A 90,167-nucleotide genomic window follows, 5' to 3' on the forward strand; every position below is an offset into this window, starting at 1 on the left:
GTGTTGATTACAGACATGTGAGTGCTCCTTGGAGATTAACTGGCCTAGTGGCCTGCTTTGCGGCACCTGCGTTGCCGTTATTATAATTAACGGCAGCTCCGCCCACTTCTTTAGAAAAAATCGCTCTTTTTATGTAAGGCACTGTAACTCGACTAATGAATGCGACAGCCGCTTCTTAACGTCGGTGTTTTGAGTCTTCTACCTTAAAATAAAAAACGGGGCCTATTGAGGCCCCATCGTTACTATCAACATTACCAGCTAGGATATTAGCCCAGCAGAGACAGCACAGACTGTGGCGTCTGATTCGCCTGTGCCAGCATGGAGGTACCGGCCTGCTGAAGAATGTTAGCACGTGTCATGTTAGACACTTCCACTGCGTAGTCGGCATCTTCGATGCGCGAACGAGCTTCAGAGAGGTTAGTAGACGTTGTCGCCAGATTATCAATCACCGAGTCGAAACGGTTAAGTGTTGCACCTAGAGTCGCGCGGTTGGTATCCAGGGTTTCAGTTGCGGTATCAACAGCATCAACTAAAGACTGAAAATCAGTATGGGCCTGAGTAGCAGTACCACCACCACTGGTGCCTGTGAGCTGGAACTGAGATGCAGTTCCACCACTCGCAGCAGTGATAACACCACCGGCAGCGGAGTCTAAATCTAGACCTTCGACAGTAGCGTTAAGCGTAGTAACAGAAATAACATCTTCAGCTTCGGTATTAGAACCGACCTGAATATTGAGAGTACCACCACCACTAACGTTCAGCAGGTTAGTGCCGTTAAAGTTGTTGCTGCCAGCTACGCGGTCAATTTCAGCTAGACGCTCGTTGATCTCGGTAACAATTGCATCACGATCTTCTGCGGCGTTGGTGTCGTTGGCACCCTGTACGGCGAGCTCACGGATACGCTGTAGGTTGTCGTTAATTTGGTCAAGACCGCCTTCCATGGTCTGAACCAGAGAAATACCATCGCTAGCATTACGGCTAGCTTGATCCATACCACGAATCTGAGCCGTCATTTTGTTGGCGATGGCTTGACCAGCAGCATCGTCAGAAGCACTGTTAATGCGCAGACCAGAAGACAAGCGCTCTTGCGCTTTTGCCAGCATTGACTGTGAATTGGACAGGTTGTTCTGGCCGATCAGGGCAGTAATGTTAGTGTTGATTACAGACATGTGAACACTCCTTGGAGATGAACTGGCCTAATGGCCTGCTTTGCGGCACTTACGTTGCCGTTACTTTAATTAACGGCAGCCCCGTCCATTTCTTTAGAAAAAATTACTCTTTTTTCTGTAAATTACTGTAGCTTTTTCAACTATTTCCCAGCTGCCTTACCGACTACGTTCTTAATTACTTTTCTGCATGTTGCCCAGCATACTGAACTGCTGAGAGAGATAGCTACTCATGGAGTTCATCTGAGCAATCAAGCCATCCAATTGCCCAAACTGCTTACGGTAACGCTCGGTACTTCGCTCGATACTTGCCTCCATACGCAGCTTGCGTACATCCAGACTATCAACCCGCTGTTCAGCGCTAGTCACCGAGCTTTGAATAATGCCATCTTCTGCAGTGATGCTTTCAAGCGTCGCATTCAACCGCCCAGCAAAGCCGCCCTCTTTGGTGTCACCTGCAAAAAAGGCAGCTAGGCCCTCAGGATTGTTGGCGACTGCATCGTCTAACTTATCTTCATCGACCTTAAGTCGACCCTTCTCATCAATGGCAATACCTAGTTGAGAAAGGCGTGTAATATCGCCTGTGCCGAGGTTGTCTGTAATATCACGGCGTAGGCGGTCTTCAATGGTACGCACGGTGCGGTCACCCACCAGCTCGCCTGATGTTTCGCCTTCACCGTTGTAGGCGGTCATTCGACCAACGGTGGATTTCATTTCGTTGTAGTTTTTAACGAACTCGTCAATAGCCCCTCTCAATGACTCTTCATCACGCTCAATAACCAGCGTAACGGGATCACCAGAAGCCGCTGTGAGATCAAGCGTTACGCCTTGAATTGCCTCTTCAACGCGGTTGGTTTTACTGGTGATAGCAATGCCATTAACATTTAGCTCAGCGTTCTGACCTGAACGCTGGGTGGCTGCATCCATGGTCAGCGATGCCAAGCCCGAGAAGCCCTCCAGTGACGCATCTTGGCCTGTCTCTTTTGAACTCAGCGCCAAACGGTATCCAGTGCCGTCATTAACGATAGAAGCAGTGACGCCCGACTCTTTGTCCGCGTTAATTTGGTCACGAACATCCGCCAGCGTACTGCCTGCTGAAATAGCCACGTCGTAGCTTGTTTGGGTACCGCCAGCACCAAACTCAAGCGTCAGCGTCGCATCGGCGGCTGTTAGCTCTTGGTCTAGCGCCACGCTGTTGGACGCAGCGCTGCCAGAGCGGGCCAATTGGGTAACGGTGACTTCATAGCGCCCCGCATTGGCGGTTTCACCTGCTGTCGCCAGCACGCCATCGCCTGTTACGGTGCTTTTTTGCTGCTTGAACGTAGAAGCGTCATTCAGCGCAGCGATAGAGGTTTGCACCCTATCCATGGCTGACTCAAGGCGCCCATAAGCAGAAATCTTGGTTTGCTGAGCACTTTTCTGTTGTAAAATGGGCACAAGCTTTTGCTGTTCGGCCGCTTTAAGCTGCTCCACCAGACCTGAGAGATCCAGCCCAGAACCTACACCGAGTGCTGTAATCGATGCCATGTGACTCATTCCTTATAAGAAGTAGAGAGAGGTATCTGAGTATTTTATCGGCTACAGAGGAACAAACTTTAGAGGTAGCGCTTTTTTTTAGCTTTTTTTAAGGCATTGAAAAGAAAAATGCCCAACACACAGTGCTGGGCATTTGGTAAGCCATTAATTTAGCTAGCTTATCTACTTAACTCTGGTTTTGCTGTCCCAACGTTGCAAACTGCTGAGTCAGGTAGGCACTGGTTTGGTTCATTTGCGCGACCATACCGTCCATTGCTTGAAACTGCGTGCGATAACGCTCAACGGTTTGTTCGATACGGTTTTCAGTGCTCGCAAAACGGTCTTCCAACGAACTAACACGGCTTTCAGATGAGCTAACGGCGCTTTCAAGCCGGCCACCTGTACCCACAAGCCCCTCAAGCGCTGAAGCTATTTGGCCTGCCATACCACCTTCCTCGCTATTGCCAGCAAAAAAATTGGCTAGCTGGTCTGGCTGAGTAGCAACAATGTTATTTAACTTATCTTCATCAATCTCCAGCTTGCCATCCACTTGAAGTGAAATACCAATATCGGACAACACGTTAAAGCCATCTCCGCCGACAACCGCACTGATTGTTTGGCGAATCTCCCTTTCAACAGCCCGAGTGGTTGCATCGGCATTCAATCCTGCCGCCTGCCCTGTCTCTGGGTCAAAGGCTGTCAACGTCGTGATGGTCTCTTTGAGCGTGTTGAAATCATCGACAAAAGCGGTGACCTGTTCGCGAATAGCTTCGTCATCCTGCTCCACGGTTACAGTGCTCGTCGCGCCAGCCTCAGCAAGATTCAAGGTAACGCCCTGAATTGCACCTTCCACTTGATTGGTGGGGCTAACGATATCGATTCCATTGACGTTAAACGCCGCATCCTGGCCTGCTTGAACCACTTGTGCATCGGAGGTTGCGACACCAGCGGCTAGAATGTCAGAAAAATTAGTGCTTTCAATGCTCGCGTCTGCGCCGGTATCAGTGGCATTAACGGAAAGCCTATAACCTTCGCCATCATTGATAATTGAGGCGTTTAAGCGGCCATCGCTCTGCTCATTAATGGCGTCACGCATATCTTCAAGAGAGCTGCCGTCGGGGATAGTAATCGTGGTCAGGTTGCCATCAGCGATAGTAAAATCTAAAGACTGTTCACCCGTCACTATACTTTCCACTGCTGTTTCGAGGCGCTCCGTCACCAAGCTACTGGCGGTAGCTAACTGATTGACCTCGACTTCGTACTGGCCTGGCTGAGCCTCATTACTGCTAACAGCACCAACGGCGCTGCCCTCGACATTGGTTGTCAAGCTTTCGAATGACGAACCATCGTTGAGGGCCTCAGCAGAGCTTTGAAACTGCTCAAGCGCACTTTTAAGCTGACCATAGGCGGATATCTGCGTTTGCTCAGACTTAATCTGCTGCGCAATGGGCTCAAGCTTCGCTTGTTCTGCCGTTTTTAATTGCTCCAGCAAGCCGTTAAGATCCAAGCCAGAACCGATGCCTAGTGATGTAATAGCAGCCATAAACCAAAGCCTTTTTTGAATACATGTAGCTACGCTTGCTGCCTTCAGTAACCGCCTTTGCTGCGCAGCCCTGCGTAACACTGTTTTTAATACAACTACCTCAAAACCTCGGCGAGGTGAAGAATAACTTAAATATTCTCCTCTTTTTTTCGTATTAAGACGTAATTCCAAGTAACTTCTAGTAATACAAACAAAAATTAATCAGTAAAATCGCGATGATAGGTACATCTCTTAATCGCTCCTTCGCCCCACCCCTATGTACCGCAAACCCGCTTCTTCAACCGCACGTGGCGTGTACAAATTACGCCCATCGATGACGACTTTTTCAGCCAGTTGATCGGCTAACCACGTGAAATCGACACTGCGAAACTCTTTCCATTCGGTGCAGATCACTAGGGCATCTGCGCCTTTGACTGCCTGGATCCGGTCGCCTGCCAGCATTAGGTCATCCCGTTCGCCATAAATGCGCCGACACTCCGCTATTGCCTCAGGGTCAAACGCCTGCACCTTGGCACCTGCTTGCCAGAGCGCTTCCATTAACGTGCGGCTAGGGGCTTCACGCATATCATCCGTGTTGGGTTTAAAGGCCAAGCCCCACACAGCGATGGTCTTACCACTTAGATTGCCTAAGTAATCTTGCAATTTTGTGAACAACGTTTGCTTTTGGCGTAAATTCACTGACTCGACGGCGCTGAGCAGTTCCGGCGTATAGCCTAGCTGACGCGCAGCACGCTCTAGCGCCTGGACATCTTTGGGAAAACAGGAACCGCCGTAACCACAGCCTGGGTAGATAAAGTGGTAACCAATACGGGGGTCGCTGCCAATACCACGCCGTACGTCCTCCACATCCACTTCAAGCCGTTCCGCAAGGTTGGCGATCTCGTTCATAAAGCTGATTTTGGTGGCGAGCATGGCGTTGGCGGCGTATTTGGTGAGTTCGGCGGCCCGCACGCTCATAAACATCAGTTTTTCGTGGTTGCGGTTGTAGGGGGCGTAGCACTCTTGCATACGTGATTTCACGCGTTCGCTTTCGGTGCCGACGATAATCCGCGCGCCGCGGGTAAAGTCCTCAATCGCGGCACCTTCTTTCATAAACTCTGGGTTCGAACAGACGTCAAACGCGAGTGATTCGCCGCGCTGTTGAAGTACATCACTGATCACGGCGTGGACTTTCTCGGCAGTACCCACGGGCACAGTAGATTTATCAATGACCAGCTTATAGCTATCCATATGCTGGCCGATCGTGCGCGCCACCTCTAGCACATAGCGAAGATCGGCACTGCCATCTTCATCGGGCGGCGTTCCCACCGCGATAAATAGCAGTTCACCACTGGCTACCGCTTTAGCAGCATCGGTGGTAAAGCGTAATCGGCCTGCCGCTATGTTGTGGGCAACGATGGTGCTTAGCCCTGGCTCAAAAATCGGCACGTCACCGCCATTAAGCTGTTCAATCCGCTCAGCATTAACATCCATACAGGTGACTTGATGGCCTACATCGGCTAAACAAGCGCCTGCCACAAGGCCGACATAACCGGTTCCGAATACACTGATATGCATGACTTATTGACTCGCTAAAATACGTGACGACGAGCGTAGCACATTGGCTTAGCGTTGATGAGTTCAATAACGGTAGAGCAACACCAAATGATAGACCTTGGTCTAACATCGACCTTGGTTTATAATGCGCTGCAACAAGCCCGATTTGGTGCTGACCGCTGGAGAACACATGATGACTCCCGAGCCTACGAAAGAACACGCTGCCCCCTCGACAAATGGGCTGTCGACGACTGCGAACGTTCAGCGTAGCCTTCGTCAATGCTTATCAATTGCCGCTGAGCTGCTCTACGACAACGGCCATGTCCTGGAAACCATTACCTTACCCCAGCGCGGTTTAGCCCACCGTGAATTGCTCACACTGTGTGCCGCAACGCCCACCTGGGCAACCTGCCAACAGGTAATGGAAGCCAGTGAAGCCGCCACTTTCAATGAGTATGGTCGCTTTGTTTTGACTCGCCTTGGCCGTGACATAATGTTTGACATGTTCGGCCAGGGGGCTGCTGATTGCGCTTAGGTAAGCTGTAGCCAAACATTGCTGAACACAGCAGCTCATCAAAGATGCTCATAATAAAAACCGCCCGCAAGCAAACGCTTCGGGCGGTTTTTTATTGGCATGTTTTTTTAAACCAGTGCCTAGATGTTAGCGCAGGCCGAGCATCGAAAGAATGAACAGCACAACCACGATAAGACCAATAATGTAAATAATATTACGCATAGGGCGCTCCTTGCTTATTGCGTTTTAGGGAAATCAAAGGCTTGCTTGCCCATGAATCGACACTCCTAGCCTAGCAGGCTTTTTCAGTTTTTGCGTAATATCGCTGCATTTCCCTCTTAGAAAAAGGCTGTGCATGTGCTGCGGAACCTCTGCTACTTCTAAACCTCGAACCTTTGCCACTTATACCGAAGGTGTTGCGATGCGCGCTACTGTTTTGCTTGTTTCGTTTGCTGTTATTTCGTTGTTACCCACCACCTATGCCTCAGCGAATGAACCTTCTGCAGATGCACTCCAGGCGCTAGACCGGCAAACCCGCCAACTAGACCGCGTACATAGCGTGGTGGTGGCCTACGATGGTGAAATTATCCATGAGTTGCACCAGGGTGGGCCGGGGGTGGCCTCACCTGCCAACATTAAATCGCTGTCCAAAACCGTGCTGGCTGCTATTACCGGTGCAGCGATTGAAGCGGGCATCATTGAATCCGCTGAGCAACCTATGGTGGCGCTATTTGGCGATCATCTACCGAGCGGCACCGACCCGCGTGTTAATGAAATTACCGTAGCGCACCTACTCGCCCAGCAGGCAGGGCTAGAACGAACGTCAGGCGGCAATTACAGCGCCTGGGTCGCCAGCGCTAACTGGGTGAACGATGCCATTACCCGCCCTTTTGTGGATGAACCCGGTGGGCGGATGCTCTACTCCACCGGCACCAGCCACTTGCTTTCCGCTGCGCTCACCCACGCCAGCGGCGAGTCGACTCACGCCCTTGCCCAGCGCCTATTGGGGGAACCGCTCAATATCACCATTCGTCCCTGGCTACGCGACCCGCAAGGGATCTACTTTGGCGGCAATGATATGCAGCTCTCGCCGCGAGCACTGATAGAGGTGGGCGAGCTGTATCGGAATGATGGCATCGTGTTTAATGAGGCAGGAGACGAACAGCGCGTTCTGCCGGAGGGCTGGGTAGAAGAATCATGGCAGCCGCGCGGCACATCACGCTGGACTGGGGACGGATATGGCTACGGTTGGTTTATTACCCAGTTGGCGGACAAAGATGTGTACTACGGGCGCGGATACGGCGGCCAGGCGCTGTTCGTTATTCCCGAGCGTGAAATGACCGTGGTGATCACTTCAGACCCGAACCCACCCTCGCCCGGCGGGCAGTTCCAGCAGCAGTTAAATAGGCTGGTGGAACGTTTGTTAATAGAGAACGGTGAGTAGCACGGGCAGTTCGCAGGTGCGCTAACGCTTACTCACCTTTGTGGCCAAGGCTCATCAAATAGAGCGCGGCTGCCAGCGCCAGAACAGAAAGCGCTAAATAGATGGCTTCCAGGGGCGTGGCAAAGCGAATGTCGACCACGGCGCGGAAAAACTCAATGATCACCGCTAGAATCACCACCCGGGCGATTTTATCTTTCAATTGGTCTAGCGAGGCGACATTAAAGGGGTGACGCAAATTGCTCTCTTCGGCTTGATCGATGCGGGAAACAAATAAACGGTAAACACCCAAGCCGAAAATCAGCAATACAATAGCAATCAGATAGATATCCACCGCAATAATGATATCGGGCACTAGGCTGTCGTGGATGTCCTGGGTGCCCCCTAATAGGTAGTAACTCATTACGTCGGCGACCACCTTGAAAATATCGACAGTGCCAACAATAAACAGCATTAACGATCCCAATAGGCTGGGGACGACCGCTAGCATCACCAAAAAGCGTGAGTTCCATAACGCCGTCTCAATGCGCCGCTCCCAATCATTCTGGCTCTCTGGGGGCTTAGGCGGCGGCGTTGAAACCGGATCAGACATGCCGATACTCCTTTTGTTATCTCAGATTTTGTTATATCAGGCTCATCGTAATGAAGGCGCAGGTGGCACCGAACAGCACGAACCCCAGCAGCAGCGCGATACCATCACGAGCAACTAAGCCTAACCCTAACAGGGTAAGTGCAAGACCCGCCCCGTTGGCCGAAAAGGGAATAAACTCCATCGGTGGCATGGCCAAGGCAATCAATAGACACACCACGGCTGTTACCCGAATACCGATATAGCCCGTCAGCCAAGGTAACCGTACCCGCAATAGTCCATCTATCCAGCAGGCAGGCTTTTTCATTAGCTGAATGCCTTTATCAAATTTCTGACGGGAGAGAGAGCGTTTTAGTAACCAACGGGGCAGCCAAAACGCTTCACTTCCCGCTAGCAGCTGTACGGAAACCAGTAATACCAATGCGGCCATTAAGGTCGGCATACCGGGTATATCGCCAATAATAGGCGTGAGCGTAATTAAACCAGCCACTAGCAATAGCGGCCCAAACGAGCGCCGCCCAACGGCATGAACAACATCGTCAACGCTGACCCGCGAAGCATCCTGCTCCATGTGCTCTATCGAGCTGATTAGATCCATTAAATTCGAGTCTTCGTTACGGTTATGCATCGGGTTTATTGCGCTCCTCTACGTGCAGTTTGGTACGGATAAAATCGCTGTGGCTAACATACAGTAAGTCCGCTAAACGGCGAATACGGTGCTCCTCTAGGGGGTCGACATTGCCATCGGCCCAGGCCAGCTGCCACATCTGCGCGACCAGCTCACAGCGCTGGTCGTAGCTATAGTGCTCTTTGATCAGGCTAACAAACTGGTAATGATCGACGGCCTCATCCGCTTCTGCTTGTGCCAACGTCATTAGCTCTTCCACATCGCTCGCACTGAGCTGGTAGCGCTCGGTAAGCATAAGGCGCAACGCGGCAAGCTCTTCATCGGTGGTGTCGTAATCAGCGCGGATGATTTCACACAGCAGTGCGGCGGTAGCGAGTTCCAGGGTCAGCGCTTGGTTTTCACGCTGTTCAGGCTGCGCCAGCGTGCGCTGGAAGAAATCAGTAATAGCATTCAGCATAGGGGGCTCCTAGGTAGCTACAGCGTCGTCCTTACCTCAATCCTTCTTGGTAAGCTGCTCTCTCAACTGCTTGGGCACTTGCTTGATAATCAGGCGATCCTGGGCGGCGTCGTACTCGATGCTTGAGCCCAGCAGGTGGGAGTCAAAGCTGATGGAGACGCCTCCGGCACGCCCGGTGAAACGGCGGAACTGACTTAAGGTGCGCTTATCGGGGGGAATTTCCGGCGAGAGCCCGTAATCGGCGTTACGTATATGCTCGTAAAAGGCTTTCGGCTGCTGTTCGTCTACCAACCCGGACAGCTCTTCCAGGGTCATCGGCTCGCCGCGGCGCAGCTGTTCGTTGGCGTAATCCACCAGCGTATCGGTTTTTTCACGGCTGACTTCGTCGTCATAATCCTCTTTCTCGACGTAGTCGCTAAACGCTTTGAGCAGCGTACGGGTTTCCGCCGGGGCATCGACGCCCTCCTCCATCCCCAGCAGCGCGACCAAGCCCTCGGCGAGTTTCTTACCGCCGCGATCTTTGAGAAACGAAACGTACTGCGCATTCGGCGCATCGCTCTGCCACTGGGTGAGGTTGATGCGCGCCGCCAGAGTGAGCTGGCTGGTATTGAGCTGGGCGGCGGGCACCGCATGGTGATCAGGGTTAATACCGATCCCTTCACGCTGATGCACCAAGGCCATTAGCAGCGTTTCGGTATCACCCTGGCGTTGGTGGCTGATCACTAAGTAACCACTTACTGACAGCTGCTCTTGAAGCTGCTTGGCAAGCCGCTCAGCTAAGTCTACTGACAACTCAGCAAAGCTCTTATTGTCCGCCAGATAATCACGCAGCCACATAGCCAGCGGCCCGGCCTGCTCACCCTCTTCAGCGAAGCGCCCCCAGCCTTTGGGCTTGGTGTTGTAGGTATCGTTGAGCGCACCCACCAGGCTCGCCATTACCGTGTCGTCACTGGGCGAAGGGGCAGGTGCGGCGGTCAGCGTCAATCGCTCACCGTCAAGGGTCGGGTCTAGGCGGTGCACAATACTTTGCAGTAGCGGCATAAGGATTTACTAACGTCCAGTGGTGAAGGGTGAATGGTGAGTTAAAGGGCGATTATGGCTTCAGGCGATAGCCGGTACGGAAAATCCAGCCAATCGTACCCAGGCAAGCTACGAGAAATAGCGCAATCATGCCGACACTCGCCGCTAGGCTAACGTCGCTGATGCCGTAAAAGCTCCAGCGAAAGCCGCTTACCAGATACACCACCGGGTTAGCCAGGGTAATGGTTTGCCAGAACGGCGGCAGCATATCGATAGAGTAGAAGCTGCCCCCCAGAAAGGTCAGCGGGGTAATCACCAGCAGCGGCACCAGTTGTAGCCGGTCGAAGCCATCGGCCCAAATCCCGATAATAAAGCCCAGTAGGCTAAAGGTGACGGCCGTTAGCACCAGAAAGGTTAGCATCCAGAACGGATGAGCGATCTCTAGCGGTACAAACAAGCCCGAGGTCGCCAGAATAATCAGTCCTAGCAGAATCGATTTCGAAGCCGCCGCCCCCACGTAGCCAATCACGATCTCTAAATGCGAGATAGGCGCCGAAAGCAGCTCGTAAATACTGCCGGAAAACTTGGGAAAGAAGATGCCGAAAGAGGCGTTTGAGACGCTCTGGGTCAACAGCATCAGCATAATCAGTCCAGGTACAATAAAGGCGCCATAGCTGACGCCGTTGACCTCACTGATGCGTGAACCAATCGCTGCACCAAACACCACAAAGTAGAGCGATGTCGAGATCACCGGCGAGACAATGCTTTGCAGTAGCGTGCGTCGCGTGCGGGCCATTTCCGCCATATAGATAGCGCGAACAGGGTGAAGGTTCATGCACGCTCCTTAGGATTAACCAGATCGACAAAAATATCTTCAAGCGAACTCTGTCGGGTATTCAGATCTTTAAACGTAATGCCTTCCCGCTCCAAGGCCGTTAATAGTTCTGAAATCGCGTGGCCGTCCTCTTCCTGGCTACCGTCGTAGGTATAAATCAATTCATACCCTTCCGCCGCAAGGCTCAGCTCAAAGCGCTGCAGCGTGGCGGGCAAATCGGTTAGCGGACTGTGCAGGTTGAGCGTTAGCTGCTTGCTGCCCAACTTGCTCATCAACGCAGCCTTCTCTTCCACCAACACCAGCTCACCGCGATTGATAACGCCGATACGGTCGGCCATCTCTTCGGCTTCTTCGATGTAGTGGGTAGTTAGAATAATGGTCACGCCGTTATCACGCAGTTGGCGCACGACCTCCCACATCTCGCGGCGCAGCTCTACATCCACCCCGGCAGTGGGTTCATCGAGAAACAGTATGCGTGGCTCATGGGAGAGCGCTTTGGCGATCAGCACGCGACGCTTCATGCCACCCGAGAGTGTCATCAAGCGGTTGTTGCGCTTATCCCAAAGCGCCAGCGACTTGAGCACTTTTTCGATATGGGCAGGGTTGGGCGCCTTGCCAAACAAGCCGCGGCTGAAACTGACGGTATTCCAGACGGTTTCAAACGCTTCGTTGGTTAGCTCTTGGGGCACTAGCCCAATTCGCTCCCTGGCCTGGCGGTAGTGGGTAATATTGTCGAAACCATCTACCACCACATGGCCAGCGGTTGGATTGACCAAACCGCACACCACGCTGATCAACGTGGTCTTACCTGCCCCATTGGGGCCAAGCAGAGCAAAGATCTCGCCACGCTGAATGGTTAAATCAATGTGCGTTAACGCCTGAAAGCCACCTTCGTAGGTTTTATTCAGGCCGTTAATGGCAATAATTGGGTCGTTCAAGGCGTACTCCTCACGCCGCGACTCGATAGTTTAAACACCATGGTCGCGGCGCTTGACGGCCTTTTAGGCAGAATTAAGAGCGTTTGGTGGAAAGTTAAGAGCGTTCGGTAATTTCCAGTAGGTGGTAACCAAACTGGGTTTTCACCGGGCCGTGTACCTGGCCTACTTCATCGTTGAAGACGACTTTATCGAACTCGGGCACCATTTGACCTGGGCCAAAGCTGCCCAGGTCGCCACCTTGACGGCTGGAGGGGCAACTGGAGTGCTCTTTCGCGACTTCGGCAAAGTCGCGGCCGTTTTGGATCTCTTCTTTCAGTGCAAGGCACTGCTCTTCACTGCTGACCAAAATGTGGCGGGCGCTGGCGCGTGTCATAAATTTCTCCTGACTGAGTTTGATGTTCTTTCTGTAATATTCTTTCTGGGGTGTCACTTTTAAAAGGGCAATAGTTTATCACGGCTTGCCGAGAGCACCGCTATAGCGCAACGCTTCACCTACGCTGGTCAAGGCTCGTTCGTGGGCACTCACCGCCACAGGGCCGCGAGTACAGCTGACAATCACCCACGGCCCTTGTGTTGCACTATCGGCATTGCCACGTTCGGCAATCCCTGCATCGCAGCTCCGCCGCTGCTGAGTACCGGTTTTGTGGGCAAAGCTTATGCCGCTTCCGAGGCCAGCTTTAAGACGCTGTTTGCCGGAACTGGTTCGCTGCATAATTTCCAAAAGTGCCTGTCGCTGCTCGGCATCTAAATCCTCCATGGCACGTCCTTGTTGGACAGGGCGTAAGCTAGCCAGCAGATCACCGTAAGCTCTTAGCGTACCTACATTCTCACCTGTTGCTTCGTAAGCATCGAAAGCGTGGTCATAGTCCGGCTGAGTAAAGGTATCCGCGTTGACACCCAGGGCGCGGGCTAGCGCCTGCCCGCGCTGGCTGACCGGGTGCTGGCGCAGGGCGATAAAATCCATTCCGCCCAGCGCGCGTGCATCTGGATGCAGCTCACCATAAACCCCCTGGCGTACTCCCACTAATTTAGAGATGGGGCCAATGTCATCGGGGTTGCCCCCACTTGCCGCGATCATGGTTCGGGCGCGTTGATTCACTGCTTCCAGTCCCACACGATCAATCAACATATCGGAAGCGGTGTTATCACTGACGGTAATCATCTGCTCCATTAGGTAACGAATGGAGATCGGCGTACCGGGATCGTGCCAGTTGGTGGGGCCTGCGCCATCAACAAAATCGCTTTGAGCAAGCGTTAGCCGCTCATCCAGTGTTAAGGTGCCCGCTTGGCGTTCAGCGAGTACCTGGGCTGCCACCGGTATTTTAATCAGTGAGGCTAAGTACCAAGGGTCGTCGGCGCGCCAGGAGTAGGCCTCGCCACTGGCAAGGTTTTGCACATAAACGCCCAACTCGCCCTCAAAGACACTTTCGATAGCCTGTAGACGCGCGGTTAAATCGCCCTGCCAGGTGCTCTGTTTATCTACCTCATAGTACCAATGTGTAGCGTAGTCGCTGGTCTCGTAACTCTCAGGGTGGACAGGCAGCGCTATCAACAGCCCCAAGGCAATCACTCCGCGTTGAATCCAGTGTCGCAAATCGTAGGCTCCAGAAATATAAGTAGTAATTAGCGGTGTCTAGCCATCCAGCGGGTCACCCAGATCCACCCCGCGGCGCCAAGTATCAACAACCCGCCCACGCCCAGTGCCTGTGGATAGGTATACATTCCCTCACCTTCCCATAGAAAGCGCAGCACTAAGAAGATCATCACAATATGGAAAATAAACGCCATAAGCGCATTTGAGCCGACAATCGTCAGCGGCATTAACGCCTTTGCCGCCTTGGCGCCGCCAGCAAGTGCAAAAGCCAATAGCACCAGCGCCCCACCCAGGCTAAACAGCATAAATGCTAGCCCAGGCGGATGTTTGCCTACATTGTTCGCCACCGCCAGCATGGCCGCGTGCACATCGCCACTGGCAAATGCCAACCCATAAAATCCCGCAACCATCAGTGCACCTAAACCTAGCAGAATAAGCACCAATCGCCGCCGCGTGGCCGGTTCAAAATAGCAGCGCAGCAGTGCCTCACCGATCAGCAACCCGACGAGAATCATCGGTGCGCGGCTGATTTGCCCCCAGGTGTAGTGGTCTTCGTGATCGACTAGTAGCGCCTTCAAAATATCGTTGCCGCCGAAGGTAAGGCTCTGCAGCCAAACGGTCAACGCGATTAACACGCCAATCGTGGCGAGTCGGCTCCACAGCGGCGCCCGCGCCCATAGCGGCAAAACCAGCGGCACCCAAAGCAGCGCGATGGCGTAAAAGCCTAAGATTTCAACCCAAATCGCAAAACGCCCGTAGAGCAGGGCATCAACGATATCGCTAGGCGGATAGAACGGCAGCATTTCAATAACGAGCAGCGCTTTGTACCAGAACCACACTTCTACAGCGCGTAGCCACAGCTTTAAACGGCGTTTAGGCCAATCGTCGCTTTGGGTATGAGAAAGAAATGCCACGGCCAGTGCAATGCCAAACACCAGGATAAACAGCGAGGAAGAGAATTTTGTCAGAAAATGGACAGGCACCATGCCCCAGTCGGGCACATTGCGAATACCCACTAAACCACTGACCGCGTGGCTTATAATCATTAAGCCAATAGCGAGACCTCGGGCTAAATCTATCGCCTCTATGCGGCCTTCCGCCTTGGGCAGCTGGGGAACTTCCTTCCAGTTCAGAGGCATCGAGACATCCTTGTGGGCACCGTAGGCATTGGTTAAGCATAAAGGTGCTTAACACTTTAGCGTGAAATTATATCGTCCGCTTTGGTTGATAGTGTTAACGGCCACACACAAAGATGCCCCGCAGTTGGCAGGGCATCCGTTGGCTCATCCTTGAGCCCGAGAAAAGTTATTCCTTAAAAAGTTGCAATTACCACCCAGAATCATCCTCCTCTTCATCAGTGGTGGGGACTTCTTGCTCCTCTTCCTCTTCTTCGTAAGTGAATTCTTGCTCTTCCTCTTCGTACTCAGTACCTACATCCGCACCTTTGTCTTGCTCAGTGTCGTAGCTGTTGTAGGTGCCTTGATCATCCTGCTGCGTTTCTTCTTGCGGGGCCGGTTCGTACTCGTCGCTGCTATCCACTTGAGCAAAAGCAAGTGGGCTGGCCATCAGGCCAAATGAAACACCTAGGATGCCAAGTTTCTTGAGAGATTCCGTCTTCATCATGATACTGCTCCTATCAAACGTTGCTACTTAAACATCTGTGCGAGCATCGCACTGGGTTTAACGTGTAAGAGCGTCAGGTCGTCCTACCTATTACGCTCTTGACCTTTCCATTGCAGTGCCCGTGCCAGCCTGTGCCAGTTGTAAATAAAAGTCATTATTAAACAATTGCTTATATGTTTCAAACGGACACCAACCCTTTGATTTTATTAATAAAAAATAGGACTAACCTGTTTAAAATAGGCACATGATCCCCGATTAATCAGGCCATCGGGGCAACATGGTGAGTTATTCGTAGGCCATCGCCTCCAGTTCTTTACCGCGCGTCTCTTTGACGAAGTAAATAACGAAGAAGACCGAGGCAACGGCACTGATGGCGTAGAAGCCGTAAGCCCCGAACAGCCCGATAGACGCCAGCATGATGGGGAAGGTCATGGTAATACCGAAGTTGGCCAGCCACTGGAAAAGACCGGCAATCGCCAGCCCCGAGCCGCGCATCTGATTGGGGAACATCTCGCCCAGCATAACCCACATCACCGGCCCCCAAGAGGCGTTGAAGAACAGCACATAGAGGTTGGCGCACAGCAGCGCAAATACGCCCATATCACTTGATAACTGTAGGCTGCCATCCACCATGGTCGCTGTAGAGAACGCATAGGAGAGGCACGCCAGTGTCGCCGCCATGCCCACCGAACCACCCCAAAGCAGCGGCTTGCGGCCAATTTTGTCGATCAGCGCAATCGCCAGTAGGCAAGCGCCAATACTCACGGCGCCAGAGATCACATTGATGAGTAGCGCATCGCCTTCGGAGAAACCCACCGACTGCCACAGCACCGCGCCGTAGTAAAAAACGACGTTAATGCCCACCAACTGCTGAAAAACCGCCAAGCCAATCCCCACCCAAACGATTCCGTGCAGCTTGCCAGTGGTGCGATTCATCACATCGCTTAACCGTGGCTTGTGATCCTGATCCAGAGTGGTGTTAATTTCATCGATTTTAGTGCTGACATCCCGTTCCGGCATCACCAACCCCAGCACCCGTCGGGCTTCGCCCTGCTTACCGGTGCTGATCAAGAAGCGCGGGCTTTCCGGAATAAACAGCAGTGCCACCAGAAAAACGGCAGCCGGTATCAGCTCAATCCAGAACATCCAGCGCCAGGTTGCGAAGCCAAACCACAGCTCGGTAGTTGCCGAACCCGCGACATAAGCCAAAACATAGTTGCTCAGAAAGGCAAAGAACAAACCAGAAATGATCGCTACCTGCTGGATCGTAGCCAAACGCCCACGATAGGCCGATGGCGCGACTTCACTGATATAAGCCGGGGTCATCACGCTGGCGGCGCCGACGGCAAGGCCACCGAGAATGCGGTACAGCACAAACTCCATCGAACTACCGGCAACGCCTGACCCCCAGGCACTAATCAGGAAGAACACCGCGGCCACGATCAACAGCGTGCGGCGGCCAAAGCGATCCGCCAGGCGACCGGCAAAGAAGGCCCCAATCGCGCAGCCCAGCAGCATGGAGGCGACATTGAATCCCGTGCCCGCGCTATCAGAGTTAAAAGTGGTCTGCAGGCCATCCACCGTGCCGTTGATCACACCACTGTCGAAGCCGAACAGGAAACCGCCGATGGCGGCAATACAGCAAATCACCAGAATATAGGATGAGCGGCTTAGCGTTCGTTGTTGTGTCATTGTCGAGCTCCTTGGCTTTGTTATTGAGCGTTTTTGTGCCTATTGATGGTGGGAAAAATTAAGGCTTATTAGTTGAATAGGGTGCTCTCGCGACTGTGTGAACGTTGCCGTACCACGTCATCAGGCAGCCGCTGTCCATCGGCATCGAAAGCATGGAGCTGAGCCTGTTGGGGAGTAATAAACAGCGTGTCACCATGACTCAGTTCGACATCGCCGGAGAGACGCACGGTGAGCGGGCCGGACTGCTCGCTGTCCACATAGGCGAAGGCGTCAGCGCCAAGCTTCTCGATGAACCGCACACGGCCTTTCCACTCGCCCTGTTCACGACTTACCTCTAGATGCTCGGGCCGGATGCCTAGAGTGGTGGCACCATAGGCCGCCGCTAAGGGCCCCTCGATCAAGTTCATTTTCGGTGAGCCAATAAAGCCAGCGACAAACAGCGTTTCCGGGCGTTGGTAGAGCGCCATGGGCTTACCCATTTGCTCAATCTGCCCGGCATTCATCACCACAATGCAGTCAGCCAGCGTCATCGCCTCGACCTGATCGTGCGTGACATACACCATGGTGGTTTCGAGCCGCTGATGCAGTTCGGCCAGCTCGACCCGCATACGGTTACGCAGTGAGGCATCCAGGTTGGAGAGTGGCTCATCAAACAAAAACACGCCGGGGCTACGCACAATGGCGCGCCCTATTGCCACGCGCTGTCGCTGCCCGCCTGAGAGCTCCGCAGGTTTACGCTCCAGCAGCTCCTCAAGATTCAGCAACCGGGCGGCCTCAGCCACTTTGGCTTCGCGCTCTTTTGTGGGTACCTTGGCCAGCCGCATACCAAAGTCGATATTACGAGCAACGGTCATGTGCGGATAAAGCGCGTAGGACTGAAAAACCATGGCAATGTCCCGGTCACTCGGTTCGGCGGTGGTAACATCTTGCCCGCCGATAGTGATAGTGCCCTGGGTCACGGTTTCCAGGCCCGCAATCATGCGCAGCAAGGTGGATTTTCCACAGCCAGAAGGCCCAACCAGTACGGTAAAAGAGCCATCTTCAATATGCAGATTTAAATCGGGTATGACCGTGCTTTTGCCATGAAACGTCTTTTCGATGTCGCGTAGTGTTACTTCAGCCATGAGCTTATCTCGTCTCTGAAACCGGGGCGCGGCGATAGTAAAACGCCTGGAAATCGGCAGGGGTGCCACGTCCACTGATGTCGTGGGCGGCCATGCCTAAAAAGGTGCCGGTAAAGTAGCCGTGGGCGCGGCCGCTGCCTTCGTCGGAGAGCAGGCCTGCGTCTAGCGTGGGGCCGACCGGCTGCCACTCATCGCTACCCTGGGCATAGCGGAAGCGCAGCTCCCTGGCGTGAATATCCAGCCCTAGGCGAAGCGTGGCGCCTGGGACAAGCCGCACACTCACCTCAGCGATATCCAGATTCCCGTTAGGCCAAGCATCCAGGCAACTGATAACGCTAAGCACCTTGTCGCCAGCGTCATTCAGGGTCACCGCCAGGTAGTGGAATTTGAAGCGGTTGTAGTAGGCAATCAGACCGGCGAACTGCTGAATATCCTCAGGCTCAAAGGCAAGCGTCGTTTCGGCACTGCAGTAGAGGCTGTCCTGACGGCGCGCGACTAAGGCCTGCTCAAACCAGGAGCCTACCGACTCACGGCCAAATAGGCGCAAGTAGCCGGGCCGCTCGGTGAGCGAAAAGAGTCGTTCAGGGTAGGGGGTGCGCAGCCACTGAAACGCAGCGGGCAGCGAGTCTATTGCAAAATCATAGTGCTCCTCCAGCACAGGGGGCTTTTGCGTTACCCCGCTGACGGCAACCGTTAACGCCGGGATATTGCCCCCATCGGCGAGCCGTAGCCAACCATCAGCCCCCCACTCCACGCGCTGAATAGCGGTCTCGCGCCCCAGCGGTGAAAGCCGGGTTCCCGGCAAGGGGCGGCCACATAAATGTACCAAGTAAGTGTCACCTTCAGGGCTATCGACCAGATCCCCATGGCCCGCCCGCTGGAGTGGGTTATCGGGGTCATGGCTAGTCGTTAGGAGAGGATTTTGAGGGTGTACCTCGTAAGGGCCCGTTAGCGTTTTAGCGCGCGCCATGGTCACCGCATGCTGGTAACCCGTGCCACCCTCGGCGACGATCAGGTAGTACCAGCCATTACGCCGATAGAGATGCGGCCCTTCGGTCAGTTTCAGTTCGGTACCGGTGAAAATAGTGGAGATGTCACCGACTAAGCGGCGCTGTTCCACATCATACTCTTGCAGCACAATGCCGCCGAAACGATCCCGCCCTTCCCGCTGGCGGTAATCCCACTGCAGGTTGATCAGCCACTTGCGGCCATCGCTGTCATGAAACAGCGAAGGGTCAAAGCCGCTCGAATTGAGATAGACCGGATCGCTCCAGGGACCCTCAATATGCGGGGCAGTGACCAGGTAGTTATGGCCATCCTTAAAGTTACCCTCGTAACGCTTCATATCGGTGTAGACCAGCCAAAACAGGCCGTCGGCGTAGCTCAAACAGGGCGCCCAGATGCCGCAGGAGTCTGGGTTGCCGCGCATATCCAACTGGCTGGCCCGGCTCAATGGCCGTGTGATCAGCTCCCAGTTAGCCAGGTCGCGGGAGTGGTGAATCTGAACGCCGGGATACCACTCAAAGGTTGAAGTGGCCAGATAGTAGTCGTCGCCTACCCGGCAAATTGAGGGGTCGGGGTTGAACCCGGCCAGAATCGGATTGTAAATAACATCGTCCATTAGGGATCCTCCTTTATCCTTTAACGGAGCCGCCGGTCAGGCCAGCCACGATGTATTTCTGGGCGGCGAGAAAGAAGATAACCGCCGGAATGATGGTCAAGGTCACGAAGGCCAGAATCATGTTCCATTGGGTCAGGTACTCCCCTTGGAACTGCATCATGCCCAGCGGCCAGGTGTAGATAGAGCGGTCGTTTAACACCACCAGCGGCAGCAGAAAGTTATTCCAGCTCTGCACAAACACAAACACGCCCACGGTGGCCAGAATGGGGGTCGAGAGCGGCAGCGTGAACGACCAGAAGAAGCGCAAATAGCTGCACCCATCCACATAGGCTGCTTCAAACAGCTCTTTGGGCAGTTGGTCGAAGAAGGCCTTAAACAGCAGAATCGCCAGCGACAAACCAAACGCCGTCTGGGGCAGAATCACCGCCCAGTAGGTATCCAGCAGGCCCAAATCGCGCACCTTGATAAACAGCGGCAAAATGGCCGCCGCGAAGGGAAACATCAGCCCCAGCAGCAGGTAGGAAAGGATCATCTTGGCGCCGAAGAAGCGGATCTGTGAAAACACATAAGCCGCTGCGGCCCCCACCACCAGGGTTAAGAACACCGTCATTAACGAGATGAAAAAAGAGTTACCCAAATAGCGCCAGAAGTTGCCATCCAGCAGAATGCCGATGTAATTGCCTGCATCCCAACTGTCGGGCAGCCACAGCGGATTGGTGCGCAGCTCAGAATTACCCTTAAAGCCACCGAAGAACGCCGCCAGTAGCGGGCCAATAACAACACTTGCCACCACAATCAGGATGATCACGCGCAGGGTGTTTCGGGTAGTGATACTTTTCATGCCTTACTCCCCTTAGCCGTGGTGCGTTGGTAGAAGAAGGCGATCCCGATAGCGAGCACAAACAGCACCACCGCAGCGGCGCTACCGAAGCCAATATTGAGCCGTGAGAGGCCGAAGCTGTAGAGGTAGGTAACGATGGTGTGGGTCGAGTTGGAGGGACCACCGTTGGTCATCGGGATAATAATGTCGAAAATCTGCAGCGAGCCGATAATGGCAAAGAAACCACTGACGACGAGGGCGTGCTTAATCAGCGGGATTTGCACAAAGAGAGCAACCTGCCTGGGTTTCGCCCCTTCCAGCTTGGCGGCCTCGACAAGATCCTTGGGCACGCTCTGCAGAGCGGCAATATAGATCATCATATGGAAGCCAAAGTACTTCCAAACGATCACGGTCATAATCGCGGGGAACGCCCATTGGTGATCGGCCAACACATACACCGACTCCTGCCCCATGGCATGCAGCAGCGAGCTGGTAATGCCGTAGTCACCGTCAAAAACAAAGCTCCAGATAAGCCCGGCAGCCACTTCCGCCAGGATATAGGGCAGGAAAAACACCAGCCTAAACAGGGTGTTGGTAGGTGTTTTACGGTACACCAACAGCGCCAGCCCCAGCGCCAGGGGCATCTGGATCAGTAGCGAGACCAGGATCAATTTGGCGGTATTCCACAGCGCAGTATGAAACACCGAGTGATCCAGCAGACGCTGATAATTTTGCGCGCCGACAAAGTCACTGGGCGCGCCATAGCCATTCCAGGAAAAGCCGCTGTAATAAACAGCATCCGCGAGCGGCAGAATGACGAAGAGCGAAAACAGAATTAACGCCGGTGGTAGCAGAATCAGCAGCGCGGTGAACTTACCGCTCACCAAGCCTTTCTTCACCCGGTCGGCATTCCCTCTCCGCGGCACGGCGGTTCGGTCAAGCGTGGTCATGGCAAACTCCGAGACAGGACATGGGGGAGCACGAGCGAAAACGCGCGTGCTCTTTTAGCGGGGAGATCATCTAAACTGCCAGGCTTCTTCGACTTGAGCGGCGGCCTCTTCCGGCGTGATTACGCCTTGGGCCAAGTCACTGCTGATATCGTTAATCGTCGCGCCGACAGAGGTGCCCAGCGCTTGATCCAGGAACACCTGATGGAACTCGGACTCATCAAGAATCTCTGCGACGCGGCGGGCATAGGGTGTTTCAAGCGCTTCGGCGGAGCCCTCAGCGACCGGCACAAAGATCCCCGTCGCCGCCGCTTTACGCTGATTCTCTGCATTGAGTAGAAAGCGCAGGAACTCTACCGCTTCGTCGGGGGCGTCGCGGGTGACCGCAAAACCGTTCATGCCGCCAAAACTTTGCGCGTTGCCCTCACCACCATCGACCTCTGGGAAAGGAATAAACCGCAAGTCGTCATCCGGAACACCCTCTCCGCTCACCGAGCGCTGTTTGGAAGGGAGGTAGTCCCAGTCACCCATCACGTGAAAGGCAGCCTCGCCATCGCCAAACATGCCGCTGGCACGCTCGTAGGAAGTGGCCATAAAGCCGGACTGAAAAGGGTCAAGCTCGACCAGCGCCTGCAGCATTTCACCGGCGCGTACAAAGGGCTCGCCGTTAAAGCCGCCGTTGTCACCACTTTTGGCCGCTTCGATGCCCTCACCACCGGCTAGGCGAGTGACTAAGGAGCCCCAATAGAAGTGCAGCGGCCAGCCATCCTGCCCACCGACCACCAGCGGCGTTATGCTCTCTTCCCGCAGTGCCACCACGGCGTTTTCAAAATCCTCCCAGGTCTTGATCGCATCTACATCGACCCCTGCCTGCTCCGTTAGCGCGGTGTTCGCCCAGATACCCACCACTGTGGCGTAGAGCGGCGCGCCATAGACACGATCATCAAGGGTAAAGGCGCGCACCGCTGACGCGGGGTAGATATCCTGCCAGCCATCGCGCATCGGCTCGGTCAAGTCGCGGACAAACCCCGCGTCCACCTGATCGCGCAGCCCTTCGCCGCCCCAGGTGTAATAGATATCCGGGCGCTGGCTGGACTGCAGCATGGTGGGCAGGCGCGTTTTGTAGGCCTCGTTGGCAAGGTACTCGAACTCAACGTTAATATCGGGGTGTTGCGCCTCAAACTCGGCGACCACCTCATCGTAGTAGCGTTTTTCAGCGCTGCTGCTCTCAACCCTTAACACCGTCACCGTGGTATCGGCTGCCGCAGCGACGGATCCCAAAGCAGCAACAACGGCAACGGCTAGCGCTAAGTGACGAGGGCGTGAACAGGGCACGTTGTAGTTGTTAGATACCTGCATAAAACTCTCCTAATAATGTTTTAACGTTATTGAACTCAGGCCCAGCCGGCATCTACCGCCAGCTCCTGGCCGGTAATCGCCTGGCTTTCAGAACTGGCTAAAAAAAGCACGGCGGGGGCTATATGTTCGGCTTCCAGGCGCATCTTGAGGCACTGGCGCTGTTGAATAGCGACTTCATCCTCGGGACTAATCCACTTTTCGAGCTGGCGTTCGGTTATCACCGAACCGGGCACCAAGGTATTAACGCGGATGTTGTGCTCGCCCAGCTCCCGGGCCAGGCTGCGCGTCAGGCCGTGGGCCGCCGCTTTGGCGGTGACATAAGCGGGTAGTCCACCCAGCGCCATCTGCACGCTGACCGAGCCAAAATTGATAATCGATCCCCCGCCCGCTTCAATCATCTGTTCAGCCGCCGCCTGGGCGGCAAAAAACATCGGCCGCAGGTTGAGCGACATACGTTCATCCCAATAGGCCACATCCACCTCCCGCCAGTCGTGGCGGTCGTCGTTGGCGGCATTGTTGACCAGGGTATGAATCGGCCCGAACTCCCGGCCGGTCTCGGCGATGACCTGCTGTAGGCTGGCCACATCACGAATGTCGCAGTGGTGATAACAAGGTGCCTCGCCAGTCTCGGCGCGAAGCTCATCGACCAGCGCTTGGCTGGCAGCATCGTTGATGTCGACAAACACCACCCGCGCGCCCTGATGATGAAAGGCACGGGTAAGCGCGGCACCAATGCCGCTGCCACCGCCGGTAATAAAGACCACACGCTGCTCTAGGCTGGTATAGCGCGCTGAGTGCTGATTCATAGGATTTACCACCTCTCTCTTTTGCGTGTTTTAGCGTGTTCTAGACATCCACCCACTGCCCACCGGCGGCGGACGAGGCCAGCGCGCGGGTGATAAACCTCAGGCCGTCAACGCCGTCAGCCACACCCGGCGTGAGCGCGGCCAGCGCATCAACGTTTCCGCCCTTCTGGTGGGAACGAATTTGCACTGCGAAATCACGATAGAGCTGGGCAAAGGCTTCGAGATAGCCTTCTGGATGTCCCGCGGGGATGCGCGCTGCTGCCATCGCAGCTTCACCTAAACCTGGGCCATTGCGAGTTAAGATGCGCGTGGGCTCTCCTAGCGGTGAGTGCAGTAACTGGTTAGGGGTTTCCTGGCGCCAAGTAAGGCCACCTTTGCTTCCATAAACGCGAAGCTGTAGACCGTTTTCGTTTCCCGGCGCGACCTGGCTCGACCACAGCATGCCCCGGGCACCGCCCTTAAAGCGCAGTAGCATATGCACGTTGTCATCCAGCGCGCGGCCCTCCACAAAGGTGTGCATATCGGCGGCGAGGGATTTCAGCTCCAGACCAGTGACATAGCGCGCCAGGTGGTAGGCGTGGGTGCCAATATCGCCCAAGCAACCCGCCGGGCCGCTGCGTTTGGGGTCGGTGCGCCACTCGGCCTGTTTCACACCACTCTCTTCCAGGCGGGTGGAGAGCCAATCCTGCGGGTACTCCACCTGCACCACGCGCAGCTCGCCAAGCTCGCCGCTGGCGACCATTTCCCGCGCCTGGCGAACCAGCGAGTAGCCCGAGTAGTTATGGGTTAAGCCGAAGAATAGTCCCGTCCGTTCCACCAGCTCAGCGAGGGTTTGCGCCTCTTCCAGGGTGATCGTCATTGGCTTATCGCAGATGACATGAAAGCCCGCCTCAAGAAAGGTGCGCGCCACGTCGAAGTGCACATGATTGGGGGTCACGATGGCGACCACGTCGATGGCATCCGGGCGCTTGCACTCCGCCTCAGCCATGGTTTGGTAGTCGGGGTAGGCGCGATCTTCGGCGACGTGTAGCTCCGCTGCAGCGGCTCGGCTCCGCTCTGGGTCAGAGGCAAAGGCACCGGCCACCAGCTCAAAATGGTCATCCAGCCGGGCGGCGATGCGGTGCACCCCGCCAATAAACGCGCCCTGGCCGCCGCCGACCATACCCAGGCGGAGCCGACGCGGGGTGTCGTGTTGAGTGCTCATATCGTAATGCCCTCCCCTTGCGTGAAATTAGTTGAGCCTTAAATCGTTAAAGACCCAGAATGCGTCGATTGGCGGCCTCATCAGAGCCACCGTCGGCGAAGTCATCAAATGCCCGCTCGGTGACTTCAATAATGTGGTCGCGGATAAAGGTCGCGCCTTCACGGGCACCGACTTCCGGGTGTTTCAGGCAGCACTCCCACTCCAGTACCGCCCAGCCGTGGTAGTCGTTGGCCGCCATCCAGGAGAAGATCGACTTAAAGTCGATTTGGCCATCGCCAAGCGAGCGGAAGCGGCCAGCACGCTCCGTCCACGACTGATAGCCCGAATAAACGCCCTGTTTGGGGCTGGGGTTAAACTCGGCGTCCTTAACGTGGAACATCTGGATGTGGTCGCGGTACACATCCAGAAAGCCGCGGTAGTCGAGCTGCTGCAGAATCAGGTGGCTGGGGTCATAAAGAATGTGGCAGCGGGGGTGATTGCCGACCCGCTCAAGGAACATCTCGAAGGTGATGCCGTCGTGGAGATCCTCGCCGGGATGGATTTCGTAGCAGAGGTTTACCCCCGCCTCGTCAAAGGCGTCCAGAATGGGGCGCCAGCGTTTGGCCAGCTCGTCAAAGGCAGTGTCGATCAAGCCCGCAGGGCGCTGGGGCCAAGGGTAGATAAAGGGCCACGCCAGGGATCCGGAGAAGGTGCCGTGGTCGGTGAGTCCCAGGTTTTGCGATGCCTTGGCAGCCAACATTAGCTGCTCAACGGCCCACGCTTGGCGTGCTTTGGGGTTACCGCGCACTTCCGGTGCTGCAAAGCCATCGAACATCTCATCATAAGCGGGGTGCACAGCAACCAGTTGGCCCTGCAAGTGGGTAGAAAGCTCGGTGAGCGATAAGCCGTGCTCGGCCAGGGTGCCTTTGATCTCATCACAGTAAGTACGGCTCTCGGCGGCGCGTTTTAGATCGATCATGCGCGCATCCCAACTGGGAATCTGCACACCCTGATACCCCAGCCCCGCCGCCCAGGCAGCGATGCTATCAAGAGTGTTAAACGGTGCTTCGTCACCGGCAAATTGGGCGAGAAAGAGCGCTGGCCCTTTGATTGTGTTCATAGGACTCTCTCAATATCGTTTGGATGAAGTGCTTGGGTCGGCGCGGGAAGGAGTGATGCTTTTACCCGCGCCTATTAATCACTACGCAATCAATACGCGATCAGAACGGAGAATCGGGGAAGTAGTACTGTTCGGCGTTCTCTTGGGTGATCAGCGGGGAGCCCAGAATGTACTCGCCCAGCACCGGGCCATTAGAGACAAAGTGCTGCACGGTCAGATCCATGGCGGTGGCGATCATGGCGGGCGGATAGAGCACGTCTACGGGCACCAGCTCATCACCGTCCATGACCCGCTTGATGATGTCCTTCATGCCCGCGCCGCCGACGATAAACAGCTCATCTTCACGATCCGCTTGGCGCACGGCCTCGATGACGCCGAGGGCGATGTCGTCATCCTGGGCCCATACAGCGTCGATGTTGTCGAAGCGCGACAGGTAGTCCTGCATCACTTCAAAGCCATCGTCGCGGTTCCAGTTAGCGTGCTGCATATCGAGGATGTTGACCTCGGAGCCTTCGATGGCCTCTTGGAAGCCTTGCACCCGCTCATCGTCGATCACGGTAGGGATGCCGCGCAGCACCACAATATCGCCTTCGCCATCCAGACGCTCACGGATGTACTCGCCGGACACGCGGCCTAACTCATGGTTGTTGCCTGCCACGTAGAGATCTTCGATACCCTCTTCGGTCAGGCCACGATCCACCACCGTCACAAAGACCCCCGACTCTTTAACGCGCCGCACCGGGTCAGTTAACGGGCCAGATTCAAACGGCAGCACCACCAGCGCGTCGATATTGCGTAGCGATACCAGGTCTTCCAGATCATTGGCCTGCTCGCCTGCCGTGCCCGCGGTGGAGATGGTGATCTCAATATCGGGATAGAGTGCCTCAAGGCGTTTTTTGGCCTCTTCAGCGTGGTAATTGACCCCGCCCGTCCAGCCGTGGGTGGCGGCAGGAATGGATACACCGATGGTGACTTCCTGGGCAACGGCTGCACCGGAAAGCCCGATGGTTGAAGTGAGTGCTGCGGTAGTGACGCAGGCCGCCACGGCTGTTTTGATGGTTCGCATAGTGTTGCTCCTTTCGTGTTTGTACTTGTTATGTTGCGAGCTGCTAAGGATTGATGCTGCGGACGTTTCTCTGTTTTTTATGTTTTTCAATGCTTTAAGGTGCTGCTTTTCTCCACGACGCACGCTGCAGATAGACCGCCACAATGATGATGATCCCCTGCACCGTACCGTTGAGATAGTTGGAAATGGCATCGGTCAAGTTGAGAATATTGCCGATCATGGTGAGCATGATGGCGCCTACCACCGTGCCCCAGATGCGACCATGGCCGCCCTTGAGCATGGTGCCGCCGATGATTACCGCGGCAATTGCCTCTAACTCCCAGAGCACCCCGGTAGCCCCTGAAGCAGAGCCCAGCCGAGGCACATAGATAATCGTCGCCAACGCCACGCACACGCCCTGCAGCATGTAGGTCATGGTCTTGATACGGTCCACGTGAATGGCGCTATATTCGGCAACTTTTTCATTGGAGCCGATGGCAAAGCAGTAGCGCCCGAAGCGGGTGTAGTTGAGCAGGATGTAGCCAACAATGGCGACAAACAGAAACACCCATACCGGAATGGTGATGCCTAGAAAGCTGCCGTAATAGACCGGGCGGTAGATATCACGCACTGCCCAGTCCAGGGTGAGGGTGCCGCCATCGGCGAGGTACGTCACCAGTGAGCGGTAGATCCCCATGGTGCCGAGGGTGACGATAAACGCCTCAATCTTGCCTTTGGTCGTCACCATGCCGTTGATAAAGCCCGCGCACAGCCCCAGCAGCAGCGAGGCGCCCACGCCCAACAGCACGGTTGTCAGCCCCGCGCCAAACTGCTCGACGAGGCTGTTCATCAGAATGATCATCACCCCGGCAATAAAAGCGGCCATCGCCCCGACCGAGAGATCCAACCCACCCGCGGTAATCACAAAGGTGGCGCCGATGGCGATAATGCCGATAAAGGCACTGCGGGTGAGCATGTTCGAGAGATTATCCAGTCCCAGAAAAGCAGGGTTGATCAACACACCCAGCAGAGCCAGGGCAAGCAGCGCGACGAAAGGCCCCCAGGTTTTAAGGTCTATGGAGAAGCCCTTTTTCTGAGTGTTTGGGTTAGCTGCTTTATTCGTTGTTTTGTTATTAGCCATAACGCTGCTCATCGACCCCTACTCCCTTAATACCGGATGCGTACTGCATGATTTCGTGCTCATTAATCTGCTCGCCTTCAAGTACCCCGGTGAGTACACCTGCGCACATCACCGCTACCCGGTGGGAAAGCCCAATCAGCTCGCCCATCTCTGAAGAGATCAAGATCACCGAGCAGCCTGCTTCGGTCAGTTCATGGATAAAGTGATAGATCTGGTGCTTGGTGCCCACATCAATGCCCCGGGTTGGCTCGTTGATAATCACGATTTCGGGGTCGATGGACATTACCTTGGCGAGCAGCAGCTTCTGCTGGTTACCGCCGGAGAGCTCCGCCGCTGTGCGCGCCGCCGTTCGCAGGCGGATATCAAAGCGCTGGATGGCCTGTTGAAAGGCCTGCTCTTCACGGCGGCGGTCAATCAGCGGGTGACAGTGAGCGCGTAAATTGAGCAGGGTAACGTTAGAGCGCAGATCCATATTGAGCACCAGGCCTTTGCCTTTACGATCCTCCGTCAAATAGGCAATCTGCTGATGCACCGCATCACGCAGGTGGCGCAGCTCCACCGGCTGGCCGTTGCGCAGTACTTGGCCTGCGCTTTTACCGCGTAGGCCCAGCACCGCTTCGATCAGCGCGGTGCGTCCGGCGCCCACAATGCCGCCAAATCCCAACACTTCTCCCCGCCGTAAGGTAAAGCTGGCCTGCTTCACGGCACCGGGTACCACGAAGTCCCGCGCTTCCAGTACCGCCGGCGCATTCTCAGCCAGCTGGGTACGCGATGGGTACATCTCAGTAATCTCACGCCCCACCATCAGCCGCGCCAGCTCCTCTTTGCTGCGCCCGGTCATGGGGCCGCTATCGACCAGATAGCCGTCTCGCAATACCGTCACGCGGTCGGCAATCTGCTCAATTTCACGCAGTTTGTGGGAGATATACAGAACTGCCACGCCCCGCTGGCGCAAACGGTCAATGAGTGAGAACAGCACCTTCACTTCGTTTTCGGTCAGGGTGGCAGTAGGTTCATCCATAATCAGCACGCGCACGTCGCGTGTGATGGCCTTGGCGATTTCTACCATCTGCTGGTCAGAGGTGCTCAAATCCTTCACCCGAGCGCGAGGATCCACGTGGGTTTCAAGCTCCGCCAGCGCTGCCCGGCTGCGTTCCCGCATGGCACGCCGATCCAGAAACAGCCCCCGCCGCAGCTCGCGGCCCAGAAAAATGTTCTCCTCCACGCTGAGCTGCTCCGCCAGCGCTAGCTCCTGGTGGATCATGACCACCCCGTCGGCCTCTGCTTCTCCGCTGGAGCGGTATTGCTTATTTTGGCCGTCTACTAACACTTCGCCCGAAGTAGGACGAAGATACCCAGCTAGGATTTTTACTAAGGTCGATTTACCGGCGCCGTTCTCACCCAGCAGGGCGTGTACTTCCCCCGCCTTCAGATCGAGATCAACGTCGAATAACACTTGGTTATCACCAAAGGAGCGGCAGAGTTTGCGCGCTGATAACAGCATGGGGCCACCTGATAATGTCTGTTGTTATTGTGTTGGGGCTTATCAGCATCGATTGCGTTAGGATGATGCTTGATTTACTTTAGGCGCTAAAATAAATACTTGCATATGCAACTTAGGTCGTATTTTGACAATCGCGTAAACGCCCCAGGATGAGTGCGCAAGACTATTGGCATGACAGCCTTTTCTCAACACGAACTATAACGGCGACCCTATGGCCCTTCCGTCGACTGATACCAGCCGCCTCGACAACACCCTCGCGGTGATCCGCACTCTGCGTGACCAAGGACCGGTGGCACGCATCGACCTGGGGGCAATCAACGGCATTAGCTCTGCCACCGTCACCTCGATCAGCGCCGTGTTACTCCAGCAGGGATTGATCACTGAACGCCCGCCTGAAGCCCCCCGCCCCAACGGTCGCGGTCGACCAAAAACCTTGATTGGACTCGACCCCAGTGCCGCCTGTGTGGTGTGTATCAAGCTGTCGATCAATGAGGTTCAGTTGGTAGTGGGTGATTTTGCGGGCCAGATACACCATAGCGAGCACCATGCAGTGACCACTTTGACGTTGAGCGCCGACGACCTGGAAGCACTGCTGGAAGAGAAGATCAGCGCTGTTTGCACCCAACAGTTGACGGGGTTTCAACGCTTGGCAGGGATCTGTTTGGCGGTACAGGGGGTGGTGTCGTCGCAAAGCGGTACGATCATCTGGTCACCCGCTTTAAGCTTTCGCAATGCACCGATATCGGCGCGATTGGCGGAACGTTTTCACTGCAGCGTGCTGCTCGAGAATGATGCCAACTGTATCGCCAGCGTGCTGGCGGCCCAGCCCGCCTATGCGGACTGCCCCAACCTGGTGGTAATTATGCTGGGCTACGGTATCGGCATGTCGGTGTTGATTAACGGCGTGCCCTATCTCGGCGCCAATGGCTCGGCGGCCGAGTTTGGGCACAGCAAATATCAGCCCGACGGCGCCCTTTGCGCCTGCGGGCGACGGGGGTGCATTGAAGCTTACACTAGTGACTACGCGCTCTATCGCGCCGCTGCTGAGCATCTAGAACTCCCCTCCGGCGACAGCGCACACCCTTCCGAGCAGCAGATGCAGGCGCTAACCCAACTGGCGCTGCAAGGCGATCCCTTGGCTCAGCGCATCTATGCAGAGGCGGGCCGTGCACTGGGGTACGGTATCGCCAATGTGCTGGCGCTGTTCAACCCCGATCTAGTGCTGATTACCGGTTCCGGCGTACGCGGCTTTGACGCCATGCAAGCGGCCATGCATCGCGCCATCGACGAAGCCTTAGTGGCCGAACTAATGGGCTCCACCCGCATCGAAAGCTGCGCCTGGGATCGCGACATGACTTGCATGGGAGGTATCGCCATAGCGCTGCACGCCACCGATGGCGACACGCTGTTAGATAGCCAAACCACCCGTGAAGCCTAGGCCCCCCTCTGACACGCTACTATCGAAAACAGCGTTGTTATGATTTATGTTGTGTAGCGAGCGCTTTAAGATATTTCGTATTGTTAGCGATTAAGGATGTTTTTATGGAGAGCCTTAAATCTCAATATGGCGTAGCACGACGGATTGACAGCCTAATGCTGGGTGCGGCGCTGGTATCGACCCTTCTGCTGCCAGCAGCATCTGCGCTGGCGAACGATATCAGGCCAGGTTTATGGGAAATCAAGCAGTCTATGGAGAGCGAACACCTGCCCGAGCAAATGACGCGTGAGCAAGTGCAGACGCAGTGTGTGAGTACCGATGACGCCGCAGATATGGCCGCAGCAATGCGCCAACGCTGGCAGCAGATGAACTGTGCCGATATGAACATTGAACGTGAAGGCAACACCATTTCCATCATCGCTGAATGTAGTATGAGCGGGCGTACTACCAGCGTGGATGGCGAGGTCACCATTCACGACGAAGAACACTACTCCAGCAAAATGATAACGACCAACGACGCCACGTTGACGACTAACCACGAGGCTCATTGGGTAGCCGAAGAGTGCCCAAATAGCGCGGAGTAAAGACGATACCAGGCACCTCTGTCGAGCAGCCCTAAAAACGGGTGAAACAACAAGCACCTTGCTATGTGACAAACAAGCTGAGAACCCCACTATGCAGGAGTGTTTTTATATCCTGACACAAAAGTTAAAACCGCCGGAAAGTTTCACCTTCACGAATTAAAGCATCAAATGGCTTAAGGAGGCACGCATCAGAGGCCTCCCATATACACTAAGCGACTGGGTGACCTCAATGCGAATGCCGCGGCACGTCAGAGCCGCGGCAGCCGACCAGAAAATCGAAGTCACAGCCTTCGTCCGCTTGCAGCACCCGCTCGATATACAGCTGGCGGTAGCCGCCCTGGCTAGCGATGAGCGTCGAGGCGGCGGTGGGGTCGTTCTCGGCTAGGCGCGCTGCCAGCTCTTCATCGCTGATCTCCAGATGCAGCCGCCCGCTGTCGCAGTCGAGTTCGATCCAGTCGCCGTTGCGTACCGCCGCCAACGGGCCACCCGCGGCGGCTTCCGGGGCGACGTGCAGCACCACGGTGCCGTAGGCGGTGCCGCTCATGCGGGCATCGGAGATACGCACCATATCGGTAATCCCCTGGGCGAGGATTTTGGGCGGTAGGCCCATGTTGCCTACCTCTGCCATGCCGTGATAGCCGCGGGGGCCGCAGTGCTTCATCACCAGAATATCGTTGGCTTCAACGTCCAGGTCTGGGTCGTTGATGCGTGCCTTGTAGTCGTCAAAGTCCTCGAATACCACCGCGCGGCCGCGGTGCTGCATGAGCTCGGCGGTCGCGGCTGAGGGCTTGAGCACCGCACCGTTGGGGGCCAGGTTGCCACGCACCACGCAGATGCCGCCATCTGCTGTGAGGGGATTATCCAGCGGCCGGATCACTTCATCGTTGTACAGCGGGGCGTCCTTGACGTTCTCCCACAAGGTTTTGCCGTTGACGGTCAAGGCGTCCTTGAAGGGCAGCCGGTCGGCCTCACCCAGGCGCCTGAGCACCGCGGGTAGGCCACCGGCGTAGTAGAACTCCTCCATCAGAAAACGCCCCGAGGGCTGCAGATCCACTACCGTCGGTGTGCCACGGCCTACCCGGCTCCAGTCGTCCAGAGTGAGATCGACGCCGATACGCCCGGCAATCGCCTTGAGGTGGATCACAGCGTTGGTGGAACCGCCGATGGCGGCGTTGGTGCGGATGGCATTATCGAACGCTTCCTTGGTGAGGATTTTGGAGAGCCGCAGGTCTTCGTTGACCATCTCGACAATGCGGTTACCCGACAAATGGGCGAGCACGTATCGGCGAGAATCGACTGCCGGAATCGCCGCGTTGTGAGGTAGCGAGGTGCCCAGCGACTCGGCCATGCAGGCCATGGTGGAGGCGGTGCCCATGGTGTTGCAGGTGCCCGCCGAGCGGGACATGCCCGCTTCGGCGGCCATAAAGTCGTGGAGTGAAATCTCACCGGCTTTGACCTGCTCGGAGAGCTTCCACACCACGGTGCCCGAGCCGATGTCCTTGCCCTTGTGCTTGCCGTTGAGCATCGGCCCGCCGGTGACCACGATGGTGGGAATATCACAGCTTGCCGCGCCCATTAGCAGCGCCGGAGTGGTTTTGTCGCAGCCCACCAGCAGCACTACGGCATCGATGGGATTGCCACGAATGGCCTCTTCCACGTCCATGCTCGCCAGGTTGCGGGTAAACATTGCCGTTGGGCGCAGGTTGGATTCGCCGTTGGAGAATACCGGGAACTCCACCGGGTAGCCCCCCGCCTCCAGCACGCCCTGCTTCACGTGCTCCGCCAACTTGCGAAAATGTGCGTTACAAGGCGTCAGCTCCGACCAGGTATTACAGATACCGATGATCGGCTTGCCCTGAAATTCATGATCAGGAATACCCTGATTTTTCATCCAACTGCGGTACATAAAGCCGTTTTTATCGGCGGTACCGAACCACTGGGCAGAGCGTAATGGGCGCTGGCGATCAGACATAACAAAGCCTCCGTACAAACCGGAAAAAAGTAGCAAACAAATAAAGGAGTGACGCTTTAAGCGTTAGGCTCGTTGACGACGGGTCTGTTTCCAGCGGTCAAACATCACCGCCAGCAGCAGAATCGCGCCACGCACCAGGTATTGGTAAAAAGTGGGGACGTTAAGCAGTCCCATAGCATTCTGCACGCAGCCCATAATCAGCACCCCGACCACCACGCCGGTAATGGTGGCCACGCCGCCGGATAGCGCCACGCCGCCCAGGACACAGGCAGAAATGACCGCCAGCTCCAGGCCCATGGAGGTATTGGGGTCACCCAGACCCATCCGCGAAGCCAGCAGTACACCTACGACCCCCGCCACTACGCCCTGGAGGCCAAAAACAATAATCTTGAGGCGGCGGACATTAACCCCGGCCAGAGCGGCGGCTTCCGAGTTACCGCCGGTAGCCAAAACGTTGCGCCCAAAGGCGGTCATATTGAGCACCACGCCAAAGATCACGAAACAGGCCAGCATCGTCCATACCGGCAGAGTCAGGCCGAGAAAGGAAGCGCTGCCCAGGTCAAAGAAGCCCGGCACGGTAATCATCACCGCGTCGCCGCCGGAGGTGATGTAGGCCAAACCGCGCACAAACTCCATTGCCGCGAGAGTGGCTATTAAAGAGTTAATGCCAAACTTGGCAATCACCAGGCCATTAAAGGCACCCACCGCGCCCCCGGCGACAATGCCCCCGATCACGCCGATAAACACGCTACCGGTACTGGAGGTCACCACCGCTGCAACCACCCCTGCGAAGGCCACCGTGGAGGCCACCGATAGATCCACCTCCCCCAGGGCCAGCACCAGCATCATGGTAGTGGCCAAACTGCCGATCAGGGTGATCGAGAGCAACAGCCCGACCATATTGCGGCCGGTCAGAAAATCAGGGATGAGTACCGCTAGAGCGATAAACAGGAGCAGAAAAATCGCGATCAGTCCCGAGGTATCCAGCAGCGTGCGCAGCGGTTTGATCAGCCCCTGGCGTCCCGCTGGGCGGGCAGGTGTCGTCTCACCTTGGGTTGCGTTGTTCGTTGTCATGGTGTTTTTCCTGAGCTTCTTCTTTTAAGAGCCAATAGCGTGTAAAAAAAATGACTTAGGCGGGTAGTGCCAGCCCCAGTAGACGTTCCGGCGTAGCCGACTCCCGCGACACTACTTCCACCAGTTCCCCGTCGCGCATCACGGCGATGCGGTCACAGATGGAGCTGACTTCCGCCAGATCACTGGAGATCACCACCACGCTTTTGCCCTGTTCCGCCAGGTCGTAGAGCAGCGAGTAAATATCTCGCCGTGCGCCTACATCGATCCCCCGGGTCGGCTCGTCCATCACGAACAGATCAATCTCTTCGGCGAGCCAGCGGGCCAGAATCACCTTCTGCTGATTGCCCCCAGAGAGCTTACCAATCGGCGTTCGCGGGCCGGGAGTTTTAACGCTGAGTTGCTGGATATAGGCTTCGGCATTGCGCCGTTCGCGACCGGGGTGGCGGAAAACGCCCCAACGTTTAAAAAAGCGCCGACAGCTGATATTGAGGTTGTCGGCCACGCTGGCCACCGGAAAGATCCCCTGAGACTTACGGTCCTCCGGGCACATGGCAATACCGGCACGAATTGCCTCACCGGGGCTTTTAAAGTGCCGAGATTTGCCGTTAAAGGTCACGCTGCCGGCTTTGGGTGATTCGACGCCGCAGACCAAACGCAGCAACTCACTACGCCCGGCGCCCACCAAACCAAACAGCCCAAAAACCTCACCGCGTTTCACTGAAAAACTCACCGGGGCTTTTAAGCCGCGCCCCTGAATTCCCTCTACGTTCAAGACAGTGTCACCCTGCTCACGCGCCCGGTAGCCGTAAACATCGTCGATATCGCGGCCGACCATTTCACTGACTAACAGGTCATGGTTCAGCTCAGACATGTCCTCATGGGTACGGATGTGCTGCCCATCGCGGAAGATGGTGACCGCGTCGCACATCTCGAATACTTCCTCCATACGGTGGGTCACGTACAGCACCACGCGCCCCTCGTCGCGCAGCCGTTGGACGATACGCTTTAGCTGACGAATCTCCTGAATGGAGAGACTGCTGGTCGGCTCATCGAAGGCGATGACTTTGGCATCGCGCAGCAAGGCACGGCCGATTTCGATCATCTGCTGCTGGCCGATGGAGAGCTCGCGAACCTTGGTTGAGGGGTGGATCTCCCCCTCGCCAAGATCAGCCAGAATCGCCAAAGCCTTTTGCTTTAATTCGCGGCGATTAACAAACCCCTGCCGCGTAGGCAGTTGGCCCAACAGCAGGTTTTCAGCCACCGACATATTGGGCGAGAGCGTCAACTCCTGGTAGATAATCGCGATGCCTTCCCGCAGCGCCTCCCGGGCGTTGCTGAAGACGTGGCGCTGGCCATCAATCCACAGTGCGCCTTCGGCGACACGGTTAACGCCACTGAGCACCTTGAGCAGGGTGGACTTACCCGCGCCGTTCTCGCCCATTAGCGCATGCACTTCACCGGCGTGGGCGGCAAAGCTCACCCCATCCAGCGCGCGCACCCCGGGGAATACGACGCTAATTCCGTCGAACCGTAAATAAGCATCAGACATGCATGAATACTCCGCAGATGGCCTGTAACAGCGAGCCCGTTACAGGCCTCTTTTATTGCCAACCAAGCGCTTTATAGACCGAGCGCAGCGCGCACTTCTTCCCAGTTGTCGCGCGTCATTAACGTGCCGGAGGTTTCGGTATTGGCAGGCGGCTCTTGATCCTCGCTAATCCAGCGGTAGAGGTCTTCGGCGGTCTGACGGCCGTGCATGGTGGAACTAACCGCTACCGTACCGTGAAAGCCAGTGGGGTTATCCCGAGAAAACTCGGCAAAGGCGGCGCCAGAGCCATTGATACCCACGCCGATCACATCTTCCGGCGCTAAGCCATACTGCTCGGTAGCCCTAACCCCCCCGAGCACGCTCTCTTCGTTAAGGGCATAGATCACCCAGTGCTCATAATCGCCACGCTGGGAAAGCACCGGCGATGCGGCGGAGAAAGCCCCGCTGGTATCGGTGCTCTGCTGGGGCGCATCAAAAATATTGTCTTCCGGGAAGCCTGCCGCTAACAGCGCCTCGGTGGCGCCATCGGTACGCTCAACGGCGGTAGGTAGTTCGTTGTTGGTGATGCGCAATGCGGCAACCTCTTCCGGGTTCCAGCCGCGGGCTTCCATTTCGGCGGCAATGGCTTCGCCAACTTGCCGGCCAATCTTGGTGCCCGACATCCCCAGGTGCGGAACGCCCTCCATGGGCTCACCGCTGGAGTTAACAAACTGGTCGTCCACAGTGACTACTTTCATACCGTACTGGTTGGCACGGTTCATGATTGCGGGCCCCAAACGCACATCCGGCGGGCAAATCACAAACCCCTGAGCCCCTTGAGAGTAGAGGTTGTCAATTGCGCTGAGTACCTCCTGACCATCCTCCCCGCCCAGACGCACCACATCGAAGCCGAGCTCTTCGCCTACCTCGGTAGCAGCCTGCTGTTCGTTAATGAACCATGCCTGCTCGGGCTTTTTAACGATAAAGCCGATCTTCACTTCGTCTTCCTGGGCCTGTACGGATCCCAGTGAGGCCAGCATAATCGCGCTGCCGAGAGCTAAACGGGCAAATGTCTTCGTCAATCTCATTGTTATACTCCTACGATTTTTAGCGTTGTTCTTATTGCTATTTCAGATTTTATTCCCAAACCACAGGGAGTTAAGAACCGGTGTTAAGAACCATCGTTAAGAACCACCGTTAAGAACCAGGCTTACGAACCCATATTTTGTTGCGCTGAGAAACGGTAAACCGTGCGAGAACGATAGGTGTCACCAGGTTCTAAAATGGTGCTGGGAAATGCCTCTTGGTTGGGGGAATCGGGATAGTGCTGGGTTTCCAGCGCAAAGCCAGAGCGGTGTCCGTAGGCTTGGCCCTGTTTGCCGGTCAGATCACCGTTAAGGAAGTTGCCGGAATAGAACTGTATCGCGGGCTCAGTGGTGGTGATCTCCACCATGCGGCCGCTCTCGGGCTCCCACACCTTGGCAGCCAGCACCAGTTCATCCGCTGACGCGTTATCCCGGGCCAGCACAAAGTTGTGGTCGTAACCGCCGCCAAAACCGAGCTGCTCGTTCTCCTGATCAATCCGCTCGCCAATCGTTGTCGCCTGGGTAAAGTCGAACGGTGTGCCGTCTACCGAGCGAATCTCGCCAGTGGGAATGAGGCTGTCGTTAACCGGGGTAAATTCAGGGGCGTTGATCATTAGCTGATGATCGAGAATGGTGTCACTACCTTCGCCCTTTAGATTGAAATAGCTATGTTGGGTGAGGTTGATGGGTGTGGCCTTATCGGTCACGGCCTGGTAATCGACCACAAGCTCGTCGTTATCGGTCAACGTATAGGTCACCTCGGTCTCTAATCTACCGGGATAGCCCTCTTCGCCATCCTCGCTGGTATAGCGCAATACCAAACCAGAGCCTGCTTCGTTTTCAAAGGGTTCGGCTTGCCACAGCACTTTATCAAACCCTTGATCGCCTCCGTGAAGATGATTGCTGCCATCATTGGTGGCCAGTGAATAGCTTTCGCCATCAAGGGAGAACTGGCCATTCGCAATACGATTGCCGTAACGCCCGATGATGGCACCGAAATAGGGATTTGCCTGGCGATACTCATCGGAAAGGTACGCTTCCAGGGAGTCGAAACCCAACGCAATGTCTTCAAATTCGCCATCCACATTGGGGGTCTTCAACGACAGGATGATGCCGCCGTAGTTAGTCACCCGCAGCTCGATACCATTGGCATTGGTAAATTGATAAACATCGACCTGACGGCCATCGGGCAAGTGACCAAATACCGATGTCTGTATTCCGCTATCGGCACCACTGCCCGCATCGGTGTCAGAACTACTCTGAGCTTGCGCCGCGTTTGCCAACAGCGCTGCGACAATTGCACCGAACATCAGTGGCGAACCCTTTTGTAATCGTTGGCTATACATGAGAGGCATGAGCTTCCTCCTGGAGGCGTACTTTATGTTGCTAGCTTATTGTTGTTAGGTCGGTGCAGTTAACTTAGGACGTTATCACCGATACAGAGACTACAGTAGCCATGTCTGGCATAACCAACCAATATACAAATACCTCACTATCGATATACTTCTTAGTATCAATAACAACTCAAGGCTTATTCTATGGGCGTTCTTGGTGAGAACTGGTTTTTAGACGTGCGACTAAAGTTGCGCCATTTTCAGCTATTTTTAGCGCTGGATGAGCAGCGCAACCTGCATCGCGCTGCGGCCCAGCTCAATATGAGCCAGCCCGCCGCATCAAAACTACTCAGCGACCTGGAAGCCAATCTGGGTATTCGGCTGTTTGATCGCCACCCCCGCGGGCTAACGCCTAACTGGTACGGCGAGATTATGATTCGTCACGCCCACAGCATGCTTTCAGCGCTACGTCATACCGGTGAGGAGTTGAACGCTCTCGGCGAAGGCAATGCGGGCACGGTAGCGGTCGGTACGGTAATGGCTCCGGCGGTCACACTGCTTACCAGCGCGATTGAGCGGGTGCACCGCGACCGGCCGGGGTTAAAAATCAGCGTGGATGTGGATGTCAGCAAGGTGCTGGTGCCGCGCCTGCTCGAAGGCGAGCTGGATTTCGCGATTACCCGCATTCCCGCAGGTGTCGATGCCGAGCGCTTTGTTTTTGAAGAAATCGGTGAGGAGGAGCTCTGCTTCGTGTGCCGCCAAGGGCACCCCTTATCTTTTCAGCAAACGCTCAACCTTGCGGATATGACGAGCTACCCCTGGTCGCTACAGCCTGCCGGTGCGCTGATGCGCCAGCGGGTGGATAGCCTGTTTCTACACCATCAGGTCGCGCCGCCCCGCCAGATCATTGATACCGCCGATCTGCTGCTCTCGCTGGCACTGGTGGATAAATCCGACACCATTACGGTGACCACACGGGAAGCCGCCGATCTACTCTGCCCGCCGCAACGTTTTCATCTCCTGCCCTTCAGCGAGACGCTAAGTGTTCAACCTTACGGACTGGTGAGTTTGCGCCACCAACGCCTTTCTCCCGGTGCCGCCGCGTTAATGAGCACCCTGCGCGACATCATCGCCCAGTCCAATTAACGCACTGTTATTAAGACATTGTTTTAGGTCAATGAGGGCTAACGATCTGACCGAAGGTGTGATGTCTTCACCTAATGTGTAAGACACTAAACTCCCGCGCAAAACTAATGACCATACAAAAGTATATGTTGAACAATTGACTTTAATGTTCAACATTACCTTCCGCATGGTTAGTTGCCCCGTTGCATCACCATGTTCATAACAACGTCCTACACAACCCTTTTCACAACATTTATCACAACGCTTTTCACAACAATAATCTTGAGGAATAGTGCCATGCTCAAACCCAAATACAGCTTGCTACTCACTGGCTCAGCACTGCTGCTAGGCCTTTCAACGGCTCAGGCGGCCGAGTATGAATGGAAATTTCAGGCGTCAGAAACCTCGGGCGAACCCAGCTTCAAGATCAAGCAGGAGTGGGCCGAGCGCATCACGGCGATGACCGATGGTCGCGTCGAGATCGAGGTCATGCCGATTAACTCCGTGGTGGGCCCCACCGAAACGCTGACCGCCGTGAGCTCCGGGATTCTGCAGGGCCATATGACCGACCCTAGCTACTTCTCCGGCCAGGATCCCGCTTTCGGGATGCTCGGCAACCTCGTCGGCGCTTGGCAGAACCCCTACGACTTCCTGGAATATATGAAGTACGGCGGCGGTGAAGAGCTCTACAACGAACTGGTCGAGCCCTACGGCGCGCATTTGATCAGCGCAGCGACCTTCCCGCTGGAATCGGTACCCTCCACGGTGCCCATCGAATCCATCGCCGATTTCGAAGGGCTAAAGATTCGCGCCCCCCAAGGCATGGTGTACAACATCTTCGAGCGCATTGGTGCCACGCCGGTTAACCTGCCGGGCTCTGAGGTGTATACCGGTCTGGAAAAAGGCGTGATCGACGCCGCGGACTCTACGGTGCTCTCGAATAATGACGCCATGGGTCTACACGCTTTCGCCCCCTACCCGCTCTACCCTGGCTTTCACTCCATGCCGATGATCGCCGTATCGATCAATAAAGACATCTGGGATGGCTTGCCCGAGGAGCTACAGACGACCCTAAATACCGCCTTTGACGGCATGGCCTACGACCTGATTGCCCGCCTCAAGGAGCAGGATATCGAGACCCTGCAGCGGCTTCAGGAAGACCCTGATGTTCATCCGTTTGATCTTCCCGCTGAAGAGCGCCAGAAATTCCGTACCGCGGCTGAGCAGGAGTGGCAAGAGTGGGCCGGTGAAAATGAGATGACCCAGAAGATTTATGACTCGGCGACCGCCTTTTTGCGCTCGCGCAATCTGCTCTAACTCTCTGTTCTCTGCTCTCAACTCGGCTTCATTAACCTAACCAACGCAGCGCTCGGGAGTCCCCCGGGCGATGCGCGTAGAGTCGCGCCATGTCTCAAAAAACGCCTGACAATCAATACCGCTCGCCTCCTACCCATGATCTTCCTGAGATTCTCGAAACGGTAGAGGAGATCGCCCCCGAACGTAATGCCTTAGACCGCCTGATTGCACGAGGTGGCCGTGCTATTTCCTGGCTGGTGCTGGTGGCGATGGGTATCAGCGTCGTCGAGGTCTTTATGCGCTACGGCTTCAATAACCCCACCTCCTGGGTACACGAAACCGTGGTGTTTCTGATTGCAATTATCTTTGTGCTGGGTGGCCCAGCGGCCATGGCGCGCAATAGCCATATCCGCGTCAAGGTGCTCTACGACAGCGCCGGGCCCAGGCTGAAGTGCTGGATGGATCGTTTCAACGACCTGCTCACCCTGGTTTTCTGCCTGACGATGAGCTATGCCGCCTTTCATATGTTCTGGGGAGCGTCGCATAACCCGCTCGGCGAGTGGTCGCTGGAGCGCTCCGGCACCTCCTGGAATCCGCCCTTTCCCGCCATGGTCAAGGGCATGATTCTGTTTGCTCTGGTGTTGATGACCCTGCAAGCCTCACTGCATTTATGGCAGTCGCTTAAGGCGAAGCCCCGCACCGAGGAGGCGAGCTGATGGATATTTCAACCGCAACAATCCTCATGGTAGGGGCCATTTTCGCGCTGCTGGTCACCGGTCTGCCGCTGGCGTTTATCACCGGTTTAGTGGCCATGGCATTCACCTTCGGCTGGTTCGGCGAAGCGGCTCTGCCCTTGGTCACCAGCCGCGTCTATGGGTTTATCACCGAGTATTCGCTGGTAGCAGTGCCCATGTTTGTGTTGATGGCATCGCTGCTGGATCGCTCTGGCATTGCCAAGGATCTGTTCAACGCCATGCGCGTTTTCGCTGGCCGCCTGCCGGGTGGCGTGGCGGTGCAGACCATCGTGGTAGCGTTCTTCCTGGCCGCCCTTTCGGGCATTATCGGCGGCGAGATCGTGCTACTGGGGATTCTGGCGCTGCCACAAATGCTCCGCCTGGGCTACGACAAACACCTCTCTATTGGGGTGGTGTGTGCCGGGGGAGCCCTGGGTACCATGATGCCGCCCTCTATCGTGCTGATTATCTATGGCCTAATCGCCAGCGTATCGATAGCCGACCTGTTCGCCGCGGCCGTTACTCCAGCGGTGATTCTAATGGGCTCCTATATTGCCTATGTGCTGGTACGCTGCCTGAAGAATCCCGCGCTGGGACCGCCGCTGGATAAAGACACCCAGGATAACCCCTTCGCTACCAAGCTGGACGCGGTCAAAGCCATTCTGCTGCCAGGGCTGATCGCCTTTTTAGTGCTGGGCACTATTTATGGCGGTATTGCCTCGGTCACCGAAGCTGCGGCCATGGGCGTCTTCGGTGTACTGCTCGCCACCATTGTCCGCGGCGAGTTCACCCCGGGCATGCTGCACCATAGCCTGGGGCAGACCCTAAACACCTGCGGGATGATTATTTGGATCGGCATCGGCGCGGCCGCCCTGGTGGGCGTTTATAACCTGATGGGGGGCAACCGCTTTGTATCGAGCTTGATTCTCGGACTCGACGTCGCGCCGATTGTGATCATTCTGGTGATGATGGCGATTATGCTGGTGCTGGGGCTTTTCCTCGACTGGATCGGGATCGCCATGCTGGCCCTGCCGATCTTCCTACCCATCGTTATCCAGCTCGGCTTCGACCCCATCTGGTTCGGCATCCTGTTCGCCGTGAATATGCAGGTCTCATTCCTGTCACCGCCCTTCGGGCCCGCCGCCTTCTATCTTAAGAGCGTGGCACCGCCGGATATCAGCCTGAAGGATATCTACCTTTCCGTACTGCCCTTTATGGCCATTCAGCTGTGTGTACTCGCGGCGCTGTTGATGTGGCCGCAACTGGCCATTTGGCCACTATGATAATCGCCACCAGCATAAGGAGAACGCCATGCGACTGATTCAGTGTGACCACCAGGGCCAGGTTCGCGCCGCCCTGGTCGAGAGCGAAGAGCAGGTCAGACTGCTCGACTGCGATACCTACACCCTGGCCAATCGGGCCATTAGCGCCGGCAAGTCGCTTAGCGAGATAGTGCCAGAAGCGCTAACTGACACCCGTCTGGATTACCAAGCGCTGGTCGATGCCAAACAGCTGCTGCCCCCGCTAACGCATACCGACCCGGCCCACTGCCTGGTGACCGGCACCGGCCTTACCCACCTGGGCAGTGCCGATACCCGCTCGGCAATGCACGCTAAAACTCAGGCCGCGGAAGAAGATATGACCGACTCCATGCGTATGTTCAAGCTCGGCGTGGAGGGCGGCAAACCCGACGCAGGCCAGCCAGGCGCTCAGCCGGAGTGGTTCTACAAGGGCGACGGCCAGTGCGTAATGGCGCCGGAAGCCGAGATCCCCTCCCCCGCCTTTGCTGAAGATGCAGGCGAGGAGCCCGAGCTGGCAGGGCTTTACGTGATTGGCAACAATGGCCAACCCTGGCGTGTCGGCTATGCTTTGGGTAACGAGTTCTCTGACCACGTCACCGAGCGTTTCAACTACCTATGGCTGGCTCACTCCAAGCTACGCGCCTGCAGCTTTGGGCCTGAGCTATTGATTGGCGAGCTGCCCGCGCACTTAGAGGGCACCAGCCGTATCCAGCGCAGTGGCGAAACGGTTTGGGAGAAGCCCTTTCTCACCGGCGAGGCCAATATGGCCCACAGCCTGGCTAACCTGGAGTATCACCACTTCAAATACCCGGGCTTCCGCCGCCCCGGCGATGTGCATGTGCACTTTTTCGGCACCGCCACGTTGAGCTTTGCCGACGGCATTAAGGTGCGCGAAGGCGATCGCTTTGAGATCAAAATCAATGAGTTTGGCCGCGCCCTGCGCAACCCGCTTCGGGTGGAAGCAGACGCACCGGCCATCAGCGTAAAGCCGCTTTAACAACCTCATCCCCCAGCAGGAGGAAGTATGACTCTGGAAGGTAAACTACTCATCGGTCAGCAGGCCATCAGCGGCCAACAGGCTGACATTCATGCGGTAAATCCCGCCACCGGCGAAACACTGGCACCCGCCTACCCCGGCGGCAGCAAGGCCGAAGTCGAGCAAGCCTGTGAACTTGCCGAAGCGGCGTACGCCACTTACCGCGAAACGTCGCTTGAAGAGCGCGCTGTATTCCTCGAAACCATCGCCGCCGAGATCGAAGGGATCGGTGATGAGTTGATTGAGCGCGCCATGGCCGAAACAGGCCTACCGCGCCCGCGCTTAGAGGGCGAACGTGGACGTACCTGCGGCCAGCTACGCTTGTTCGCCAACGTGGTACGGGCTGGCGAGTGGCTCGATGTGCGTATCGATCCCGCCCTGCCTGATCGTGAACCCCTGCCCCGCGCCGACCTGCGCCAGCGGCATATTGCCCTGGGCCCGGTGGCGGTGTTTGGCGCCAGCAACTTCCCGCTCGCCTTTAGCGTGGCCGGGGGTGATACCGCATCGGCACTGGCCGCAGGCTGCCCGGTGGTCGTCAAGGGCCACTCTGCCCACCCCGGCACTTCTGAGCTGGTGGGCCGTGCGATTCAGCGCGCCGTGGCCAAGTGCCAACTGCACGAAGGCGTTTTCTCGCTGCTGTTTGGCTCGGGCCGCGAAATCGGCCAGGCGCTGGTGGCTGATCCGCGTATTCAGGCGGTGGGCTTCACCGGTTCGCGCAGTGGCGGCACGGCACTCATGGCCACCGCCCAGGCGCGGGCGCAGCCGATCCCGGTTTACGCCGAGATGAGCTCCATCAACCCGGTGTTCCTGCTGCCGGAAGCGCTCAAGGCTCGTGGCAAAGCCATCGCCGAAGGCTTTGTTGGCTCACTGAACATGGGTGCCGGGCAATTCTGCACCAACCCCGGGCTGGTGATTGCGGTTCAGGGCCCAGAGCTGGACACCTTTGTTGAAGCGGCCGGGGAAGCGGTTAAAGGCAGTGCGGCCCAAACCATGCTGACACCGGGCATTCACGACGCTTACCGGCAGGGCGTTGACCGACTCGCCCACCACGCCAAGGTCACCGAAGTGGCGCGCGGTCAGGCAGGTGAAACAGCCAACCCCTGCCAAGCAGGGCTATTCGTTACCCAGGCCGAAGCGTTCCTCAATGAGTCCGCCCTCCAGGAAGAGGTGTTTGGTTCCACCTCGCTGGTCATCGCCTGTGCTGACGCCCAGGAAGTGGCGAAGGTCGCTGCCCAGCTCGAAGGCCAGCTCACCATTACGCTACAGATGGATGACGGCGACTTGGCGACTGCCAAGCAACTGCTGCCCACCCTGGAGCGCAAGGCGGGGCGGATTCTGGCCAACGGCTGGCCGACGGGCGTGGAAGTGTGCCACGCCATGGTGCACGGCGGCCCCTATCCGGCAACGTCGGACTCCCGCACGACCTCGGTGGGCAGCGCGGCGATTTTCCGCTTCCTGCGCCCGGTGTGCTACCAGGCGCTGCCTGAGGGGTTACTGCCCGAAGCCATTCGTGACGGTAACCCTTGCGGAGTATCCCGCTTGGTCGATGGTAAGCGTGAATAAACGAACTTTACTGAGTACGTTACTCAATAAAGGCGTCGGTGGTTTCACGATGACCGTATAGAAACGCATCGGCGACCTGGCGCAGCGGGGCAACATCCACCTCGCTGCGTTTTTTTGCGATCAGTTCGCCAAAGCGCGCGTAGAGGCCTTGGTACTCCCGCTCTTCGTCTTCAATGATCAGTTCATCGTCGATGACCAATCGGCAGCCACCTTGGGTAAGACTTAAACGGCCTTTATCGGTGTCGATATGCATATCCCAGGTGGGAGGGCCGCTCTGGCGAAAGTCAAACGCGGCCTCAATGGAGGCGCCTTCTGGGTCGGTAAAGGTAAGATCCGCGGCAATCGGGGTTTGCGCGTTGCTCGGCACCAACAGCCGCGCCTGTTGCAGAAAGAACGGTTGGGGAAGGATTTCAGTCGCAATCGACAGCGCATTAATACCGGGGTCAAAAACCCCCATGCCACCGGGCTGCCAGATCCACGCCTGGCCGGGATGCCATACCCGCACATCCTCTTTCCACTCGATCTCCACCCGCTGCACCTGACGCTCACTCAACCACTGCTGAGCCTCTGCCACACCGGGAGCAAACCGCGAATGCCAGGCGGCAAATAGGCTAACGCCCTGCTTGGCCGCGGTGGCAATCAAGTCCTCCACTTCGCTAAGCGTCGCCCCCGGCGGCTTTTCAAGCAACACGTGCTTGCCGCGCATCAGTGCGGCCCGCGCCTGGGAGTAGCGCAGGTGCGTTGGCGTGCAAATAGAGACGGCGGTAATTTCCGGGTGAGCGTCTAGCATCGCATCAAGATTCTGATAGGCCGGCACATCGGGTAGTTCCGCGTAGGGATCCGCCGTGGCGACAAGTTGGCAGTTCGGGGTGGCGGCTATCGCCGGAAGGTGTTGGTCGCGGACGATTTTACCTACGCCTACCAAACCGAGCTTAAAGCCAGAGCTGAAGTCAGACATACGCTTGCCTTTGTATTTGCCATTGAAAATAGGAGTTAGGGGGCGGTATGGGGCAACTCAACGCTGCGCCCTAATGAACTAACGCTGTGCTCAAGCCCTAGCGCTGCGGCGGTACCTGCGAGCACCGCTTGGGAGGCTAAAAACGCCTCCCGGGGGCGGCGTAGGCGGATGCTCTCCATCAGTTGGCGGTGGCGCTCCAGGCTCTCTTCAGGATCCGGGGCGTTCTCGTTGGACATGGAGATCAGCATGTAGATGGAAGGGCGTAGGATATGTGATAGCTGCGCCCAGACAATATTATGGGTCGCCTTGAAGATCGCCTCGTGGAAAGCGACATCGCACTCGCTGTGTAGCCGCCGCTCCTCTTCGCAGGTGGCATTGCGCAGGTTCTGCCCCAACCCTTCAAAAGCTTCTTCGATAGCAACCAGATCCCGCGCCTTGGCCCGCTTGGCGGCGGTCATCGCCACATAGGGCTCAACGTCTAGGCGGAAGGCGAGGATTTCACGCTGAATATCCGGATTGGGCGCCGCGTAGCGGGTCAACCAGTCGGTTACCTGAGCATCAAGAATATGCCACTCTGAGTACTCGCGCACCTTGGAGCCGTGCCCGGAGATACGTTCGATAATACCGGCATCGACCAGTTGGCGCAGGTCGCTACGCACCGCCGAACGGTTAATGGCGAAACGTTCACATAGATCCATTTCCCGGGGCACAAGATCACCGGGGTGATAACGGCCACCGAAGATCTCCTCGGCGAGATGTTCAGCGATACTGGGGCGAGCGGCTGGCTTACTGGGAGATGACGTCACTGCGATAAGGCCCTATTTCAATTCCTGTCAATCATACCGTACTTGACCGGTCGACTGTTACCGACGGGGTAGCTTCGAGCCTGGCGCGCATCCTCATTTCAAGCCGCCGTTCATAGAGGCCCTTAGCACTCAGCGTGCCCAGCACCAGTGCGCCGCCGACCATGGCCATTGGCGCGGGTTGCTCAGCCAGTATCCACCAGGCCAACAGCGTACCCAGCACCACTTCGAGCAGTATCAGCAAACCTACTTCCGCGGAGGGCAGGTAGAGCGGCCCGCGCTGCAGCAGCGTCACACCACAGGGCACAATAATCAGGCAGAGCAGAATAACGACGGCAAGCTGGCTGGCTGCAGGCAGGCTCGGTTCGCTCCCTGCCAGCCAAAACAGCCCCGCAGTGCTACCCACGATAAGGCCGTTGAATACCAGCATGGGGCTCATATCTACCCCCGGCCGGGTACGGCAGAGGGTAAAGTTAATCGCCAGGGTGGTTGCCGCCATCAAGGCAAAAGCATTGCCCAACCAAGAGCCGGCGCCCGCGTCATCGAGGGCGATTAGCGCAACACCTGCCATACATAGCAATATCGCTAACCAGGTACGCCTGGGCAGTTGCTCCTTGAGGATAATCCAGGAGAGCACTGCAGCGATAAGTGGCGAGCTAGCCAGTATCATCAGTACGTTGCCCGCCTTGGTGTACTGGTTGCCCAGCACGAAGCCACAGGTGGTCAGGCTGAACAGCAGCGCCACGGCGATACCTGTCCAGCCGCAGCGACGATAAGCCGCCAGCGTGCCACGGCCATAGCGCATCAAGGCGATCAGTAGAAAACCTAACCCAGAAAGAAAGCCACGCCACATCAGGATCTCTGCATCGGGCAGGTTGGCGACCTTAATCAAAAGGGCATCCGGCGCCATAATAATCGCGCCACCCGCGGTGAGCAGCAGGCCCTGCTGGCGATGGGACAAGGTACTTAAACGACTCATCTTAGTGCTCGCCCCTTCAGTGATTATCCCGGGGCGGATGCTGGCGAGCCACATCGCGGTACTTGGTGGCGGGTTCCAATGTCATGCCGCGATCCAGCGGCTCGACCATACTGCGCTGGATCTCCTGCCAAGGGGTCTGGTGGCCAGGGTAACGGTAACCGCCCTGCTGGACTAAACGTTCGCGGCGCGCTTCCAGTTCGCTGGCTTCAATCAGCAGCTGTACCTCACCACGTTTAAGATCGACCCGCAGTCGGTCGCCGCTTTCCAGCAGTGCCAAGCCGCCACCGGTGGCGGCTTCCGGGGAGGCATTGAGAATCGACGGTGAGCCGGAAGTACCCGACTGGCGACCATCGCCCAGGCACGGCAGCGATTCGATGCCCTGTTTGATCAACGCCTCCGGCGGCTGCATATTGACCACTTCGGCACCGCCAGGGTGGCCTACCGGGCCAGCGCCGCGCATTACCAGAATGGTACGGGCGTCGATGTTGAGCGCCGGGTCATCAATGCGGGCGTGGTAATCTTCTGAGCCATCAAACACCACCACCTTGCCTTCAAAGGCTTCCGGGTCGTTGGGGTCATTCAGGAAGCGCTCGCGGAAATCCCGGGAGATCACGCTGGTTTTCATCAGCGCCGAGTCGAATAGATTACCCTTGAGGTTGAGGAAGCCCGCGTGCTCCACCAGTGGGTCGCCATAGCGGCAGATCACATCAGAGTCTTGGGTTTCACGGCCCTGCAGATTATCGCCGATGGAGCGGCCATTCACTGTAAGCGCATCGCTGTGCAGCTTACCGGCGGTGTGTAGCTCGTGGAGAATGGCGGGAACGCCGCCAGCACGGTAGAACTCCTCGCACAGGAAAGCACCCGCAGGCATCACGTTGGCCAGCAAAGGGATTTCATGGCCCAGGCGCTGCCAGTCGTCGTTATCCAGCTCGATGCCCGCATGGCGGGCGATGGCATTGATATGCACCGGCGCGTTAGAGGAACCGCCCAGGGCCGAACATGCCACGATGGCATTTTCAAAGGCATCACGGGTCAGGATATCCAGCGGACGCAGGTCTTCCCAAACCATATCGACAATCCGCGTGCCGGTATCAAAAGCCACCATGGCGCGCTCTTTATAGGGGGCGGGTATCACCGCCGAACCCGGCAGGCTCATGCCCAGCACTTCCGCCATGGAGTTCATGGTGGAAGCAGTGCCCATGGTATTACAGTGGCCGATTGAGGGTGCCGAGTCGCTGGCACGGGAAAGGAACTCTGCGTAGTCGATATCCCCTGCTGCCAGCCGCTTGCGAAGCTCCCAGATAATAGTCCCCGAGCCGACCCGCTCAGCGCCCCGCCAGCCGTTGAGCATTGGCCCGCCGGAGAGCACGATAGCCGGAATATTCACGGTTGCCGCCGCCATCAGCGCCGCAGGGGTGGTTTTATCACAGCCAGTGGTCAATACCACGCCGTCTAATGGGTAGCCGTGCAGCACTTCCACGATCCCCAAGTAAGCGAGGTTCCGATCCAGCGCAGCAGTAGGTCGGCGCACATTTTCATGAATAGGGTGCATGGGAAATTCAAACGGCACGCCACCTGCGGCGCGAATGCCGTCTTTCACCCGCTTAACCAGGTCAATGTGGTGGCGGTTGCACGGCGTTAGATCAGAACCAGACTGACAGATACCAATAATCGGCTTGCCGCTGGTCAGCTCATCCAGGGTAATACCGTAATTAAGGTAGCGCTCGATGCACAGCGCCGTGGTGCCGGGGTGATCGGGGTTATCGAACCAGTAGCGTGAACGCAACTGCTCAGGAGTTATTCGCTGAAAATTGGCCATGGTGCCACTCCACGCCTAGAGTAAGGTTGTAAGAGTCAAAGAGAGATTGGTCACGACGGTACGCTTTCTTCGCTCTAACGTCGATACATACAAAAGTATATGTTGAACATATAAGGAAAACGTTAGACATTCACCTTGGCGGTTTGCGGCACGGCATCCTCTAAGAGTGAGTGCTGCTTCATACAACAATAGCTTACCCACAACAACAACCGTAACCACGCTGCAGCTCGCTAGGAATATCCCCTTAGCATAGCGACCTGCTGCATCCCAGGAGAGTGATGACTATGCACCATCTTTGGAAACGCACCCTACTATTGACCGGCGCCACGCTGCTCAGCTCAGGCATCGCTTACGCGCAAACGCCCGACCTTTCCGACCCGCCTGAAATCGAAGGCGAGACGGTGGGCGATCATGGCAGCGTTACACTGCGTATGGGGCTTGGCTTAGCGGAAAGCTCGCCTCAGTACATCTCCAGCCAGTACTTCGCGGATATTCTTGACCAGCGCAGTGAAGGTCGTATCACCGTCAACATCTTCCCCAACAGCCAGCTTGGCGACGATGTGCAGATGATGGAGATGCTGCAGACCGGTACGCTGGATATGACTTACCCCTCGTCTTCTCCCGCTACCGGGTATGTTGAGGAACTGGCGGTTTTCGACCTCCCTTTCTTGCTACCTACCCGGGAAGCGGCTGTCGAGGCCATGCGTAGCGATGCCGCCCAGGAGATGCTCGACGCCTTCGATGGTACCGGCCTGAAGGCGCTGGCGTTCTCTGAAAATGGCTTCCGCCAGCTCTCCAATAGCGCTCGGGAAGTCTCCTCTCCTGAGGATGTGGCAGGCCTGGATGTTCGTGGCCTGTCGATTCGCACCATGGAGAACCCGGTGCACCTGGCAATTTGGGAAGCCCTGGGCGCCAACCCAACCCCAATGGCGTTTGGTGAACTCTTCTCCGCCATGGAGCAGGGCGTGGTCGATGGCCAGGAGAACCCTTGGAGCACCATCCTGACCTCCAATTTCTATGAGGTGCAGGACTACGGCTCCGAAACCCGCCACGTCTACACCCCCTTTATCAAGATGATCTCGCAGCGTACCTGGGATCGCCTCGACCCCGAGTATCAAGAGCTTGTCCAGGAAGCGGCGCTGCAAGCCGCGGATTACGAAATCCAGCTTTCCAGCGAGTACGACGACTGGGCGCGGGATCAGCTTGAAGAGCGCGGCATGCAAATCACCCGTCTTGATGACGAGCAGATTGCCGCTTTCCAGGAAGCCGTACAGCCGGTTTACGATGAGTGGGCGCCGCGCATTGGTGAAGACCTAGTGGCTGAGTTTCAGCGTATTGCTGAATCATCAATGACGGAGTAATCATCTTCAGCGTTGGGGGGGCTTTCCCTTCATTCACCGCTTAACAGAAAATACTCAAAAGTACTGACAGGGACAGCCTCGGCTGTCCCTTTTGCGTTTCATTATGCCCCTCAGAATATTGGCAACTGTCAGTAACTAGGCCATACTCAGCTAAACGTCATGCTAGCATCCTGTCATACCACATGACTGTTCATTATCAACCTAGCAACCAACAAGCGATCATCACCGGATCAACAGCAGTACCGGGTTAACAACCGTACTGAATCAATAACAATAGCACCGGGAACCGCCATGCGACTTAAAGACAAGACGGCACTGATCACTGCTGCAGGTCAAGGCATTGGCCGGGCCACAGCGCTGCATTTCGCCGCCGAGGGCGCGCGGGTCATTGCCACCGACATCAATATCCAAAGCCTCGCTGAACTAGCCAACATCAAAGGCATCACCACGCGCCGACTCGACGTGCTGGATGAGGCCGCTATTCAGGGTCTAGCCGCCGAGCTAGGCGCCATCGATATCCTCTTCAACTGCGCCGGCTACGTGGCTAATGGCTCGCTGCTGGATGGCAGCGACGATGACTGGGAACTCTCGCTATCACTCAATGTGATGGCGATGATGCGCATGATTCGCGCCTTTCTGCCTGCCATGCTCGATAGTGGCGGCGGCAGTATTATCAACATGGCCTCGGTGGCCTCTAGCCTTAAAGGGGTGCCCAACCGCTGCGCCTACGGCACCACCAAGGCCGCAGTACTCGGTCTGACCAAGTCGGTGGCCGCCGACTATATTGGCCAGGGTATTCGCTGCAACGCCATCTGCCCCGGTACAGTGGACTCACCTTCGCTGCGCCAGCGCATTGGCGAGCAAGCCAAGCGGCAGGGACGAAAAGAAGAGGATGTCTACGCCGAATTTATCGCCAGGCAGCCTCAGGGGCGTCTGGGCAGCCCGGAAGAAATTGCCGCCCTGGCCACCTACCTGGCCGCCGATGAGTCCGCCTATACCACCGGCACCGCCCAGATTATCGACGGTGGCTGGCTGATCTGATCATGTAAACCAAGGAACCGACCGATGAAACTATTACGCTTCGGCCCTCGCGGCCATGAAAAGCCCGGCCTGCTGGATGACCATGGGGTAATCCGCGACCTGTCGGCCCATATCACCGATCTGTCTGGCGAGTCTCTCGACCGCCGCACCCTCGAAGGCCTTGCTGCACTGGATGCCACCAGCCTGCCTGAGATAACCGCCGAGACGCGCATTGGCCCCTGCGTTGCGGGTGTAGGCAAGTTCATCTGCATTGGCTTGAATTACTCGGATCATGCCGCCGAAACCGGTGCTCAGGTTCCCCCAGAGCCGGTGATCTTCAATAAATGGACCAGCGCCATCTGCGGCCCGAATGACGAGGTCATCATTCCTCGCGATTCCGAGAAAACCGATTGGGAAGTCGAGCTTGGCGTGGTGATCGGTAAAGCCGGACGCTACATCGACGAAGCCGATGCCATGCAGCACGTTGCTGGCTTCTGTGTGGTTAACGATGTCTCCGAGCGCGCCTTTCAGCTCGAACGCAGCGGCACCTGGGACAAAGGCAAGGGCTGCGATACCTTCGGCCCCCTGGGCCCGTGGCTTGTCACGCCAGACGAGGTGGCAGACCCCCACCAGCTCGGTATGTGGCTTGAGGTGGATGGTAAGCGCTACCAGGATGGCAACACCCGCACCATGGTCTACCAGATTCCTTTTCTGATCAGCTACTTAAGCCGTTTTATGAGCCTCCAGCCGGGCGATGTGATCTCCACCGGCACGCCGCCGGGTGTCGGTATGGGCCAACAGCCGCCGGTTTACCTAAAACCCGGCCAGCGCATGCGCCTGGGTATCCAAGGGCTCGGTGAGCAGCACCAGACCGTCGTAGCCGACCAGCAGCGCTGATTCAAAAGGCGGAGAAACCTCGCTAACCCACCACTGGAGCCTTGCCATGAACCAAACCATTGCCAGTGACAGCGGCCAGCTGGACACCCTACGTGTGCATGCCGCCGACAATGTTTGCGTTGCTCTGAAGGATTTGCCCGCTGGCACTGACGTCACCGACAGCGGGCAGCGCATCACGCTCACCGAGGCGATCCGCCATAAGCACAAGTTCACACTGACGGCCCTTGAGCCTGGCGACACGGTGATCATGTATGGTGTCACCGTGGGACGCGCCACCCGCCCCATCGCCCAGGGGGCGGCCGTTACCACCGAGAACGTCGAACACAGCACCGCCAGTTCGACTCCTCAGGCCAAGCGCGGTAGCTGGCAGGCGCCTGACGTCGCACATTTTCAGGGTGCCACCTTCGATGGCTACCACCGCCCGGATGGGAAGGTCGGTACCGCCAACGTATGGCTGGTCGTTCCGTTGGTATTCTGCGAGAACCGCAATATTGAGGTGTTACGCCAGTGCGTCGCCGATGCGCTGGGTGAAGATCCTTTCCGTGAGTACAAGCAGTTGGCCCGGGAGTTGCTGCATGGCAGTTCGGGAGAACCCACTCCACCGCCCCGCGAACGACTGTTTCCCAATGTCGACGGGGTACGCTTTCTGACCCACACACTCGGCTGCGGCGGCACGGATAGCGACGCCCAGGCACTTTGCCAGTTACTTGCCGGTTATATCTGCCACCCCAACGTGGCCGGCGCTACGGTGCTCAGCCTTGGTTGCCAGAAGGCGCAGATCGATATGATCAAAGCGGCGGTTCAGGCTCGCGATCCCCAAGGCCTGCGGCCGGTACACTACCTTGAACAGCAAGCCAGTCAGAGTGAAACCGCACTGATACGCGAATCGCTGACCACCATTTTTGATGGCTTAGCCACCGCCAACCAGGTAGAACGCACCCCGGCGCCGCTGTCAAAGCTCAGCATCGGCGTGGAGTGCGGCGGCTCGGATGGTTTTTCCGGGCTGTCCGCCAACCCACTGGTCGGTGCGGTCATCGACCGTTTAGTGGCGCTAGGCGGCAGCGGTATTCTCAGTGAGTTCCCTGAACTGTGTGGCGTAGAGCACGAACTAATCGCCCGCTGCAGTGATGATTCAGTGGCAGAGCGGTTTAGCGAACTGATGGCGGCTTATCAGCGTCATGCGGCCTTGGTCGGCGCCGATTTTTCCATGAATCCATCACCGGGCAATATCCGTGACGGACTGATCACCGATGCCATGAAATCCGCTGGCGCGGCCAAGAAAGGCGGTGACAGCCCGGTGGTCGACGTGCTCGACTACATCGAACCACAAACACGCGCGGGCCTTAGCCTGCTGTGTACGCCGGGCAATGACGTGGAATCGACCACTGCGTTGGCCGGTTCCGGCGCCAACCTGATCATGTTCACCACGGGACTTGGCACGCCAACCGGTAACCCGGTCACGCCGGTGCTCAAAATCGCCAGTAACACAGCACTGGCCACCCGTATGAGCGACGTCATCGACTTTGATGCTGGGCCGATCATTCGCGGCGAGGTGGCGATCGGCGAATTAGCCGATCGTTTGCTTGAGCTGTGCATTGAGACAGCATCTGGACGCTACCGGCCGCGTGCGGTGTCGCTTGCTCAGTACGACTTTATTCCCTGGAAGCGAGGCGTGTCTCTCTAGCAGCAGAACACTCGTGTCAATCAGGTGCAAGGCGCTTCTTGAGCTGCATGTAGGTGCCATAGTGGCGGTCGAGGTGGCGTCGCATCGCCGCTTCGGCTGCGTCTGGGTCACGGGACTCAATGGCCTCGATGATTTCGGTATGCGCGGCGGTGGCAGCTTTATCCTCGTCCTTTTGTTGCAACACCTGGGCACGTCGGTCATCCAGCCATTCCGATAGCGCCAAATGCATGGCATCAAAAATGGGGTTGCGGCCAATGCTTGCCAGCACCCCATGGAAATCATTGTCAGAGCGTTTAAAGCGCGCTTCGTCCCCAATCGCATCGCGATTATCGGCCAACGCATCGCGCAATCTGGCCAAATCTTCCTCGCTGGCATTACGCGCGGCATAGCGCGCCAATGAAATTTCAAACATGGCCCGCGCTTCTTGAAAGTATTGCTGGCCATCGGGCTTGGAAAGCAGCTGCCGGGTCACCCCGGAGAGCCTCGCCATCACCGCTTCGGCAGTGGGGCGAATCACCCTGGCCCGGGTGCCGCTATTGATGGCAATTAGCCCAAGTTGCTGAAGATGGAACAGCGCTTCGCGCACCGCTGGTCTGCCAACACCAAACTGCTCCATCAACTCTCTCTCTGAAGGCAGTTGATCATTTTCACTTAGCCGCCCTTCGAGGATCTCCGCCTCGAGCTGCTCAGCGACCTGTTCGGACAGCGTTTTTCGCTCGATCCGGTATCTGCTCATAGGCAGTCACCCCTGGTTAACCTGGAATTTTCCGCCATTTTACTGCATTTTTAGTCATTATCCTTCAAACCGGCTTTCAACAGAGTTGAGTAAGCGGCGCTATTGGGTACTGTTTAGCAATTTCGGCATAGGCTAACTGATTGGCGGCATCAAGCGGGATGCCTTCGGTATCTCGTTTGCTCTGGCAGCGCCATTCGCGATCCCCCGGTGCTAGCACCTCTGCCCCCTCGGCGGCAGGCTGGACACGCAGGTCGGCCAAGTACTCAGCTAACCCGCGCGCGAAAGTACCTTCGTCTACAAACGCATCGGGGTTCATGGCCAGGAAAAAATGCCCTACTCCACGCGGCGTGGCCATATCTGGCCCGCCCATGGGGAGCAGTTTAAAGCCGTGCTGCATACCCGATAGCATTGAGCTTAGGATCTCCACCATGCCGCCCAGCCCGGCGCCTTTAAAACCAAAGGCGCTGCCGCCTAACGGCAGCAGAGCTGCCACCTCGCTGGGAATGCGGCTTACCTGCCCGGTGGCATCGGCGGCTACCTGATCCGGCAGTTCACGACCAATGGCGCCGTACTGCTGTACACGGTTCCAGGGTACCGAACTGGTGGCCATATCCAGCAGATACGGCGCCTCACCCGCCACGGGTGCTGCAAAGGCGATGGGGTTGGTGCCATGAAAAGGCTTGGCGCCGTCATGCAGCAGCACAAAAGGGTCGGAGTTACAAAACGCCATTCCCAGATAACCGCGTTCAGCCGCCGCTAAGGCATAGCAGCCCGCTGCACCAAAGTGAGAAGAGTTACCTACAGCGACAGCCCCCATGCCCACCTCTGCCGCCATTTCCATAGCGTGTTCCATCGCGGTATAACCCGCCAGGTGGCCTAGCCCATCGTCCGCGTCTAAAAACCCCGTTGCGGCCAAACGCTGTTGAAATCGCATGTTAGGCGAGCCATTAATACGCCCGCCTTTGAGCGCCTGCAAATAGTGGGGCAGCAGGCGCAAGCCGTGGCTGTCGGTACCCATCCGCGAGGCCGTGACCAGGGCGCGGGTTACGGCCTCTGCCGATGCCTGATCAGCTCCCGCAGCCCCAAGTGCTGCTTGCATAAAGCGATGAAGGTCTTCGCGTGCGACGCGAAACTCTGGCGACGGATCAGTCATGGGCCACGTACTCCTGGTCTTAATATTAAACTGTTCTCGACAGTGCTTAACGATAAATCAGTGTGGGTAGCCACATAGAGATCGCTGGAATAAAGGTCACCAATAGCAGGCAGACCACCAAGGGAATAAGGAAGGGCATGGTGCCGCGCATGCAACGCTCAAAGCTGACATTGGAGACCCGAGAGAGCACGTAGAGCACCATGCCCACCGGTGGGGTCAGCAACCCGATCATCAGGTTGAGTACCATAATCACCCCAAAATGCACCGGGTCTACGCCTACGGCAACCGCCATGGGCAGCAGCACCGGAACCAAAATGGTGATTGCCGCAATGGTTTCCATAAAGCAGCCAACGATAATCAGCACAATGTTTGCCATCATCAGCACCGCCAGCTTGCTGTCGGCAAAGGGGCCCATGAGGGCAATTACGTTCTGAGTGACCTGATTACTGGTGAGAATCCAGGCAAAGATCGACGCCGAAGAGACAATAAACAGGATAACCGCGGTGGTCTCGATGGTTTCCATGCTGACTTTCAAAAGCTTGCGCCAAGTCAGCGTGCGATAAACCACCACGCCCAGTAGCAGCGCGTAGAACACCGCGGCCACCGCCGCCTCGGTGGGCGTAAAAGCACCACTGATAATACCGCCAACGATAATGACCGGCGTCATTAGCGATAAGAAAGCCCGCTTAAAGGTATGGCCTAGCACCCGCATCGAGAACACCGCATCGCGCTGATAGCCGCGCCGACGCGAGATAATAAAGATCATCAGCATCAGCATGGCGCCCATGAGCAGCCCAGGAACCAGCCCCGCTGCGAACAGTTGGCCTACCGAGGCGGAGGCCATCACGCCGTAAATCACCATCGGCAGACTAGGCGGAATGATTGGCCCGATAGTTGATGACGCGGCGGTAATGCCTACCGCAAACTCTTCATCGTAACCGGCGTCTTTCATGGCTTTTACTTCGATCATGCCAAGGCCACCGGCATCCGCCACCGCCGCTCCGGACATCCCGGAGAATACGATGCTGGCACCAACATTGACGTGTCCAAGCCCGCCACGCATCCATCCCATTAACGCCTTGGCAAAATTGAAAATGCGCTCGGTAATCCCGCCGTTGTTCATCAAACTACCGGCAAAGATAAAAAAGGGAATCGCCAGCAGTGGAAAGCTGTCAATGCCATTAATCATGCGGTGGGCCACCACAATATTGGGTACTTGTCCGGTGATCAGCACAAACATCAAGCAGGCGCCCGCCAGACTAATAGCGATGGGCACGCCGAGTACCAGCATGGTAAACAGCGCGAAAAACAGAAACGCAAGATGGTAGCCCATCAGCGGCAGGATCACGCAACCAAGCACCGCAAGGGCCGCCAGCAGCGGCGACACGAGCGGCTTTTGCCAGCGCATCACAGTTAATCGAGACATAGCAGGCCTCTTAATCAAAATGGCGGGGTGAAAAGCACTCTTTAAACATCATCGCTGCGGTGTTGATACTTGAGATAGAGCCGTTGAACGGTACGCATCGCCATCAATACAAATGCCCCACAGACAGTGAAATAAATGATGCTTTTGGGCAGATCGATAGACACCATCAAACTATTGGTGCGCGATGCCAACTGATAGGTCACCCACGCCATCGCTATATAGAAAGTAAGGCTTAGAAGGTTTACTAGACGTTCCAGCAAAAGCGCTTGCCACGCAGGCATATAGTGGTAGAAGAACTCCACCATAATATGGCTGCCATTTCGGGCGGCCATGACACTGCCCAAAAAGCCCACCCCAATCAGCAGGTAGCGGGCGATCTCTTCCGTCCAGCCGATTGAGTCACCCATTACATAGCGGCTAAAGAACTGGGCGAATACCACTAAAATCAGCGCCCAGAACAGGATTAGGGTCGCCAAATCCTCAATCCGGTAATCGCTCAGCCTGAACGGGGTGTCATCAAAGGCGGATTCAAAATCGACCATTGGATCGACGCCAGGCGGAACGTCTTCTCGTGTGTCACTCATGGCACAACACTCCAAACACTCCGCTCAAAGGAGCGGAGTGTTATCAAAGGGTTGGATTATTGGCCGATAGCCTGGAGACGTTCGTAGGTTTCCTCATCCCAGGTGGCAGCATCGCCGTTATGAGCAGGCATAACCGCCTCACGGAAGAGCTCACGATCCACTTCATTGACCGTGTTACCCTGCTCCTCGAACCACGCCACCAGTTCTTCCTCGGATTTGAGAATATCCTGAGTGTTGTTCTCGGCGGCTTCCTGGAAAACCTCGCGGAATATCTCACGATCCTCTTCTGAGAGCTGGTTCCAGCGTGGCCCGCCCACAATAGTGATTAACGAGTCGGTAATATGACCGGTTAGGTTGATGTAGTCCTGAACCTCATGAAAGGCCTTGGCGCGAATGGTCGGCAGTGGGTTTTCCTGGGCATCCACCACGCCCTGCTGCAAGGCTAGGTAGACCTCATCAAAGGCGATGGGGGTGGGATTGGCGCCGACGGCTTCCGGCATCATCATGTACATCGGCGCGTTGGGCACGCGTATTTTCAGGCCTTCCATATCAGCAGGCTCGTTGACCGCCTCATTGGAAGTCACATGCCGCTCGCCGTAGTAGTTAAGCGCAAGAGGGACGTTGCCGGTTTGATCCTGGTAGCCCTGGGCAATCTCTTGGAACAGGTCGCTGTCAGCAAAGGCCTGCCAGTGATCGAAATCACGGAACATATAGGCAGCACCCGCGATACCAATGGGGCCATAGGCGCGGCCAGCAAACTGCGTGCCGGTATAAATAACGTCCACCGTGCCTAGCTCAAGCCCTTCGTTAATGTCCTCCTCTTTACCTAACGAAGAGGCGGGGTGCACCTGCATGGTATAGCGACCGTCGGTACGCTCTTCGATCTCATCGGCGGCCCACAGCGCCCATTTGTGGAACGGCTCAGAGGTTTCATAAACATGGGCAAAGCGGAGGTTTTCGGCAGCATGAACGGCACCTGCAAAACCGATGCCTGCAGCGATAAGCGTGGCGGTTAGCAAGTGGGACATACGGAGATGTTGCGGGCTTTTATGGCTCATCGTGTACTCCTCATAACCATTAGATTTGTTGTTGGTTACTGTGATGTGCTGCTGTTTATTGTGATTTATTGGTTATTATTTAAGCGGTGGCCGCCAACGTAACCGATCATAGTGCTGTATACGTATCATACCACCAGCTTCAAACCTAGTTGGTCGCCTGCAATCGCGCAACTCTCCAGCTAAGGATTTTAGTAGTGCTTATGATAATGCCAGCTGCGAACTGAGCTGATGGTGTCAACGCACGAGCTGCTGCGGGTCGTTCATGGTGATGGCGATTTCATAACACTGCTTAGGCGCAAAATCGGACGATGAAGTATTCATGGCATTAACTGCCCGCCGTTGACCTCGATGATTTGGCCAGTGACGTAGCCACTGAGCGTATCGGTGGCCAGAAAAACATACGCACCCACGCACTCTTCCGCCGTGCCCAAACGTCCCATGGGAATCGATGCCCGAGCTGCGTTTAGATGAGCATCACTTGAGTGGCGTTCATGAAAATCGGTTGCAATCGTACCGGGGGCCACGGCATTCACGCGGATATTATCCTCGGCAAGCTCTTTGGCCATATTGCGCGTTACCGTGCTCACAAAGCCTTTTGCTGAGGCGTATAGGCCAGCGCCCCCCCCGCCGCCATTGCGCGCGGCAATCGAAGTGGTGTGAATAATATTCCCTCCCCCAGCGCGGCGAAAATGCGGCAGCGCTGCGCGGCTGGCCATGATCACCGAGCGGACATTGAGATCCATGACCCGGTCATATTGGTCATCGTCCATCTCATCCAAGCCAACACGGCCCATCATGTCCCCCGCGTTATTGATCAACAAATCCAAACCGCCTAACCGCTCGGCAGCATCGTCAACAAGCTGTTGGGTTTCACTGGTGTGACTGACATCCGCTTTAAGGGTAAAGGCGTTGCCGCCTGCATCACGAATAGCTTGTGCCACAGCTTCGGCGGGCGCTTCACTGCTGTGATAGTGCACCGCCACGTGGGCCCCTAGCGCGCCCAACTGCTTAGCCACGGCGGCGCCGATGCCGCGGCTAGCCCCGGTAATCAATACTCGCTTGCCTTTCCACTCGTCTAACATGAAGTTTCTCCTTAATGCTTATTGCTTTTATTGTTGAACGCCGTGCTCGGTGAAGTCGCCGTCATCTAGACAGATTTACCTATCGACCCGAAATAGAGCGGTGCGCTAGAGTAGGCATGAACTGGCATACCTGTCATACAACACGATATCCATAACAGGATAGGCGATGGCGCACCAATCGCCAGTCGCGCACCATTTTTAAAGACCCACTTATGGCTGTTCCATTATCACTGTTCCATGATTACTACAGGAGGTACGCATGAACCCACTTTCCGTTACTGACGCCGTTCCCAATGACCTGGATAACGCGCTGCTGGTTGGCCGCGTATGGCTGGATGGCCCGCATCCTGGACCTGCATTGGTGTCCGTGCACAACGGCCAAGTCATCGACATCACCGAGTTTGGCCCGACCATGGCCGACCTGCTTGAACGCGCCGACCTGCTGGAAGTAGTCAAACGCGCAGAAGGTAAGCCGCTGGGCAGTTTGGAAATACTGGTGGCTAATTCCCAGGCGTCGCCAGCACAAGCGCCCTACCTGCTCGCCCCTTGCGATGTGCAGGCGGTTAAAGCGTGCGGCGTCACTTTTGCGGTCAGCCTGATGGAGCGCGTGATTGAGGAGCAAGCGGGTGGCGACCCCGCGCGTGCTGACGAGCTGCGTGACGACTTGCAGGCACTGATTGGCAGCGATCTTTCCAAGATTGCACCGGGTTCTGAAGAAGCGATGGCGCTTAAAAAAGCACTACAGGCCCGCGGTGGCTGGTCGCAATATATGGAAGTTGGTATCGGCCCCGACGCGGAGGTATTTACCAAAGCCCAGCCGCTCTCCTCGGTAGGTTTTGGAACCCCGGTGGGCTTACACCCATCTTCGCAGTGGAATAACCCCGAGCCGGAAATTGTCCTGGCAGTCGATAGCCGTGGTCAGGTGCGTGGCGCGACCCTAGGTAACGACGTCAACCTACGCGACGTTGAGGGGCGCAGCGCGCTGCTGCTCGGCAAGGCAAAAGATAACAACGCCTCCTGCTCTATTGGCCCCTTCATTCGCCTATTTGATGACCACTTCGATATCGACAGCGTTCGCAACTGTCAGGTATCGCTGCGTATTGAGGGTGAAGACGATGACTTTCTGCTCCAGGGCGAGAGCGATATGCGCGAAATCAGCCGCGACCCGCTGGATCTCGTCAGTCAAACCATCGGCGACCACCACCAATACCCGGATGGTTTTATGCTGTTCCTCGGCACTATGTTCTCGCCCATTCAGGATCGCGACGGTAAGGGCCAAGGTTTCACTCATCATATGAATGACCGCGTCACCATCGCCACCCCAGCCCTGGGCGCCCTGGTCAATAAGGTAGGCAGGAGCGATCAACTACCGCCCTGGACCTACGGTATTCGCGAGCTGATGCGCCACTTGGCACGCCGTTAATACTACTCTTATCAATCAATACGCCACCCGCCTCAACGCCAAGGAGAGCACAATGACAACCATTACTCGCGTCGAGATCCAGGATATTCGTTTCCCTACTTCGCGCTCGCTGGATGGCTCAGATGCCATGAACGCCGCGCCGGACTACTCCGCCGCCTACGTTATCCTGCACACCGAAGACGGTAGCCCTGAGGGGCACGGCCTGACCTTTACCATTGGTCGCGGCAACGAGATTGTCGTCACCGCCTTGCAGTCGCTGTCACCGCTGATTGAAGGGCGAACGCTTGCCTCAATGACCGACAATATGGGTACCTTCTGGCGGGAAATTACTGGCGACAGCCAGCTGCGTTGGATTGGCCCCGATAAAGGCGCGATTCACCTAGCCACCGCCGCCATCGTTAACGCCGTGTGGGATATGTGGGCCAAGCGTGAAGGCAAGCCGGTGTGGAAACTGCTGGTGGATATGACGCCGGAACAGCTGGTGCGCTGCCTCGATTTCCGTTTTGTCACTGATGCACTAACACCCGAAGAAGCGATCTGCTTGCTACGCCGTCAGGCCCCAGGAAAAGAAGCCCGCGAAGCCGAAATGCGCAGCGATGGCTACCCCGCCTACACCACCTCCGCAGGCTGGCTGGGCTACAGCGATGAGAAGGTGCGTGGACTTGCTCGGGAAGCGCTGGCGGAAGGCTGGACGCACTTTAAACAGAAGATTGGCGGCGACATCGAAGAGGACGCCCGCCGCGCGGCGCTACTACGCGAGGAGATCGGCTGGGACAACGTGCTGATGATGGACGCCAACCAGGTGTGGGAAGTCGACGAGACGATCACCAAAATGCGCCGCCTGGCTGAATTCGACCCGCTATGGATCGAAGAACCCACCAGCCCTGACGACATTCTTGGCCACGCAGAAATCCGCCATCGCGTCGCGCCTATCGGCGTTGCCACTGGCGAGCACTGTCACAACAAAGTGATGTTCAAGCAGTTCTTCCAGGCCGACGCCATCGACTACTGCCAGCTCGATGCGGCACGTTTGGGCGGGCTCAACGAAGTTATTTTAGTAACGTTGATGGCCGCCAAGTTCGGCGTACCGATTTGCCCCCACGGCGGTGGGGTCGGGCTGTGTGAGTACACCCAGCATATTTCCCTATTCGACTATATTGCGGTATCCGGCAGCCTTGAAGGTCGCGTACTTGAGTATGTTGATCACCTTCACGAGCACTTTATCGACCCGGTAGTCATCAACCGTGGCCGCTATCAAGTACCGGAGGCGCCGGGTTACAGTATCGCCATGCACACGGAGTCCCAAGCGCAGCACCGCTTCCCCGAGGGTGCTGCTTGGCAGGAAGAGAGTTAATGACCGACACCACCACCTTTCTAAATGAGTTATCCAGCCTGCTCGGCGAGCGCGGTTTACTGCGCGAGCCGGAGGCCATGGCCCGCTATGTGAGCGACTGGGCAGGCGACACTTTGGGCATGCCGCTGGCGGTGGCCCGCCCGGCCAGTACCTTGGACGTCGCCGAAGTCGTTAAGCGCTGCTACGAGCAAGGCATCGCCATGACGCCCCAGGGTGGCCATAGCGGTTTGGTGGCAGGCGCCTTGCCCGCCGCAAACGGTCAAGAACTGGTGATCAGCCTGGAGCGCTTAAACAGCGTGCGCGCCATTGATCCGGTTAACTTCACCATCACGGTAGACGCGGGCTGTATTCTTGAGAACGTTAAGCTGGCGGCTTTTGAGCATGACTGTGACTTCCCGCTCTCGCTAGGTGCACAAGGCAGCTGTCAGATCGGCGGCAATATTGCCACCAACGCGGGAGGGCTTAACGTACTGCGCTACGGTATGATGCGCGAGCTGGTGCTGGGGCTTGAAGTGGTGCTGCCCGATGGGCGCGTCTGGGAGAGCCTGAACGCGTTGCATAAGGACAACCGCGGTTACGATCTTCAACAATTGTTTCTGGGTAGTGAAGGCACCCTGGGCATCGTCACTGGCGCGGTGCTCAAGCTCTCACCACGCCCGACCCAAAACCGCACCGCGCTGCTCGGCCTGCCCTCCGTTCAGGCGGTGATTGATCTCTACGGTTTGGCACGCCGGGAGTGCAGCGATTTACTGACTGCCTTCGAGCTAATCCCCCGCCGCTGTATCGAGCTCGCCATCGAAGCCACTCCGGAACTAAGCGACCCAATGGAGAGCGCCTACCCCTGGTACGTGCTGATGGAAGTCGCGGCAACGGGATCGGTGGATCTCGGCTCGATGCTGGAAGCGCTGCTGGAAAACGGCATGGAACGCGAACTGGTACTGGATGGCGCGCTGGCCTCCAGCGACACCCAATCCGCCCAGCTTTGGCAGTTCCGCGAAAGCATGTTGGAAGGCCAGCGGCGGCGCGGTGAGCACCTGCGCACCGATATCTCGGTGCCTATCTCAGCAATTCCCGACTTCGTTACCCGTGCGAGCGAGGTCGTCATGGCCTCCTCCCCCGATTGCGAGATCATTGCCTACGGCCATGTGGGCGATGGCAATCTGCACTTAAATATCCTGCCGCCCGTATCACTGGCGGACAGCGACAAGAGAGCCCATTTGCATGACCTGGAGGAGCGGCTATTTGATGTGCTTGACGACTTCCACGGCAGCATCAGCGCCGAGCACGGCATTGGCCGCACCAAGCAAGCGCCTTACCTGGCTCGGCTATCGCCTGTTGAGCGGGAACTGGTCAGCGGCGTTAAAGCGCTGTTTGACCCTAAGGGTCTGATGAATCCAGGGAGGATCCTGCCTGCAAAGGAGTACTAACAACGCCTACCTGCCCCACGGAACAACGCCACGGGGCTTTCTACCAGGAACGCCTTGATCAATACCCCATAGCATCTGGCAGCCAGGTCGCCAGCCCAGGCACGGCGATCAGCAGCAAAATAGTGGCGATAATCGGCAGCAAGAACGGCATGATCGCCGTAACGACCTGACCGTAGCGCAGCCGGGTAATGCCCACCATTAAAAACAGTACGGTGCCGAAGGGCGGGGTAATTACCCCCACCGAGAGTGTAATCACCATCACGATACCAAAGTGAACGGGGTCTAACCCTGCACTTAGTGCCGCGGGCACCACAATCGGGGTGAAAATCAGGATGCTTTCAATCACCGACATAAAGCAGCCAATCAGCAGAAAGAACAGCGCAAAGCAGAGTAGTAGTGCAAACATAGGCATATCGATGCTGGCGACCTGGCCCGCCAACGCCTGAGGAATGCCCATACGCACCAGAATCCAGCCGTAAAAACTGGAGACGGCGATAATCAGCAGGATCACGGCACTGAACATCAGGGTACGGCGGAAGGCATTATAGAGATCCCACCAGTTCAAGTCGCGGTAGATCAGTCCGCCTAGAATGACCGCATAGAGCGAGGCAATGGCACCCGCCTCGGTGGGTGTGAAGAAACCACCCCAAATACCGCCGACGATAATCGCTGGCATCAACAGCGGTAAAATAGCTCGCTTACCGGTACGGGCGACTTCGCAAGCATCAAACGGCGTGGGTTTAGGCATCACTACCTTGCCACTGGCAGCCAGTAGCAAGGTCATCCCCATCAGTAGCAGCGCCATTAAAATACCCGGCAGCAGCCCCGCCATAAACAGCCCGCCGATGCTCACATTGGCCAGCCAGCCATATACCACCAGCGCAATGCTCGGCGGCAGAATCGGCCCGATAACGCTGGAGGCGGCGGTAATGCCGGTAGAGTAATCCAGTGCATAGCCACGCTCTTTCATGGCCTTGATTTCAATGCTACCCAGCCCGGCAGCGTCGGCCACGGCAGTGCCTGACATAGTGGCAAAGATAGAGCTGGCGACCACGTTAGCGTGGCCCAGGCCGCCCTTGGTAAAGCCCACCAAGGCGGTGGCAAAATCAAAGATCCGCGTAGTGGTGGAGCCGATATTCATAATATTGGCGGCCAGAATAAACAGCGGAATCGCCAGCAGCGTAAAATTATTGAGCGTTTGCACCATACGTAGCGGCAAAAGCTCGACAGGCAAACCGCCCGTCCCTGTAAATACCAAGGCGATAAACGAGGTGACGCCAATAGCGACGACCACCGGCAAACCAATCGCCATTAGCACTAACAAGCCGCCGACAAAAATCAGAAGTTCGGTCATGGCTGAGCTATCTCCTCGGTACGCCCCTCTTCATGGGAGGCGTCCAACCACGCTACTGGGCCACGCAAGCATTGCCACAGAGCAATCAGCGCCATGCCCGCAAAGCTGAAGAAAACGCCGTAGTAGAGGTAGCTAAAGCTGATGCTTAACGAGACGGTTCTATTGTTGGCACTCATATCGGACATGATCCACGAGCCCCAGGCAGCGAGCAGAAGAAAACCACAAGAAATCAGCGCAGTGAGCCGATATTGAATATTTTTACCCAGCCCTGAGAGCTTGTGGCTAAATAGGTCTACCACCAGGTGCTCGCTGCGCACCCACGCCGATAATGAGCCAAAACCAATTGCGTAAATCGCCAGCATTGACGCCACTTCTTCAGTCCAGGGCATACCTAGCCCCAGCAGGTCACGGGCAATCACAGCCGCCACGATCAACAGCAGAATAGCCGCCATAAGCGCCACACCCACCCCGTCGCAAAGACGAGTAACGCCGCGCAGCGTATAGAAAGCAATTCGATCCAGACCCTTATCGGGCGCTACCGCGTCTTCCACAGGAAAACTCCTTAGCTAACGTCTTTTTGGTCGTCTATGAGGACTTATTTGACTTGTAAAACAACGACGGCCCAATGGGCCGCCGTGATTTCTGTCCAGCGCGTGTTACTCGCTGTCGTTACCCAGCGCGTCTTCACGTACACCGTCGGCCATATCAGCCATGACACGATCGATGGCCGGTAACGCCGCTTCGCGGAAAGGCGTAACATCCGGCTCAATGACGGTCATACCTTCATCCTGAAGCGCTTCTAGATAGAACTCGTCGAGCTCACGCTCTTGCTCTGATCCGTATTGACGAGCAACGTCGATCGCCTCTTCAATCAGCGCCTGATCATCGGCTTCTAAGCCATCCCACCAGCGTGAACTAGCCACCCAGCTCCACGGAAACTGCACGTGGCTGGTCATAATCAGGTAGTCCTGCACTTCCCATAAACGACGGGTATAGGGTGAGGAGAGCGAGTTCTCGTGGCCATCTACCTGGCCGGTCTGCATGGCGAGATAAATCTCGGGTGCAGGCACGTTCACTACCTGCGCACCGATCTCTTCCCACACTTCCAGCCATACCGGCAGCGAAGGCAGGCGCAGGCGGAAACCATCCAGATCAGCCGGAGTGTGTATCTCCTTATTCGCCGTCATATGGCGGGGCCCGCGGTGCTGCAAACCAAAATACTTCAGGCCGCCCTGGCTTTCTGCTTTCTCCACCAGCGCTTGGCCGGAAGGACTTTCCATATAGGCGTCTACTTCATCCCAGGTGGTGAACACAAAGGGAACCGTAATGGCGTCGTATTCAGGCGCATACTGCTGGCGCCAGTTACCACCGGTAATGGAGAGCTGGGTTTGGCCCAGGTTCAACAGTTCCAACACGGCGTTCTCACCGCCAAGAGAACCGGCTAAAAAAGGACGCACTTCAAAGCGGCCGGGGGCCTGCTCCTCTAAATATTCAGCAAAGCGCTCCACCGCGGCGCTTTCCGAACCGCCCTCACTCATGGTGTTGTTAACTTGAATTTCGATGGGGTTAGCCAAGACAAACGGCGCCGTCGTTAGCATGCCTAGGGTCGCCAGCGTGGCAAGCAGTTGTTTCCGCATGGGATTGTCTCTCTACGGTTGTCGTTATTGGATGTGGTGCTTTGCTGCATTTTCGTAACGCTTAACTGATATTGAAACAAGCTGCCCATGGGCTCAAATCGACGTTTAAGAAGGCTGACTTCGTCAAATACGATGGCTAGAAAAGCCGCTATAGCAGGCTTTTTAACCTACCCTCTCTCCGCTATACGACCAAAGATGAACATCTGACTGCACTAATCAACCCACTGTTTCGCACGTTTTAGGCCAGTGAAAAGTTAAGTAGTGATGCTTAGCTTTCTCAAAGCACGAAGCCATTAAAGAGGCTATGAGTCATCCTCACTCTGGGTAAGATGATCCACCAAGTGCCTGGCAGTCACGTGTAGCGAGGCGTAGCGCCGCATACCAATCACCAGCTCGCGCTGCGCCCAGGAGTCGCTCAGCGGGATGCTTTTCAGCTGCAGGTCGCCCAAGTCACGATAAATGGTTTGCTCAGGCAGAACGCCAACCCCCATGCCGTGGTGAATCATGCGGCAGATGGCGTCGAAACTACGCACCTGAATACGCATCCGCAGCGCTTTACCTGCCAGGTTGGCCTGCTCGTTCAATAGCGACTGCAGCGAAGTATCCTGCTGTAAGCCAATAAAATCGAAGGCCAGCGCTTCACTAAAGGCGATGCTTTCACGCTCAGCCAAGGGATGATCAACGGGCGTCATGAGGACTAACCGATCATGGCGATAGGAGAGTTGCTGAAGGTCAGGCGCTGCCACATGGCCGGCGAAAATGCCAATATCGGTTAACCCATCACGCACGGCGGCAATGATTTCGCTGCTAACGCGCTCTTGCAGATCAATTTTGATTTCAGGGTAGAGGCGTGAGAAGGCGCTGAGATCCTGGGGAAGAAAGGCAATGATCGCCGAAGTATTGGAGTGGATACGCACATGGCCGCGTACGCCTTCGCCATACTCGCTGAGCTCGGCCTGCAGGCGCTCAATGTTATCCATAATACGCCGGGCATGATGCAAAAACGCCTGACCTGCGGGGGTCAGTTCTACACCCCTAGGGCGACGATAGAGCAGCGTTGTGCCCACCAGCGTTTCCAGATCACTTATCCGCTTACTCACCGCGGCGAGAGCTAGGTGTTCACGCGCCGCCGCCGCCGTCAGACGGCCCTCCTCCGCTACGGAGATAAACAGTTTAAGGGTGACAAAATCGAAGCGACGCATGAAAAACTCCACAAAGACGGCTGACTGATGCTAGCACCAACCTTCGTAAGCCACGAACCCTTTGTTACCCATTGCCTAATTGTCGCTCCGGGTTAGCTCACGCATGCTGACAAGTAGTGATACGCCAATGATATAAGAGAGCCTTAATGAATACTTCCGAAGCGCGCCAGCTTCCGTTACAGGGCCTGAAAGTGCTGGAGCTCGGCCAACTGATTGCGGGGCCTTTCGCCACCAAACTGCTGGGCGAATTCGGCGCCGATGTCATTAAAATCGAGCCACCGGGCACCGGTGACCCACTTCGCAAATGGCGAATGATTGAAGACGGCACCTCGCTGTGGTGGCACGTCCAAACCCGCAACAAGCGCTCGGTCGCGTTAGATTTACGCAGCGAAGAGGGCCAAGACCTGGTGCGCAAGCTCGCCGCCGAAGCCGACGTGGTGGTGGAGAACTTCCGCCCCGGCACGTTAGACAACTGGGGACTAGGCTGGGAAGCGCTCTCCCAACTCAATCCACGGCTGATCATGGTGCATATTTCAGGCTACGGGCAAACAGGGCCTTACCGCGACAAACCCGGTTTTGGCGTCATTGGCGAAGCCATGGGCGGGCTTCGTTACCTCACCGGCCAGCCGGGAGAGCCTTCGGTACGCGTGGGGGTGAGCATCGGCGACTCGCTTTCCGCGCTCTATGCCGTAATTGGCACGCTACTGGCGCTTCAGGAGCGCAACCGCAGCGGCCTGGGCCAAGAGATCGACGTCGCGCTGTATGAGTCGGTATTTGCCATGATGGAGAGCCTGCTGCCAGAGTTCGATGCCAGCGGCCAGATTCGCGAACCCAGCGGCAGCGCCCTGCCCGGCATTACCCCCTCAAACGCCTACCGCTGCCAGGGCGGCGATTACGTGTTGATTGCCGGTAACGGCGACAGCATCTTCAAACGCTTAATGGGCGTGATTGGTCGCGATGACCTCGCCAACGACCCGGCACTGGCCCACAACGATGGGCGCAGCCAGCAAGCCGAGATGATTGATACCGCCATTCAGTCCTGGACGGCAGAGCGCCCACGGGATGCCATTTTACAGGCGCTGGATGACGCACGTGTGCCTGCAGGCTACCCCTACACGGCGGAAGATATCGCCTTTGATCCCCACTATTTGGCGCGTGAGATGATTCAAACCTTCACTCGCCCCAACGGTAAACCGCTAAAAGTACCCGGCGTACTGCCCAAGCTTAGCGCTACCCCTGGGCGAATCGGCGACGGTGGACCCACGCTTGGCCAGCATACCGACGACGTATTGGATGAACTGGGCATTGACCACGAAACCCGCGCCAAGCTTCGCCAAGCGGGCATTATTTAAGGAACGCATCATGAACCAGCCAATCCCATGCCCCACTAAGATCGAGATCAACGAAGTCGCTCCCCGGGACGGCCTGCAGATTGAAGCGCGCTTTGTGCCTACGGAAGAGAAAATCCGCTGGATCGATGCGCTCTCCACCACTGGTCTGCGGCGAATCGAAGCAACATCGTTTACATCGCCTAAAGCGATTCCCAACCTGCGTGATGCCGCCGACGTAGTCACCGGCATTCAGCGTCGGGGAGGCATGGATATCACGGTGCTGGTACCCAACGTAAAAGGCACCGAGCGGGCACTTGCCTGCCAAGTGGATGAAATCAATCTGGTGATGTCCGCCAGCAATAGTCACGGGCTGGCCAATCTACGCATGACGCCAGAACAATCCCTTGAACAGTTCGCGGCGATATTGGAAGTGACCCAGGGAAGCGGCGTGTTTATCAACGCCTCGCTATCGACGACCTTTGGTTGCCCCTTTGAAGGCGAGGTACCCGAAGTGCGAGTATTAGAGCTTGTTGAAAAGCTCGTGGCTCTTGGCATTCAGGGCGTCACGCTCTGCGATACCACCGGTATGGCCAACCCTGCCCAGGTCAAACGCCTATGCAAAGCAGCACTGGAGCGCTGGCCGGAAACGCCGTTCACGCTGCACTTCCACAACACTCGCGGCATGGGCTTGGCTAATGCGCTGGCGGCGTGGGAAGCAGGTATTAGCCGCTTTGATGCCTCACTAGGTGGGCTGGGCGGCTGCCCCTTCGCTCCCGGCGCTAGCGGTAATGTATGCACCGAAGACCTGGTGCATATGTTTGAAGCCATGGGCGTCGATACCGGTGTCGATCTGGACGCACTGCTTGAAGTCGCCGCCACTCTTCCCGACCTTATCGGCCACGATGTACCGGGGCAGGTGGTAAAAGCCGGGAAATCGACCCGGCGTTATGCGATGCCGGCCCAGCGAACGACGTAACTTATATCTCGGTTTCTTCAAACTCACCCACATTTGCGCAGCCTCAGTTTTATTAACATCATTATTTACTGCACAAGGCCATCCTGATATATTGAATGACAATCAGTTCAATTTAGATGAATTGAGTTTGTTGAAACTGGCAAGCAGTTAAGCCAGCTTCTTTCTATCGGTTTAATTAGGACGATTATACCGCCATGGAACAAGCCAAGCTGGGCGATACGAAGGCCCTCGCCGAATAGTTAGTGGCCTCCACCACCGTTAGTTGACGGCATAACCATCGCTCGCGTAGGCGACCGCAACTTCTGTGGTGCCAGTATCGTCACAGGCCTCAATTGGCCCCACCATTGAAGGCGCCGCTGCAGCTATTCACGGTAGTAAAACCTCCTGTCGACGAGCACGCCCCCATCACTATACCGAAACCCTAATATGAAGAAAGCCGCCCTCTCCGCGCTTTTTATCGTCTCGCTACTTGCTCTGGCTCTTGGCTTGAGCCTGAACAAAACGATCAATGCCCCTGCCTCGTTTTCCTTTGTCAGCCCAGAAGGCGCTTACATAATCGAGTCCGTAACGGTTACGGGCCTGCTCAACCCTTTCGGGGGGCTGTCGTACCTGCGTATCATCGACCGTCAAGATCCGTCGAAGGTGTTTCGCACCCCGCTTTATGCCGCTGGATCTCTGGATCTCTGGCGAGGTGCCACAGAGAGTAGCGAGTACCTGAGCGTAATGTGGGTAAGATTCGACAAGCACGAGCAGCGCTTCACCCTGGGTACCCCCGAATGGAATTCGAGCTGGCGCAACATCTTTATCAGCAACACACCTTATGAGGCAGGGGGGAATGGCACGCCTTGCATGGAGCGGCTATCTCCAGAGGAGCGCGCCTTAGGATTCGGGGGGGAATGGCTGAGCCATCTAAAAGCGTTCACGATGGTGACACCGTGTTCAGGCAGCGAGTAGGCAACTGGAAGCCATCACCCACAACATTGGGGCAGGTGGTAAAAGCACATGCCTAAACGTCAATCCGCAGGCCCAATCACGTGCTTCACTTCAAGATACGCACTTAACCCCCAGGGGCCTAATTCCCGGCCAATGCCACTGCGCTTGAAGCCACCCCAGGCGGTTTCAGGTAGTACTAGCTGCTCGCTGTTGTACCAGATGCTACCGGCTTTAAGCTGACGGCCAATGCGCTTTGCCCGCTCGGGATCGCCGCTAATCACCGTGGCTGCCAGACCAAAGACGCTGTCGTTGGCAAGCTGGATGGCTTCGGCTTCACTTGCCACGCTGCGGCCGCAGAGCACTGGGCCGAAAATCTCCTCCTGCCACAAGCGGCTCTCTAGCGGCACATCGCGGTAAAGCGTTGGGGCCAGGAAGTAGCCTTGAGCGGGCAACGTGCGGTGTTGGCCGTCGCGCACGACCGTCAACCCTTCGTGTTCGGCCAGATCCAGATAGCGCTGCACGGCGTCGCGCTGCTTGGCGCTGGTCAAGGGCCCCAGATCGGTACCTTCAGCAAGCGGGTCGCCCAGCGTCAGCGCATCCATACGTTCAGCAAGCGCGGCATAAAGGGCTTCGGCCACATTTTCGTGCACCAGTAAACGCGAGGTCGCCGAACAGATTTGCCCTGCATTGAAGTAGATACCAGCCATTACCCAGTCGGCGGCCTGTTCCGGGTCGGCGTCTTCCATCACCAGGATCGGAGACTTTCCACCCAACTCCAGGGAGACGCTGGCGGTACGGGTACTTGCCGCTTGCATCACCGCTTCACCGACGCGGTTACTGCCGGTAAAGGAAATTTTATCCACATCTGGATGGTTGGTCAGCGGTGCACCGATGCCCTCACCGTCGCCGTTTAAAAGGTTGAGCACCCCAGCAGGTAGGCCAATCTCCAGGGCTATTTCTGCCAGCACCCGCTCGGGGAGCGGAGTGACTTCGGACGGTTTGAGCACCGCGGCACAACCGGCCGCCAAGGCGGGCGCCAGCTTCCAGGCGCTGGTCACCAACGGGAAATTCCACGGCGCAATCAGCCCCACGACGCCCACGGGGTCGTGATAAGTGCGCGCCTCAACGCCCTCCATTTCCACGCTGACCAACTCGCCCTGGCGGGCATCCAGTGCCTTGGCCTGCCCGGCGTAGTAGCGATAGCAGGCAATCGCATCGTCTAGATCGATCTCCGCTTCTGCGAGCGGCTTGCCGTTGTTGGTAGCTGAAAGCTTGATAATCGAGTCTCGGCGCGTTGTCAGTGCATCGGCTAATCCTTCAAGGTATTTTGCCCGTGCAGCTCCGCCCAGCGCCTGCCAGGCGGGCTGCGCCTGCTTGGCGGCTTTGACGGCAGCATCGACATCCGCCGCATCTCCGGCGGTTACCTGGGCAATCCGCACTTCGCGGTAAGGATTCATCACATCGAGCAGGCGGGTGCCCGCCGAGGGCACCCACTGATTGTTGATGAATTGGTGGTCAACAACCGAAGGGTAATCGGTCTGGGAGGTCATGGGCATTGTCGAGGCTCCTTTAGAGGTCGTGTTGGCGAAGCCAATCATCGATGAGCGTTGTAAGATGCTGGCCGCTAAAGCTGGGAAAATGGCCGCCGTGGACGGTGCGAACGGGCAGCTTGCGCAGCCGCCGCATGCTGGCAGCGTAGTCGCTAAGATCGCTGTGCCAGAGGTCTTCAATGAGCGGGCCATCGTAAATCAGATCGCCCGAGATCAACGTCTGGGTGGCCGCCTCCCAAAGTGCGATACCGCCGGGGGAGTGGCCCGGGGTATGGATCACTTCCCATTGGCGGTTCCCTAAGTCCAGTATTTCGCCATCCGCCAGCGGGCACACCTGCTGCGGTGCCGTGATGCGGTAGCGGCTGTGTGAATAAGGCTTGGCAGGGAGCGCCTCAAACATGACATCGCTGAGAAACTGGTTGGCCAGGGTGCGCCTGTTGTCGGGTGAGGCCAGGATGTCCGCCTCAGCGGCATGCACATGGCAACAGCCAAACTCGTGGGCGGCGCCGATATGGTCAAAGTGCGTGTGGCTGGCTACCGCCAGCAGGTCACGCTCGGCAAGCTGCGCCACGTGCTGGCGTAGCGACACCGCGCCCAGGCCAAAGTCCACGACCATGCCCCGTTTGCTGCCCTGGACATGCCAGATATTGCAGCGATAAAACGGCTTGATCCACGGCTCGTCGATCAGGGTGATACCGTCCGCCTTGGCGGCAGTACGGTACCACTGCTGGGCATTGATGCGCTCAAGGCTCATGCGGGCACCCGCTTGGCGACCGCAACCTTGCTGACCACGAAATAGAGCGCGCCGGTGATCACGAAAACCGGCAGCGACGCGCCAAAATCAAGCGGCGCGACCCAGTTCCAGTAGTAAGCCAGTAACGCCCCGACCGCATAGCTGCCCAGCGCCAGCCAGTTGAAGGCGGGAAGGCTATGCTCAGCTTGGATCAGCTGTGCCGAGGTATAGCGCTGGCGACCCAGCAGGTAGTAATCCACGATCATCAGCGAAAAGGCCGGAATAAAGACGCTACCGATAATCAACAGGAAGGTCTGGAACTGATCGAGAATGCCGGGGATCAGCGCGCCTACCACTGACACCACGCCAATGATCAACGCCGGTTTCCAGAACGGCACCTTGGGACGCACGCTCATGAATGAAAGCGTCGCGCTGTAGACGCACATCACGTTGGTGGTCAGTACTGAAAAGAAAATCACCAGGGCGGCGGGCATGCCGAAACCGAAGCCGCTGAGCAGGGTCGTCGGGTCGTAGGTGGGCTCCATACCCACGCTGATCGACAGCGCTGATACCGTGGCACCTAAGCCCATCGCCACCAGCGTTGCCACCACGTAGCCGCCCCAGGTGCCCACAACGGCAGCTTTTAGCGAGCGGCAGTGGCGGTTGTAGTCCGCCGCCAATGGAATCCAGGAGAAAGCCGTCGCGACCACGATATCGAACACCACGCCGCCGCCCAACACGCCTTCGGGCTCCAACTGGGTGATGCTCGGCAGATCATAATGGCGATTGAGCGCGAACAGCACCACCGCCGAGAGCCCCAGCATCAGTAGTGCCGCTATTTTCTCGACTTTCTCGATTCCCAGGTGACCACGCAGGGCAATCAGCACGACTAGTGATTCACAGATGACTGTGAAGAGCGCGACATTGGAGTAACCGGTCAGGCTTTCCACGGCGTAGTCCAGACTCATGCCGGCGAGCAGCGCCTGGATCCAGCTCCAGGCAATCAGCGCCAATAGATTCACCCAGGCGGGGAGATTAGCGCCTTTTCTGCCGAAGGTGCCTCGCGCCAGCACCATGGTGGTCATGCCGGTTTGCTGACCCATCACCCCGATCAATACCAGCGGGATAATCCCTACCGCCGAACCGATTAATATCAGCAGCATCGCATGCTGAAAGGTCAGGTCGGGGACTAAAAACATGCCGGTTAGAATCGTGGTCACTACCACGTTGGCGCCTAGCCACAGAGCAAAGGTTCCCGGCAGCCCAAGGCTGTGTTCAACGTCGTCGGCAGATAGGGTGTCCTGGCCGAGCACATGATTATTCTTCATTGTTATCTCCTGGTGACATCAGGTTTTTCTGCCAGGCAGCGGCGTCAATTTCGATCAGTAGAGGCCCGGTCGCTTCACGGTTGGCGAGTGCTCTGGCAAGTTCGGCGGGGCTCTCTACCAGAACGCCGGGACAACCAAAGCCCTCGGCCAGGGTGAGGAAGTTGGGCGCCTGAATATCCACGCCCAAACGCGCCACACCGTTGGCATCCATATAGCGACGGATCTCTTCGTAACCGGCGTTGTGCCACAGCACAATCACCACCGGCAGGCGCTCTTCTACGGCGGTGGCGATTTCCGAGAGCGTAAACATCACCCCGCCATCTCCCACCAGTGCCACCACCGGCAGATCCGCTCGCGCAAGCTGTGCGCCCAGCGCTGCCGGTAGTCCATAGCCCAAGGTGCCGTAACCGGTTGAGGCATTGAAGTAGCGCCTGGGCGCGGGCTGGCTGACCAGGTGGTTACCGGCGTACACCGGCGCGGTGGAATCGCCCACCAGAATGGCCTCGGGAAGATGCTCGGCAAGCATTGCATACAACGGCACAAAGTCACTGAAAGCCGGGTCGTTGGGTAGATTCAGCGCGCTCAATACAGCAGCGGTTCGCACCTTGCCGTCGCGCTGCAATGGCTCGGAGAAATGACCCAGCAGAAGCTCAAGGCTAAGCCCGGCATCGCCGACTAGCCCCAACGTTACGCGCTGGTTGCGCACCAGTTGCTCTGGGTCGAGGTCAATACGAATCAGCGTGCCGTTGAGGTGAAAGCCGCCATCAAACACCACGTCGTAATCGGTCTCCCCAAGTTCGGTGCCCACCGCCATAATCACATCGGCGTTGGCCGCCAGTTCGCGCACCGCGGGCAACGCTGCATTGGCACCCAAATCCAGCGGGTGGTCACGTCCCAGCAGGCCTTTGGCGTTGATCGTGGTCACCGTAGGCGCATCGAGCTTTTCTACCAATGCTCGTGCCACCTCTGGTGACGCCACGCAACCACCACCCAGCAGCACCAAAGGCTGCTTCGCCGCCTTCAGCAGGCGAGCGGCTTCGGCAAGCCCTTCCGGATCAGGCGCGGCGCGGTAAAGCCTCGGCGCCGGCCAACTCACCGGCACGTTCACCGGCGCATTGAACAGATCGATGGGGATTTCGATATGCACCGGGCCCGGCCGCGCGCCGTTGAACACGGCAAAAGCCCGGGCCAGCACCTCAGGTAGCGTATTGGCGTCCAACAGCGTGTGGCTGAACCTCGCCACGCCGCTGATCATCTGCTGCTGGCTAGGCAGTTCATGCAAACGCCCCTGCCCTAAGCCCAAGGTATCGCGGCGGTTAACGCTGGAGATCACCAGCATAGGGATCGAATCCGCCAGGGCCTGGCCCATGGCGGTCGCCATATTGGTCATCCCAGGCCCGGTGATAATCAGGCACACCCCCGGCTGTCCGCTGGCGCGGGCATAGCCATCGGCCATAAACCCCGCGCCCTGCTCATGACGTGGCGTGACATGCTGCACATCGCTGCCTTCCAGACCGCGATAAAGCTCCACCGTATGCACACCCGGGATGCCGAACAGGGCGCGCACGCCGTAAGTCTCATGTAGCAGCCGGATCAGCAGTTCGGCACAGGTCATGGTCGCTTGACTGGTCGTTGCATCAGTATTCGTTGCATCAGCGTTCATTGCAGGCCCCTTAGAAGAAAAACGTGTGGGCCATAAAGGCAATGATCGGCAGCGTAATGGCGGTACGCAGCAGGAAGATGGCGACCAGTTCCCAGAGCTTGATGGGGATTTTCGACTTGAGCAGCAGCGCGCCGATTTCCGACATGTAGATCAATTGGGTGAGCGACAGGCAGGCAATCACAAAGCGGGTGAGTTCGCTTTCGATATTGGTCGCCAGCACCGCGGGCAGGAACATATCGGCAAAGCCCACCAGGGTGGCAGGTGCCGCCGCTTCTGCCTCGGGAATCCGCAGCAGCTCAAGCACCGGCACCATGGGGTAGGAAAGCCAGGTGAACAGCGGGGTAAATTCCGCCAGAATCAACGCCACCGTGCCAATGGCGAACACCAAGGGAAGTAAGCCGAGGAAAATATCCATCACGTTGAGGAGCGCCAAACGTGCCAGCTCTCGGGGCCCAGGAGCTCCGGCGGCGCGATTGGTAGCCTGAATCAAGCTGTAACGAAACAGACCCACTTTTTCAGTGCGCTCTTCGCTTAACTGGCAGCCCACCGGCTCGTAATAGTCATTGGACTTGCGCGACAGCGGCGGCAGGCGCGGCACGATGACCGCCGCGATCAATCCGGAGACCACCACCGTGAAGTAGAACTGCACAAACAGGTGGTTGATATCCACGAAGCTGGTCACGAGCAGCGCAAACGCAATCGACACCACGGAGAAGTTGGTGGCAATGACCGAAGCTTCACGGCGATTGTAGAAGCCCTGTTCGTACTGCTGCGTGGTGATCAGCACGCCGACGGTGCCCGAGCCCATCCAGGAGGCAGTGGCATCGATGGCGCTGCGCCCCGGCAGGTTAAAAATCACCCGAAACGGCTTACGTACCATACTGCCGATGAACTCCATAAAGCCAAACTCGACCAGAAACGGCAGCAGCAGCGCGGCAAAGAAAAAGAAGGTGAGCAGTACCGGCGCCAGGTCATTGAGCATCACGCCACCGGTAAAGGAAGCGGTCACGAACTCAGGCCCGAACTGAAAATAGGTCATCACAGCAAAAAGCGCGCCTAATACGCGCATCGCAAGCCACACCGGGCCAACATGAAACATTTCGTGCAGCATGCCCTTTTTGGCCCAGGCTGGGTTAGCTAGCTTGGCGTAAATCGTCGCTACCACCGATAGGCAGAGTACCACTACCGCAATAGCTGGCAGCGCCGAGCCCAGCAAGGCCTGCAAACTATCGGCCATGAGCCCCATGCCGATGTTAATGGTATCGCCCACCTGAAAAGGGACGAGAAACAGCAGCACCCCAATTAGCGAGGGAATGATAAATTTCAGTAAGTGCGCGCGGGGTATCGGTGCCGACGAGGTCGGCTGTTCCGATTTAACGTTGCTATACGACATAGGAGTCACCCATTGGAAGTGATTATTGGAGGTGGGCTGGCGGCGTAGTGTTAGTACTTTTTTATTTAGTCGCTATTTCTTTGATAGCTATCTATTTGTTAGCTATGTGGTCAGCATCACTCGCTGTGTTTAACGCCCGGCAGTACGCAGAGCATTTCATACAGCAGCGTGGCGCCCATCAGTGCGGTGTTACCGCTGGGATCGTAGGGTGGTGACACTTCCACCAGGTCGCAGCCGACAATATTGAGCCCAGCGGCACCGCGAACCAGCTCCAACCCTTGGCTAGAGGTCAGCCCCCCCATTTCCACCGTGCCAGTGCCGGGGGCAACAGAAGGATCCAGGCCGTCGATGTCGAAACTGATGTACACCGGGATATCGCCCATCTGCTCGCGCACTTCCTCCATCAAGGGTGCTAGCGAGCGATACCAGCACTCTTCGGCGGGAACGACGCGAAAACCCTGATCACGACACCAGTCAAAATCTTCAGCGGCATAGCCGGTACCGCGCAGACCAATTTGCACTACCTTGCCATGGGCCAATAAGCCCTCCTCCTGGGCGCGACGAAACGGCGTGCCGTGGGCAATTGGCTCGCCGAACATATGCTCGTTGACATCGGCATGGGCATCGATATGAATCAGCCCCACCGGGCCGTGCTTTTTGGCCATGGCGCGAAGAATTGGCAGCGTGAGCGTATGTTCACCACCCAGGGTCAGCGGAATGCAATCGTGCTTGAGCACGTCGTCATAGAAGGCGGTGATGATGTCGACGCTTTTTGGCAGGTGGAAGGTATTGATGGGTACGTCGCCGATATCGGCGACCTGCAGGCTTTCAAAGGGCGCGGCGCGGGTCGCCATATTGTACGGGCGCAGCATGCGCGACTCGTCGCGAATCTGGCGCGGCCCAAGCCTCGTGCCGGGGCGGTTTGAAGTGCCGATATCCATGGGAATGCCAATGAACGCAGCGTCTAATCCCTCGGCGGTTTCTTGGGTAGGCAGGCGCATCATGGTGGCAGGGCCTGCAAAGCGCGGCATGGTGTTGCCGCCCAGGGGCTGATTAAACTTCGACATACACATCTCCTTATATTTTTTGGCGGTGAGCACGGTGTAGGTATTGGCCTAGCTCTTTTCACTCATCTTCTAAAGACACTGCACAGACCGTGCCAAGTCGAAGATGCCCATAAAGTGGTGGGATTAGCGACCAAACGATGCAAAAATGAATCAACTAGAAGCTTTTTCAATTCATTTTTGAATCAAAAATTCAAAAATGAATCACTCAGAGGAGTCGGCTGCGATGAGTGAAATAGACAGGCGTGTGCTGCGAACCATTGTGGAGACCGCAAACGACCACTTCTTTATCGTCAGTGGCGATGGGCAAATAGTGGACATCAGCCCAGGAGCCGAAGCGGTTTACGGGGTATCCAGAGAAGAGCTGCTCTCCAGCAGTGTGCAGCAACTGCAAGCGGCCGGAGTGCTCAAACCTTCCATCACCATGGAAGTGATGCGTACCCGCCGGCCTGCGCAGCTTATGCAGGTCACCGGCACAGGCCGCCGGGTGATTGCCGAAGCCTACCCTGTATTCGTCGACGGCAAGCTGGAGCGCATTATTAGCCGCTCGCGGGATTTAACCGATTTGCAGTTACTGCAGGACGAGTATGCGCTGCTGCAAAAACGCTTTAGCGAACACTTAAAGCGCAGTCAGGCAGCTCCAGACGCGGAAGAGCAGGCGCTGGATGACGCCCTGGACAATTTGCAGGTGCGCAGCAGCGTGATGCGTGAAATTGCGCTGCTGCTTAAGCGGGTCGCCCCTTCCGATGCCAATGTGCTGATGCTGGGGGAATCAGGTGTGGGTAAAACCGCCTTTGCCAAACAGCTACACCGCTGGAGCCAGCGCTGTGACGGCCCCTTTATCGACGTTAACTGCGCGGCGATTCCAGAGAATCTGTTTGAGTCCGAAATGTTTGGCTACCAGCCCGGCGCTTTCAGCGGTGCCGCTCGCCAGGGCAAAGCCGGGCTGTTAGAGCAGGCCGAAGGCGGCACGCTGTTTTTGGATGAAATAGGCGAGCTGCCGCTGCTAATGCAAACCAAACTGCTCAAGGTGATCCAGGACGGAAGTTTGACCCGACTGGGTGACACCCGATCACGCAAGGTCAATTTCCGCTTGGTCGTGGCGACCAACCAGGACTTGGCAAAAAAGGTAGAGTCTGGGCTGTTTCGGTTAGACCTTTACTACCGCCTCAATGTGATCCCGGTCACCCTGCCGCCGCTGCGTGACCGCCGGGAGGATATCCCCGACCTGGTTGAAGCGTGTTTAAACCGGCTCAACCAGCGCTATGGCCGGCAAAAAATCCTTGATACCCGCGTTTGGTCGACCCTGATGGGCGGCGAATGGCCGGGTAACGTCCGCGAGCTGGAGAACTGGCTAGAGAGAGCCTGGCTTTCCAGCCCCACCGATCAAATCGAGGAGCCCGCCGCACTCCCTCACGCCGAACAGCCCCCGGCTAACTTGCCGAGCGCCTCGCCAGCAACGTCGGCAGTAGCACTCGAGCCCCAGGAAACCCTCAAGCAGTACCTAGCGCGACTGGAGCGGGAGACGCTTGAAGAATTGTGCACCACACTCCCCAGCACCTACGCCATTGCCGAGCGGCTGGGCATCAGCCAATCCAGCGTGGTGCGTCGGTTGCAGCGCTATGGCATTAAAGTTACCAAGTGATTTTCTGCTTGACACCGCTAGCGTAATAAACCATCCATGTAAGTGTCATAAAACGGCAACACCTTCAACACAAGCTGAACCAATAACAACCAACAGCCGGTGATGTGTGTGCTATGTCAAACCAATCGCGTATCCGCCTGGAACGCGTCACCAAACGTTGGGACGCGACCACTGCTGTCGATGACATCTCCTTCGACGTCACACCTGGGCAATTTGTCATTCTGCTGGGGCCGTCAGGCTGCGGTAAGTCCACCACGCTGCGGATGATTGCAGGCTTGGAAGAAGCCAGCGACGGGCGTATCCATATTGGCGACCGCGACGTCACGCGCCTGCCGCCCGGTGACCGCGGGCTAAGCATGGTGTTTCAGTCCTACGCGCTGTTTCCACATTTGAGCGTGGCCGACAATATCGTCTTTGGCCTGCGCAGCCGCAAGGTACCCAAAGCCGAGCAGCGCGAGCGGCTAGCCAAAGTGGCCGAGCTGGTTGATTTAACCGATTACCTAAACCGCAAACCTGCCCAGCTTTCCGGCGGCCAACGCCAGCGGGTTGCTTTGGCGCGCTCGGTTATTTCCGAACACCCGATCTGCCTAATGGATGAGCCGCTATCCAACCTGGACGCCCGGCTACGCAGCGACATGCGCCGGGAAATCAAAGCACTACAGAGCCGCCTGAATATGACGGTGATTTACGTTACCCACGATCAGGTGGAAGCCATGAGCATGGGTGATCGTGTGATTCTGATGCAGCACGGCAAAATCGTGCAGGATGGCTCGCCTGACGAGCTCTATAACCGCCCTGCTAGCGCTTTTGCCGCCAGCTTTATTGGAAGCCCCGCGATGAACTTGTTACCACTCGTTAAAGGTGAACAGGGTGCCGTTATCGAAGGCGAACCGAGTACGCCAGTTGCGCCCATGGAAGCCGCTGGTGGCCACTTGGGAATCCGGCCTGAAGATATCGAACTGCGAATCGCACCCGGTTCCGGCGTACCCGCTAACGTATTAAGTGAAGAGTATCTGGGAGCGGACACCATTGCGTATGTCGCGGTGGGATCGCACACCCTACGCGTGCGGCTTAGCGGCAAGCAGGCACTGACAGGCCAGCCATGCAGCCTCTATTGGATGTCAGAGAACACACACCTTTTCGATGCCGAAGGCCTGCGGCGGGATGACCTGACGCCGACCCCATTACCCAGCTCATCTCGAAGCATTCCTCGTCCACCGGCGGTGGGCTCTTTCCAACACTGACAGCAGTATTGACACTTGCGGAGTTTCTTATGCGTTTGCGTACCCCTTTTGCAATGACCGCCCTGGCAGCGGGCTTGTTAAGCGCCGCCCAGGTAAACGCGGATAGCGTCGATCTGACCATGTACTACCCTGTCGCGGTGGGCGGTGCACTCACCGACGTCGTTGATAATCTGGTGGAAGAGTTTGAGCGCGAATACCCCGATATCAACGTGGAAGCGATCTACGCCGGTAACTACGACGACACCCGCGTGCGCGCCATGTCGGCGATGGAAGCGGGCGATACGCCGCAGCTGTCGGTCATGTTCTCCATCGATCTGTACGAGCTGATTGAGCAGAACGCCATCGTCGCCTTTGACGACCTGGTCGAAACCGATGAAGAGCGCGAATGGCTCGATGGCTTCTACCCTGGGCTGATGGAAAATGGCCAGCTGGATGGCAAAACCTACGGCATCCCCTTTCAGCGCTCCACCATCGTACTGTTCTGGAACAAAGACGCCTTTGAAGCCGCCGGCCTAGACCCCGAAACACCCCCAGAGAACTGGGAAGAGATGGCCGAGATGGCGGCGACCGTGCGCGAAGCCTCCAACGGCGAGCAGTGGGGCGTGATGGTGCCGTCGACTGGCTACCCCTACTGGATGTTCCAGGCCTTCGCCTTTCAGAACGGCCACCGGCTAATGAGCGAAGATGGCACCGAGGTCTACTTTGACGACCCTGCAGCGGTTGAAGCGCTGGAGTACTGGGTGTCACTGGCCACCGAGCATAACGCCATGCCCGACGGCACCATCGAGTGGGGCACCCTGCGCCAGAACTTCCTGGAAGAGTCCACGGCAATGATGTGGCACACCACAGGCAACCTGACCGCCGTACGCAGCGAAGCCAATTTTGATTTTGGCGTCGCCATGCTGCCGATGAAAACCCAGCGCGGTAGCCCCACCGGCGGCGGCAACTTCTACATTTTTGAAGACGCCACTGAAGAAGAACAGCGCGCGGCGATGACCTTCATTCGCTGGATGACCGCCCCAGAGCGTGCCGCTGCCTGGTCGATTGAGACTGGCTACATGGGGGTTAGCCCCGCCGCTTATGAGACCGACGCGCTACAAGGCTACGTGGAAGAGTTCCCACCCGCCGCGGTCGCCCGCGACCAGCTTGAACACGGCACGGCAGAGCTTTCTACCTACCAGGGTGGCCGCATTCGCCGCGCCTTGGATAACGCCGTACAGGCGGCACTCACCGGACAAATGACACCGCAAGAAGCGCTTAGTCAGGCGCAGCAAGAGGCCGACAGCGTGTTGCGCCGCTACGCCCGCTAATCGTTAGGCATTTCACTGTTTGCCGGGGCATGCCCCGGCTTTTCCAACGTGCGGTACGTCTCTATGTCATTCACCAACCACCGCAAAATGCAGCTCTACGGCGCGCTTCTGCTGCTGCCCGCTGCGCTACTGCTGACGACGTTTGCTTATTTACCAACCGTGACAACGGTCATTAACAGCCTGTTTTTACCCGGTTTTCGCGGTGCGCCCACTGAATTCGTAGGCCTTGAAAATTATCAGGTATTGTTCGATGACCCGACGTTTTGGAAAGTAGCCCGTAACAACTTAATCTACGCCGTCGGTACGATTCCTACGTCCATCGCGCTGGCCTTGGGTATGGCGTTGTTCGTCAATGGCAAGCTTCGCGGGCGGGGCTTTGTGCGCATGGCCTACTTTACGCCGACGATTCTACCCATGATCGCCGCGGCCAATATCTGGATGTTTTTCTACGCGCCGCAGATTGGCCTATTCAATAAACTGCTCGGCATGCTGGGCTTTTCCGGGGTGAACTGGCTGGGCGATCCAAGCGTTGCGTTAAGCTCGGTGATCGTGATGTCGGTGTGGAAAGAAGCCGGTTTTTTTATGATCTTCTACCTGGCGGCGCTACAGAGCATGCCACCCGAGTTAAAAGAGGCAGCTGACTTAGAAGGCACTAGCCGCTGGAGCTTCTTTTGGCGGGTCACCTTTCCACTACTGATGCCCACCACACTATTCGTGCTGATCAATGCGCTGATTAACTCGGTACGGGTAGTCGATCACCTGTTTATTCTGACCAAGGGCGGGCCCAATAACGCCACCAACCTGCTGCTCTACTACGTCTACGAGAATGCGTTCTCATTCTTTGACCGCACCACGGCAGCCACCATTACGGTAGTGATTCTGGTGGTACTGGCGGTAGTGGCCACGCTGAAGTTCACGATTTTAGATCGCAGGACGCACTATCAATGAATACAACCACGACCTATGCGCCCCGCGCCCGTTTCTTCCCAATTCCAGCGCTGGAAACCGTGGCCGCGTGGCTACTGGCGATTATTTGGATTTTTCCGCTGCTGTATGCCTTTTGGGCTGCCTTCCACCCCAGCGAATTTATGGTGAACTTTGAGCTCTTCGCCCCGCTGACGCTGGAGAACTTCACTAACGCCTGGTCTCAAGCGCCCTTTGCCCGCTACTACCTGAATACCTTTGCGCTGGTGACAGGGGTGGTGATCGGTCAGTTTGTGGTCTGTACCCTGGCGGCATTTGCCTTTGCGCGCTTTCCGATTCCCGGCAAGAACGTGCTGTTTATGCTGGTGCTAATTCAGCTCTTTGTGTTCCCCGAAGTGCTGATTGTCGAGAACTACCGCATCGCCAGTGAGCTGGGGCTGATCAACACCATCACCGGGATTGGCCTGCCCTATGTAGCCAGCGCCCTGGGTATTTTTCTGCTGCGCCAAACCTTTAAAACCATCCCAAGGGAGCTGGAAGACGCCGCCCGCATCGAAGGCTGCAACTGGCTGGAAATTCTGTGGAAGGTGTACGTACCGCTAGCCAAGCCCACTTATCTGGCTTACGGGCTGGTCTCGATTAGCCACCACTGGAACAACTTTATCTGGCCGTTAGTGGTCACCAACTCAGTAGAGAGCCGCCCGCTCACGGTGGGCTTAGGCGTTTTTTCCGCGCCCGAAACCGGCGTTAACTGGGCCACCGTTAGCGCCGCCACGCTGTTAAGTATCGCCCCACTGCTGATCGCCTTCCTGCTGTTCCAGCGCCAGTTTGTGCAGTCGTTTTTACGGGCGGGGATTCGCTAGGCAAAATCCTTTGAGCTTTCGTGCGACAATTCTCCCTCAAGCACGCGATAAGGAGAGCATCGATGCACGGCGACCCTCACCCGGCAGCCCTCAAGGTACTGCAGGAGGTATTTGGCTACGACAGCTTTCGAGGCCCGCAGCAGGCCATCATCGAACATGTAATGGCCGGTGGCGATGCGCTGGTATTGATGCCCACCGGCGGCGGCAAGTCGCTGTGCTATCAGATCCCAGCGCTGCTCCGCGAAGGCACCGCGATTGTGATCTCACCGCTGATTGCGCTGATGCAGGATCAGGTAGCGGCACTTCAGCAGAACGGGGTCAAGGCGGCCTACCTGAACTCCAGCCTCGATTATCACGAGGCGGTCGAGGTGGAGAACCGCCTGCGCTCGGGAGAACTGGATCTTTTGTACGTCGCGCCCGAGCGGCTGGCCACGCCCCGTATGCAGATGCTGCTGGAGCAGACCCGGATTGCGCTGTTCGCCATTGATGAAGCCCATTGCGTCTCCCAGTGGGGCCACGACTTTCGCCCCGAGTATCGCCAGCTCTCCCAGCTTCATCAGCGCTTTCCCCAGGTGCCGCGCATAGCCCTGACCGCCACTGCCGATGTGCCCACCCGGGGCGATATCATGGAGCATCTGCAGCTCCAGGAGGCAGCGCTTTACAACAGCGGCTTTGACCGGCCCAACATTCGCTACCATATCGCCGAGAATCAGGGTAACGCCAAGGAACAGCTGCTGCGCTTTATTCGCGAGCACCACGACGGCGAGGCGGGTATCGTCTACTGCCTTTCCCGGCGCAAGGTGGAGGAGACCGCCGCCTGGCTGGAGCGCCAGGGGCTGACGGCACTGCCCTACCACGCGGGGCTTCCCCCCGAGCAGCGCCAGCAGCACCAGACCCGCTTTCTGCGTGAAGATGGCGTGGTCGTCGTGGCCACCATCGCCTTTGGCATGGGCATCGACAAGCCCGACGTGCGCTTTGTCGCCCACCTCAATCTGCCCAAGAGCATCGAAGCCTACTACCAGGAGACCGGCCGCGCCGGACGTGACGGCCTGCCCGCCGATGCCTGGATGGCCTACGGCCTTCAGGACGTGATCACCCTGCGCCAGATGCAGCAGGACTCCAGCGCCGCCGACCATCAAAAGCGCATCGAACAGCAGAAGCTCGACGCCATGCTGGGGCTCTGCGAGATCATCAGTTGCCGCGGCCAGGCGCTGTTGCACTATTTTGGCGATCACCTGGACGCCCCCTGCGGCAACTGCGACAACTGCCTGACCCCGCCCGAGACTTGGGAGGCCACCGTGGCGGCGCAAAAGGCACTCTCCTGTGTCTACCGCACCGAGCAGCGTTTCGGCGTGACCTATCTCGTGGACGTGCTGCTGGGCAAAAGCAACGAGCGTATCGCCCGCTTTGGCCACGATCACCTCAGCACCTTCGGCATTGGTAAAGAGCTCACCGTCAGCGAATGGAAGGCGCTCTTTCGCCAGCTGATTGCCAGCGGCTATTTAAGTGTGGATATGGAGGGGCACGGCGGCATTAAGCTCACCGCCAATGCCAAGCCGGTGCTGCGCGGCGAGCAGACCCTCACTCTGCGCAAGCCAAGCAACAAACCCAGCAAAGCCAAAACCGCTCGACGAGGAAGCAAAAGCACCTCTGCGCCGCAGGGCCACGGCCCGCTGTGGGAAGCCCTGCGCCAGCACCGCAAGGAACTGGCCGAAGCCCAGGGCGTACCTGCCTATGTGATCTTTCACGACGCCACCCTGGCCGAGATGGCCGAGCAGAAACCCCAAAGCCTGGACGCACTGGGCGCGATCTCCGGTATCGGCGCGCGCAAGCTGGCGGATTACGGCGAGGGCTTTCTGGACGTCATCCTGGCGCATCAGGAACCCCATCACGACACCCCACCCGCGGGCAGTAGCGCCTTCGAGTCCGCAGCACTGCTGCGCCAGGGACTAACGCCAGAGGAAGTCGCTCAGCAGCGCGGCCTTGCTGCCAACACTGTTTACCGCCATCTGGGCGATGTAATTCAAAGTGGCGACCTGGCGCTTGAAGAGGTGGTCAACCTGGATCCCCCGACCTTAGAACAAATCCGCGCAGCCTTTGCGCAATACCCAGATCAAGGGCTGAAAGTGGTGTTCGAAGCGCTGGAGGGGCGCATTGATTACCCTATTCTGCACTGTGTGCGGGCATCCAGGGCCGCAAAGGGTTAACTTCGCCCCAGAAAATGCTCGCCTCGCTCAATGGCGGCGGCATCAAACACGCCGGTATCCAACACCCAAGCCGTCACGAGCTTGGCGGGAGTGACGTCAAAGGCCGGGTTCCACACCGGTGCATTATCGGGTGCCCAGATAACCTCACCAAAGGCGCCAGCGACGCCGCGGATCTCTGCGGGATCCCGCTGTTCAATAGGAATCTCGGCACCCGTGGCACAGGCGGGGTCAACCGTAGTGTAGGGAGCCACCACATAGAACGGCACCTGGTGGTAGTGAGCGATCACCGCCAGCATGTAAGTACCCACTTTATTGGCGAAGTCGCCGTTGGCGCAGATACGGTCGGCGCCCACCATTACTTTATCCACTTTGCCCGCCGCCATCAGGCTGGCCGCCATGCTGTCGGCAATCAATTGGTAGGGAATGTCTAGATCAGCCATTTCCCAGGCGGTTAAACGACCGCCTTGGAGCAGCGGGCGAGTTTCATCTACGTACACGTGCAGTTCAACGCCACGCTGCTTGGCCACTGCCAGCGCACCAATAGCTGTGCCCACGCCTGCGGTGGCCAGTGCCCCGGTGTTGCAGTGAGTGAGCACGCGGTCGCCCGTTTGCAACAAGTCTGCGCCCCGCTCAGCCATTTGTTGGCACAGCGTCCGGTCTTCGGCAAACAGCGCGTCGGCGCGTTCGGCCAGGGCGTTGACGCCTTGCTCAAAGCAGGCTTCCATGGCATCCAGGCAGTACATTAAGTTAACGGCCGTGGGACGCGTGGCGCGTAAGTGATCGCTCACCAACTGCCAATCACTTTGTGGGTGGCGAGCGGCGTATTGGGCCAGCACGAAAGCGGCGCTTAAACCAATCAGCGGCGCACCGCGAATCGCTAAGCTTTTGACCGCTACCTGCCACTCTTCTGGCGAGTCACAACGCACCCACCGCTCCGCCTGGGGCAGTTGGGTTTGATCCAAATACTCAAGGTGGTTGGCATAGATCCGCAAACTGCGTGATTGAAGATGAGGCATTTGATGGACTCCTTGAGCACTTGAACTTGACTAGCAGAACCACAGCGCGGCTTATCAGGCGCGAAGCTTATCATATAGAATGGCTGCCACTAGAAGAGGCGACGCAGATACTATGATGACGCTACAAACTGAACTGCTGGCCGCCATTTCATGGGCGGCGCAGCAAGGCTGGACACCCGCCACTGGCGGGAACTTTTCC

The 90,167-nt window shown here is 57.0% G+C and carries 78 protein-coding genes and 1 pseudogene; 27 read left to right on the forward strand and 52 right to left on the reverse strand.

What is annotated here, in order from left to right:
* Nucleotides 1-266 precede the first annotated feature (266 nt).
* From JI62_RS19495 to JI62_RS19510, 4 genes are all read right to left on the reverse strand, one after another.
* Nucleotides 267-1,169: a flagellin gene (locus tag JI62_RS19495; RefSeq protein WP_088701768.1), complete on the reverse strand. Its 903-nt coding sequence runs from the start codon at nucleotides 1,167-1,169 to the stop codon at nucleotides 267-269.
* 171 nt (nucleotides 1,170-1,340) lie between these two features.
* Nucleotides 1,341-2,693 carry a flagellar filament capping protein FliD gene (gene fliD, locus JI62_RS19500; RefSeq protein WP_088701769.1) on the reverse strand — a complete coding sequence of 451 codons (1,353 nt, stop codon included), beginning with the start codon at nucleotides 2,691-2,693 and terminating at the stop codon, nucleotides 1,341-1,343.
* 175 nt (nucleotides 2,694-2,868) lie between these two features.
* Nucleotides 2,869-4,395, reverse strand: a complete 1,527-nt coding sequence (fliD, locus tag JI62_RS19505) for a flagellar filament capping protein FliD (RefSeq protein WP_346425911.1) — start codon at nucleotides 4,393-4,395, stop codon at nucleotides 2,869-2,871.
* A 60-nt stretch (nucleotides 4,396-4,455) separates the two neighbouring features.
* Nucleotides 4,456-5,781: a UDP-glucose dehydrogenase family protein gene (locus tag JI62_RS19510; protein ID WP_088701771.1), complete on the reverse strand. Its 1,326-nt coding sequence runs from the start codon at nucleotides 5,779-5,781 to the stop codon at nucleotides 4,456-4,458.
* A gap of 172 nt (nucleotides 5,782-5,953) precedes the next feature.
* Between JI62_RS19510 and JI62_RS19515 the strand changes: the two genes are divergently transcribed.
* On the forward strand, nucleotides 5,954-6,295 hold the full coding sequence (locus tag JI62_RS19515; protein WP_088701960.1) for a hypothetical protein: 342 nt from the start codon (nucleotides 5,954-5,956) through the stop codon (nucleotides 6,293-6,295).
* Nucleotides 6,296-6,695: 400 nt separating this feature from the next.
* Nucleotides 6,696-7,718 (forward strand): serine hydrolase domain-containing protein, encoded by a 1,023-nt coding sequence (locus JI62_RS19520; RefSeq protein ID WP_088701772.1) that lies wholly within the window; start codon nucleotides 6,696-6,698, stop codon nucleotides 7,716-7,718.
* A 28-nt stretch (nucleotides 7,719-7,746) separates the two neighbouring features.
* On the opposite strand, the gene JI62_RS19525 is transcribed toward JI62_RS19520, so the two are convergent.
* From JI62_RS19525 to JI62_RS19630, 22 genes are all read right to left on the reverse strand, one after another.
* Nucleotides 7,747-8,307 (reverse strand): YqhA family protein, encoded by a 561-nt coding sequence (locus tag JI62_RS19525; RefSeq protein ID WP_088701773.1) that lies wholly within the window; start codon nucleotides 8,305-8,307, stop codon nucleotides 7,747-7,749.
* A gap of 31 nt (nucleotides 8,308-8,338) precedes the next feature.
* Entirely contained in the window at nucleotides 8,339-8,932 is a 594-nt protein-coding gene (locus tag JI62_RS19530; RefSeq protein WP_088701774.1) for an exopolysaccharide biosynthesis protein, read from the reverse strand.
* Entirely contained in the window at nucleotides 8,925-9,389 is a 465-nt protein-coding gene (locus JI62_RS19535) for a TerB family tellurite resistance protein (protein WP_088701775.1), read from the reverse strand. The genes JI62_RS19530 and JI62_RS19535 overlap by 8 nt, the downstream gene beginning before the upstream one ends.
* A 36-nt stretch (nucleotides 9,390-9,425) precedes the next feature.
* A complete protein-coding gene (locus tag JI62_RS19540) occupies nucleotides 9,426-10,430 on the reverse strand; it encodes a nucleoid-associated protein (RefSeq protein WP_088701776.1) in 1,005 nt (334 codons plus the stop codon).
* 52 nt (nucleotides 10,431-10,482) lie between these two features.
* On the reverse strand, nucleotides 10,483-11,244 hold the full coding sequence (locus JI62_RS19545) for an ABC transporter permease (RefSeq protein WP_088701777.1): 762 nt from the start codon (nucleotides 11,242-11,244) through the stop codon (nucleotides 10,483-10,485).
* Complete coding sequence (locus JI62_RS19550) at nucleotides 11,241-12,182, reverse strand: ABC transporter ATP-binding protein (RefSeq protein WP_088701778.1); 942 nt, start codon at nucleotides 12,180-12,182, stop codon at nucleotides 11,241-11,243. Before JI62_RS19550 ends, JI62_RS19545 begins: the two co-directional genes overlap by 4 nt.
* Before the next feature lie 94 nt (nucleotides 12,183-12,276).
* Nucleotides 12,277-12,612, reverse strand: coding sequence for a peptidylprolyl isomerase (locus JI62_RS19555; RefSeq protein ID WP_276206584.1), 336 nt, complete (start codon nucleotides 12,610-12,612; stop codon nucleotides 12,277-12,279).
* Between the two features lie 21 nt (nucleotides 12,613-12,633).
* Nucleotides 12,634-13,776: a serine hydrolase gene (locus tag JI62_RS19560; RefSeq protein ID WP_240513308.1), complete on the reverse strand. Its 1,143-nt coding sequence runs from the start codon at nucleotides 13,774-13,776 to the stop codon at nucleotides 12,634-12,636.
* A gap of 29 nt (nucleotides 13,777-13,805) precedes the next feature.
* Nucleotides 13,806-14,915: an acyltransferase family protein gene (locus JI62_RS19565; protein ID WP_088701780.1), complete on the reverse strand. Its 1,110-nt coding sequence runs from the start codon at nucleotides 14,913-14,915 to the stop codon at nucleotides 13,806-13,808.
* Between the two features lie 187 nt (nucleotides 14,916-15,102).
* A complete protein-coding gene (locus JI62_RS19570) occupies nucleotides 15,103-15,399 on the reverse strand; it encodes a hypothetical protein (protein ID WP_088701781.1) in 297 nt (98 codons plus the stop codon).
* A gap of 285 nt (nucleotides 15,400-15,684) precedes the next feature.
* On the reverse strand, nucleotides 15,685-17,091 hold the full coding sequence (locus JI62_RS19575) for a sugar porter family MFS transporter (protein WP_088701782.1): 1,407 nt from the start codon (nucleotides 17,089-17,091) through the stop codon (nucleotides 15,685-15,687).
* A 68-nt stretch (nucleotides 17,092-17,159) separates the two neighbouring features.
* Complete coding sequence (locus JI62_RS19580; RefSeq protein ID WP_088701783.1) at nucleotides 17,160-18,215, reverse strand: ABC transporter ATP-binding protein; 1,056 nt, start codon at nucleotides 18,213-18,215, stop codon at nucleotides 17,160-17,162.
* Nucleotides 18,216-18,219: 4 nt separating this feature from the next.
* Nucleotides 18,220-19,836 (reverse strand): glycoside hydrolase family 43 protein, encoded by a 1,617-nt coding sequence (locus JI62_RS19585; RefSeq protein ID WP_088701784.1) that lies wholly within the window; start codon nucleotides 19,834-19,836, stop codon nucleotides 18,220-18,222.
* Between the two features lie 13 nt (nucleotides 19,837-19,849).
* Nucleotides 19,850-20,677, reverse strand: coding sequence for a carbohydrate ABC transporter permease (locus JI62_RS19590; RefSeq protein ID WP_008959441.1), 828 nt, complete (start codon nucleotides 20,675-20,677; stop codon nucleotides 19,850-19,852).
* Complete coding sequence (locus tag JI62_RS19595; RefSeq protein WP_088701785.1) at nucleotides 20,674-21,606, reverse strand: carbohydrate ABC transporter permease; 933 nt, start codon at nucleotides 21,604-21,606, stop codon at nucleotides 20,674-20,676. Before JI62_RS19595 ends, JI62_RS19590 begins: the two co-directional genes overlap by 4 nt.
* Before the next feature lie 66 nt (nucleotides 21,607-21,672).
* Nucleotides 21,673-22,962 carry an ABC transporter substrate-binding protein gene (locus JI62_RS19600; RefSeq protein ID WP_088701786.1) on the reverse strand — a complete coding sequence of 430 codons (1,290 nt, stop codon included), beginning with the start codon at nucleotides 22,960-22,962 and terminating at the stop codon, nucleotides 21,673-21,675.
* 35 nt (nucleotides 22,963-22,997) lie between these two features.
* Nucleotides 22,998-23,768 carry an SDR family NAD(P)-dependent oxidoreductase gene (locus tag JI62_RS19605; protein WP_088701787.1) on the reverse strand — a complete coding sequence of 257 codons (771 nt, stop codon included), beginning with the start codon at nucleotides 23,766-23,768 and terminating at the stop codon, nucleotides 22,998-23,000.
* A gap of 40 nt (nucleotides 23,769-23,808) precedes the next feature.
* The gene (locus JI62_RS19610) at nucleotides 23,809-24,972 is read right to left on the reverse strand and encodes a Gfo/Idh/MocA family protein (RefSeq protein ID WP_088701788.1); all 1,164 of its coding nucleotides are present in this window, start codon (nucleotides 24,970-24,972) and stop codon (nucleotides 23,809-23,811) included.
* A gap of 46 nt (nucleotides 24,973-25,018) precedes the next feature.
* Nucleotides 25,019-26,071, reverse strand: coding sequence for a sugar phosphate isomerase/epimerase family protein (locus tag JI62_RS19615; protein WP_088701789.1), 1,053 nt, complete (start codon nucleotides 26,069-26,071; stop codon nucleotides 25,019-25,021).
* Nucleotides 26,072-26,171: 100 nt separating this feature from the next.
* The gene (locus JI62_RS19620; protein WP_088701790.1) at nucleotides 26,172-27,137 is read right to left on the reverse strand and encodes an ABC transporter substrate-binding protein; all 966 of its coding nucleotides are present in this window, start codon (nucleotides 27,135-27,137) and stop codon (nucleotides 26,172-26,174) included.
* Nucleotides 27,138-27,231: 94 nt separating this feature from the next.
* Nucleotides 27,232-28,257: an ABC transporter permease gene (locus JI62_RS19625; protein ID WP_240513309.1), complete on the reverse strand. Its 1,026-nt coding sequence runs from the start codon at nucleotides 28,255-28,257 to the stop codon at nucleotides 27,232-27,234.
* Nucleotides 28,250-29,761: a sugar ABC transporter ATP-binding protein gene (locus JI62_RS19630; RefSeq protein WP_088701792.1), complete on the reverse strand. Its 1,512-nt coding sequence runs from the start codon at nucleotides 29,759-29,761 to the stop codon at nucleotides 28,250-28,252. The genes JI62_RS19625 and JI62_RS19630 overlap by 8 nt, the downstream gene beginning before the upstream one ends.
* Nucleotides 29,762-29,972: 211 nt before the next feature.
* Here JI62_RS19630 and JI62_RS19635 point away from each other — a divergent pair, with 211 nt between their 5' ends.
* A complete protein-coding gene (locus JI62_RS19635) occupies nucleotides 29,973-31,199 on the forward strand; it encodes an ROK family transcriptional regulator (RefSeq protein WP_088701793.1) in 1,227 nt (408 codons plus the stop codon).
* Between the two features lie 104 nt (nucleotides 31,200-31,303).
* A complete protein-coding gene (locus tag JI62_RS19640) occupies nucleotides 31,304-31,783 on the forward strand; it encodes a DUF3617 domain-containing protein (protein WP_088701794.1) in 480 nt (159 codons plus the stop codon).
* 226 nt (nucleotides 31,784-32,009) lie between these two features.
* Here JI62_RS19640 and JI62_RS19645 read toward each other — a convergent pair whose 3' ends face one another.
* From JI62_RS19645 to JI62_RS19665, 5 genes are all read right to left on the reverse strand, one after another.
* The gene (locus JI62_RS19645) at nucleotides 32,010-33,755 is read right to left on the reverse strand and encodes an IlvD/Edd family dehydratase (protein ID WP_088701795.1); all 1,746 of its coding nucleotides are present in this window, start codon (nucleotides 33,753-33,755) and stop codon (nucleotides 32,010-32,012) included.
* Nucleotides 33,756-33,818: 63 nt separating this feature from the next.
* Nucleotides 33,819-34,829, reverse strand: a complete 1,011-nt coding sequence (gene araH / locus JI62_RS19650; RefSeq protein ID WP_088701796.1) for an L-arabinose ABC transporter permease AraH — start codon at nucleotides 34,827-34,829, stop codon at nucleotides 33,819-33,821.
* Nucleotides 34,830-34,884: 55 nt separating this feature from the next.
* A complete protein-coding gene (gene araG / locus JI62_RS19655) occupies nucleotides 34,885-36,378 on the reverse strand; it encodes an L-arabinose ABC transporter ATP-binding protein AraG (protein ID WP_088701797.1) in 1,494 nt (497 codons plus the stop codon).
* A 71-nt stretch (nucleotides 36,379-36,449) separates the two neighbouring features.
* Entirely contained in the window at nucleotides 36,450-37,445 is a 996-nt protein-coding gene (locus JI62_RS19660) for an arabinose ABC transporter substrate-binding protein (RefSeq protein ID WP_088701798.1), read from the reverse strand.
* Between the two features lie 122 nt (nucleotides 37,446-37,567).
* Nucleotides 37,568-38,797: an aldose epimerase family protein gene (locus tag JI62_RS19665; protein WP_088701799.1), complete on the reverse strand. Its 1,230-nt coding sequence runs from the start codon at nucleotides 38,795-38,797 to the stop codon at nucleotides 37,568-37,570.
* Nucleotides 38,798-38,980: 183 nt separating this feature from the next.
* Here JI62_RS19665 and JI62_RS19670 point away from each other — a divergent pair, with 183 nt between their 5' ends.
* From JI62_RS19670 to JI62_RS19695, 6 genes are all read left to right on the forward strand, one after another.
* Entirely contained in the window at nucleotides 38,981-39,922 is a 942-nt protein-coding gene (locus tag JI62_RS19670; RefSeq protein WP_088701800.1) for a LysR substrate-binding domain-containing protein, read from the forward strand.
* 276 nt (nucleotides 39,923-40,198) lie between these two features.
* Entirely contained in the window at nucleotides 40,199-41,218 is a 1,020-nt protein-coding gene (locus JI62_RS19675) for a TRAP transporter substrate-binding protein (RefSeq protein ID WP_088701801.1), read from the forward strand.
* An 89-nt stretch (nucleotides 41,219-41,307) separates the two neighbouring features.
* Nucleotides 41,308-41,913: a TRAP transporter small permease subunit gene (locus tag JI62_RS19680; protein WP_088701802.1), complete on the forward strand. Its 606-nt coding sequence runs from the start codon at nucleotides 41,308-41,310 to the stop codon at nucleotides 41,911-41,913.
* The gene (locus tag JI62_RS19685) at nucleotides 41,913-43,214 is read left to right on the forward strand and encodes a TRAP transporter large permease (protein WP_088701803.1); all 1,302 of its coding nucleotides are present in this window, start codon (nucleotides 41,913-41,915) and stop codon (nucleotides 43,212-43,214) included. Before JI62_RS19680 ends, JI62_RS19685 begins: the two co-directional genes overlap by 1 nt.
* A gap of 28 nt (nucleotides 43,215-43,242) precedes the next feature.
* A complete protein-coding gene (gene araD1 / locus JI62_RS19690; protein WP_088701804.1) occupies nucleotides 43,243-44,229 on the forward strand; it encodes an AraD1 family protein in 987 nt (328 codons plus the stop codon).
* A gap of 27 nt (nucleotides 44,230-44,256) precedes the next feature.
* Entirely contained in the window at nucleotides 44,257-45,831 is a 1,575-nt protein-coding gene (locus tag JI62_RS19695) for an aldehyde dehydrogenase (NADP(+)) (protein WP_088701805.1), read from the forward strand.
* A 19-nt stretch (nucleotides 45,832-45,850) separates the two neighbouring features.
* Here JI62_RS19695 and JI62_RS19700 read toward each other — a convergent pair whose 3' ends face one another.
* From JI62_RS19700 to JI62_RS19715, 4 genes are read right to left on the reverse strand one after another with little or no spacing between them, the layout of a single operon-like run.
* Complete coding sequence (locus JI62_RS19700; protein ID WP_088701806.1) at nucleotides 45,851-46,789, reverse strand: Gfo/Idh/MocA family protein; 939 nt, start codon at nucleotides 46,787-46,789, stop codon at nucleotides 45,851-45,853.
* 35 nt (nucleotides 46,790-46,824) lie between these two features.
* Nucleotides 46,825-47,595 carry a FadR/GntR family transcriptional regulator gene (locus JI62_RS19705; RefSeq protein WP_088701807.1) on the reverse strand — a complete coding sequence of 257 codons (771 nt, stop codon included), beginning with the start codon at nucleotides 47,593-47,595 and terminating at the stop codon, nucleotides 46,825-46,827.
* A gap of 31 nt (nucleotides 47,596-47,626) precedes the next feature.
* Nucleotides 47,627-48,571 carry a DMT family transporter gene (locus tag JI62_RS19710; RefSeq protein WP_088701808.1) on the reverse strand — a complete coding sequence of 315 codons (945 nt, stop codon included), beginning with the start codon at nucleotides 48,569-48,571 and terminating at the stop codon, nucleotides 47,627-47,629.
* 16 nt (nucleotides 48,572-48,587) lie between these two features.
* Complete coding sequence (locus JI62_RS19715) at nucleotides 48,588-50,390, reverse strand: IlvD/Edd family dehydratase (protein ID WP_088701809.1); 1,803 nt, start codon at nucleotides 50,388-50,390, stop codon at nucleotides 48,588-48,590.
* Between the two features lie 284 nt (nucleotides 50,391-50,674).
* On the opposite strand from JI62_RS19715, the gene JI62_RS19720 reads away from it, so the two are divergent.
* From JI62_RS19720 to JI62_RS19735, 4 genes are all read left to right on the forward strand, one after another.
* Nucleotides 50,675-51,751 carry a TRAP transporter substrate-binding protein gene (locus tag JI62_RS19720; protein ID WP_088701810.1) on the forward strand — a complete coding sequence of 359 codons (1,077 nt, stop codon included), beginning with the start codon at nucleotides 50,675-50,677 and terminating at the stop codon, nucleotides 51,749-51,751.
* A 291-nt stretch (nucleotides 51,752-52,042) separates the two neighbouring features.
* Nucleotides 52,043-52,792: an SDR family oxidoreductase gene (locus JI62_RS19725; protein ID WP_088701811.1), complete on the forward strand. Its 750-nt coding sequence runs from the start codon at nucleotides 52,043-52,045 to the stop codon at nucleotides 52,790-52,792.
* 24 nt (nucleotides 52,793-52,816) lie between these two features.
* Entirely contained in the window at nucleotides 52,817-53,668 is an 852-nt protein-coding gene (locus tag JI62_RS19730) for a fumarylacetoacetate hydrolase family protein (protein WP_088701812.1), read from the forward strand.
* Between the two features lie 46 nt (nucleotides 53,669-53,714).
* Nucleotides 53,715-55,352 carry a UxaA family hydrolase gene (locus JI62_RS19735; RefSeq protein ID WP_088701813.1) on the forward strand — a complete coding sequence of 546 codons (1,638 nt, stop codon included), beginning with the start codon at nucleotides 53,715-53,717 and terminating at the stop codon, nucleotides 55,350-55,352.
* A 16-nt stretch (nucleotides 55,353-55,368) separates the two neighbouring features.
* Here JI62_RS19735 and nanR read toward each other — a convergent pair whose 3' ends face one another.
* The 6 genes from nanR to JI62_RS19765 form a co-directional block, all read right to left on the reverse strand.
* Entirely contained in the window at nucleotides 55,369-56,088 is a 720-nt protein-coding gene (gene nanR, locus JI62_RS19740) for a transcriptional regulator NanR (protein WP_035580639.1), read from the reverse strand.
* Between the two features lie 76 nt (nucleotides 56,089-56,164).
* A complete protein-coding gene (locus JI62_RS19745) occupies nucleotides 56,165-57,241 on the reverse strand; it encodes an Ldh family oxidoreductase (protein WP_088701814.1) in 1,077 nt (358 codons plus the stop codon).
* A gap of 46 nt (nucleotides 57,242-57,287) precedes the next feature.
* Entirely contained in the window at nucleotides 57,288-58,667 is a 1,380-nt protein-coding gene (locus JI62_RS19750; RefSeq protein ID WP_088701815.1) for a TRAP transporter large permease, read from the reverse strand.
* A 41-nt stretch (nucleotides 58,668-58,708) separates the two neighbouring features.
* Complete coding sequence (locus JI62_RS19755) at nucleotides 58,709-59,251, reverse strand: TRAP transporter small permease (RefSeq protein ID WP_088701816.1); 543 nt, start codon at nucleotides 59,249-59,251, stop codon at nucleotides 58,709-58,711.
* 56 nt (nucleotides 59,252-59,307) lie between these two features.
* Nucleotides 59,308-60,309 carry a sialic acid TRAP transporter substrate-binding protein SiaP gene (locus tag JI62_RS19760; protein ID WP_088701817.1) on the reverse strand — a complete coding sequence of 334 codons (1,002 nt, stop codon included), beginning with the start codon at nucleotides 60,307-60,309 and terminating at the stop codon, nucleotides 59,308-59,310.
* 317 nt (nucleotides 60,310-60,626) lie between these two features.
* Complete coding sequence (locus JI62_RS19765) at nucleotides 60,627-61,391, reverse strand: SDR family NAD(P)-dependent oxidoreductase (protein WP_088701818.1); 765 nt, start codon at nucleotides 61,389-61,391, stop codon at nucleotides 60,627-60,629.
* A gap of 259 nt (nucleotides 61,392-61,650) precedes the next feature.
* Between JI62_RS19765 and JI62_RS19770 the strand changes: the two genes are divergently transcribed.
* From JI62_RS19770 to JI62_RS19780, 3 genes are read left to right on the forward strand one after another with little or no spacing between them, the layout of a single operon-like run.
* Nucleotides 61,651-62,814, forward strand: a complete 1,164-nt coding sequence (locus JI62_RS19770) for a fumarylacetoacetate hydrolase family protein (RefSeq protein ID WP_088701819.1) — start codon at nucleotides 61,651-61,653, stop codon at nucleotides 62,812-62,814.
* Nucleotides 62,815-62,866: 52 nt separating this feature from the next.
* A complete protein-coding gene (locus JI62_RS19775) occupies nucleotides 62,867-64,168 on the forward strand; it encodes an L-fuconate dehydratase (RefSeq protein WP_088701820.1) in 1,302 nt (433 codons plus the stop codon).
* Nucleotides 64,168-65,595, forward strand: coding sequence for an FAD-binding oxidoreductase (locus JI62_RS19780; protein ID WP_088701821.1), 1,428 nt, complete (start codon nucleotides 64,168-64,170; stop codon nucleotides 65,593-65,595). The genes JI62_RS19775 and JI62_RS19780 overlap by 1 nt, the downstream gene beginning before the upstream one ends.
* A gap of 58 nt (nucleotides 65,596-65,653) precedes the next feature.
* On the opposite strand, the gene JI62_RS19785 is transcribed toward JI62_RS19780, so the two are convergent.
* The 4 genes from JI62_RS19785 to JI62_RS19800 all read right to left on the reverse strand — a co-directional run bounded on the left by JI62_RS19785 (nucleotide 65,654) and on the right by JI62_RS19800 (nucleotide 69,788).
* A complete protein-coding gene (locus JI62_RS19785; protein WP_088701822.1) occupies nucleotides 65,654-66,949 on the reverse strand; it encodes a TRAP transporter large permease in 1,296 nt (431 codons plus the stop codon).
* Nucleotides 66,946-67,500 (reverse strand): TRAP transporter small permease, encoded by a 555-nt coding sequence (locus JI62_RS19790; protein WP_088701823.1) that lies wholly within the window; start codon nucleotides 67,498-67,500, stop codon nucleotides 66,946-66,948. Before JI62_RS19790 ends, JI62_RS19785 begins: the two co-directional genes overlap by 4 nt.
* 105 nt (nucleotides 67,501-67,605) lie before the next feature.
* On the reverse strand, nucleotides 67,606-68,586 hold the full coding sequence (locus tag JI62_RS19795) for a TRAP transporter substrate-binding protein (RefSeq protein WP_035580674.1): 981 nt from the start codon (nucleotides 68,584-68,586) through the stop codon (nucleotides 67,606-67,608).
* 302 nt (nucleotides 68,587-68,888) lie between these two features.
* Nucleotides 68,889-69,788 (reverse strand): LysR family transcriptional regulator, encoded by a 900-nt coding sequence (locus tag JI62_RS19800; RefSeq protein ID WP_088701824.1) that lies wholly within the window; start codon nucleotides 69,786-69,788, stop codon nucleotides 68,889-68,891.
* Nucleotides 69,789-69,934: 146 nt separating this feature from the next.
* Here JI62_RS19800 and JI62_RS19805 point away from each other — a divergent pair, with 146 nt between their 5' ends.
* The 3 genes from JI62_RS19805 to JI62_RS19815 all read left to right on the forward strand — a co-directional run bounded on the left by JI62_RS19805 (nucleotide 69,935) and on the right by JI62_RS19815 (nucleotide 73,049).
* Entirely contained in the window at nucleotides 69,935-71,140 is a 1,206-nt protein-coding gene (locus JI62_RS19805; protein WP_088701825.1) for a CaiB/BaiF CoA transferase family protein, read from the forward strand.
* A 10-nt stretch (nucleotides 71,141-71,150) separates the two neighbouring features.
* On the forward strand, nucleotides 71,151-72,095 hold the full coding sequence (locus tag JI62_RS19810; RefSeq protein ID WP_088701826.1) for a hydroxymethylglutaryl-CoA lyase: 945 nt from the start codon (nucleotides 71,151-71,153) through the stop codon (nucleotides 72,093-72,095).
* Between the two features lie 426 nt (nucleotides 72,096-72,521).
* Nucleotides 72,522-73,049, forward strand: a complete 528-nt coding sequence (locus JI62_RS19815; protein WP_088701827.1) for a hypothetical protein — start codon at nucleotides 72,522-72,524, stop codon at nucleotides 73,047-73,049.
* Between the two features lie 59 nt (nucleotides 73,050-73,108).
* Here JI62_RS19815 and JI62_RS19820 read toward each other — a convergent pair whose 3' ends face one another.
* The 6 genes from JI62_RS19820 to speB all read right to left on the reverse strand — a co-directional run bounded on the left by JI62_RS19820 (nucleotide 73,109) and on the right by speB (nucleotide 80,762).
* Nucleotides 73,109-74,584, reverse strand: a complete 1,476-nt coding sequence (locus tag JI62_RS19820; protein ID WP_088701828.1) for an aldehyde dehydrogenase family protein — start codon at nucleotides 74,582-74,584, stop codon at nucleotides 73,109-73,111.
* Between the two features lie 13 nt (nucleotides 74,585-74,597).
* Complete coding sequence (locus JI62_RS19825; RefSeq protein ID WP_088701829.1) at nucleotides 74,598-75,332, reverse strand: MBL fold metallo-hydrolase; 735 nt, start codon at nucleotides 75,330-75,332, stop codon at nucleotides 74,598-74,600.
* On the reverse strand, nucleotides 75,329-76,639 hold the full coding sequence (locus JI62_RS19830; RefSeq protein WP_088701830.1) for a purine-cytosine permease family protein: 1,311 nt from the start codon (nucleotides 76,637-76,639) through the stop codon (nucleotides 75,329-75,331). The genes JI62_RS19825 and JI62_RS19830 overlap by 4 nt, the downstream gene beginning before the upstream one ends.
* Complete coding sequence (locus tag JI62_RS19835; protein WP_240513310.1) at nucleotides 76,629-78,302, reverse strand: 5-guanidino-2-oxopentanoate decarboxylase; 1,674 nt, start codon at nucleotides 78,300-78,302, stop codon at nucleotides 76,629-76,631. The genes JI62_RS19830 and JI62_RS19835 overlap by 11 nt, the downstream gene beginning before the upstream one ends.
* A gap of 10 nt (nucleotides 78,303-78,312) precedes the next feature.
* Complete coding sequence (locus JI62_RS19840; protein WP_088701831.1) at nucleotides 78,313-79,695, reverse strand: YjiH family protein; 1,383 nt, start codon at nucleotides 79,693-79,695, stop codon at nucleotides 78,313-78,315.
* A gap of 116 nt (nucleotides 79,696-79,811) precedes the next feature.
* On the reverse strand, nucleotides 79,812-80,762 hold the full coding sequence (gene speB / locus JI62_RS19845; RefSeq protein WP_088701832.1) for an agmatinase: 951 nt from the start codon (nucleotides 80,760-80,762) through the stop codon (nucleotides 79,812-79,814).
* A gap of 223 nt (nucleotides 80,763-80,985) precedes the next feature.
* Here speB and JI62_RS19850 point away from each other — a divergent pair, with 223 nt between their 5' ends.
* The 6 genes from JI62_RS19850 (at nucleotide 80,986) to recQ (ending at nucleotide 88,952) form a co-directional block, all read left to right on the forward strand.
* The gene (locus tag JI62_RS19850; protein ID WP_088701833.1) at nucleotides 80,986-82,404 is read left to right on the forward strand and encodes a sigma-54 interaction domain-containing protein; all 1,419 of its coding nucleotides are present in this window, start codon (nucleotides 80,986-80,988) and stop codon (nucleotides 82,402-82,404) included.
* A 113-nt stretch (nucleotides 82,405-82,517) separates the two neighbouring features.
* Nucleotides 82,518-83,648 carry an ABC transporter ATP-binding protein gene (locus tag JI62_RS19855; protein ID WP_088701834.1) on the forward strand — a complete coding sequence of 377 codons (1,131 nt, stop codon included), beginning with the start codon at nucleotides 82,518-82,520 and terminating at the stop codon, nucleotides 83,646-83,648.
* 29 nt (nucleotides 83,649-83,677) lie between these two features.
* Nucleotides 83,678-84,958: an ABC transporter substrate-binding protein gene (locus JI62_RS19860; protein ID WP_088701835.1), complete on the forward strand. Its 1,281-nt coding sequence runs from the start codon at nucleotides 83,678-83,680 to the stop codon at nucleotides 84,956-84,958.
* Between the two features lie 63 nt (nucleotides 84,959-85,021).
* Entirely contained in the window at nucleotides 85,022-85,906 is an 885-nt protein-coding gene (locus JI62_RS19865) for a carbohydrate ABC transporter permease (RefSeq protein WP_088701836.1), read from the forward strand.
* On the forward strand, nucleotides 85,903-86,745 hold the full coding sequence (locus JI62_RS19870; RefSeq protein ID WP_088701837.1) for a carbohydrate ABC transporter permease: 843 nt from the start codon (nucleotides 85,903-85,905) through the stop codon (nucleotides 86,743-86,745). The genes JI62_RS19865 and JI62_RS19870 overlap by 4 nt, the downstream gene beginning before the upstream one ends.
* A gap of 62 nt (nucleotides 86,746-86,807) precedes the next feature.
* Complete coding sequence (recQ, locus tag JI62_RS19875) at nucleotides 86,808-88,952, forward strand: DNA helicase RecQ (protein WP_088701838.1); 2,145 nt, start codon at nucleotides 86,808-86,810, stop codon at nucleotides 88,950-88,952.
* Here the strand turns inward: recQ and mtnA are convergent.
* On the reverse strand, nucleotides 88,949-89,968 hold the full coding sequence (gene mtnA, locus JI62_RS19880) for an S-methyl-5-thioribose-1-phosphate isomerase (protein ID WP_088701839.1): 1,020 nt from the start codon (nucleotides 89,966-89,968) through the stop codon (nucleotides 88,949-88,951). The two genes, recQ and mtnA, sit on opposite strands and share 4 nt — an antisense overlap.
* Before the next feature lie 115 nt (nucleotides 89,969-90,083).
* On the opposite strand from mtnA, the pseudogene JI62_RS23260 reads away from it, so the two are divergent.
* Nucleotides 90,084-90,167 (forward strand): annotated as a pseudogene (locus JI62_RS23260) (methylthioribulose 1-phosphate dehydratase); the annotation flags it as partial.

The sequence above is a fragment of the Halomonas campaniensis genome, from assembly GCF_002211105.1.
Taxonomy (GTDB): domain Bacteria; phylum Pseudomonadota; class Gammaproteobacteria; order Pseudomonadales; family Halomonadaceae; genus Vreelandella; species Vreelandella campaniensis_A.

Bases quoted from the DNA above. Each gene is read 5' to 3' on its own strand.
- JI62_RS19495 (WP_088701768.1), bottom strand. From the start codon at position 1,169: ATGTCTGTAATCAACACTAACATTACTGCCCTGATCGGCCAGAACAAC.
- fliD (WP_088701769.1), bottom strand. From the start codon at position 2,693: ATGGCATCGATTACAGCACTCGGTGTAGGTTCTGGGCTGGATCTCTCA.
- JI62_RS19510 (WP_088701771.1), bottom strand. From the start codon at position 5,781: ATGCATATCAGTGTATTCGGAACCGGTTATGTCGGCCTTGTGGCAGGC.
- JI62_RS19515 (WP_088701960.1), top strand. From the start codon at position 5,954: ATGACTCCCGAGCCTACGAAAGAACACGCTGCCCCCTCGACAAATGGG.
- JI62_RS19520 (WP_088701772.1), top strand. From the start codon at position 6,696: ATGCGCGCTACTGTTTTGCTTGTTTCGTTTGCTGTTATTTCGTTGTTA.
- JI62_RS19525 (WP_088701773.1), bottom strand. From the start codon at position 8,307: ATGTCTGATCCGGTTTCAACGCCGCCGCCTAAGCCCCCAGAGAGCCAG.
- JI62_RS19530 (WP_088701774.1), bottom strand. From the start codon at position 8,932: ATGCATAACCGTAACGAAGACTCGAATTTAATGGATCTAATCAGCTCG.
- JI62_RS19535 (WP_088701775.1), bottom strand. From the start codon at position 9,389: ATGCTGAATGCTATTACTGATTTCTTCCAGCGCACGCTGGCGCAGCCT.
- JI62_RS19540 (WP_088701776.1), bottom strand. From the start codon at position 10,430: ATGCCGCTACTGCAAAGTATTGTGCACCGCCTAGACCCGACCCTTGAC.
- JI62_RS19545 (WP_088701777.1), bottom strand. From the start codon at position 11,244: ATGAACCTTCACCCTGTTCGCGCTATCTATATGGCGGAAATGGCCCGC.
- JI62_RS19565 (WP_088701780.1), bottom strand. From the start codon at position 14,915: ATGCCTCTGAACTGGAAGGAAGTTCCCCAGCTGCCCAAGGCGGAAGGC.
- JI62_RS19570 (WP_088701781.1), bottom strand. From the start codon at position 15,399: ATGATGAAGACGGAATCTCTCAAGAAACTTGGCATCCTAGGTGTTTCA.
- JI62_RS19575 (WP_088701782.1), bottom strand. From the start codon at position 17,091: ATGACACAACAACGAACGCTAAGCCGCTCATCCTATATTCTGGTGATT.
- JI62_RS19580 (WP_088701783.1), bottom strand. From the start codon at position 18,215: ATGGCTGAAGTAACACTACGCGACATCGAAAAGACGTTTCATGGCAAA.
- JI62_RS19585 (WP_088701784.1), bottom strand. From the start codon at position 19,836: ATGGACGATGTTATTTACAATCCGATTCTGGCCGGGTTCAACCCCGAC.
- JI62_RS19590 (WP_008959441.1), bottom strand. From the start codon at position 20,677: ATGAAAAGTATCACTACCCGAAACACCCTGCGCGTGATCATCCTGATT.
- JI62_RS19595 (WP_088701785.1), bottom strand. From the start codon at position 21,606: ATGACCACGCTTGACCGAACCGCCGTGCCGCGGAGAGGGAATGCCGAC.
- JI62_RS19600 (WP_088701786.1), bottom strand. From the start codon at position 22,962: ATGCAGGTATCTAACAACTACAACGTGCCCTGTTCACGCCCTCGTCAC.
- JI62_RS19605 (WP_088701787.1), bottom strand. From the start codon at position 23,768: ATGAATCAGCACTCAGCGCGCTATACCAGCCTAGAGCAGCGTGTGGTC.
- JI62_RS19610 (WP_088701788.1), bottom strand. From the start codon at position 24,972: ATGAGCACTCAACACGACACCCCGCGTCGGCTCCGCCTGGGTATGGTC.
- JI62_RS19615 (WP_088701789.1), bottom strand. From the start codon at position 26,071: ATGAACACAATCAAAGGGCCAGCGCTCTTTCTCGCCCAATTTGCCGGT.
- JI62_RS19620 (WP_088701790.1), bottom strand. From the start codon at position 27,137: ATGCGAACCATCAAAACAGCCGTGGCGGCCTGCGTCACTACCGCAGCA.
- JI62_RS19625 (WP_240513309.1), bottom strand. From the start codon at position 28,257: ATGGCTAATAACAAAACAACGAATAAAGCAGCTAACCCAAACACTCAG.
- JI62_RS19630 (WP_088701792.1), bottom strand. From the start codon at position 29,761: ATGCTGTTATCAGCGCGCAAACTCTGCCGCTCCTTTGGTGATAACCAA.
- JI62_RS19635 (WP_088701793.1), top strand. From the start codon at position 29,973: ATGGCCCTTCCGTCGACTGATACCAGCCGCCTCGACAACACCCTCGCG.
- JI62_RS19640 (WP_088701794.1), top strand. From the start codon at position 31,304: ATGGAGAGCCTTAAATCTCAATATGGCGTAGCACGACGGATTGACAGC.
- JI62_RS19645 (WP_088701795.1), bottom strand. From the start codon at position 33,755: ATGTCTGATCGCCAGCGCCCATTACGCTCTGCCCAGTGGTTCGGTACC.
- araH (WP_088701796.1), bottom strand. From the start codon at position 34,829: ATGACAACGAACAACGCAACCCAAGGTGAGACGACACCTGCCCGCCCA.
- araG (WP_088701797.1), bottom strand. From the start codon at position 36,378: ATGTCTGATGCTTATTTACGGTTCGACGGAATTAGCGTCGTATTCCCC.
- JI62_RS19660 (WP_088701798.1), bottom strand. From the start codon at position 37,445: ATGAGATTGACGAAGACATTTGCCCGTTTAGCTCTCGGCAGCGCGATT.
- JI62_RS19665 (WP_088701799.1), bottom strand. From the start codon at position 38,797: ATGCCTCTCATGTATAGCCAACGATTACAAAAGGGTTCGCCACTGATG.
- JI62_RS19670 (WP_088701800.1), top strand. From the start codon at position 38,981: ATGGGCGTTCTTGGTGAGAACTGGTTTTTAGACGTGCGACTAAAGTTG.
- JI62_RS19675 (WP_088701801.1), top strand. From the start codon at position 40,199: ATGCTCAAACCCAAATACAGCTTGCTACTCACTGGCTCAGCACTGCTG.
- JI62_RS19680 (WP_088701802.1), top strand. From the start codon at position 41,308: ATGTCTCAAAAAACGCCTGACAATCAATACCGCTCGCCTCCTACCCAT.
- JI62_RS19685 (WP_088701803.1), top strand. From the start codon at position 41,913: ATGGATATTTCAACCGCAACAATCCTCATGGTAGGGGCCATTTTCGCG.
- araD1 (WP_088701804.1), top strand. From the start codon at position 43,243: ATGCGACTGATTCAGTGTGACCACCAGGGCCAGGTTCGCGCCGCCCTG.
- JI62_RS19695 (WP_088701805.1), top strand. From the start codon at position 44,257: ATGACTCTGGAAGGTAAACTACTCATCGGTCAGCAGGCCATCAGCGGC.
- JI62_RS19700 (WP_088701806.1), bottom strand. From the start codon at position 46,789: ATGTCTGACTTCAGCTCTGGCTTTAAGCTCGGTTTGGTAGGCGTAGGT.
- JI62_RS19710 (WP_088701808.1), bottom strand. From the start codon at position 48,571: ATGAGTCGTTTAAGTACCTTGTCCCATCGCCAGCAGGGCCTGCTGCTC.
- JI62_RS19715 (WP_088701809.1), bottom strand. From the start codon at position 50,390: ATGGCCAATTTTCAGCGAATAACTCCTGAGCAGTTGCGTTCACGCTAC.
- JI62_RS19720 (WP_088701810.1), top strand. From the start codon at position 50,675: ATGCACCATCTTTGGAAACGCACCCTACTATTGACCGGCGCCACGCTG.
- JI62_RS19725 (WP_088701811.1), top strand. From the start codon at position 52,043: ATGCGACTTAAAGACAAGACGGCACTGATCACTGCTGCAGGTCAAGGC.
- JI62_RS19730 (WP_088701812.1), top strand. From the start codon at position 52,817: ATGAAACTATTACGCTTCGGCCCTCGCGGCCATGAAAAGCCCGGCCTG.
- JI62_RS19735 (WP_088701813.1), top strand. From the start codon at position 53,715: ATGAACCAAACCATTGCCAGTGACAGCGGCCAGCTGGACACCCTACGT.
- nanR (WP_035580639.1), bottom strand. From the start codon at position 56,088: ATGAGCAGATACCGGATCGAGCGAAAAACGCTGTCCGAACAGGTCGCT.
- JI62_RS19745 (WP_088701814.1), bottom strand. From the start codon at position 57,241: ATGACTGATCCGTCGCCAGAGTTTCGCGTCGCACGCGAAGACCTTCAT.
- JI62_RS19750 (WP_088701815.1), bottom strand. From the start codon at position 58,667: ATGTCTCGATTAACTGTGATGCGCTGGCAAAAGCCGCTCGTGTCGCCG.
- JI62_RS19755 (WP_088701816.1), bottom strand. From the start codon at position 59,251: ATGAGTGACACACGAGAAGACGTTCCGCCTGGCGTCGATCCAATGGTC.
- JI62_RS19760 (WP_088701817.1), bottom strand. From the start codon at position 60,309: ATGAGCCATAAAAGCCCGCAACATCTCCGTATGTCCCACTTGCTAACC.
- JI62_RS19765 (WP_088701818.1), bottom strand. From the start codon at position 61,391: ATGTTAGACGAGTGGAAAGGCAAGCGAGTATTGATTACCGGGGCTAGC.
- JI62_RS19770 (WP_088701819.1), top strand. From the start codon at position 61,651: ATGAACCCACTTTCCGTTACTGACGCCGTTCCCAATGACCTGGATAAC.
- JI62_RS19775 (WP_088701820.1), top strand. From the start codon at position 62,867: ATGACAACCATTACTCGCGTCGAGATCCAGGATATTCGTTTCCCTACT.
- JI62_RS19780 (WP_088701821.1), top strand. From the start codon at position 64,168: ATGACCGACACCACCACCTTTCTAAATGAGTTATCCAGCCTGCTCGGC.
- JI62_RS19785 (WP_088701822.1), bottom strand. From the start codon at position 66,949: ATGACCGAACTTCTGATTTTTGTCGGCGGCTTGTTAGTGCTAATGGCG.
- JI62_RS19795 (WP_035580674.1), bottom strand. From the start codon at position 68,586: ATGCGGAAACAACTGCTTGCCACGCTGGCGACCCTAGGCATGCTAACG.
- JI62_RS19800 (WP_088701824.1), bottom strand. From the start codon at position 69,788: ATGCGTCGCTTCGATTTTGTCACCCTTAAACTGTTTATCTCCGTAGCG.
- JI62_RS19805 (WP_088701825.1), top strand. From the start codon at position 69,935: ATGAATACTTCCGAAGCGCGCCAGCTTCCGTTACAGGGCCTGAAAGTG.
- JI62_RS19810 (WP_088701826.1), top strand. From the start codon at position 71,151: ATGAACCAGCCAATCCCATGCCCCACTAAGATCGAGATCAACGAAGTC.
- JI62_RS19815 (WP_088701827.1), top strand. From the start codon at position 72,522: ATGAAGAAAGCCGCCCTCTCCGCGCTTTTTATCGTCTCGCTACTTGCT.
- JI62_RS19820 (WP_088701828.1), bottom strand. From the start codon at position 74,584: ATGCCCATGACCTCCCAGACCGATTACCCTTCGGTTGTTGACCACCAA.
- JI62_RS19825 (WP_088701829.1), bottom strand. From the start codon at position 75,332: ATGAGCCTTGAGCGCATCAATGCCCAGCAGTGGTACCGTACTGCCGCC.
- JI62_RS19830 (WP_088701830.1), bottom strand. From the start codon at position 76,639: ATGAAGAATAATCATGTGCTCGGCCAGGACACCCTATCTGCCGACGAC.
- JI62_RS19835 (WP_240513310.1), bottom strand. From the start codon at position 78,302: ATGAACGCTGATGCAACGAATACTGATGCAACGACCAGTCAAGCGACC.
- JI62_RS19840 (WP_088701831.1), bottom strand. From the start codon at position 79,695: ATGTCGTATAGCAACGTTAAATCGGAACAGCCGACCTCGTCGGCACCG.
- speB (WP_088701832.1), bottom strand. From the start codon at position 80,762: ATGTCGAAGTTTAATCAGCCCCTGGGCGGCAACACCATGCCGCGCTTT.
- JI62_RS19850 (WP_088701833.1), top strand. From the start codon at position 80,986: ATGAGTGAAATAGACAGGCGTGTGCTGCGAACCATTGTGGAGACCGCA.
- JI62_RS19855 (WP_088701834.1), top strand. From the start codon at position 82,518: ATGTCAAACCAATCGCGTATCCGCCTGGAACGCGTCACCAAACGTTGG.
- JI62_RS19860 (WP_088701835.1), top strand. From the start codon at position 83,678: ATGCGTTTGCGTACCCCTTTTGCAATGACCGCCCTGGCAGCGGGCTTG.
- JI62_RS19865 (WP_088701836.1), top strand. From the start codon at position 85,022: ATGTCATTCACCAACCACCGCAAAATGCAGCTCTACGGCGCGCTTCTG.
- JI62_RS19870 (WP_088701837.1), top strand. From the start codon at position 85,903: ATGAATACAACCACGACCTATGCGCCCCGCGCCCGTTTCTTCCCAATT.
- recQ (WP_088701838.1), top strand. From the start codon at position 86,808: ATGCACGGCGACCCTCACCCGGCAGCCCTCAAGGTACTGCAGGAGGTA.
- mtnA (WP_088701839.1), bottom strand. From the start codon at position 89,968: ATGCCTCATCTTCAATCACGCAGTTTGCGGATCTATGCCAACCACCTT.